At 65.3% G+C, this 110,285-nt stretch carries 106 protein-coding genes (2 of these 106 cut by a window edge); 54 read left to right on the forward strand and 52 right to left on the reverse strand.

Annotation, left to right across the window (positions count from 1 at the left end; translation table 11 throughout):
- From JQ617_RS30300 to JQ617_RS30320, 5 genes are all read left to right on the forward strand, one after another.
- Positions 1-543: the end of an ATP phosphoribosyltransferase regulatory subunit gene (locus JQ617_RS30300; protein ID WP_212029522.1), read on the forward strand. The gene continues 609 nt to the left of window position 1, outside the view; the window shows 543 of its 1,152 coding nt (coding positions 610-1,152); its start codon lies off the left edge, out of view; its stop codon occupies positions 541-543.
- 4 nt (positions 544-547) lie between these two features.
- Entirely contained in the window at positions 548-1,525 is a 978-nt protein-coding gene (gene hisG / locus JQ617_RS30305; RefSeq protein ID WP_063687181.1) for an ATP phosphoribosyltransferase, read from the forward strand.
- Positions 1,526-1,633: 108 nt separating this feature from the next.
- Positions 1,634-2,713 (forward strand): glycosyltransferase family 2 protein, encoded by a 1,080-nt coding sequence (locus JQ617_RS30310; RefSeq protein ID WP_212029523.1) that lies wholly within the window; start codon positions 1,634-1,636, stop codon positions 2,711-2,713.
- The gene (locus JQ617_RS30315; RefSeq protein WP_212029524.1) at positions 2,710-3,555 is read left to right on the forward strand and encodes a ChbG/HpnK family deacetylase; all 846 of its coding nucleotides are present in this window, start codon (positions 2,710-2,712) and stop codon (positions 3,553-3,555) included. The genes JQ617_RS30310 and JQ617_RS30315 overlap by 4 nt, the downstream gene beginning before the upstream one ends.
- A 126-nt stretch (positions 3,556-3,681) precedes the next feature.
- The gene (locus tag JQ617_RS30320; RefSeq protein ID WP_212029525.1) at positions 3,682-4,515 is read left to right on the forward strand and encodes a DUF2076 domain-containing protein; all 834 of its coding nucleotides are present in this window, start codon (positions 3,682-3,684) and stop codon (positions 4,513-4,515) included.
- Positions 4,516-4,630: 115 nt separating this feature from the next.
- Here JQ617_RS30320 and JQ617_RS30325 read toward each other — a convergent pair whose 3' ends face one another.
- A complete protein-coding gene (locus JQ617_RS30325) occupies positions 4,631-5,440 on the reverse strand; it encodes a L,D-transpeptidase family protein (protein ID WP_063687175.1) in 810 nt (269 codons plus the stop codon).
- 315 nt (positions 5,441-5,755) lie between these two features.
- Between JQ617_RS30325 and JQ617_RS30330 the strand changes: the two genes are divergently transcribed.
- Positions 5,756-6,541: a protein phosphatase CheZ gene (locus tag JQ617_RS30330; RefSeq protein WP_063687173.1), complete on the forward strand. Its 786-nt coding sequence runs from the start codon at positions 5,756-5,758 to the stop codon at positions 6,539-6,541.
- Between the two features lie 189 nt (positions 6,542-6,730).
- Here JQ617_RS30330 and JQ617_RS30335 read toward each other — a convergent pair whose 3' ends face one another.
- Positions 6,731-7,252, reverse strand: a complete 522-nt coding sequence (locus JQ617_RS30335; protein ID WP_063687171.1) for a hypothetical protein — start codon at positions 7,250-7,252, stop codon at positions 6,731-6,733.
- A gap of 311 nt (positions 7,253-7,563) precedes the next feature.
- Between JQ617_RS30335 and JQ617_RS30340 the strand changes: the two genes are divergently transcribed.
- The 3 genes from JQ617_RS30340 to JQ617_RS30350 all read left to right on the forward strand — a co-directional run bounded on the left by JQ617_RS30340 (position 7,564) and on the right by JQ617_RS30350 (position 11,102).
- A complete protein-coding gene (locus JQ617_RS30340) occupies positions 7,564-7,860 on the forward strand; it encodes a co-chaperone GroES (RefSeq protein WP_212029526.1) in 297 nt (98 codons plus the stop codon).
- 196 nt (positions 7,861-8,056) lie between these two features.
- Positions 8,057-9,688: a chaperonin GroEL gene (gene groL / locus JQ617_RS30345; RefSeq protein ID WP_063687167.1), complete on the forward strand. Its 1,632-nt coding sequence runs from the start codon at positions 8,057-8,059 to the stop codon at positions 9,686-9,688.
- 202 nt (positions 9,689-9,890) lie between these two features.
- Complete coding sequence (locus JQ617_RS30350) at positions 9,891-11,102, forward strand: hypothetical protein (protein WP_212029527.1); 1,212 nt, start codon at positions 9,891-9,893, stop codon at positions 11,100-11,102.
- Positions 11,103-11,270: 168 nt separating this feature from the next.
- Here the strand turns inward: JQ617_RS30350 and JQ617_RS30355 are convergent, their stop codons facing one another.
- Positions 11,271-11,669, reverse strand: coding sequence for an META domain-containing protein (locus JQ617_RS30355; RefSeq protein WP_212029528.1), 399 nt, complete (start codon positions 11,667-11,669; stop codon positions 11,271-11,273).
- A 138-nt stretch (positions 11,670-11,807) separates the two neighbouring features.
- Positions 11,808-13,472 (reverse strand): L-lactate permease, encoded by a 1,665-nt coding sequence (locus JQ617_RS30360; protein ID WP_212029529.1) that lies wholly within the window; start codon positions 13,470-13,472, stop codon positions 11,808-11,810.
- A gap of 313 nt (positions 13,473-13,785) precedes the next feature.
- Between JQ617_RS30360 and JQ617_RS30365 the strand changes: the two genes are divergently transcribed.
- Positions 13,786-15,549 carry an ABC transporter ATP-binding protein/permease gene (locus tag JQ617_RS30365; RefSeq protein ID WP_212029530.1) on the forward strand — a complete coding sequence of 588 codons (1,764 nt, stop codon included), beginning with the start codon at positions 13,786-13,788 and terminating at the stop codon, positions 15,547-15,549.
- Between the two features lie 259 nt (positions 15,550-15,808).
- Here the strand turns inward: JQ617_RS30365 and JQ617_RS30370 are convergent, their stop codons facing one another.
- Positions 15,809-16,819 carry a TorF family putative porin gene (locus JQ617_RS30370; protein ID WP_063687803.1) on the reverse strand — a complete coding sequence of 337 codons (1,011 nt, stop codon included), beginning with the start codon at positions 16,817-16,819 and terminating at the stop codon, positions 15,809-15,811.
- Here JQ617_RS30370 and JQ617_RS30375 point away from each other — a divergent pair.
- The gene (locus JQ617_RS30375; RefSeq protein ID WP_212029764.1) at positions 16,752-17,048 is read left to right on the forward strand and encodes a hypothetical protein; all 297 of its coding nucleotides are present in this window, start codon (positions 16,752-16,754) and stop codon (positions 17,046-17,048) included. The genes JQ617_RS30370 and JQ617_RS30375 overlap by 68 nt on opposite strands.
- Before the next feature lie 184 nt (positions 17,049-17,232).
- On the opposite strand, the gene JQ617_RS30380 is transcribed toward JQ617_RS30375, so the two are convergent.
- The 3 genes from JQ617_RS30380 to JQ617_RS30390 all read right to left on the reverse strand — a co-directional run bounded on the left by JQ617_RS30380 (position 17,233) and on the right by JQ617_RS30390 (position 20,259).
- Positions 17,233-17,601: a histone gene (locus JQ617_RS30380; protein ID WP_212029531.1), complete on the reverse strand. Its 369-nt coding sequence runs from the start codon at positions 17,599-17,601 to the stop codon at positions 17,233-17,235.
- Positions 17,602-17,701: 100 nt separating this feature from the next.
- Positions 17,702-19,024 (reverse strand): glycolate oxidase subunit GlcF, encoded by a 1,323-nt coding sequence (gene glcF, locus JQ617_RS30385; protein WP_212029532.1) that lies wholly within the window; start codon positions 19,022-19,024, stop codon positions 17,702-17,704.
- Complete coding sequence (locus tag JQ617_RS30390) at positions 19,021-20,259, reverse strand: FAD-binding protein (RefSeq protein ID WP_212029533.1); 1,239 nt, start codon at positions 20,257-20,259, stop codon at positions 19,021-19,023. Before JQ617_RS30390 ends, glcF begins: the two co-directional genes overlap by 4 nt.
- Positions 20,260-20,477: 218 nt before the next feature.
- On the opposite strand from JQ617_RS30390, the gene JQ617_RS30395 reads away from it, so the two are divergent.
- Positions 20,478-20,966 carry a putative quinol monooxygenase gene (locus JQ617_RS30395; RefSeq protein ID WP_249157692.1) on the forward strand — a complete coding sequence of 163 codons (489 nt, stop codon included), beginning with the start codon at positions 20,478-20,480 and terminating at the stop codon, positions 20,964-20,966.
- Between the two features lie 225 nt (positions 20,967-21,191).
- Here JQ617_RS30395 and JQ617_RS30400 read toward each other — a convergent pair whose 3' ends face one another.
- Positions 21,192-22,685 carry an FAD-linked oxidase C-terminal domain-containing protein gene (locus tag JQ617_RS30400; protein ID WP_212029534.1) on the reverse strand — a complete coding sequence of 498 codons (1,494 nt, stop codon included), beginning with the start codon at positions 22,683-22,685 and terminating at the stop codon, positions 21,192-21,194.
- 267 nt (positions 22,686-22,952) lie between these two features.
- On the opposite strand from JQ617_RS30400, the gene cycA reads away from it, so the two are divergent.
- Positions 22,953-23,348: a cytochrome c-550 CycA gene (gene cycA, locus JQ617_RS30405; protein WP_063687152.1), complete on the forward strand. Its 396-nt coding sequence runs from the start codon at positions 22,953-22,955 to the stop codon at positions 23,346-23,348.
- Positions 23,349-23,465: 117 nt separating this feature from the next.
- Here the strand turns inward: cycA and JQ617_RS30410 are convergent, their stop codons facing one another.
- Complete coding sequence (locus JQ617_RS30410; RefSeq protein WP_212029535.1) at positions 23,466-24,422, reverse strand: alpha/beta fold hydrolase; 957 nt, start codon at positions 24,420-24,422, stop codon at positions 23,466-23,468.
- A gap of 327 nt (positions 24,423-24,749) precedes the next feature.
- Between JQ617_RS30410 and JQ617_RS30415 the strand changes: the two genes are divergently transcribed.
- Positions 24,750-24,932: a hypothetical protein gene (locus tag JQ617_RS30415; RefSeq protein WP_063687148.1), complete on the forward strand. Its 183-nt coding sequence runs from the start codon at positions 24,750-24,752 to the stop codon at positions 24,930-24,932.
- Positions 24,933-24,947: 15 nt separating this feature from the next.
- On the opposite strand, the gene JQ617_RS30420 is transcribed toward JQ617_RS30415, so the two are convergent.
- From JQ617_RS30420 to ykgO, 3 genes are all read right to left on the reverse strand, one after another.
- Entirely contained in the window at positions 24,948-25,208 is a 261-nt protein-coding gene (locus JQ617_RS30420; RefSeq protein WP_212029536.1) for a hypothetical protein, read from the reverse strand.
- A gap of 124 nt (positions 25,209-25,332) precedes the next feature.
- Positions 25,333-25,974: a tetratricopeptide repeat protein gene (locus JQ617_RS30425; protein ID WP_063687144.1), complete on the reverse strand. Its 642-nt coding sequence runs from the start codon at positions 25,972-25,974 to the stop codon at positions 25,333-25,335.
- Between the two features lie 107 nt (positions 25,975-26,081).
- Positions 26,082-26,207: a type B 50S ribosomal protein L36 gene (gene ykgO, locus JQ617_RS30430; RefSeq protein ID WP_006611362.1), complete on the reverse strand. Its 126-nt coding sequence runs from the start codon at positions 26,205-26,207 to the stop codon at positions 26,082-26,084.
- A gap of 340 nt (positions 26,208-26,547) precedes the next feature.
- Between ykgO and JQ617_RS30435 the strand changes: the two genes are divergently transcribed.
- Complete coding sequence (locus JQ617_RS30435) at positions 26,548-27,432, forward strand: amidohydrolase family protein (RefSeq protein ID WP_212029537.1); 885 nt, start codon at positions 26,548-26,550, stop codon at positions 27,430-27,432.
- Between the two features lie 210 nt (positions 27,433-27,642).
- Here the strand turns inward: JQ617_RS30435 and JQ617_RS30440 are convergent, their stop codons facing one another.
- Complete coding sequence (locus tag JQ617_RS30440; RefSeq protein ID WP_212029538.1) at positions 27,643-28,377, reverse strand: SDR family NAD(P)-dependent oxidoreductase; 735 nt, start codon at positions 28,375-28,377, stop codon at positions 27,643-27,645.
- Between the two features lie 85 nt (positions 28,378-28,462).
- Here JQ617_RS30440 and JQ617_RS30445 point away from each other — a divergent pair, with 85 nt between their 5' ends.
- Together JQ617_RS30445 and JQ617_RS30450 are read left to right on the forward strand one after the other, a co-directional pair.
- On the forward strand, positions 28,463-28,897 hold the full coding sequence (locus tag JQ617_RS30445; protein ID WP_249157693.1) for a winged helix-turn-helix transcriptional regulator: 435 nt from the start codon (positions 28,463-28,465) through the stop codon (positions 28,895-28,897).
- Positions 28,898-29,074: 177 nt separating this feature from the next.
- Positions 29,075-29,293: a hypothetical protein gene (locus JQ617_RS30450; protein ID WP_212029539.1), complete on the forward strand. Its 219-nt coding sequence runs from the start codon at positions 29,075-29,077 to the stop codon at positions 29,291-29,293.
- A gap of 219 nt (positions 29,294-29,512) precedes the next feature.
- Here the strand turns inward: JQ617_RS30450 and JQ617_RS30455 are convergent, their stop codons facing one another.
- On the reverse strand, positions 29,513-30,022 hold the full coding sequence (locus tag JQ617_RS30455; protein ID WP_212029540.1) for a GAF domain-containing protein: 510 nt from the start codon (positions 30,020-30,022) through the stop codon (positions 29,513-29,515).
- Positions 30,023-30,057: 35 nt separating this feature from the next.
- The gene (locus JQ617_RS30460) at positions 30,058-30,681 is read right to left on the reverse strand and encodes a PAS domain-containing protein (RefSeq protein ID WP_212029541.1); all 624 of its coding nucleotides are present in this window, start codon (positions 30,679-30,681) and stop codon (positions 30,058-30,060) included.
- A 409-nt stretch (positions 30,682-31,090) separates the two neighbouring features.
- Between JQ617_RS30460 and JQ617_RS30465 the strand changes: the two genes are divergently transcribed.
- Positions 31,091-31,828: a haloacid dehalogenase type II gene (locus JQ617_RS30465; protein ID WP_212029542.1), complete on the forward strand. Its 738-nt coding sequence runs from the start codon at positions 31,091-31,093 to the stop codon at positions 31,826-31,828.
- Between the two features lie 55 nt (positions 31,829-31,883).
- Positions 31,884-32,351, forward strand: a complete 468-nt coding sequence (locus tag JQ617_RS30470; RefSeq protein ID WP_063687131.1) for a YbaK/EbsC family protein — start codon at positions 31,884-31,886, stop codon at positions 32,349-32,351.
- Between the two features lie 26 nt (positions 32,352-32,377).
- Here JQ617_RS30470 and JQ617_RS30475 read toward each other — a convergent pair whose 3' ends face one another.
- From JQ617_RS30475 to JQ617_RS30495, 5 genes are all read right to left on the reverse strand, one after another.
- On the reverse strand, positions 32,378-33,316 hold the full coding sequence (locus JQ617_RS30475; RefSeq protein WP_212029543.1) for a phosphatase PAP2 family protein: 939 nt from the start codon (positions 33,314-33,316) through the stop codon (positions 32,378-32,380).
- Positions 33,317-33,368: 52 nt separating this feature from the next.
- The gene (locus tag JQ617_RS30480; protein ID WP_212029544.1) at positions 33,369-33,626 is read right to left on the reverse strand and encodes a hypothetical protein; all 258 of its coding nucleotides are present in this window, start codon (positions 33,624-33,626) and stop codon (positions 33,369-33,371) included.
- An 85-nt stretch (positions 33,627-33,711) separates the two neighbouring features.
- Complete coding sequence (locus tag JQ617_RS30485; RefSeq protein WP_212029545.1) at positions 33,712-34,068, reverse strand: hypothetical protein; 357 nt, start codon at positions 34,066-34,068, stop codon at positions 33,712-33,714.
- Positions 34,069-34,357: 289 nt separating this feature from the next.
- Positions 34,358-35,347 (reverse strand): tripartite tricarboxylate transporter substrate binding protein, encoded by a 990-nt coding sequence (locus tag JQ617_RS30490; protein WP_212029546.1) that lies wholly within the window; start codon positions 35,345-35,347, stop codon positions 34,358-34,360.
- Between the two features lie 139 nt (positions 35,348-35,486).
- Entirely contained in the window at positions 35,487-36,257 is a 771-nt protein-coding gene (locus JQ617_RS30495) for a hypothetical protein (RefSeq protein WP_212029547.1), read from the reverse strand.
- A 322-nt stretch (positions 36,258-36,579) separates the two neighbouring features.
- On the opposite strand from JQ617_RS30495, the gene JQ617_RS30500 reads away from it, so the two are divergent.
- Positions 36,580-36,837 (forward strand): hypothetical protein, encoded by a 258-nt coding sequence (locus JQ617_RS30500; protein WP_212029548.1) that lies wholly within the window; start codon positions 36,580-36,582, stop codon positions 36,835-36,837.
- Between the two features lie 54 nt (positions 36,838-36,891).
- On the opposite strand, the gene JQ617_RS30505 is transcribed toward JQ617_RS30500, so the two are convergent.
- The gene (locus tag JQ617_RS30505; protein ID WP_212029549.1) at positions 36,892-37,413 is read right to left on the reverse strand and encodes an REP-associated tyrosine transposase; all 522 of its coding nucleotides are present in this window, start codon (positions 37,411-37,413) and stop codon (positions 36,892-36,894) included.
- Positions 37,414-37,543: 130 nt separating this feature from the next.
- Positions 37,544-38,479 (reverse strand): LysR family transcriptional regulator, encoded by a 936-nt coding sequence (locus JQ617_RS30510; protein ID WP_212029550.1) that lies wholly within the window; start codon positions 38,477-38,479, stop codon positions 37,544-37,546.
- A gap of 117 nt (positions 38,480-38,596) precedes the next feature.
- On the opposite strand from JQ617_RS30510, the gene JQ617_RS30515 reads away from it, so the two are divergent.
- From JQ617_RS30515 to JQ617_RS40300, 4 genes are all read left to right on the forward strand, one after another.
- Complete coding sequence (locus tag JQ617_RS30515; protein WP_212029551.1) at positions 38,597-39,349, forward strand: SDR family NAD(P)-dependent oxidoreductase; 753 nt, start codon at positions 38,597-38,599, stop codon at positions 39,347-39,349.
- 35 nt (positions 39,350-39,384) lie between these two features.
- Positions 39,385-40,083, forward strand: coding sequence for a pirin family protein (locus tag JQ617_RS30520; protein WP_212029552.1), 699 nt, complete (start codon positions 39,385-39,387; stop codon positions 40,081-40,083).
- A 147-nt stretch (positions 40,084-40,230) separates the two neighbouring features.
- The gene (gene wrbA / locus JQ617_RS30525; protein WP_212029553.1) at positions 40,231-40,830 is read left to right on the forward strand and encodes an NAD(P)H:quinone oxidoreductase; all 600 of its coding nucleotides are present in this window, start codon (positions 40,231-40,233) and stop codon (positions 40,828-40,830) included.
- A gap of 74 nt (positions 40,831-40,904) precedes the next feature.
- The gene (locus JQ617_RS40300) at positions 40,905-41,039 is read left to right on the forward strand and encodes a hypothetical protein (protein ID WP_283842099.1); all 135 of its coding nucleotides are present in this window, start codon (positions 40,905-40,907) and stop codon (positions 41,037-41,039) included.
- A 16-nt stretch (positions 41,040-41,055) separates the two neighbouring features.
- On the opposite strand, the gene JQ617_RS30530 is transcribed toward JQ617_RS40300, so the two are convergent.
- Together JQ617_RS30530 and JQ617_RS30535 are read right to left on the reverse strand one after the other, a co-directional pair.
- On the reverse strand, positions 41,056-41,940 hold the full coding sequence (locus tag JQ617_RS30530) for a protein-L-isoaspartate O-methyltransferase family protein (protein WP_212029554.1): 885 nt from the start codon (positions 41,938-41,940) through the stop codon (positions 41,056-41,058).
- A gap of 69 nt (positions 41,941-42,009) precedes the next feature.
- Entirely contained in the window at positions 42,010-42,522 is a 513-nt protein-coding gene (locus JQ617_RS30535) for an Lrp/AsnC family transcriptional regulator (protein WP_212029555.1), read from the reverse strand.
- Between the two features lie 122 nt (positions 42,523-42,644).
- Here JQ617_RS30535 and JQ617_RS30540 point away from each other — a divergent pair, with 122 nt between their 5' ends.
- The gene (locus JQ617_RS30540) at positions 42,645-43,184 is read left to right on the forward strand and encodes an RBBP9/YdeN family alpha/beta hydrolase (protein ID WP_212029556.1); all 540 of its coding nucleotides are present in this window, start codon (positions 42,645-42,647) and stop codon (positions 43,182-43,184) included.
- A 21-nt stretch (positions 43,185-43,205) separates the two neighbouring features.
- On the opposite strand, the gene JQ617_RS30545 is transcribed toward JQ617_RS30540, so the two are convergent.
- Positions 43,206-44,351, reverse strand: a complete 1,146-nt coding sequence (locus JQ617_RS30545; RefSeq protein ID WP_212029557.1) for a GNAT family N-acetyltransferase — start codon at positions 44,349-44,351, stop codon at positions 43,206-43,208.
- Positions 44,352-44,473: 122 nt separating this feature from the next.
- Positions 44,474-45,826 (reverse strand): O-antigen ligase family protein, encoded by a 1,353-nt coding sequence (locus JQ617_RS30550; RefSeq protein ID WP_212029558.1) that lies wholly within the window; start codon positions 45,824-45,826, stop codon positions 44,474-44,476.
- 296 nt (positions 45,827-46,122) lie between these two features.
- Between JQ617_RS30550 and JQ617_RS30555 the strand changes: the two genes are divergently transcribed.
- Complete coding sequence (locus JQ617_RS30555; RefSeq protein ID WP_212029559.1) at positions 46,123-47,109, forward strand: glycosyltransferase; 987 nt, start codon at positions 46,123-46,125, stop codon at positions 47,107-47,109.
- A 15-nt stretch (positions 47,110-47,124) separates the two neighbouring features.
- On the opposite strand, the gene JQ617_RS30560 is transcribed toward JQ617_RS30555, so the two are convergent.
- Positions 47,125-48,153: a glycosyltransferase family 2 protein gene (locus JQ617_RS30560; RefSeq protein WP_212029560.1), complete on the reverse strand. Its 1,029-nt coding sequence runs from the start codon at positions 48,151-48,153 to the stop codon at positions 47,125-47,127.
- A gap of 398 nt (positions 48,154-48,551) precedes the next feature.
- Between JQ617_RS30560 and JQ617_RS30565 the strand changes: the two genes are divergently transcribed.
- The 5 genes from JQ617_RS30565 (at position 48,552) to JQ617_RS30585 (ending at position 54,416) form a co-directional block, all read left to right on the forward strand.
- Complete coding sequence (locus tag JQ617_RS30565) at positions 48,552-49,352, forward strand: class I SAM-dependent methyltransferase (protein ID WP_212029561.1); 801 nt, start codon at positions 48,552-48,554, stop codon at positions 49,350-49,352.
- 285 nt (positions 49,353-49,637) lie between these two features.
- On the forward strand, positions 49,638-52,019 hold the full coding sequence (locus JQ617_RS30570; protein WP_212029562.1) for an exopolysaccharide transport family protein: 2,382 nt from the start codon (positions 49,638-49,640) through the stop codon (positions 52,017-52,019).
- Positions 52,012-52,818, forward strand: coding sequence for a WecB/TagA/CpsF family glycosyltransferase (locus JQ617_RS30575; RefSeq protein ID WP_212029563.1), 807 nt, complete (start codon positions 52,012-52,014; stop codon positions 52,816-52,818). The genes JQ617_RS30570 and JQ617_RS30575 overlap by 8 nt, the downstream gene beginning before the upstream one ends.
- Before the next feature lie 19 nt (positions 52,819-52,837).
- The gene (galE, locus tag JQ617_RS30580; RefSeq protein ID WP_212029564.1) at positions 52,838-53,830 is read left to right on the forward strand and encodes a UDP-glucose 4-epimerase GalE; all 993 of its coding nucleotides are present in this window, start codon (positions 52,838-52,840) and stop codon (positions 53,828-53,830) included.
- Positions 53,831-54,074: 244 nt separating this feature from the next.
- A complete protein-coding gene (locus JQ617_RS30585) occupies positions 54,075-54,416 on the forward strand; it encodes a hypothetical protein (RefSeq protein WP_212029565.1) in 342 nt (113 codons plus the stop codon).
- On the opposite strand, the gene JQ617_RS30590 is transcribed toward JQ617_RS30585, so the two are convergent.
- On the reverse strand, positions 54,390-58,505 hold the full coding sequence (locus JQ617_RS30590; protein WP_212029566.1) for a bifunctional diguanylate cyclase/phosphodiesterase: 4,116 nt from the start codon (positions 58,503-58,505) through the stop codon (positions 54,390-54,392). The two genes, JQ617_RS30585 and JQ617_RS30590, sit on opposite strands and share 27 nt — an antisense overlap.
- Positions 58,506-58,801: 296 nt before the next feature.
- Between JQ617_RS30590 and JQ617_RS30595 the strand changes: the two genes are divergently transcribed.
- From JQ617_RS30595 to JQ617_RS30605, 3 genes are read left to right on the forward strand one after another with little or no spacing between them, the layout of a single operon-like run.
- The gene (locus tag JQ617_RS30595) at positions 58,802-59,854 is read left to right on the forward strand and encodes an Ldh family oxidoreductase (RefSeq protein WP_212029567.1); all 1,053 of its coding nucleotides are present in this window, start codon (positions 58,802-58,804) and stop codon (positions 59,852-59,854) included.
- A 21-nt stretch (positions 59,855-59,875) separates the two neighbouring features.
- Positions 59,876-61,243: an LLM class flavin-dependent oxidoreductase gene (locus JQ617_RS30600; RefSeq protein ID WP_212029568.1), complete on the forward strand. Its 1,368-nt coding sequence runs from the start codon at positions 59,876-59,878 to the stop codon at positions 61,241-61,243.
- 15 nt (positions 61,244-61,258) lie between these two features.
- Complete coding sequence (locus JQ617_RS30605) at positions 61,259-62,044, forward strand: fumarylacetoacetate hydrolase family protein (protein WP_212029569.1); 786 nt, start codon at positions 61,259-61,261, stop codon at positions 62,042-62,044.
- Between the two features lie 111 nt (positions 62,045-62,155).
- Here JQ617_RS30605 and JQ617_RS30610 read toward each other — a convergent pair whose 3' ends face one another.
- Positions 62,156-62,611, reverse strand: coding sequence for an Lrp/AsnC family transcriptional regulator (locus JQ617_RS30610; protein WP_063687793.1), 456 nt, complete (start codon positions 62,609-62,611; stop codon positions 62,156-62,158).
- Between the two features lie 154 nt (positions 62,612-62,765).
- Here JQ617_RS30610 and JQ617_RS30615 point away from each other — a divergent pair, with 154 nt between their 5' ends.
- Entirely contained in the window at positions 62,766-66,215 is a 3,450-nt protein-coding gene (locus JQ617_RS30615) for an indolepyruvate ferredoxin oxidoreductase family protein (protein ID WP_212029570.1), read from the forward strand.
- A gap of 74 nt (positions 66,216-66,289) precedes the next feature.
- A complete protein-coding gene (gene iaaH, locus JQ617_RS30620; protein WP_212029571.1) occupies positions 66,290-67,708 on the forward strand; it encodes an indoleacetamide hydrolase in 1,419 nt (472 codons plus the stop codon).
- A 148-nt stretch (positions 67,709-67,856) separates the two neighbouring features.
- On the opposite strand, the gene JQ617_RS30625 is transcribed toward iaaH, so the two are convergent.
- Positions 67,857-68,765, reverse strand: a complete 909-nt coding sequence (locus JQ617_RS30625) for a LysR family transcriptional regulator (RefSeq protein ID WP_212029572.1) — start codon at positions 68,763-68,765, stop codon at positions 67,857-67,859.
- Between the two features lie 209 nt (positions 68,766-68,974).
- Between JQ617_RS30625 and JQ617_RS30630 the strand changes: the two genes are divergently transcribed.
- The 3 genes from JQ617_RS30630 to JQ617_RS30640 all read left to right on the forward strand — a co-directional run bounded on the left by JQ617_RS30630 (position 68,975) and on the right by JQ617_RS30640 (position 72,377).
- A complete protein-coding gene (locus JQ617_RS30630; protein WP_212029573.1) occupies positions 68,975-70,156 on the forward strand; it encodes an HlyD family secretion protein in 1,182 nt (393 codons plus the stop codon).
- Between the two features lie 118 nt (positions 70,157-70,274).
- On the forward strand, positions 70,275-71,885 hold the full coding sequence (locus tag JQ617_RS30635) for an MDR family MFS transporter (RefSeq protein ID WP_212029574.1): 1,611 nt from the start codon (positions 70,275-70,277) through the stop codon (positions 71,883-71,885).
- A gap of 30 nt (positions 71,886-71,915) precedes the next feature.
- Positions 71,916-72,377: a carboxymuconolactone decarboxylase family protein gene (locus tag JQ617_RS30640; RefSeq protein ID WP_212029575.1), complete on the forward strand. Its 462-nt coding sequence runs from the start codon at positions 71,916-71,918 to the stop codon at positions 72,375-72,377.
- 322 nt (positions 72,378-72,699) lie between these two features.
- Here the strand turns inward: JQ617_RS30640 and JQ617_RS30645 are convergent, their stop codons facing one another.
- The 6 genes from JQ617_RS30645 to JQ617_RS30670 form a co-directional block, all read right to left on the reverse strand.
- Positions 72,700-73,560: a D-amino-acid transaminase gene (locus JQ617_RS30645; RefSeq protein ID WP_063687075.1), complete on the reverse strand. Its 861-nt coding sequence runs from the start codon at positions 73,558-73,560 to the stop codon at positions 72,700-72,702.
- A gap of 202 nt (positions 73,561-73,762) precedes the next feature.
- On the reverse strand, positions 73,763-74,494 hold the full coding sequence (locus JQ617_RS30650) for an amino acid ABC transporter ATP-binding protein (RefSeq protein WP_212029576.1): 732 nt from the start codon (positions 74,492-74,494) through the stop codon (positions 73,763-73,765).
- Between the two features lie 12 nt (positions 74,495-74,506).
- The gene (locus JQ617_RS30655) at positions 74,507-75,199 is read right to left on the reverse strand and encodes an amino acid ABC transporter permease (RefSeq protein WP_063687071.1); all 693 of its coding nucleotides are present in this window, start codon (positions 75,197-75,199) and stop codon (positions 74,507-74,509) included.
- A 3-nt stretch (positions 75,200-75,202) separates the two neighbouring features.
- Entirely contained in the window at positions 75,203-75,934 is a 732-nt protein-coding gene (locus JQ617_RS30660) for an amino acid ABC transporter permease (RefSeq protein WP_063687068.1), read from the reverse strand.
- Between the two features lie 119 nt (positions 75,935-76,053).
- Positions 76,054-76,965, reverse strand: a complete 912-nt coding sequence (locus tag JQ617_RS30665) for an amino acid ABC transporter substrate-binding protein (RefSeq protein WP_212029577.1) — start codon at positions 76,963-76,965, stop codon at positions 76,054-76,056.
- A 99-nt stretch (positions 76,966-77,064) separates the two neighbouring features.
- The gene (locus tag JQ617_RS30670) at positions 77,065-78,450 is read right to left on the reverse strand and encodes a M20 family metallopeptidase (RefSeq protein WP_212029578.1); all 1,386 of its coding nucleotides are present in this window, start codon (positions 78,448-78,450) and stop codon (positions 77,065-77,067) included.
- A gap of 253 nt (positions 78,451-78,703) precedes the next feature.
- On the opposite strand from JQ617_RS30670, the gene JQ617_RS30675 reads away from it, so the two are divergent.
- Positions 78,704-80,083, forward strand: coding sequence for an LLM class flavin-dependent oxidoreductase (locus tag JQ617_RS30675; RefSeq protein WP_063687061.1), 1,380 nt, complete (start codon positions 78,704-78,706; stop codon positions 80,081-80,083).
- Between the two features lie 163 nt (positions 80,084-80,246).
- Here the strand turns inward: JQ617_RS30675 and JQ617_RS30680 are convergent, their stop codons facing one another.
- The 4 genes from JQ617_RS30680 to JQ617_RS30695 form a co-directional block, all read right to left on the reverse strand.
- A complete protein-coding gene (locus JQ617_RS30680) occupies positions 80,247-81,908 on the reverse strand; it encodes a thiamine pyrophosphate-binding protein (protein ID WP_212029579.1) in 1,662 nt (553 codons plus the stop codon).
- Positions 81,909-82,180: 272 nt separating this feature from the next.
- Positions 82,181-82,684: a GFA family protein gene (locus tag JQ617_RS30685; RefSeq protein WP_212029580.1), complete on the reverse strand. Its 504-nt coding sequence runs from the start codon at positions 82,682-82,684 to the stop codon at positions 82,181-82,183.
- Positions 82,685-82,953: 269 nt separating this feature from the next.
- Positions 82,954-84,069 (reverse strand): alkene reductase, encoded by a 1,116-nt coding sequence (locus JQ617_RS30690; protein ID WP_212029581.1) that lies wholly within the window; start codon positions 84,067-84,069, stop codon positions 82,954-82,956.
- A gap of 118 nt (positions 84,070-84,187) precedes the next feature.
- Positions 84,188-85,684, reverse strand: coding sequence for an aldehyde dehydrogenase family protein (locus JQ617_RS30695; RefSeq protein WP_212029582.1), 1,497 nt, complete (start codon positions 85,682-85,684; stop codon positions 84,188-84,190).
- Between the two features lie 182 nt (positions 85,685-85,866).
- Here JQ617_RS30695 and JQ617_RS30700 point away from each other — a divergent pair, with 182 nt between their 5' ends.
- Positions 85,867-86,712, forward strand: a complete 846-nt coding sequence (locus JQ617_RS30700; protein ID WP_212029583.1) for an SDR family NAD(P)-dependent oxidoreductase — start codon at positions 85,867-85,869, stop codon at positions 86,710-86,712.
- A 152-nt stretch (positions 86,713-86,864) separates the two neighbouring features.
- Here JQ617_RS30700 and JQ617_RS30705 read toward each other — a convergent pair whose 3' ends face one another.
- The 6 genes from JQ617_RS30705 to JQ617_RS30730 form a co-directional block, all read right to left on the reverse strand.
- Entirely contained in the window at positions 86,865-87,071 is a 207-nt protein-coding gene (locus JQ617_RS30705) for a hypothetical protein (RefSeq protein ID WP_145656381.1), read from the reverse strand.
- Between the two features lie 207 nt (positions 87,072-87,278).
- On the reverse strand, positions 87,279-87,692 hold the full coding sequence (locus JQ617_RS30710) for a Rieske (2Fe-2S) protein (protein ID WP_212029584.1): 414 nt from the start codon (positions 87,690-87,692) through the stop codon (positions 87,279-87,281).
- 7 nt (positions 87,693-87,699) lie between these two features.
- Entirely contained in the window at positions 87,700-88,812 is a 1,113-nt protein-coding gene (locus JQ617_RS30715; protein WP_212029585.1) for an amidohydrolase family protein, read from the reverse strand.
- 15 nt (positions 88,813-88,827) lie between these two features.
- Positions 88,828-89,889 carry an amidohydrolase family protein gene (locus tag JQ617_RS30720; protein WP_212029586.1) on the reverse strand — a complete coding sequence of 354 codons (1,062 nt, stop codon included), beginning with the start codon at positions 89,887-89,889 and terminating at the stop codon, positions 88,828-88,830.
- 225 nt (positions 89,890-90,114) lie between these two features.
- The gene (locus JQ617_RS30725; protein WP_212029587.1) at positions 90,115-90,390 is read right to left on the reverse strand and encodes a YiaA/YiaB family inner membrane protein; all 276 of its coding nucleotides are present in this window, start codon (positions 90,388-90,390) and stop codon (positions 90,115-90,117) included.
- Between the two features lie 39 nt (positions 90,391-90,429).
- Entirely contained in the window at positions 90,430-91,125 is a 696-nt protein-coding gene (locus tag JQ617_RS30730) for a PspA/IM30 family protein (protein WP_212029588.1), read from the reverse strand.
- Between the two features lie 104 nt (positions 91,126-91,229).
- On the opposite strand from JQ617_RS30730, the gene JQ617_RS30735 reads away from it, so the two are divergent.
- Together JQ617_RS30735 and hydA are read left to right on the forward strand one after the other, a co-directional pair.
- Positions 91,230-91,856 carry a TetR/AcrR family transcriptional regulator gene (locus JQ617_RS30735; protein WP_212029589.1) on the forward strand — a complete coding sequence of 209 codons (627 nt, stop codon included), beginning with the start codon at positions 91,230-91,232 and terminating at the stop codon, positions 91,854-91,856.
- A 75-nt stretch (positions 91,857-91,931) separates the two neighbouring features.
- A complete protein-coding gene (gene hydA, locus JQ617_RS30740; RefSeq protein WP_212029590.1) occupies positions 91,932-93,386 on the forward strand; it encodes a dihydropyrimidinase in 1,455 nt (484 codons plus the stop codon).
- A gap of 3 nt (positions 93,387-93,389) precedes the next feature.
- Here hydA and JQ617_RS30745 read toward each other — a convergent pair whose 3' ends face one another.
- A complete protein-coding gene (locus JQ617_RS30745) occupies positions 93,390-94,067 on the reverse strand; it encodes a peroxiredoxin-like family protein (RefSeq protein ID WP_212029591.1) in 678 nt (225 codons plus the stop codon).
- Between the two features lie 98 nt (positions 94,068-94,165).
- On the opposite strand from JQ617_RS30745, the gene JQ617_RS30750 reads away from it, so the two are divergent.
- Together JQ617_RS30750 and JQ617_RS30755 are read left to right on the forward strand one after the other, a co-directional pair.
- Positions 94,166-95,071, forward strand: coding sequence for a LysR family transcriptional regulator (locus JQ617_RS30750; RefSeq protein ID WP_212029592.1), 906 nt, complete (start codon positions 94,166-94,168; stop codon positions 95,069-95,071).
- A 63-nt stretch (positions 95,072-95,134) separates the two neighbouring features.
- Positions 95,135-96,754, forward strand: a complete 1,620-nt coding sequence (locus tag JQ617_RS30755) for an ABC transporter substrate-binding protein (protein WP_212029593.1) — start codon at positions 95,135-95,137, stop codon at positions 96,752-96,754.
- Here the strand turns inward: JQ617_RS30755 and JQ617_RS30760 are convergent.
- A complete protein-coding gene (locus JQ617_RS30760) occupies positions 96,751-98,094 on the reverse strand; it encodes a glycoside hydrolase family 3 N-terminal domain-containing protein (protein WP_212029594.1) in 1,344 nt (447 codons plus the stop codon). The two genes, JQ617_RS30755 and JQ617_RS30760, sit on opposite strands and share 4 nt — an antisense overlap.
- A 188-nt stretch (positions 98,095-98,282) precedes the next feature.
- Here JQ617_RS30760 and JQ617_RS30765 point away from each other — a divergent pair, with 188 nt between their 5' ends.
- The 3 genes from JQ617_RS30765 to JQ617_RS30775 are packed head-to-tail and all read left to right on the forward strand — an operon-like array spanning position 98,283 to position 102,085.
- Positions 98,283-99,785, forward strand: a complete 1,503-nt coding sequence (locus tag JQ617_RS30765; protein ID WP_212029595.1) for a DUF4153 domain-containing protein — start codon at positions 98,283-98,285, stop codon at positions 99,783-99,785.
- Between the two features lie 12 nt (positions 99,786-99,797).
- Positions 99,798-100,502, forward strand: coding sequence for a response regulator transcription factor (locus JQ617_RS30770; RefSeq protein ID WP_212029596.1), 705 nt, complete (start codon positions 99,798-99,800; stop codon positions 100,500-100,502).
- Entirely contained in the window at positions 100,499-102,085 is a 1,587-nt protein-coding gene (locus JQ617_RS30775; protein WP_212029597.1) for an ATP-binding protein, read from the forward strand. The genes JQ617_RS30770 and JQ617_RS30775 overlap by 4 nt, the downstream gene beginning before the upstream one ends.
- Here the strand turns inward: JQ617_RS30775 and JQ617_RS30780 are convergent.
- Positions 102,082-102,222 (reverse strand): hypothetical protein, encoded by a 141-nt coding sequence (locus JQ617_RS30780; RefSeq protein ID WP_007597071.1) that lies wholly within the window; start codon positions 102,220-102,222, stop codon positions 102,082-102,084. The genes JQ617_RS30775 and JQ617_RS30780 overlap by 4 nt on opposite strands.
- Positions 102,223-102,301: 79 nt before the next feature.
- On the opposite strand from JQ617_RS30780, the gene JQ617_RS30785 reads away from it, so the two are divergent.
- From JQ617_RS30785 to JQ617_RS30800, 4 genes are all read left to right on the forward strand, one after another.
- A complete protein-coding gene (locus tag JQ617_RS30785; protein WP_212029598.1) occupies positions 102,302-102,871 on the forward strand; it encodes an alpha-ketoglutarate-dependent dioxygenase AlkB in 570 nt (189 codons plus the stop codon).
- Between the two features lie 202 nt (positions 102,872-103,073).
- The gene (locus tag JQ617_RS30790; protein ID WP_212029599.1) at positions 103,074-103,496 is read left to right on the forward strand and encodes a DUF3606 domain-containing protein; all 423 of its coding nucleotides are present in this window, start codon (positions 103,074-103,076) and stop codon (positions 103,494-103,496) included.
- A 16-nt stretch (positions 103,497-103,512) separates the two neighbouring features.
- Positions 103,513-104,001, forward strand: coding sequence for a hypothetical protein (locus JQ617_RS30795; RefSeq protein WP_212029600.1), 489 nt, complete (start codon positions 103,513-103,515; stop codon positions 103,999-104,001).
- A 126-nt stretch (positions 104,002-104,127) separates the two neighbouring features.
- The gene (locus JQ617_RS30800; protein ID WP_212029601.1) at positions 104,128-105,057 is read left to right on the forward strand and encodes an alpha/beta hydrolase; all 930 of its coding nucleotides are present in this window, start codon (positions 104,128-104,130) and stop codon (positions 105,055-105,057) included.
- Between the two features lie 291 nt (positions 105,058-105,348).
- On the opposite strand, the gene JQ617_RS30805 is transcribed toward JQ617_RS30800, so the two are convergent.
- Positions 105,349-106,497, reverse strand: coding sequence for a DUF3047 domain-containing protein (locus JQ617_RS30805; protein ID WP_249157696.1), 1,149 nt, complete (start codon positions 106,495-106,497; stop codon positions 105,349-105,351).
- 192 nt (positions 106,498-106,689) lie between these two features.
- Here JQ617_RS30805 and JQ617_RS30810 point away from each other — a divergent pair, with 192 nt between their 5' ends.
- Both JQ617_RS30810 and JQ617_RS30815 read left to right on the forward strand, forming a co-directional pair.
- Positions 106,690-107,715, forward strand: a complete 1,026-nt coding sequence (locus tag JQ617_RS30810; protein ID WP_212029603.1) for an AraC family transcriptional regulator — start codon at positions 106,690-106,692, stop codon at positions 107,713-107,715.
- A 137-nt stretch (positions 107,716-107,852) separates the two neighbouring features.
- Entirely contained in the window at positions 107,853-109,079 is a 1,227-nt protein-coding gene (locus JQ617_RS30815; protein WP_212029756.1) for an ABC transporter substrate-binding protein, read from the forward strand.
- A 187-nt stretch (positions 109,080-109,266) separates the two neighbouring features.
- On the opposite strand, the gene JQ617_RS30820 is transcribed toward JQ617_RS30815, so the two are convergent.
- Positions 109,267-110,285, reverse strand: the 3' portion of a protein-coding gene (locus JQ617_RS30820) for an adenylate/guanylate cyclase domain-containing protein (protein WP_212029604.1). The gene runs 544 nt beyond the window's last position; 1,019 of the gene's 1,563 nt are visible here — the last part of the coding sequence; its start codon lies beyond the right edge, outside the window — the gene reads right to left on this strand; the stop codon is at positions 109,267-109,269.

Genomic DNA, 110,285 nt, shown 5'->3' on the forward strand with positions numbered 1-110,285 from the left:
GCGGCGCTGGCCGGCTCCGACCGCAAGGCGGCGCTCGCCTTCGTCACCGACCTGATGTCGATCGCCGGCACCACCAATGTCGGCGGACGCACCACGGCCGAGATCGCCGACCGCTTCCTCGAGCAGTCGACGCTCAAGGGCGGCGCGCTGCCGCGCGAGGCGATCGCCGTGCTCAAGCGCTTCCTCGGCATCTCCGGCAATCCCGACGATGCCGTCGCCGAGCTACGCGCCCTCACGCGCGATGCGAAGCTCGACCTTGCCGCCGCGATCGACCAGTTCGAGAGCCGGGTCGGCTTCATGGCCGCGCGCGGCATCGACGTGAAGCAGACGCGCTTCTCGACCGCGTTCGGGCGCGGCCTCGACTATTACACCGGCTTCGAATTCGAGGTTCATCACAGGGGCAACGGCGCCGAGCCGCTGGTCGCCGGCGGCCGCTATGACGGGCTGATGACCCAGCTTGGATCAGTCGAGCCGATCCCCGCGGTTGGTTTCTCGGTCTGGGTGGACGCGCTGAACCGCATCGGCCGCAAGGTGGGAGCGTAAGATCATGAGCGCGCCATTCGTTCTGGCCGTTCCCTCCAAGGGCCGCCTGCAGGAAAACGCCGAAGCCTTCTTCGCCCGCGCGGGCCTCAAGCTGTCGAAAGCCGGCGGCGCCCGCGACTACCGCGGCACCATCGCAGGGCTCGACAATGTCGAGGTCGCCTATCTCTCGGCGAGCGAGATCGCCGCGCAGCTGTCGCGCGGCTTCGCGCATCTCGGCGTCACCGGCGAAGACCTGGTGCGCGAGAACATTCCGGACCCCGACAAGCGCGTGTCGCTGATCGACGGGCTCGGCTTCGGCTATGCCGACGTCGTCGTCGCGGTGCCGCAGGCCTGGATCGACGTCCGCACCATGGCGGATCTCGACGACGTCACCACCGGCTTCCGCGAGCAGCATCACATGCGGATGCGGGTCGCGACCAAGTTCGTCAACCTCACCCGTGCGTTCTTCCAGACCCACGGCATCACCGATTACCGCATCGTCGAAAGCGCCGGCGCGACCGAAGGGGCGCCCGCGGCCGGCAGCGCCGAGCTGATCGTCGACATCACCACCACGGGAGCGACGCTCGCGGCCAACGGACTGCGGGTGCTCGACGACGGCGTGATCCTGCGCAGCCAGGCCAATCTGGTCGCCTCCCGGGACGCCGACTGGTCGCCGCACGCGCGCGAGACCGCGCGCGTGATCCTCGATCACATCGCGGCACGGGCGCGGGCCAACAAATACCGCGAGGTCCGCACCCGCTTCGGACAGTGCGATGCCGCCCTGCTCGGCGAAGCCCATAGCCGGTTCGGCGTCGTGGCCCCGTTCGGCGGGCCGACCTCGTCGGGCATGCTCACGCTGCACTGCCCACCGGGGCAGCTCTATGCGCTGGCGAGCTTCCTGCGCGAGCACGGCGCCGAGACCGTCTCGGTGGTCTCGCTCGACTACGTGTTCGACCGGGAGAACCCGCTGTTCGCCAAGCTCGAGGCGTTCCTGCGGCGGTGAGCCCAAAGTATATTGAGCGGCTCCGTTCAGCGTAGCGACAGCAAACGGCAGCTACCATATGCTGTTGAATGACCTTGCAAGACTTGAACGCCTCTGGAACCTTGATCGATGACGACGCTGGGCTCTGACGTCTCCGGCCTGACGACCACCGCAGCCACCGCCGCGGCGAAGGGACTGTCGATTGTCGTCCCCGTCTACAACGAGGCGGCGGGCCTCGCCGCCCTGCATCAACGCATCTGCGATCTCGCGAAGACCGTGCGGGAGCGCTATCGGCTCGCTTGCGAGGTCGTCTATGTCGACGACGGCAGCAAGGACGCGACGCTGTCGATCGCCCGTTCGCTGCCGGCCGATGCGATCGACGTCCAGGTGGTCTCGCTGTCGCGCAATTTCGGCAAGGAGGCGGCGCTGATGGCCGGCCTCGACCATGCCCGGCTCGGCGCCGTGATGTTCATGGACGGCGATGGCCAGCATCCGCCCGCGCTGATCGAGCAGCTGGTGCGACACTGGATCGATGACGGCTATGACGTCGTCTATACCGCCAAGGCGCATCGCGACAACGAGAGCTTCCTGCGCCGGATCTCCGTGCACGGCTTCTACGCGCTGATCAACTGGGGCGCCCGCCAGAAGATTCCGGAAGACGCCGGCGACTTCCGCCTGCTGTCGCCGCGCGCGGTCTCGGCGCTTCGGCAGCTGCCGGAGCGCAACCGCTTCTTCAAGGGCCTCGCCAGCTGGATCGGCTTCCGCCAGATCCGCGTCGACTACGAGCCCGCGGCGCGCGCCCATGGCGTCACCACCTTCAACGCTGCAAGTCTGCTCGGTCTCTCGATCGAGGGCCTGACCTCGTTCTCGGTGGCGCCCTTGCGCTTCGCCAGCCTGCTCGGCGTCATCCTCGCCGGGGGCGCCTTCCTGTTCGGCCTTTCCATCCTCTGGGAGGTGTTCACGACCGGCAAGCAGGTGCCCGGCTATCCCTCGCTCGTGATCGGCCTGATGACCATCGGCGGCGTGCAGCTCATCATGATCGGCATCGTCGGCGAGTATATCGGCAAGATCCTCTCCGAGCTGAAGGCGCGCCCGATCTACTTCGTCGCCGAGCACAGCGAGAAGCATTTCGAGGCCGGCAAGGCCCAGGATGCTTCAAGCAAGGACGCTTCAAGCCAGGAAGCCTCGAGCAGGACGGCGGCTGAATGAGCAGCGCCGCGAGCCCGCGGCGGATCTGGCTCTGCGCCGACGATTACGGCATCAGCCCGGGCGTCAACCGCGCCATCCGCGACCTCATCGAACACGGCCGCCTCAATGCCACGTCGGTGATGATGGTCGGCCCCGCGATCGAGCGCAGCGAGGCCGAGGCACTTTCTGCCTCGGCGAAAACGAGCCCGCGCTGCGCCATCGGATTGCATGTCACGCTGTCGGCGCCGTTCCGGCCCCTCACCATGCATTTCCGCCCCCTCGATGGCGACATGTTCATGCCGTTTCCGAAGCTGCTGCGCGCCGGAATTGCGCGGCGGCTGGACCGCGAATTCTTCCGCAACGAGGTGAAGGCGCAGCTCGCGGCGTTCGTGGACGCCTTCGGCCGCACGCCCGACTTCGTCGACGGCCACCAGCATGTGCAGCTCTATCCGCAGGTGCGCGACGGCTTTGTCGACGCGGTCGTCGAGGGCGCGCCGCAGGCCTGGGTGCGCCAGGGCGGCCGAAACTTGCCGCTGGCGCAGCGGCTGGCCTCGCCCAAGGCCATGGTGCTCGACATCCTCAGCGCGCAATTCCGCCGCCGCGCGGGCGGGGCCGGCCTCGGCTTCAATCCCGGCTTTGCCGGCGCCTATGATTTCACGCGCGCCGCCGATTTCGGCGCGCTGATGCGGCAATTCCTCGAGGGCCTGCCGGATGGCGGCCTCGTGATGTGCCATCCCGGCTTCGTCGACGACATCCTCACCGGCCTCGATCCGATGACCGACGTCCGCGAGCGCGAACATGCGTATTTGAAAAGCGATGCGTTCGCGCGCCTGCTGGCGGACAGCAACGTGACACTGGGATGAAACCCGGGACAAGCCGGCTTCGAGGCAGCTTGTCGCATACCGAAATTTAATCCGCCCGGCACTGTTGGGGCCACAATGGAACCCTACATCTCCAGCGCGCTTGGTTTTGCGCGAAGGAGATAGATCATGACGCCGCAGGAACGCCAGCTCGTCGACGACCTTTTCGACCGGCTTTCAAAGCTGGAAAACGCACCGCGCGATCCTGATGCGATCGCCGCGATTTCCGATGGTTTGCGCAAGGCTCCCGGCGCCGTCTACGCGCTGGTCCAGACCACCCTGTTGCAGGACGAAGCGCTGAAACGCGCCCATAACCGCATCCAGGAGCTGGAATCGGCCAATGCAGCCGAGCCGGCGCAGTCCGGCGGCTTCCTCGACACGATGCGCGACACCCTGTTCGGCGGCAGCCCATCGCGCGGCTCGGTTCCGAACGTGCCGCAGCGTGAGCAGCGGCCGGTCTGGAACACCGGCCAGGCCATGCCTCCGCCTCCTCCGCAGCCGGGCTACGGCCAGCCGCCCTACGGGCAGGCCTATGGCCAGCAGGGCCCGGGCCAGGGTTATGGCGCCCCGCCGGTCGGCGGCGGTGGCGGCGGCTCGTTCCTCGGTACGGCGGCCGCGGCTGCGGCCGGCGTGGTCGGCGGCTCGCTGCTGCTCTCGAGCATCCGCGGCATGATGGGCGGATCGCACCAGCAGGCGTTCGGCGACACCAATTCCTTTGGTGATCGCAGCGCTGGTGGAAGTCCTTGGGGCGGTAGCGACCAATCCGGCGGCTCGCTCGCCCGCGATGCCGGTCTCAACGACATCGGCTCGAACCGCGATTCCCGCCAGGGCTTCGTCGACCAGGCCTCGAACGATCACGACAACAACGACCAGAACTACGGCGACGATCGCGACAACGACAACATGGACATGGCCGACGACAGCGACTTCGGCAATGACGACGGCGGCAGCGACTACGCGTAAGGCTGCAAGCTGACGCTCGCAACAAGAACGGCCGCCCGGGAGGCGGCCGTTTTCGTTTGAGCTGCTTGGTCGGAGCCTCTGCCACCCTCCCCCGCAAGGGGAGAGGGTAGGAGCCTCACATCACCACGACCTTGGTGCCGACATTGACGCGGCCGTAGAGGTCGATGACGTCCTCGTTGCGCATGCGGATGCAGCCGGAGGAGACGTTGGTGCCGATGGTCCAGGGCTCGTTGGAGCCGTGGATGCGGTAGAGCGTCGAGCCTAGATACATCGCGCGGGCGCCGAGCGGATTCTCCGGGCCGCCCTCCATGTGCCGGGGCAGATCGGGCCGGCGGGCCAGCATTTCGGCGGGCGGCGTCCAGTCCGGCCATTCGCGCTTGGAGGTGATCGACTTCACGCCGGACCAGGTGAAGCCGGGGCGGCCGACGCCGATGCCGTAGCGCATCGCACGGCCGTTGCCCTCGACGAGATAGAGGAACTTGTTCGGCGTATCGACCACGATCGTGCCGGCACTTTCCTTGCCGCTATAGTCAACAACCTGTTTCTCGAACTTGGGATCGAACGGGCGCTGCCGCGGGTCGGTCGGCTCCTGCTGGAGGGCCGCGCCCTGATATCCACCCTGCATCTGCGGCTCGCCCATCGGCGGCAGGCGGCGCTGATCGTAATAGCCGGGCTGCTGCTGATACACCGGCTGCTCGGGCGCATAGGCCGGACCGCGGCCGGGTCCGTCGCCGAACAGGAACTCGATGAAGCCGCCGCCCATGTTCGCATTGGCGACACGCACCGGCGCCGGCGGCACGCGCGGCTGGTAGAGCACCGCGGGCGGATCGTTCGGCGGCGTATTGTCGAAGGCCGCGGCGCGATCCGCGCCGGCAATGAAGGTGCAAGCGCTGCCAAGCAGCGCGACAGACATTTTCTTGAACATCGACGTACTCTGTACTGTTTCGTCTAGATCACATGCGTCGTGGCGAGCCGGTGGCTGATCCGCGCTCCTCGACGTGGTCAATAAAAAGCAAAAGCCGTTTTGTTTGGTAAACGAAAGCGGCGTTTCGATTCACCACGTCGCGAGCGGCGCGGCAATTTGGCGATCAGCGTTTATTTTCGATGAACGCCGATCGGGCATGGTTAACCGCTTCTTTGCGCGCCGTCGCGCGCGGCCGCACGTCAGTTCCTGCTGTGAACTTCGTGTTAAATCGCTTCTGCCTACAAAGACGCGTGAGTGAGGTGGGGGGAGTTCCTGATGGCTATTCACCGCAAACGTTTTCGTGTCGAGGAGGCTATTGTCGGCGAGATGCCCAGCCCCGAAATGATCGAGGAGGCCGCGCCGATGCATAACGAGATCATGGCGGAGCTGCGCGCGATCCGCGCACAGATGGCGAAGGGCGTCACCGCTGCCCCGCTGTCCGGCAGCGCGGCCATGGCGGCGATCGACGCCTCCACGGCCCATGAGCTTTCCGAAGCGCGCACCATGCTCGAGACCTATCGGGCGCAGATCGAGCAGTGCGAGAAGCTGAAGGTCGAGCTCGACCTCATCCACGACGCCATCGATCGCACCAAGCGCGAAATCGCGACCCTGCACGGCAAGAGCTTCGACGGCGGCGAAATGGCCAAGGTCAACGGCGAGCTCGGCGCGGTGGTCGGCGGCACCGAGCAGGCGACCCAGCAGATCCTCGAAGCGGCCGAGTCGATCGACCAGTCGGCATCGGCGCTCTCCAAGGTCGATTCGGTCGACCAGCAGAAGCGGCTCGCCGACGACATCCAGGAACGCGTCATCTCGATCTTCGAAGCCTGCAACTTCCAGGACCTGACCGGCCAGCGCATCAGCAAGGTCATGACCACGATGAAGTTCATCGAGCAGCACATCAATGCGATGATGGACATCTGGGGCGGCGTCGACGCGATCAAGGCCCATGTGCCGGCGCCGGTCGACCAGCGCAGCGACGACGAAAAGCTCCTCAACGGCCCCAAGCTCGCCGGCGACGTCGGCCACGCCTCGCAGGACGACATCGACGCGCTGTTCGACTGAGCGCGCGAGATAGGGACAAGCTAAACGCCGGCCCCTGGGGCCGGCGTTTTTGTTTTTGGGGCCTTGGTCGTCATTCCGGGGCGGCTCGACAGAGCCGAACCCGGAATCCAGAGCTTTAAGGAAGGGAGCCCACCACATCGAGATTCCGGGTTCGGTCCTGCGGACCGCCCCGGAATGACGGAGAAAAAATCACGCCCTCGGCGCGCAGCGGACGTAGACCATGTTGCCGTAGCGGGTGGCGGCGTCCTTGTCGATGAAGCGGGTGATCAGGACGCGACCGTCGAAGGAGACGATCTCGCGGTCCTGCTCGCCGGGGGTGGGACCCGCCGGGCCGATATAGTTCTTGCCGCTGGGCGAGCCCTTCAGCCGCAGCTCCTGCGGGGTCGCCTGGTCGGCCAGATGCATGATCACGCCGCCGGAGGAGCCGGCGGTGATCACGTAGGGGTTCTTGCACTGCGCCCTTGCCGCGGCCTCGGTGCGGGCGCGGTCGGCCGGGTTCTGGAACGAGGCGAGGCCCCAGCGGCCGACGATCTCGTCGGCGCGGATGGTCGCCGGCATTTCCGGACCGGTGCCGGGCTCCGCCTCAGGCGGCGGGGACGAGGACGAGAACGACGGCAGGCTCATGCCGCCGCCGCAGGCGCCGAGCAGCAGCGCCAGGCAAGAGGCGGCCGCCAGATTGGCAACCGTGCGCGCGTGAGCTGAACTGATCATGGCATTCCCCCGAACAAGACCATGGCCGCATCCCTCCCGCAGCCAAGCGCAAAACTGCTGCCGGAGCAATGACGTCCTTTGATACGCCGGGCCCCGAACAAAGTTTCCAATGCCACCATCCTATATCCGCCTCACCAATCGCTTAACCACCTTTGCTTGACAGGATCGCGGCCAAGCCATATTTCCGGGCGCACTATTAGCACTCGGAAAGCCCGATTGCTAAGCGCGCCGTTCGATCCGAAGAGGGGGAACGGAAGCGCCGCCCCACCCACTTCCACTACTTCCGAAGCGAGCCTCCAAAGGGAAACGTCATGGCTAAATCCAAATTTCGTCCGCTGCATGACCGTGTCGTGGTCAAACGTATCGACGCCGAGGAAAAGACCAAGGGCGGCATCATCATCCCGGACAGCGCCAAGGAAAAGCCGTCCCAGGGCGAGATCGTCGCCGTCGGCCCGGGCGGCCGTGACGAGACCGGCAAGCTGATCCCGATCGACCTCAAGGTCGGCGACCGCGTGCTGTTCGGCAAGTGGTCGGGCACCGAGGTCAAGATCGACAACGAAGAGCTCCTGATCATGAAGGAGTCGGACATCATGGGCGTGCTGGCCTAAGGCCATCCGCCTGAACGGCCGCTGAATGCCATGCCGTCATGCCCGGGCAGAAGCGCGAAGCGCGTCTTCACGCTAGATGACCCGGGCATCCATCCTTCCGCAGGATGATGGATTGCCGGGGCAAGCCCGGCAATGACGCGGAGAGCGCCGTACAGCCCACAACAAGACACATCACGACACACGAGGGATTGCAGAAATGGCTGCCAAAGACGTCAAGTTTTCCGGAGACGCGCGCGAACGCATGCTGCGCGGCGTCGACGTTCTCGCCAACGCCGTCAAGGTGACGCTCGGCCCCAAGGGCCGCAACGTCGTCATCGAGAAGAGCTTCGGCGCGCCCCGCATCACCAAGGACGGCGTCACCGTCGCCAAGGAGATCGAGCTCGAGGACAAGTTCGAGAACATGGGCGCCCAGATGGTGCGTGAGGTCGCCTCCAAGACCAACGACCTCGCCGGCGACGGCACCACCACCGCGACCGTGCTGGCCCAGGCCATCGTGCGCGAAGGCGCCAAGGCGGTTGCCGCCGGCATGAACCCGATGGACCTCAAGCGCGGCATCGACACCGCGGTCCAGGCCGTCATCAAGGACATCGAGAAGCGCGCCAAGCCGGTCGCCGCCTCCTCCGAGGTCGCCCAGGTCGGCACCATCTCGGCCAACGGCGATGCCGCCATCGGCAAGATGATCGCCCAGGCGATGCAGAAGGTCGGCAACGAGGGCGTCATCACCGTCGAGGAGAACAAGTCGCTCGATACCGAGGTGGACATCGTCGAGGGCATGAAGTTCGACCGCGGCTATCTGTCGCCCTACTTCGTCACCAATGCCGAGAAGATGACCGCCGAGCTCGAGGACGCCTACATCCTCCTGCACGAGAAGAAGCTGTCGGGCCTGCAGGCCATGCTTCCCGTGCTCGAAGCCGTGGTGCAGTCGGGCAAGCCGCTCGTCATCATCGCCGAGGACGTCGAGGGCGAGGCGCTGGCCACCCTGGTCGTCAACCGCCTCCGCGGCGGCCTCAAGGTCGCGGCCGTCAAGGCGCCGGGCTTCGGTGATCGCCGCAAGGCCATGCTCGAGGACATCGCGATCCTCACCGGCGGCCAGCTGATCTCCGAAGAGCTCGGCATCAAGCTCGAGAGCGTCACCGTGAAGATGCTCGGCCGCGCCAAGAAGGTGGTGATCGACAAGGAGAACACCACGATCGTCAACGGCGCCGGCAAGAAGCCCGACATCGAGGCCCGCGTCGGCCAGATCAAGGCGCAGATCGAGGAGACCACCTCGGACTACGACCGCGAGAAGCTCCAGGAGCGCCTCGCCAAGCTCGCGGGCGGCGTCGCGGTGATCCGCGTCGGCGGCGCCACCGAGATCGAGGTCAAGGAGAAGAAGGACCGCGTCGAGGACGCGCTCAACGCCACCCGCGCCGCGGTGCAGGAAGGCATCGTCCCCGGCGGCGGCGTGACGCTGCTGCGCGCCAAGAAGGCGGTCGGCCGTCTCACCAACGCCAATGCCGACGTCCAGGCCGGCATCAACATCGTGCTGAAGGCGCTGGAAGCCCCGATCCGCCAGATCTCCGAGAACGCGGGCGTGGAAGGCTCGATCGTGGTCGGCAAGATCCTGGAGAACAAGTCCGAGACGTTCGGCTTCGACGCCCAGAACGAGGACTATGTCGACATGATCGAGAAGGGCATCATCGATCCCGCCAAGGTGGTGCGCACCGCGCTGCAGGACGCCTCCTCCGTGGCCGGCCTGCTGGTGACCACCGAAGCCATGGTCGCCGAAACGCCGAAGAAGGACGCTGCGCCCGCGATGCCCGCCGGCGGCGGCATGGGCGGCTTCTGAGCCGTCCCGCTCCGTGACAGTGACGCGAAGGCCGCCTCCGGGCGGCCTTCTTTTTTGCCGACCCTGCCCCGCCGCTTTCCGATTCAACCGGCGGCCAAAACCCACTACGGTGGCGCGCCGATTCTCATTGTTTGGGCATGATCCCACCGGAAAACCGCTTCACGTTTTTCCCGATCATGCCCATTGCTCAAGGATTTCCGCGATGCGCGCGCTTCTGGTTTGCCCGACGGTGGTTTTGGCGGCTCTGCTGGCGGTCGCGCCCGAAATCGCCTCCGCCCAGATGAAGCTGTCGCCGAAGGCGGCGGCGCCAGGCGGAACCGAGACGCGCTATTTCACCTCGATCGACGGGCTGATGGACGGCAATGCCGACGTGATCCTGAAGGAGACGCGACAGGGCAAGACGGTCACCGCGGCCGTGCTCGACGTCTGCTATCCCGTGGCGAAGAACTCCGACCGCAAGGACCGCTTCGTCGTCAATCTCCAGGTCGCCGGCCAGAACCTGACCGGCACGACGCAGAGCGTCGGCGAGAAGGCACCGGTCAGCGTCAAGCTGCTGCGCAAGCAGAGCGGCGACGCGTTCGAATTCCGCGGCCAGATCAGCATCGGCCAGGTGGTGACCGAGGTCACCTCGCCCGACAATTCCGATCTCAGCGAGAAGGAATTTCTGGACAACCAGACCTCCGACGACGGCATCACGCCGCAGCCGAAGGACTTCACCGACGTGTCGCCGGAGGCGATCGCGGTGAAGGTGAAGCTGGACGCGGCGACCGAGTTCCTGAAGAGCCTGAAGGGCCAGCCGGTCGAGGTCACGCTGGCGAGCCTGTCGGTCGGCTGCGACGCGCTGCGCGCCGGCGAGCAGACCATCAACATGTCGGTCGACCCGGAGCGCGCGGCCGCTCTGCTGGCAAAGTTCAAGGCGACGCCGGGCGTCACCGCCGCCGGCTGGACCGCGGGCATGACCGAGATGGACCGCACCATCCGCTTTGCCGCCGCCGACTGGCGCGACGGCGACAGGATCAACCGCGACAAGCTCGCGACCGCGGTCGCCGGCGTGCTCAGCAAGACGCTCGCTGCAAAGCCGGTCGCGCAAAGCTTCAACCCTTCGACCGGCAAGCTCAAGCTGGTGTTCAAGCGGCCGAACCAAGATCATCCGGCGCTCGAGCTCACCGACACGATCGAGGTCGCAGGCCTCGTCTCGCCGGACAAGCCGGGCAGCACCGACAAGCTGATGCTCTGGATCGGCAGCCCGTCGACCACCACCGCCGACGAGAGCAGCGGCGCGAAGCTCAATCTGTCCGACGATGCGAGCGCCGACGAAGAAGGCGATCTGCCCGACGACAACGGCTCGATCGAGGCGCTCGCTAGGGAGCTGAAGGGCCAGCGCTGGGACGCCGACAAGTCGGTGTGGAAGTAGGCTCTCGTGCCCCGGACGTCATAAGCGCGTTTACGCGCGTCTTCGACGCGCTACGGCGCGAAGCGCTGCGAGCCGGGGCCCAGAGGCCGCACGCGGGATCCTGGCGAATTCTGGGTGCCGGCTCTGCGGAGCAGCGTTGCACGCTGCACCGCGTCGGGGACGCGAGACCTAATTCCCCGTGGTGCGGAAGCGCAGCGGCTTGGGGCCGATCAGGGTCAGCACGTCGCCCTGGCGCTTCCAGGTCTCGACACTGCTCAGCGCTGCGACCAGTTCGTCGTCGGCCTGGGCTCTTGCCGGCGGGCAGGAACGGTCCAGGATCTGGCCGGGCACGAAAATCACGGTGTTACCGGCGACCGAGAACTGGCCCTTGCCGCCCTTGCACCAGAGCTCCAGCACGACCTCGCCATTGTCGCCGATCTCGATGTTCGGAATCCGCTTCGAGCCTGCTTGCGGCAGCGCCTCCAGCGTCATCTCCGAGCCGAAGGGGAAACCGTCCTCGGCACGCGCGAGCGTGGACATCGCGAGCATTGCAACCGCCGCACACAGCACCTGCTTGAGCGAAACCATGACACCTCTCGACCGACCTGAGTTGCGGCACCTTCTATAAGACGGCAGCGCCATTGAGAAGGTTCGCCTGCGTACGACGCAAAAATCCCCGCGAGGGCGAACCTCGCGGGGATTGGCGCTGAATTCAGGCGCTAGCCGCTACTTCAGGACCATTGCCGTGAACGGCCAGACATAGGCCTGCAACGTCACCAGCACACCGACGAGGCACGCCAGCACGATCGAGTGCCAGAACACGAAGCGAAGGATGGTGCCCTCGTGGCCGTACCAGTTGGTGGCGGTGGAGGCGACCACGATCGACTGCGCGTCGATCATCTTGCCCATCACGCCGCCGGACGAGTTCGCTGCGCCCATCAGGATCGGCGACAGGCCGAGCTGCTCGGAGGTGATCCTCTGCAGGTTTCCGAACAGCACGTTGGAGGCGGTGTCCGATCCCGTCAGCGCCACGCCCAACCAGCCGAGCAGCGTGCCGAAGAAGGGATAGAGCACACCGGTTGCGGCGAACGCCAGACCAAGCGTCGCGTCGACGCCGGACAGGCGCGTCAGGGTGCCGATCGCGAGCATCGCCGAGATCGTGATCAGCGAGATCGCGCACAGGCGGATGGTGCGGCCGTACTCGGTCACGAGCCGGCCGGGACCGACGCCCATCAGGAAGCCGGAGATGATCGCCGCGATCAGCATGCCCGTGCCGGTGAAGGACAGGTAGGTGAAGGCGAACACCGCGCCCTCCGGCGTCGGCTTGGCCGCCACCGGCGGCACCTTGTTGATCATCTGGTGCAGCTCGGGAACGGGATAGTTCCAGACGAAGATCGAGTTGGCCCAGGCCTTGAAGGCGCCGTTGCCCCAGATCAGCATCACGATGCAGACGATGATCCACGGCAGCAGCGCGCTGAACATCTCGCTCTGCGTCAGCGGCGTCTTGTCGAGCGGCTTGGCCGCCGCCATGGTCGCAGCCGATTCATCGCGGCCGCGCAGCGCCGGCGACAGCCAGAGCTGCTTGGGCTGCCAGACCTTGAGGAACAGGATCAGCGCGCCCATCGAGATCAGCGATGCGCCGATGTCGACGATCCACGGATTGATGAAGTTCGAGATCACGAATTGCGGGATCGCGAACGACACGCCGGTGACGAGGATCGCCGGCCAGACGTCCTTCATGCCCTTCCAGCCCGCGAACGCCCACACCACCCAGAACGGCACGATCAGCGAGAAGAACGGCAATTGCCGTCCGACCATCGCGCCGAGGATGTAGGGATCGAGGCCGGTGACCGAGGCGAGGCCCTGGATCGGCGTGCCCAGCGCACCATAGGCGACCGGCGCGGTGTTGGCGATCAGCGACAGGCCGGACGCCGCGAGCGGCGAGAAGCCGAGGCCGATCAGCACGGCGCCGGTGATCGCGACCGGCGTGCCGAAGCCCGAGGCGCCCTCGAAGAAGGCGCCGAACGAGAACGCGATCAGCAGCAATTGCAGCCGCCGGTCCTCGGTGACGCCGCCGACCGCGCGCTTGAGCAGCTCGAAGCGCCCGGTGGAGACCGTCACCTGATAGAGGAAGATGACGTTGAGAACGATCCAGCCGATCGGGAAGAAGCCGGTCACGATGCCGAGCACCGAGGCGCGGATCGACATGTTCGCCGGCATGGTGAAGACGAAGATCGTGATCAGGTTGGTCACGATGACGGCGATGATGGCCGCGATATGCGCCTGGACGCGACCGCTCGCGATCAGGACCAGCAGCGTGACGACGGGCACCGCCGCCGCGATCGTCGACAGCACAGGACTGTGCAGCGGATCATAGATTTGATTCCACATGGTCTTCCTCCCCACGCATGTTTGCGGCAGACGGCCCGCGTGGAGAGCCGATCCTGCTTTTCGCTTGAAGCGATAACCCCCGAGCCGGACGCGAATTCCTTGCGAACGCGGCGGTTCCCCTCCGCTCACAAGCTCGCGAAATCCCAGAGCACCCCGCCCCGCGCCGTTATGCCCATGCTAGGGTTGCGGGCTGCGACAAGACAACGCAAATTGCAGAACTTGCGACTTTAGTCTAAGCGCGCCCATTTTCGCCGTTGCCGCAAGCCTTTGGCTCAGGGCATTTGTGCACACCCCCTCGAGGAGACAGAGCTCTGTGAAGAACATTAGCGCCACGCTCGCGATCGTCTGGCGAATCGCCATCCCCTACTTCCGGTCCGAGGACAAATGGGCCGCCCGCGGCCTGCTCGGCGCCGTGATCGCGATGGAGCTGGCGCTGGTCGCGATCGACGTGCTGGTGAACCAGTGGCAGAACCGGTTCTACAGCGCACTGCAGGCCAGCGACTGGGACGCGTTCGTCAAGCAGATCTGGATCTTCATCGGCCTCGCCTTCACCTTTATCGCGCTGGCGGTCTACAAGCTGTACCTGAACCAGTGGCTCCAGATCCGCTGGCGGAACTGGCTGACCAAGCATTATCTCGGCGAATGGCTCAGAGGCTCGACGCACTACCGCATGCAGCTCAAGGGCGATGCGGCCGACAACCCGGACCAGCGCATCACCGAGGACGTCAAGAACTTCGTCGAGCAGACCCTGACCATCGGACTCGGGCTGCTCTCGTCGATCGTGACGCTGTTCTCCTTCGCGCTGATCCTCTGGGGCCTCTCCAACGCCGCCCCGCTGCACCTGTTCGGCACCGACTTCATGATCCCCGGCTATCTGTGCTGGGGCGCGCTGATCTACGCGATCTTCGGCACCGCGCTGACGCACTGGATCGGCCGTCCGCTGGTCAACCTCAATTTCGAGCAGCAGCGCTATGAAGCGGACTTCCGCTTCAACCTCGTCCGCGTCCGCGAAAACAGCGAGCAGATTGCCCTGCTCAAGGGCGAAGGCGCCGAACGCAGCCGCCTGCTGGATCGCTTCGGCTTCGTGATCGGCAACTGGTACGCCATCATGAGCCGGACCAAGCGCCTCACGATGTTCACGGCGAGCTATCAGCAGGCGGCCGTGATCTTTCCCTATGTGCTGGTCGCGCCGGCCTTCTTCGCCAAGAAGATCCAGCTCGGCGACATGATGCAGACGGCGTCGGCCTTCTCGAGCGTCCAGGGCGCCTTGTCGTTCTTCGTGACAGCATACCGGGCACTGGCGGAATGGCGCGCGATCGTTGCCCGTCTCGACGGCTTCGAGATGTCGGTCGATTCCGCCTCAAACCTGGCGGCACATGAGGCGACGATCGAGCTCAAGGCCGCGGGCGGCGGCCGCACGATCGGCCTCGATAAGCTCTGCGTGTATCTCCCCAACGGCACGCCGCTGGTCGCGGCCGACGGCTTCGCCGTCCAGGCGTCGGAGCGCGTGCTCGTGACCGGGCCGTCAGGCTCCGGCAAGTCGACGCTGTTCCGCGCAATCGCCGGCATCTGGCCGTTCGGCACCGGCACCATCGTTGTCCCCGCACAGGCCAAGCTGATGATGCTGCCGCAGCGCCCCTATTTCCCGGTCGGCGCGCTCGGTGACGCCGTGATCTATCCCGCAGCACCCGGCGCGTTCCAGACGCCCCGGATCCGGGACGCGGTGATCGCCGTCGGCCTGCCCGACCTCGCCGAACGACTGACCGAGGAAGGCCACTGGAACCGGATGCTGTCGCTCGGCGAGCAGCAGCGCTTGGGGCTCGCCCGCGCGCTGCTGCATATGCCGGACTATCTGTTCCTCGACGAGGCTACGGCATCGCTGGACGAGCCGTCCGAAGCCCGGCTGTACCGGCTGCTGGCGGAGAAGCTGCCGCAGGCCACCATCGTCTCGATCGGCCACCGCTCGACGCTCGATGCCTTCCACACCCGCAAGGTGACGATGGTGAAGGATGGCCCGATCCACGTCGTCGGCAAGGATGGCGAGCCGGCCGCGAAGGAGCCGACCGTAGCGGGCTGAGCCGACACGCGTCCCTCGCCGGCTATCCCCTCGAAAGAGGCATAGGCGGCATACTCGTCGCCCCAACTCGGGCCTCGTCATTGCGAGGAGCCCTTGCGACGAAGCAATCCAGACTGCCTCCGGGGAGGCATTTCTGGATTGCTTCGCTGCGCTCGCAATGACGGAGGATGGGGGCGTCGTCGCCGCTCTCGTCCCTCGCCCCTCAAAGCAAAAGGGCGGCAGGTTGTCCTGCCGCCTCGAAGTCGTCTCGGAAAGAAACTTACTTCAGGTTGCTCATCGCCGTCAGGTCGAACGACAGCTTGGCGATGCCGGTGGCGCCGCACCAGTTGGAGCCGACGCCCGACGGGTTGATCGGGGTCACGAAGGTACCGGTCGAAGCCGTGAGATTGCCGCGCGCCGAGAAGTCGCTGGTGAAGGCGTTGCAATCACCCTTGGAGAGGTTGGTGTCGGAGTAGCGCAGGTCCAGCGTGGCGACCTTGTAGGTGAAGCCGATGCCGATGTTCCAGGTGTTGTAGTCGGCATACTTGATGCCGTTCGGGAACGCCGGGACGCCGTAGAAGCTGTCCGAGGTGCCGAGCCACTGACGGCCGAACTCACCCGACACGTACATGCCGACGCCGCTGGCGCCGAAGGTCGTGGAGGGCGCGATGTACTTGCCGACGATCGACGCGTAGTTGCCCCAGGCGCCCGAGTTCAGGTAGCTCGGGGTGTAGTATTCGGTGAAGCCGAACGACCAGCTGTCGTTCACCGTGTAGGTGCCCTTGGCGTAGACTTCGAAGAAGCTCAGGTCCTTCTTGATCACGTTGGTGTTCAGCAGGCCCTTCTCGGCGCAGCCTGCGCCCTGGAAGACGCCGGCGTTGTCGATGCCGGTGCCGCCGAAATAGCAGGTTCCACCCGGATACAGATAACCCCAGACACCGACGTCGAGGGCGAACGCGCCGAAGGTCGGGCGGATACCGCCGTAGATGTCGATCTCGGCCGCTGCGCGGTTCGGGAAGGAGATGCTCTCACCGGACACGCCCACATAGAGCTGGAGGTCCTTGGTGACGTTGTAGCGCGGCTCGAAATAGGCCGTGACCGACGGCTTGTGGTTCGACTGGGTGATACCACGGAAGACGTAGTCGCTCATGATCGCGCCGCCGAAGGCGACATCCCACGGGTCAAAGGCGGGGGGCGGCGGGGCCTTCAGAGCCTTGACCGGCATGTCTGCCGCGAAAGCCGAACCCGTCACCATTGCCAGCGCCGTTGCCAACAAAGTCACTTTTTTCATTTCGATCCCCATCACCAGTTCTACCCGTCGTGTCCCGGAAGCCCCCCGGGCGAACGATCTGACGTCAAAAAATCACAACTGCGGCAATTTGGATCGGGGACTGAAAACCGTGAAGCAAAAAGGGCGAGCATCTGCCGACTTTTTAGGCGTTCTGACGCTTCCACGAAAGGTTGTCAGCCAGTGTGTCTTCTCGACCACATCATTTGCATTCCAAAGTGCATTGCGATGACCGGGTTAGTACGGTGCCCGGCGGCGGCGTGCCCCGGACGCCACGAATCAGGCTGACGCCGGGATTGATGAATCCCCAGCCCCCCCTTCGCGCGATGCAAAAAGGCCGCAGCGTCGCCGCTACGGCCTTCCTGTTGTCGATCCCAGCCGCGGGATTGGACCCGGGCTTCAGCCTTACCTTGGACCTAGCTCTGTCCCTCGGCCGGCGTGGCTTCCGCAGAAGACGAAGGCATCGCCCAGCTTGTCTCGGCGACAGGCTCGGGAGCCGGTGCTGGCGCCGGCGCTGACGGCTTCGGCGCGGGAGCTGCCTTCGCCTTCTTCGGTGCCGCCTTCTTTGCGGCCTTCTTCGGTGCAGCCTTCTTGGCCGCGGCCTTCTTCGCTGTCTTCTTGGCAGCCTTCTTCGGGGCGGCCTTCTTTGCGGTTTTCTTGGCAGACTTCTTGGCAGATTTCTTCGCGGACTTCTTGGCTGCCTTCTTCTTCGTCGCCTTCTTCGCCGCTACTGCCTTCTTGGCCTTTTTGGCCTTCTTGCTTTTCTTCTTCTTCGCTTTCGCCATCGTGGTCCTCCTGTTGCCGCCAAACAATGGTCGATCGGGCGCCGTTCAGCCGTCACCTCCGGACGAGAACCCAGACTTCGAAACCTCAGAATTCGAAGTCTCAGCCTTGCGCGTTGAGTGCCGGCCGCGCCCCGCCCGTAGCCCAATCGAGAAGCTCAATCGTGTGTACGACCGGAACTGACGTGCCACTGGCAATCTGCACCATGCAGCCGATATTGCCCGCGGCAATCATGTCCGGCTTGACGCTCGCGATGTTGGCGACCTTGCGATCGCGCAACCGGCCCGCAAGCTCGGGCTGGAGAATGTTGTAGGTCCCCGCCGAACCGCAACACAAATGGCTCTCGGGCACATCTTTCACCACGAATCCATTCTTGGAAAGCAATTCTTTCGGAAGGCCCGTGATTTTCTGTCCGTGCTGCAACGAGCATGCGGAGTGATAGGCGACGACGATGTCGTCCTGTCGCGTGCTCGGTGCGAGCTCGAGACCGGCGACGTATTCGGTGATGTCCTTGGCAAGCGCGGACACGTTCGCCGCATCGGCGGCAAACGCGGTGTCCTCGCGCAGGAGGTAGCCGTAATCCTTGATGACCGTGCCGCAACCGGAGGTCGTCACCAGGATGGCGTCGAGCCCCTCGCCGGCCGCTTCCTTCCGCCACGCCGCGACGTTGGCGCGAGCCCGCGCCAGCGCGTCCTGGTCGTTGCCGAGGTGATGGGTCAGCGCGCCGCAGCACTGCTCGTCCCGGACCAGCACGACCTCGATGCCGTGGCGGGTCAGCAGGCTGATGGCGGCCTGGTTGATGCGCGGCGCCAGCACCTGCTGGGCGCAGCCCTGCAGCAGCGCGACCCGGCCCCGCTTCTTGCCGAGCGCCGCAAACACGCTGCCCGGAAGCGCGCCCGGCGCCGGCAGCCGGTTCGGCGCCAGGGCCAGCATCGCCTTGAGGCGCTGGATCAGGCCCGGTGTCGCCGAAGGCCGCGGCGTCGGCAGCAGCACGGCGAGCGGGCGGGCCAGCCGTGCCAGCCACATGCTGGCGCGAAAACGCTTGGGGTCCGGCAGGACGAAAGCCAGCACCTGGCGCAGCAGCCGCTCGGATAGCGGGCGCTGATAGCGCTGCTCGATCCTGACACGGGCCTGGTCGACGAGGTGCATGTAGTTCACGCCCGAGGGGCAGGTCGTCATGCAGGCCAGGCACGACAGGCAGCGGTCGACATGCTTGACCACCTCGGCCGTCGGCGTCTGGTCCTTCTCCAGCATCTCCTTGATCAGATAGATGCGGCCGCGCGGGCTATCGAGCTCGTCGCCGAGCAGCACATAGGTCGGACAGGTTGCAGTGCAGAAGCCGCAATGGACGCAGGCGCGCAGGATCTTGTCGGCTTCCGCGATATCGGGATCGGCGAGCTGCGCGAGTGAGAATTCGGTCTTCATGCAGCAGCGCCCCGGCTGAGGCGCCCCCGGTTGAGAATGATCTTCGGATCGAAGCTGGCGCGCACGCGCTCGCTCAGGGCGGCAATGCCGGGCGCCTGCGGATGGAACACATCGACCTCGCGCCTGACGTCCTCGGCCGCCCGGATCAGCGTGGCATGTCCCCCGACCGCATTCGCGCGCGCACGAACGGCCGGAACATGCGCGTCGCCCTTCGGCGGCAATGCGGCCCAGATCAGCCCGCCGCCCCAATCATAGATCACGTCGCCCCCGGTCTCGCGCGCCAATTGCGTGCCGAGCGCCGCGCCTGAGGCCGGCGGGCAGACGATCCGCCAGACCGGCCAGCTCCCCAGCGCGCCGCCGGCCGCGAACGGCAGGACGTCACGGATGGTGGCCCACAGCGTGGACGAGGAGGCGTCCTCGATCAGCGTCGCGGTTCCGAACGGTGCCAGCAGCTCGCGCAGCGAACCGGCGCGATGCGCAGCCGACGCCGTGATGCCCTCGAGCCGCAGCACGGTCAGCGCCTCGCCCTGGCCTGCGATGTCGCCGAGCCCGTCGGTTTTGGCCCGGAATGCCGATTTCGGCAGGTGCGCGGCGCCCGAGACGTCGAAGGGCGAGCCCAGCGCCGCGGTCATCGCCTTGTTGGCGACCGCATCGTCCAGCCCGCGCAGCAGCAGCGTCCGCTCGGCCTCGGGCTTCGGCATCACCTTGAGCGTGACCTCGGTCATCACCGAGAGCGTGCCCCAGGACCCCGCGAGCAGCTTGCAAAGGTCGTAGCCGGTGACGTTCTTCACCACCTTGCCGCCGGTCTTGAAGCTGTCGCCGAAACCCGAGACGGCGTGCGCCCCGAGAAGGTGGTCGCGCGCCCCGCCCGCCCTGATGCGCCGCGGCCCGGCCAGCCCGGCCGCGATCATGCCGCCGATCGTCCCGAGCGCGGGCGTGCCGAGCAACGGCGCGGTATTCATCGGTTCGAAGGCGAATTGCTGGTTCTTGGCATCGATCAGCGAGAGCACGTCGGCCAGCGGCGCGCCGGCCTGCAGCGTGATGATCAGCTCGTTGGGCTCGTAGGAGGTGACGGCGTTGAGCGCCGAGACGTCGAGCATGGCGTTGGTCGCCATCGCGTGGCCAATGCTGCGCTTGCTGCCATGACCGATGATCTCGAGCGGCTGCTCGTTGGCAATCGCCGCGCGCACCACCTCTTCGACGTCTTTGGCGTCTCTGACCCTGAGCGTATCCACGGGAAAAGCCGGTAGCGAAATTCGCCGCCAAAATCAAATGCGGCGTGACGTCCGGCGGTCGCCTCCGCTCGCCCTTCAACCTGTTTCGCTACCACGACGCTTCGATCGCAATCGAAGCGTTCACGACATCGACACTTCGATCACCGGCGAACCAAAGCCGGCAGGCCACCGCTACAAGTCTGCGCCGATCGCAACGAAACCAACCGATGGAGACGGACATGAAGCGGTCGACCCCGGCGCGGCCGGCGCCGCGCCCCCACGAAGCGTTCAGCCGCAGATCATTCATCAGGGCCTTCGGCGCCGTGCTGGCGATCTATCTCTCGCCATGGACGGCGGCGTCATCTCAAGCCCAGCAGCAAGGAGGAAGCACGATGAATCACTATGCCACGCAGAAATCCCTCAGCGACGCCGTCGACGGCGGCGGCCTGCTCGTCGTCGCGCAATGGGAGGCAAAGCCTGATGAGGCCGACAAGGTCGCAGGGATCCTCGACCGCTTCCTCCCGGAGGCGCAGCGCGAGGACGGCGTCAAGCTGTTCCTGATCTCGCGGGCCAAGGACAATCCGGCGCAGTTCCTGTTCTACGAGCTGTTCCGCGACGAGGCCGCGTTCAAGGCGCACCAGGAGAGCGCGCATTTCAAGACCCTGATCGCCGGCCAGGCCCTGCCGCTGCTGGCGAAGCGCGAGCGGGCGCAATACGGACTGCTGTAAGGTTCGCTTCTTCCTTCTCCCCTTGCGGTAGAAGGTGGCGTAGGCGGCCTTCGGCCGCCGTTCCTGGGAACGCCGAAGCGAAGCTTCGGCTATGGCGCCGGATGAGGGGTTGTCTCCGCGCATTCAAATGAGAGTTGGACTCGCGGAGGGAGCCCCCTCACCCGTCTCGCCGCTACGCGGCGAGCCACCCTCTCCCGCAAGGAGAGGGTGCACCGTCACCGCGGCCTAGAACCGCGGCAGATCCGGGAATGCCAGCTTGCCGGCATGAACATGCATCCGGCCGAGCTCCGCGCAGCGGTGCAGGGTCGGGAACACTTTTCCGGGATTGAGCAGGCCCTGCGCGTCGAAGGCACATTTCAGGCGCTGCTGCTGGTTGAGGTCGATCTCGGTGAACATGTCGGGCATGAGATCGCGCTTCTCGATGCCGACACCGTGCTCGCCGGTGAGCACGCCGCCGAACTCGACGCAGGCGCGCAGGATGTCGGCGCCGAACGCTTCGGCGCGCTCGATCTCGCCGGGCTTGTTGGCATCGTAGAGGATCAGCGGATGCAGATTGCCGTCGCCGGCGTGGAACACGTTGGCGCAGCCGAGCTGATATTTTTCGCCGAGCTCGCGGATGCGGGCCAGCGCCTTCGGCAGCGCACCGCGCGGAATGGTGCCGTCCATGCAGAGATAATCTGGCGAGATGCGCCCCACCGCCGGGAACGCGGCCTTGCGTCCGGCCCAGAACAGGTTGCGCTCGGCCTCCGAGGTCGAGATCTGGCAGGTGGTCGAGCCGCAGGCATTGGCGATGGTCTCGACCCGCGTGATCAGTTCGTCCACCTCGATCTTGGGACCGTCGAGCTCGATGATCAGCAGCGCGTCGACGTCGAGCGGATAACCGGCATGGACGAAGGCCTCGGCGGCGTGGATCGCGGGCTTGTCCATCATCTCCATGCCGCCGGGAATGATGCCGGCGCCGATGATGCGCGCCACGCATTCGCCGGCCGCCTCGACTTGCGCAAATCCGACCATCAGCGCGCGCGCCGTCTCCGGCTTCTGCAGGATGCGCACCGTGATCTCGGTGATGACGCCGAGCAGCCCTTCCGAGCCGGTGATGACGCCCATCAGATCGTAGCCGGCGTTCTCGGCGGATTTGCCGCCGATGCGCAGGATCTCGCCGCTCATCAGCACGATCTCGCAGCCGAGCACGTTGTTGGTGGTCATGCCGTATTTCAGGCAGTGCACGCCGCCGGAATTCTCCGCGACATTGCCGCCGATCGAGCAGGCGATCTGCGAGGACGGATCGGGGGCGTAATAGAAGCCGGCATGCGCGACCGCCTGGCTGATCGCAAGGTTGGTGACGCCGGGCTCGGTGACGACGACGCGGTTGTCGAAATCGATCTCGCGGATGCGCTTGAACTTGCCGAGCCCCAGCAGCACGCCGTCCTCGAGCGGCAGCGCGCCGCCCGACAGCGATGTGCCGGAGCCGCGCGGCACCACCTTGATACCATGCTCGGCACAATATTTCAGGACCAGCGAGACCTGTTCGGTGGTGTCGGGCAGGACCACGACCATCGGCGGCTGCCGGTAGGCGGTGAGCCCGTCGGACTCATAGGCCCGCATCTCGGCAGCGCTGTCGATCACGCCTTCGCCGGGCACGATTGCACGCAATGCAGCCACGATCTCAGCGCGGCGCGCGAGCACGGCCTGGTCACTCGCAGGCATCATGATGGCCATGGCACTTTCCTTCCAATCGCGGCGAACGGTCGATTTATCACGGCAAATCAATCATGTCCGCGCCTGTTTGGGTAGGCCATCCGAAAGTCGGAGCAGCGATCTTCGGCGAGTTCGCTCTGGGACAAGTAGGAAATGATGAAACCTGTCATGGTTTCGTGGCTTGTCCAAGCCGGGCGGGCCTGCCAAAACCGGCGGGTTCGACGACTGCCGACCAGGCAAGGACACTGAACAGGCCAGACCCACCAGGGAAGAGACGAAGAGCACCCGATGACAAAACTGACTTTTGGCGCACTGATGATCCTCACCGTGACTGCCACCGCACCCGCCGCGATGGCGCAGGATGTCGCGGCCGGCAAATCGTCATTCAACAAATGCCTGGCCTGCCACGCGATCGGCGAAGGCGCCAAGAACAAGGTCGGCCCCGAGCTCAACGGCCTCAACGGCCGCAAGTCGGGCACCGCGCCGGACTACAATTATTCGGACGCGAACAAGAATTCCGGCATCACCTGGGACGAAGCCACGTTCAAGGAATACATCAAGGACCCCAAGGCCAAGATCCCCGGCACCAAGATGGCGTTCGCCGGCATCAAGAACGAGAACGAGGTCAACAATCTCTGGGCCTTCATCTCTCAGTTCGACAAGGACGGGAAGATCAAGCAGTAAGCGCGCAAACGGCGATCGCCGGAGCTTCGGTTCTGACTGGATCAGAGCCGAGGCTCCGGCTTCTTGTTTGACGCGTTTTCGTTCCGCGAGGCGGCATCTACTTCGCTCGAGAACGCCCTAGTCGGCGGCGGCCCGCGCCGGCGCGATCTTCCCGATCATCGTCTCGATCTCCGATGTCACGAGATCCGGCACGGCGTTCTGCACCATGTGACCGAGATCGGGCAGCACGACCAGCTTTGCATTCGGCACGGTTGCCGCGAACGGACGCGCGTGGATGCCGGTCTTCACCGTCTTGTCGGGCTCGCCGGCGATGATCGTGACCGGCGCGGTGATCTCGCCATAGCGCGCCACTTGCGCTGCAACGGCTTCCTTCAGCGTCACCAGATCATAGGCATTGGCGATGAACTCGCGCGGGCGCAGCAACAGCGGCGTCGCGGAGTCCTGCACGAAACCATCCGGCATGGTCTGCGGCAGGAACACATTGCGCGCGCCGGCTTCGGTGACGAAATAGCCGAGCGGCAGCGTGATGGTGTAGGCGAGCAGCGGGCCGATCACGGGCGTTGCGATCAGCTCGTTGTAGCGCCCGACGCCGCCGCGCCAGGGATGGGTGACGGGGGCGAGCATCACGAGGCCGGCGACGCGGGAGGGATGATCGAGTGCGAGGCGCGCGCCGAGCGCACCGCTCCAGGAATGCACGACGAACACCGCGCGCGCGATCCCGAGCTTGCCAAGTGCCTCATCGATCATCCGGGCCTGGACCTGCGGCGTCGAATCCTGCCGCCGCGCACGCGTGCTCCAGCCGTGGCCGGGACGATCGATCAGGATGACGCGGTGGTTCTTGGCGAGGAGATCGCCGAGCGGACGCCGCATCGCTTCGAGATTGGAGCTTGCGCCGTGCAGCATCACGATCGGCAGGCCGGCCTCGCGCGGGCCGATGTCGACGACATGAAGGCTCGCGCCATCGACCTCGACCATGCGGCCCTGCGGCGGAAAGGCACGCTGCACGGCCACGACGCCGGCCTGCGTGGCCAGCGCCAGCAGGACCAGCGCCGTCACGACTGAGATCACGATCATGGAGAGAATCCGGGCAATCCAGGGCACTTCACAACTACGAATGCGGCGCAGGGCAGTTTCGCCCGAGGCTCTCCCCCACTTCCACCGGAAATGAGGGGCTGTGGATATGTGCATAATTGCGGGCTGAAAAAGATCAATGGAATCAACGTTTTTCTTGTTCGCACGCAAGCTTCGGAACAGCTTCATGGAGCCGTCATCGCGGTTTCCTTATAATCGCCACGGTCGGTTCCGCCTCTTACATGCGGGTGGGCGCCGATCCTCCCCGCGACCTCGGGGAATGTGGGAAAGGCCGGCAGGATTTGTCCTGATTTGAACCGGAGAATTTCGATGAGCATCAGATCCAACGACACTGCGATCGACGAGATCGTGGCGAGCTGCAACGGTGACCTGCGCGGTGCCGTGCGCGCGCTGCTCCTCATCAACGAGCACCTCGAGACCGAGCTTGCGAAGGCTTATGCCGCAGTGGCCGATCGCGGCCTCGCCGAGCGCGGCGGGAGCGCCCTGCATTAACGTGCAGACGGCGACCTAGTCCGAGCTGTCCTCGTCCTTGTCCTCGTCGGGTGCGACCGGCGGACAGGCGCGGATCGTCGAACGGGCAAGCTTGGCATCGGCCATGGATTTGTAGGGGCCGTCGCCGAACCAGATGTCGCCGATGATGACCGGATTGCTGGTCACGATGTTGCATTTGCCGGTGGCGCGGTTGCCGACCACCCAGAACAATCCGTCGGCGAGGCTCATCGTCCCCGACGCGAGCAGCAAGCTACCCGCAAAGATCAAACGCTTCATGGCTTTGCTCCTGCGATGCAGGTAGGCCTGCGGCCGTGCGGGCAATAGCCCTCAAAACGCCGCGCTTGCCATCGTGGTTAATCGAGGGGCGCCGCATTCGCTCAAGAACGGATCGAGTTTTGGGCTAGATGTCGCGGCCTTCGACCTTCTCGGTCAGCGCCTTGACCTGGTCGGGGATCTTCTCGAGATGCGGATTGACGGCGAGCGCCTTGCGATAGGCCTCGAGCGCACGCTTCTCGTCGCCGACCTCCTGCATGATCATGCCGAGCCCTGCGAGCGCGCCGAAATGGCGGGGCTCGCGGATCAGCACCTCGCGGATGTCGGCGAGCGAGCGGCCGTAATCGTTCTGCATGTAATAGAGCGTGGCGCGCCGGTTCCAGGCCTCGATGTAATCGGGCCGGAGCTTGATCACCGAATCCAGCAGCTTGATCGCGATCTCGATCTTCTGCGCGTCGACCGCGGTCTTGGCCCGCTGCATCAACAGCGCCGCGGTGTCGCTCGGCGTCTGCAGCCAGATCGCCCAGATCCGCGCCTCGACATGCTTGGCGCTGGCCTCGTCGGGCGCCGCCTTCAGCGCGCCGAACAGGAAATCGAGATTCTTGCTGCGGTCGACCTTGGGCAGCTTGGACGGCGCTTCCGGGAGCTTCTTCTGCTTGCCTTGCGGGGACGGCGGCTCAATCTGCTGGGCCAGGGCCGGAGCAAGGCCGGCGGTCCCCAGCACGAGGGCCAGACACAAAGTGCGTGCGAAACGGAATCTCACTGCCATGGTCAAAGTCTAAACGCGCAAAGCCGCCCTTGCAAAGCAAAGGCGGCGTCAAACTCGTGTGAGACCGTGGTCTTTAGGGGCGCGCGAAGGCGACCGCGAGGGCAAGCTCAGCCCTGGCGAGCCTTGAAGCGGCGCTGCACCTTGTTGATCACATAGACCCGGCCCTTACGGCGGACCAGGCGGTTGGCGCGATGGCGACCGCGCAGCGACTTCAACGAGTTACGGACCTTCATGGCAGAATCCTGAACGTTCGAAAGGCCGTGTTCGGCACTACCGTTTCGGCACGCGCGAATGTGGCAAAATGAGATCTTTCCCGCTGGCGGACCGACCGCCCGGGACGGGGCGGTTCTTAAGGCATGGCAGCAGGTCATGTCAATGTTAACTGCCCGGTTCCACCCCAGCAAAATCTCGAAAACAACCCCATGCACAGTAGAAACGGCCGGATCGGCCCGATCTGCGCGTACGCGGCCGCTCACAGCAAAGACTTTGACGGGCAGCGGTTTTGCCGCCGGCGGCGCTTGCCAAATTCGTTATATCATATAATCAATTTGGCAACACGTCGGGAGGACACCCATGCCGAAGCTGAAGCTGCCTGATATCGACAAAGTCGTCGCCATCGACATCCACACCCACGCCGAGGAGCCCTGCGGCTGTCATCCCGACGACGGCTATGACGACTTCCAGGCGCAGATGGCCGAGTATTTCAAGTCGCCGAACAAGCATCCGCCGACGGTGCCGGAGACCGCGGCCTACTACCGCTCCAAGAATATCGCCGCCGTGATCTTCCCCGTCGATGCCGAGCGCGAGACCGGCTTCCGCCGCTACAACAATTACGAGATGATCGAGGCCGCCTCCGACCATCTCGACGTTCTCATCCCCTTCGTCTCGATCGACCCGCACAAGGGCAAGCTGGGCGCGCGCGAAGCACGCAAGCTGATCGAGGAATACGGCGTGCGCGGCTTCAAATTCCATCCGACCATGCAGGGCTTCTACGCCAATGACCGCATGGCCTATCCGCTCTACGAAGAGATCAACAATGGCGGCGCGATCGCGCTGTTCCACACCGGCCAGACCGGCGTCGGCTCGGGCATGCCGGGCGGCATGGGCATGCGGCTGAAATATTCCAACCCGATGTACATGGACGACGTCGCGGCCGACTTCCCCGACCTCAAGATCATCCTCGCCCATCCCTCCTTCCCCTGGCAGGAAGAGGCGCTCTCGGTCGCGACCCACAAGCCCAACGTCTACATCGACCTCTCCGGCTGGTCGCCGAAATACTTCCCGCCGATCCTGGTGCGCTACATCAACTCGATCCTGCAGGACAAGATGCTGTTCGGCTCGGACTGGCCGGTGATCACGCCCGACCGCTGGCTGTCGGACTTCGCCAAGATCGAGATCCGCGACGAGATCCGGCCGAAGGTGCTCAAGGCCAACGCGCGCAAGCTGCTGGGGATCTAGAGAGCGACGGGCTTGGGTTGAATCGAGCCGCCGCGGGCTCGGTGCACCTCTCCCGCTTGCGGGAGAGGTCGGCGCATCCCGGGCGATGCGAAGCATCGTCCCGCGCGCCGGGGGAGGGCTTTCTCCTCTTGGGGACTCTCGATTGCGGAGATACCCTCTCCCCGACCCTCCCCCGCAAGCGGGGGCGGGAGCACACCTCCGATCAAGCCCTCAGACCTGCGCGAGGCCGCCGTCGACGAAGACCTCGCCGCCGGTCATGAAGCTGCTGTCCGAGGATGCCAGGAACGCGGCCACGGCTCCCGTCTCCGAGGGATCGCCCACGCGTCCGATGGGCGTGGCGCTTCCGAGCGCGTCGAACGCTTCCTCGCCGACCACCTCGAGTGCCAGCTCCGTCTTGGTCGGTCCCGGCGACAGCACGTTGACGCGGATGCCGCTGCCGCGCAGATCGAGCGCCCAGCTCCGCGCCAGATTACGGATCGCAGCCTTGGTCGCGCTGTAGATGCTGAACTGCGGCGTCCCCATCACGCCCGTGCTCGAGCCGGTGAGGATGATCGACGAGCCCCTGGTCATCAGCGGCAGGGCCTTCTGCACCGTGAACACCAACCCCTTCACATTGACGTCGAAGATCTGGTCGTAGTGCTCGGGCGTGATCTCGCCGAGCGGCGCAAACGCTCCGGTCCCGGCATTGGCAAAGAGAACGTCGATCGTGCCTCGTTCGGCCTTGACCGCCGCATACAGCCGATCGAGGTCGGACATGTCAGTCACCGAGCCTTTGACGGCCCGCGCCGAGGATCCCAGCTGCGCGACGGCGGCGTCGAGCGGCTCCTGCCGGCGCCCGAAGAGATAGACGAACGCGCCTTCGTCGATGAACCGTTTCGCCGCGCCGAGTCCGATGCCGGTTCCGCCGCCCGTCACCACCGCCGTCCTGCCTTGTAGTCTGCTCATGATGTGCTCCTTCACTGAGGTTGCACTGAGCTGGCGGCCTACCCACCTATCGACAAGTATGCACCTTTTGGTAAGTGCCCTAAAAATGTCAAACCCGATCTCTTCACCGAAGCGGACCTCGTCCTCCGTCCAGAGCTGCACGCCGAATTTGCCCGGCTTCACCTGCGGCCTCGACGCGACCTTGCGGGTCGTGTCCGGCAAGTGGAAGCCGCTGATCCTGTACTTCCTCGCCCAGGGCGGGCCGACGCGCTACGGCGAGCTTCGACGATCCGTGCGCGATGTCAGCGACAAGGTGCTGATACAGCAGCTGAAGGAGCTCGAGGCCGATGGCCTCGTGAAGCGGACCGACTACAAGGAGGTGCCGCCGCGGGTGGACTATGGCCTCACCACGCTGGGCCACAGCCTGGCTGAAGCGCTGGTGCCGCTCTGCACCTGGGGCACCGAGCACATGGCCGAGGTCAGCGAGGTCTTCGCCGAGCGAGCGACCTGGACGCGTCGAGGACGTCAGCCGACAGTCTAAAGCGCGATGAGACCTGGGTGAATCGTCATCGCGCTTGCTTTGGCGCGAGCGCTGTTCACTCGTTGCGCGGGCGGCCGGCGGCCCCACGGCCATTCTCGCCGGCGACGCGATGGCTCAAAGGACGCTTCGGTTCGTTTCGCGAGAAGGAACCGCATTAACCCATGTTCGTTAGGTAGCATGGTCAACAGCCCTGATGCCGGTGAAAAGCTGCTTGCCCGGGCCACCGCCGCGATTGCGGAGGCTAAGCGGCTGAGCGGTCAAAACGCGGCGATGCGGATCGACCTGCAACGCGAGTTGACACGGATGAGAACCCGGGCGGTGTTTCATCCAAGCAGCCGGAAGCTCTATTCGCCACTGGACTTTCTCGAGCAGAAGCGGCAATGCCCCCCGCAATAAGGGCGATCTATTTCCGCGCGAACGATCAAGCGCGTCGCCCTTGTCAGGGCCGCGCTCATTTTGGCTTTCTGGCGGTTCAGGCGAGCCTCTTCTGTCACCATCAGGCATTCGCGGATGGCCCGGTCGGCTCGTCGGATTAACGGGTCGTCGTGCATCTTCATGGTGTCACACATCGTTCCAACGGAGCAGAGTGTGGTTCCCGGCACACTGGCCCCTCTGCTATCTGGGCAACCGCTGGCGCAAGGCAAAGCCATCCAGATCGGCAAAAGTGGTTCGCGCCGCCCGATCACGGACTATGCCGCCAGCTGTCCGCATGGCCAGGCTCCTGATCAGACCCAGCTGTTTCTCATCCGGAACACCTTTGCCGTGGGTTGAAAGGATACCCACGAGAGCGCCAGAGTGGGTGATGAGCGGGGTTGATTGCACGGCTTTAAACCCGGCGCGCTCGGCGATGTCCCGAAAAGGCAGAAATCGCGGGTCTGCCGTGACGTCATCGAGAACGACGGGCTGCCGATTGAAAAGTGCACGACCGCAGGCACACCCATCCCGGATCGTTACACGACGAAAGCAGTCGAGAAACTCTTTCGTAAAGCCCTGCTCAGCCACGATCTCCAGGTGGCCCGTCTTCCAGTCAATCAGCTGAATGTTGCCCAACTCCTGGCCGGTGATAACCAAAGCCTCGCTCAGAGCCGATTGGAGGAGCGGCAATTCCGAAACCGCGTGCATCATGACGACGCCTTTCGCGCCGAACTAGCCGGACGCTGTTACATTGAGCCGAAGTCTTGAGAGAGAGAGACATTCTCCTCGAGAGAGGCGCGAGACACCAAAATTGCCTCGCGAGTTTCCCTCACAATCTCGCGCGCCTCGAGAATCGCCCTGTCAGCAGAGCACAAGAGCGTCTCGGACGAAGAAGGAGGCGGACCGGCTCTCCCAGCCTTTCTGACCAGAATAGCGGTCGTCGCGTCGGTGACATGATGGACCACGGCAACGATCGAGCCATCGTCATCGATGACCGGCCAGTTCCTGGGGTGCCAATAGCGGACTTGCCAAGGGCGCCCTTCGGGCTGGATATCATATCTTTGAAGGGGCATCACCTGGCCGCGCTTTTCGTGAAGGACTTTGCCAAACGACTCGGCCAGATTGGCGACGCCGTCGGCACGCGCAAGGTGCGGATTGTCAGGGAAGGCGTCGAACATATTCAGACCGGCAAGCGTATCTCGCGAGCGAGAGACGCCGCCGAGATAGGCATCGTTGCCATCGACAATCTTCAGATCCGGCGTGAGCAGAAGGATTGGTATCGGGCAATGCTCGAATAGCCGATGCCACGCATCTTGTGCGCCGGCCATCAAGGCTTTCGGCGAGCGGAAGGTCGGTTGCACGATCGTCATTGTCGAACCGTTTTCTGAGATGCCCCCTTGGTTTCAATTCTAGCTGAAACCGGCTTTTTAAGCCATCGAAGGCTGCGCCGTAGATTTACGGCTCTCGCCTGCCAGGGAACCACTCGATCGACTGGCTGAACTCGCAGTTCACCGGCCAGAGAGTTCAATGACTGCCGCACAACTGGAGAATTAGCTTTGCGATGATGGCGCGCTCGAAGGGCTTTTCAAAAGGTATCGACTGCCAAAGCCTTCCAATCGTTGCGCCAACCACCGGTGGGACGGGATGCCCATTGCGAGTCACACAAGCCGCCGCTCACGCTTGCAGTGGCGGACTTTCGCCATGCTCTGGTAAGCTGGCGACGATGCACACTCCCTAAACGGAGTTTCTTGCGACCACAACGGCCCGGAAGGACAACCCATGAGCATCAAAGCCGTCGTCTTCGACGCCTACGGAACGCTCTACGACATCCAGTCGGTCGCCGAAATCACCGAGGATGCGTTTCCGGGCTATGGCGAGATCATCACGCAGGTCTGGCGCATCAAGCAGCTCGAATACACCTGGCTGCGCTCGCTGATGCGGCGCTACCAGGATTTCACGGCCGTCACGCGCGACTCGCTGGCCTATACGCTGCGCATGCTCGGGCTCGCTTATGACAACGCCGCATTCGAGCGCGTGATCGAGAAGTACCTGCATCTCGATCTCTATCCGGACGCAACGAGCGCGCTCGCGGCCCTGAAGCCGCGCAAGCTCGCGATCCTCTCCAACGGCAGTCCGGACATGCTGGGCGCGCTGGTGCGCAACACCGCCCTCGACCGCCTGCTCGACGCCACCATCAGCGTCGATGCGAAGAAGGTCTTCAAGCCGGCGCCGCAAGCCTATGAGCTGATCGGCGAAACATTCGGCACCGCGCCGAACGAGGTTCTGTTCGTCTCGTCCAATCCCTGGGATGCGGCAGGCGCCAAATCGTTCGGCCTGACCGTCGCCTGGATCGAGCGGGTGACGCCGGAAGCCATGGCGCTGGCTTGCGTCGAGAACGAACTCGTGGCACCGCTGACCATGTTCAGGGCGATCCGTACCCAGATGGACGAGCTTGGCTTTGCGCCGGACCACCGCGTCCGTTCGTTGTCCGAGCTGCCTGATATCGTCTCGGGATAACCCGGGGATCATCAAGGGATGACCCCGGGGATCGCCGCCCGCCCGTGAGACCTGAATGAGCCTGGAATCCGTACGCGCCTTCTTCGCCGAGAAAGCCCCCGACATCTCCGTCATGGAATCCCCGATCAGCTCGGCCACGGTGCCGCTGGCCGCCGAAGCCTATGGCGTCGAGCCCGGCCGGATCGCCAAGACGCTGTCCTTGCGGATCGGCGAGCGCGTGATCCTGATCGTCGCCGCCGGCACCTCGCGCATGGACAACAAGAAGGTGAAGGCGCAGTTCGGCGGCAAGCCGAAGATGCTGGGGCTGGAAGAGGTCGCCGAGATCACCGGCCACGAGGTCGGCGGCGTCTGTCCGTTCGGACTGAAATCGCCGCTGCCGGTCTATTGCGACATGTCGCTGAAGGCATTCGATGTCGTGGTGCCGGCCGCGGGCTCGACCCACAGCGCCGTGCGCATCACGCCCGACCGCATGGCCGAGCTGACCGCGGCCGAATGGGTCGACGTCTGCGAGCACAGGCCCTAAGGCGCGGCCGCGCCGGAGCGAAACGGCTATTGCGCGCCGACAATTGCCGGCCGCGCGGGCTGCAGCAATGTCGGCCGCGCCGGCTGCGCACTGCGCGCGAGATACATCCCGAGACGGCGGACCATATAGATCGCGACCAATGCGATGATGATTCCGGCGACGATGTCGGCGAAGAAGTGTCCGCCGCCGACCGGCGTTGCGGCCAGCATGACGCTATTCCACGCGAGCCCGAAGACTCTCAGCCAACGCACCGGCCACATGGCCCAGCTGTAGAGCACCGCACAGATGGCATGGAAGCTCGGGAAGGTCAGGATCGGGCCGAGGTTGAACGCATCGAGAACCCTGGTGGCGCCGTCGCGCACGAGCGGAAGCTCGTGCAGGGTCGCGTAATAGCAGATCGGCTCGATATTCGGATGGTCCGCCTGCACGAGCCCGACGGCTCCATAAGCGCCGATGGCCGGAACGAGAGTGGAAATGATCGTCGCAGCGATCAGCGTCATGGCAAAGGCCAGCACGAACTCCGCTGCCCGGCGATGAAAGCCGAGCAAGGGAAGAAGGATGATGAGACCGAGCAATTGCCTGTGAAGGGAATCGTAGGTGAACACGAACGCACGGAGCACCCACGACCGATCGTTCGCGAAGCTGACATAGGCCCTGAAGTCGAACCCGAGCATGCGGTCCGCTGCAAGCAGCCCGGCTTCCTGCATCGGGAGATTGGCGGCAGCCCCCATGTAGCCGATCGACGTCAGCAGCAGCAGCAGCAGCACGATCTGCGCAAGCATGAAGAGGATGGCAAAGATCCGCGGATTTCTCGACCCGGATCGCACGTTGCGAAATCCAAAATAGCCGTAGAGGCCGGCCATGCCCAGAAAGAAGAGATAGCCGCTGGGCCGGATGCGAAAATCCGTCAGCAGAAGCCCGAGCGCAAAGACGGCCAGGACGACCGCGACAATGATCCAGTTCAAACGGAACAACCGTAACGAAACGGCCGTGTCATCCACAGCGTTCGCAATTCCGTCAGCCAGTTCCGAACGATCCCACCCAAGACTGTTGTTGATTGGCATTCCGGCATTCCAGCATTTCCGGGTGCCTTCTTGCCAATACAACCATTAATAAACATACAACAGGTGCGTGTGTGGATGCATACAAACAATTAGAACGAATCTTCGTCAAAGCGATTTCACAGCTGTGACGATCAGTGCGAACCACCACCTCGTCGCGCGGCTTCGCCTGTTCGCAGCACGCAGGTTCGGCAGGATTGGTTTCAAGCGCCATCAGCGCGGTTCCACGCGACAAGCGCTGTCACAAGCGCCGCAAACATCGCACGCGCCGTCACTTCGGCACCATTGAGGAGTGCACGCTAGTCGTCCTGGTCATAAGGGCGCGGGGACGATGGCGCAGCGGCGGGCGGCGGCGCAGAATTGTAGCGCGGGGATGGCGCGGCGCGATTGCGTGGCGCCTGCTGCTGCGGCGGCGCCTGATTGTTGGACTGGAACACCGCCCGGCATCCGCTCGAGAGCTGCGGCGTGTTCTGTTGCAGACAGGCGACGATGCGGTTCACATCCGGGATCTGGTCGCTGCACAGGCGCCACACATCCGGTGTGCAGGCCATCTGCTGCTCCATGGTTCCGCGATAGTCGTCGGCGAACGCTGCGCCTTGGGCGACGACACCACCGATCGTGAGCGCCACACCCAGCGCTATCCGCTCTGCTCGCATGACAAATCCTTCCCGATTCCCTCGAATTCTCATCAATCAATGAGGCGGGGACGGGTTCTGGACCAACAACAAAAAGTGAGCGCGGCAGGAACCCCGGAGACCTCGTCGCTGGCGCCATCGTCCGTGGCACACCCGCAAGGGCCGGCGCAAACCGGCATCTTGCGGGCGGAGGTCCGGTGGGACCTCACGGCCGCGACGTCGTTCAAGGCGTCATGGGAGGGCGCGTTCGCGCCGGGATATGACCGGCACAATTTGCGGGGCCTGGTCCGCAGCGAATTCCAGAGCGCCCCTACTCCACCCTGCCGATCTTCTTCACCGCCGCGATCAGCCGCGCGCTGTCCGTCGCAACGAAGGCGGAGAAGGCCGGCGCGTCCTGATAGGCGACGAGGCTGCCCGATGTCTCGAACGCCTTGAGGACCTCGGGGCTCGACATCACCTGCGCCATCGCCTCGCGCAGGCGGGTCGCGATCGGCGCGGGCAGAGAGCTCTGCGCAAACAGCCCCGCCCAGATGTACATCTCGACGTCCTTGTAGCCGAGCTCCTGGAAGGTCGGCACGTCGGGGAAGCTGGCGATGCGCTGCGCGCCGCAATTGCCGAGCACGCGCAGCTTGCCGTCGTCGACCTGCGGCTTCAGCGTGCCCGGCGCGGCCGCGATCGCCTGCACGGTGCCGCTGAGCAGCGCGGTGAGCGCGGGACCCGCGCCACGAAACGGCACGTGCATGAGCTTGATGCCGGCGCTGTTGGTGAACATCTCCATCGCCACATGCAGCGTGCCATAGGGACCGGACGAGCCGTAGGTGATCTGGCCCGGCCGCTTCCTCGCGTCCTCGACGAATTCCTGCGCGGTCTTCCAGGGGGCGGACGCCGGCACCGCGAGCAGCGTGGGATCGGCCAGCACGCGCGCGATCGGCATGAATTGCGCGACCTCGTAGGCGACAGGCCGGTCGAACAGCCGGTCGGCCTCCGGGAGCACCGCGAGCGAGGACAACGTCATCAGCAGCGTATAGCCGTCGGGCTCGGCGCGCGCGGCGGCGGCATTGCCGACCGATCCGCCGCCGCCGCCGGCGCGGTTGTCGACGATCACGGGCTTGCCGAGGACCCGCTCCAGCGCCATCGCCACCGGGCGCGCGGCAAGATCGGCCTGGCCGCCGGCCGGGAACGGCACGATCATGGTGATGTTGCGCGAGGGGTAAAGAGCTTGAGCAAAGGTTGATTGAGAGCAAGCTGCCTGTGCCAGCGGCAGCACGGCAGCGGCCTTCAGGAGTTCGCGGCGGTTCATTGGTTGGTACCTCCCCGATTGTTTTCGTTGTTGGGAGGCAGCCTAACCGAAATGGATTGTGTTGCGATAGCCGTGCGCTTGCACCCTCCCCGGAGGGGGCCTGGAGAGGGGTGTCGACCGGTGGGCCGGATCTCCTCAACTACTGCGACTGCAACAAGGTAGGCAGGCTCTTGTCGAGGACGTTGCCGAGCAGTTGCCGCGTCGACACGCGCATCACTGGATTGTTGGCGGCTTCCGGCGGTTCTGGCCACTGCGCCCAATCGATACGCAGCGTCGGCGGCCCGGTCATAAAGTTGCTTCCGCTGATCGAGCCTTCGCCGCTCTTCAGAATATCGAAGCTTTGCCCGTCGTGAACGTAGATCCGTATTACCGCGTAGATGTCGGCCATGTTGTACAACGGGCTGCCCTTCATGACACCGATGCCGAAGAATCCACCCTGGCGTATTCCCTTGATCACGACGACATAGCGTTTGCATCCGGCCTGACCGGCAACTTGTCGGACGACGGCGCCGGCCCTGTCGCTGCGAACGAACATGCCAAGCCCGGGATCGTAGGAACTGAATGCGGATTTATCGGCGGCGATCCTGCGTACGACAAAACCGGAGCCGACCGCGGCTCTCACACGCTCGACAACGAGGTCATCGAGCCCGAAGCCGTCGACCGGAACCTCCTTGTTCTCGTTGCCGAACACGGTCGCGCCGATCTTCTTCACAATAAAGCGATCGCCCAGCAGCGATATCACGCCGACGCACGGTCCTGCAGCTTGCGGCGTGGACCGCGAAGCAGGTGCCGGCTTGGAAGGCGCGTTCTTTGCCGGCTTGGCAACCGTCGCCGGCTGGGTGGTTTGCGCCTGCGCGGGACCGGCCAGGCACAGTGCGAACAGGACGAGGAAAACAAGGCGAAGCATCATGCATGCGGTCGATCGGGTTGTTGAGAAACACAAAGCAGGAAACAAACGCGGCGCGAATTTAGGCAACAAAGTTTATGACCGCAACGCGACGGCGCCTAGCGTTTCTTGGCGCTGGCAACTGCTTGGTTAAGAACGGCAATGCCGCAGCGGCGCGCAAGAGATCGCGTCGGTCCATGATGGTGCCTCCCCTGATTTTCTTTGTTTGTCCGGCCAGCCTAGCGCGGCGGCCGGCGAGAACAAGACGTTTACCGGACATTAACCATGCCCGGCCCGCCCGGGAACGCATCGATGGACCCGCTGTTGCCCTTCCAGGGAGTGAGTGATGAACAACGTTCGGACCATCGACGTCGCCCTGGACGAGATGCTGGTCAATCTCGCCGCGATCGTGCTGCGGCTGTCGAAGCCGGACGTGACGCGAACACCCGAGGCGCGGCGCGCCCTGGCGCAATCGGTCCATCAATACGCCGTCTGCGCGGCACGCTCGACCGACCCGCGTGTCCACGAATTGAGTTCGCAGCTCGAGGGAACGCTGAAGCCGAACCTGCGCATCGTCGCCATCAACGGCGTGAAGGTGTCGTAGGTCAGGCCGAAAAGCGAGATGCCGTAGGGTGGGCAAAGCGAAGCGTGCCCACGATCACTCTCCGAAGTGCCCAGCAACATCCCGCATGTCCCCTCCCCAATCCGCGGGAAGCACGCCCTGGTCGACGTAGCGATGAAAACTACTGAGAGACCAATCGCGCACCCGGCTGACGAGGCCGTGCTTCACGGGGTTGAAATGAATGTAGTCAACGTGCCGCTCCAGATCCGCATCGTCGCGAATTGCGTGCTCCCAATAACGGCGCTGCCAGATCCCCTTCTCGCGCTTCTTCAATTTGCTTATTGAAGGCGGCCCAGCCTCCAAGCCGCGCGAAAATCCGCTTTTGATCAGATTCCACCGCGATGAAAAATCCACGTCGTGGTCCGGAAGCGACCAAATGGCATGGAGATGGTCGGGCAGGATACAGATCGCGACCGTCTCGAACGGGCGGCGTTGCTGGATGGTCCGGTAAATTCGCCTCAGGCGATCAACGTGATCGACGAGTAGAGTGCTTGAACGGTCGGCGAGTACGGCCGTGAAGAAGAACGTGCTGCCTTGCGCTCGGCGATATCGAGACACTTGCGATTCCATCAGGCGAAGACGTGGGCACGCTTCGCTTTGCCCACCCTACGGCAGCTTGCTCGGGCGATAGACTAGCGAGATCTCGTAGGGTGGGCAAAGGCGCAAAGCGCCGTGCCCACGAAGGTATCTAGCCGGTCTTGCCAACCTTTTTCGGCCGCCGCTTGCAGGTGCCGGGCAGCTTCGCCGCGAGGAAATCGCCGAGCGCTTCGACGCGCGCGGGGCGCGGGCCGCCGGGCGGGGTGACCAGATGCACGGCGCCTTCGGCCTGCTTCCAGTCCTTCAGGATCACTTCGACTTCTCCAGAGGAGATGGCTTCGCCGACGATGAATTCGGGCAGCTCGGCGATGCCGAGGCCTGCGATCAGCGAGGGCATCACGGCCTCGCCGTTGTTGACGCGAAGCAGTCCGCCCGGACGCACGCTGGCCTGCTCGCCGGCCGAATTGGTGTAGTGCCAGACGTTCGGCGTGGAGAGATAGGCGTAAGCGAAGCATTTGTGTTCGGCGAGATGCATCGGATGCGTCGGCCGGCCGTGCTTCTTCAGATAGGATGGTGCCGCCACGGTGAAGCGCGGCATTGTGAACAGCCGCCGCGCGATCAGCGAGGAGTCCGGCAGCCGCGCGATGCGCACCGCCATGTCGAAACCTTCGCCGATGAGATCGACCGTCGCATCGCTCAGATGCAGATCGACCGAGACTTCCGGATAGGCCTCGAAGAACTCCGGCAGCAGCGGCGCCACGGCCTTGATCCCGAACGTCATGGGCACGGCGAGCCGCACCAGGCCGCGCGGCGCCACCGACTGCGCCAGCGCCTCGTTCTCCGCCGCCTCGCCGTCAGCGAGCAGACGTGTCGCGCGGTCGGCGAGCTTGTGGCCGGCATCGGTCAGCGCGAGCCGGCGCGAGGTACGGTTGAACAGGCGCGCCCCGAGCCGCTCCTCCAGCCGGGTCACAGCCTTCGACACCGTCGCCTTGGACATCGTCAGCTCGCTCGCGGCCCCCGCAAACGACCGTAATTCCACGACTTTTGCGAAAATCGCGAGCGCCTCGAAATCCGGGAGTTTTGCCATGGGAGCCGTCCAATCGGGATAATTAGGGAAACAATGCGTTTCAACAGTTTCTATTTCTATACCACAGGCGGAGGCTTATCCAAGGGGTCATCAGGAATTCAGCAACGGAGAAATCCAATGACCAAGACGCTCTCAGGCAAGGTTGCCCTCGTCACCGGCGGTTCGCGCGGCATCGGCGCGGCCTCGGCCCGCGCACTGGCCGATGAAGGCGCCGACGTCGCCATCAGCTATGTGGCTTCGCCCGACAAGGCGGAAGCCGTTGTCACTGAACTGAAGGCCAGGGGCGTCAAGGCCCGCGCCTTCAAGGCCGACCAGGCCTCGGCGAAGGATGTGACGCAGCTCGTGAATGACGTGGCGAAGGAATTCGGCCGCCTCGACATCCTCGTCAACAATGCCGGCGTTGCCGCGGGCGGCGCGATCGACGATGCCAAGGCCGACACCGATGCGCTGGCCCGCCAGGATCAGGTCAACGTGCATGGCGTGATCGCGGCGATCCGCGCCGCCTCGCAGCTGATGGGCGAAGGCGGCCGCATCGTCACCGTGGGCTCGATGCTCGCCGACCGCGCCTCGTTCCCGGGCCTTGCCGACTACGTTGCCACCAAGGCGGCGGTCGTCGGCTACACCAAGGGCGCGGCACGCGACCTCGGACCGCGCGGCATCACCGTCAACGTGGTGCAGCCCGGCTCGATCAACACCGACATGAATCCGGACGACGACCGCGACTTCGCGGAAGCCCAGCGCAAGCAGCACGCGCTGCAGCGCTTCGGCCGTCCCGAGGAAGTTGCCGCCGGCGTGGTCTTCCTCGCAAGCCCGCAAGCCTCCTTCGTCACCGGCACGGTGCTCAACGTCGACGGCGGGTTCGGCGCCTGAACAAGGCGCCTCCCACTCACACAAGGATAACGCAAATGATCGAACTCAGACCTTTCGACAAGCTCGGCGGCGCCGATCACGGCTGGCTCAAGGCCAAGCATCACTTCTCCTTCGCTGGTCATTATGACCCCAACAACATGGGTCATGGGAGCTTGCGGGTGTGGAACGACGACGAGATCGCGCCGAACAGCGGCTTTCCCGCCCATCCCCACGCCAACATGGAGATCATCACCTATGTGCGCGAGGGCGCGATCACCCATCAGGACAGCCTCGGCAACGAGGGCCGCACTGAAGCGGGCGACGTGCAGGTGATGAGTGCCGGCAGCGGCATCCGCCACTCCGAATACAATCTCGAGCCGACGAAGACGCGCATCTTCCAGATCTGGATCGAGCCGACGCTGCGCGGCGGACAGCCGACCTGGGGCTCGAAGCCGTTCCCGAAGGCGGACCGCTCCGGCAAGCTCGTGACGATCGCGAGCGGCATCGAAGGTGATACCGACGCGCTTCCGATCCGCGCCGATGCGCGGGTGCTCGCCACCACACTGAAGGCCGGCGAGAGCGCGGAGTACGCGCCGCAGACGTCGCGGCATCTCTACCTGGTGCCTGCTGCCGGTTCCGTCGAGGTCAACGGCGTGCGCGTCAACGCCCGCGACGGCGCCGCAATCCGCGACGAGGCCCGGCTGACAATCACCGCGCTCGAGGACACCGAGCTCGTCCTCGTCGACGCGGCGTAACAACACAACAACTCGTCATGCCCGGCCTTGAGCCGGGCATCCATCCCCTCCGCAACAAGCTTTTCGAAGAGCGATGGGTTGCCGGGTCAAGCCCGGCAACGACAGCTGGCAACCGAACCAATCAAACCTATCCCAACGGAGACCACCATGACCAAAGTTCTCGTCCTCTATTATTCCGCCTATGGCCACATCGAGGCGATGGCCAACGCCGTCGCCGAGGGCGCGCGCGAGGCCGGCGTCACTGTCGACATCAAGCGCGTGCCCGAGCTGGTGCCGGCCGAGGTCGCAAAGGCCTCGTACTACAAGGTCGACCAGGCAGCTCCCATCGCCAAGATCGAAGACCTCGCCAATTACGACGCGATCATCGTCGGCACCGGCACCCGCTTCGGCCGCATGGCCTCGCAGATGGCGAACTTCCTGGATCAGGCCGGCGGGCTCTGGGCCAAGGGCGCACTGCACGGCAAGGTCGGTGGCGCCTTCACGGCGACCGCGACCCAGCATGGCGGCCAGGAGACGACGCTGTTCTCGATCATCACCAACCTCCTGCATTTCGGCATGGTCGTCGTCGGAATGAACTACGGCTTCGCCGGCCAGATGAAGCTCGACGAGGTCACGGGCGGCGCGCCCTACGGTGCCACCACGATCACCGGCGGTGACGGCAGCCGCCAGCCCAGCGCCAACGAGCTCGCCGGCGCACGCTACCAGGGCCGGCAGATCGCGGAGACCGCCAAAAAGCTGCATGGCTGATGCGACGCGGGCGGCATTCTCTCCGGGGAATGCCGCCCCATCTGCATGGTCAGGATATCGACCAGAAGACCCGGATGGCATTCGAACTCTTGTTGATCGCACAGATGATCCGCAAGCCCGCACAGGCGCTGGCGCGGCGATGGTATTGCCGCAGCCTGTTCCGCGCCTCGCGCGGCCGGTTTCGCTGCGCCGGTTGCGCGGGATCGTGAGATGCGACGACGCGCTTCAGACCTGCGTGATGTCGGCGTGAGGTGGAACTGACTCGGTCGGCCCGAGCACCGGCGCTGTCGAGAGCCACCAGCCCTCACCGGCAAACCAGCACGTCTCGTCCGGCGCGCCCTCCCTGCGCAGCGACTGCACGCTGTCCCATTTTCCGGCAAACGCCTCGGCCAGCCGCCGGGCTGCATCTGCATCCTGCAATCCCGCGCAACCGATGAACTGGGCGCGGCCCAGGAATTTGGCCGGCCAGAACGCGCCCTGATCCGGACGCGTGATCATCAACATGCCACCAAGCATGCCTTCCGGCGCCAGCGGAAACACCAGCCGCCCGCCGGGCCGCAGCGCCTCAAGCCATTCCGTTGCCGGCTGGGCGGTGCCCGCGCAGACATAGATCACGTCCGCAGCAGGCAGGTCGGACGCGATGCCGGAGCGTTCGCGCACATCGACATGAGCCAGATCCTTCAGATTGTCGCGCGCAAGTCCCGCCAGACGTTCGTCGATCTCGTAGGCGTGGACGTAGCCGCGAGGTCCGACGAGATGCGCGAGAATCGCGGTGTAGTAGCCACTGCCGGCGCCGATCTGGATCGCCGTCTCGCCCTCCCGCACGCCGCAGCCGCCGAGCCAGTAGGCGTGCGCGCCGGGCATTCCGATATTGAGGCCTCGCGACGGATCCAGCGCCAGAAGCGTGTTCTGATAGAGGAAGGCCGGATCATCGTCGGGCGTCACGGCATAGGGATGGCCGCCGAGGCCGATCGACCACGGCCCGGGTCCGGCGAAGGGCTCGCGCCTGACGGTCCGGAAGGCCTGCTCGATGCGGGGATCCGTCGTCCTGGCCGCAGCGCAGATCAACTGCGCATAGAACGCGCGATATTTTGCCGAACGATCTTCCATGTCGCCTCCGGGGGCGGAAGCGAGGCTAGCACAACGCTCGCGAGAACCGGAAGCAGGGTGCGGTCCGTGTCAATGCGATGACTTGCCGGCGGCACGGACCGCCGCCGAACGCCGCTCGGCCTTCCTCCCGACGAGATCGCGTCCGATCGGCCGCGCGGGTTCGCTCCGCAGCACCAGCGAGGTCGTCACGGTGCCGAAGCCCGCAATGCGATCCACGATCGTCTCGATATCTTCCGGCGCGGGCACCAGCACCTTGAGCACGAAGCAGTCATCGCCGGTGACGCGATGGACTTCGATGATGTGAGGAATCTCGCTGAACCGCTTCAGGCAGGTCTTGATGTGCTCGTGCGAGGTGCGCAGGCGCACCAGCGCCATCAGGCCGAGCCCGAGCGCGCGCGGGTTGATCCTCGCGCCATAGCCTTCGATGATGCCGGCCTCCTCGAGCCGCTTGACGCGTTCGGAGATCGCCGGCTGGGACAGTCCGACGGCGCGGCCGAGCTCGGACAGCGGCACGCGCGCATTGACCTGCAGCGCCTCGATGATCTTCAGATCCTTGGCGTCGATGCTCCCGAAACGATCCAAGACCATTCTCCCTTCCGCCTTGAGATCATCGGCCGATGATCGATTCTACCGATGACTTGCCATGTGATGCACGACCGTCATCGGCCACACTGTGACGTCATCTCAGATATCACGGGACGTTCATGCACGACATCATCACATTGCCCGGACTCGGCGGCTCCGGAGACGCTCATTGGCAGACGCTGTGGGAGCGCACTGAGCCGCGCTTCACGCGATTTCAGCCGGCGAGCTGGGACCGGCCCGACCTCGACGACTGGCAGCGCGCCCTCGAGCGCGCGGTCGCGCGCTGCGCCAGGCCGCCGATCCTGGTTGCCCACAGCCTAGCCTGCCTGCTGGTGGCGCACTGGGCTGCGCGCTCCACATCCGCGATTGCCGGTGCCTTCCTCGTCGCTGTGCCCGATCCGGATGGCGACAATTTTCCCGCGGAAGCCATGGCGTTCAAGCCGGTGCCGGACCGCGCATTGCGCTTTGCATCGCTGATCATCGCCAGCACGAATGATCCCTATGGCACGCTCGACGTCACGCAGCGACAGGCGCGCGACTGGCGGTCCGGCCTGATCGTGGCGGGTGCATTCGGCCATATCAATGCCGCGAGCGGGCTCGGTGACTGGCCGCAGGGACGCGCATTGCTGGACGCTTTTCGCGCGGGCCTTGCGAGGTGACGACGAAACAAGGGGCGTTGGTCAGCGCGCGCCCTTGCCCAGCGCCCGCGCCGCGACGGCGGCGAGCCGGGGATGGCGGCGCAGGCCCTGCGCGGCGTGGTCGCGCCATGCGAAAGGAGCGCCGCGCCACGACAGCGCGACGCTGACGTCGGTCAACGGCACCTGCTCGGCGCCGAGTCGGCGCTTGTAGTCCTGGTTGCCGATGCTGAGATCGAAGCGGCGCACGCCCTCGGCATGCAGCGCCGCCATGGTGCGCTCGGTGACGAGCAGCCCGGGCGAGCAGCTCGACCACGCATCGCCGGCGTGGCTGATGCGCAGGAGGAAATAGGTCGCCCCGAACCTGACCCCCAGCGTGGTGGCGACGACGGCCTCGTCGCACACCAGCGCCGACACGACGGCATAACCGTTCGCGACGCCCTGGCGGGCGACCTCGCGATAGAAGCGCGCGTGGGTCTCGTCGTTGAGGATGAAACGCGAGCCGAGCTTTTGCATGCGCGCCTGCTGCTGGACGTCCATCACGTCGAGCAGCTCGCCCGCGCGTGCGACATCCGTCGCGATCTCGAACCGTGCGCCTTCATTCCGGCTGAACACCCGCCAGCAGCGCGGCATCTGCATGCGCTTGATCGAGGTTTGATAGGCTTCATAGTCGTCGCCCATCAGCACGAGATTGCCGTTGACCGAGCAGGAGCCTGTACGGCCAAGCGAGACCAGCGGGTTCGGCTTGCCCTCGACCTGAGCCGGCATCTTCTTCAGCCGCAGCAGGTCGAAGCCGTCAGGCAAAGCGCGCAGGGCATCGACCAGCGCAGCGCCGATCGCGCGCGCATCGGCAACATCCAGCGTGGCATCGCACGCCAGGATCGGCGCGTTGTTGTCGGAGACGCCGAGATCGGCGAACTCGACGATGCGGATGCCGCGCCTGACATGGCTGATCATCGGCACGAGCGCGATGTCCCTGCCGGTCGCAGCATCCGAGATCACCGCGATCAGCGGCGTAAATTCGCTGAACGCCCCGTACCAGGCGCCGAGCCAGTAACCATGCTGGAAAGCGGTGCGATGGCCCGTGTTCAGGCGCGCGGCAGCCTGCCGCCAGTCACGCAGGAAATCGACCGCGATTCCCGTCGTGCTGGACACAAGACCATCTGGCTGCTCGACGCTGAGAAACGTCATCCCCGGGACATACGATTACTGAGTGTTTCCAGATAGATTATGTTTTGTCGCAGACCACAAGCGACGTCGCGGCTTATCGTTAAGCCAGTGCCACCATCGCGCGCCGTGGCTGCGACAAGCTGTCAACGCGGGGGTTCCGCCTGCTCTGTGCATTGGAACCTGGCGAGGAAATGCAGGCCCGCCACCGCGAGGGCGAACATGAACCAGATCGGATTCTGCCGATCGAGCAGGAATGTCTCGGTCGCGCCATAGTACAGGCCGAACAGCCAGACAGTCAGGAACAGCTTTGTCAGCGCATTGCTGCGATTGTGGGCCTGGGCGGACTGGAAATTGCCGAGCGGCGCCAGCACGAAGACCAGGACCACCAGCGCCAGCCCCGGCAGGCCGATGGTGACAGCGAGATCGAGATAGCTGTTGTGGCTGTGCGCGGCCGACGTCGCCCATTCGGAGCCCTGCGCGGTCTGCCGCGCCGAGACATCGTCCCAGAACGCCGCGTAGCCGTGACCGATGACGGGCTTCTCGGCGACGGCCGCGAGCGCAAACTCCCAGATCGCGGAACGGCCGGTGAAGGTGGGATCGAGCGGAAGCAGCCGCGTCATGGCGCCCAGCGAGGGGCTGAGCACGCTGCCGACCGTCAGCAGGTTCATCGCGATCAACGGCACGAAGCAGATGAGCCGCTTCAGCCACAGGCTGCGCGTGACATAGACCAGCGATGCCAGCGCGTAGATCGCAAGGCACAGCACCGACGAGGTCTTGCCGCCGGTGAAGACCAGGAAGATGCCGGCGAGAACTGCGATCACGGGTCCCATCACGATGGACCCGACGGCCGACAGGTAAATGCCGACATAGACCAGGATGGTCATGACGGGCGAGGCGACGTTCTTGTGGCCGAAGCTGCCGCGCCAGTCGCCGGCGAGCTGCGGCTCGGTGACGTCGAGCGCGGTGTGGATCGAATATTGCGGGGCGAGGACGACGCCGAGATAGCACAGCGCGAGCAGCACGAGCGCGGCGGCGCCGAGACACAGATTGAAGCTGCGCTGCGTCGGCGGCAGCAGCGGCAGCAGGACGGCGAGAGACGTCACGCTGGCCGCGAGCACGAAACGCTGGATCGAAACGCCGCGGCTCTCGGAGAAGACGATGTTGATCAACAGCCAGCCGACGAGGCACAGATGCAGCGGCGTCACCAGGCTCTTCAGCGCGGGTGCATCCGTGGTGGCGACGAGCAGCACCGCGACCGCGGCCAAAAGACCCCATGAGACATAGGTCAACGCCATTCGTCCGGCGACCACGGTCGTCGCGGCCTCGCTGCGCAGGTCGGGGAAGGGATCGAGCGTCACCAGGACGAGAATGAGGGCTGCGGTCGCGACGAGACAGCGCGCCGCCCGCACGGCATTCAGCCCGGCAAGACCGCCGTGCAAGATGTGGCCGAGCGACGGGGTCTCGACGTCGGTGGTGTCAGCGGCGCTGCGATCCATGGCTCGATCGAGATAGTGAAGCCGGCGGAAGCCTCACGTCCTACCTCATCGCCGTTAACCGTTCGTCAACCAGCGCGCAGGCTCTGCACGTGCACGCTCTGTCGCGCCTTCCATATTTCCTGCAGGCTCGATGTCGGCCGCTTAAGGTTATTTGGCGAAAGCAGCAACCGCGCGGCCCTTGCCCGCATCGATCTGCGGGCAATGCGAGTATCATCCGCCGCGAATTTTCGATCGTCTGGTTCAGCCAGCTCGCCAGATGCGCCGCAGTTAACAGATCATTAAAGACGGGCCGCAGCTTGATTACCGCCGAAGACATTCTCGAATTGCCGGCCTCCGCTCGCGTCGCGACGCCAGTGCGTCCACCGCTGCAGGTCGGCTCGACTCATTCGGTGTCCGTCGTCATTCCCGCCAAGAACGTTGCCGCCTATATCGGTGAAACCCTCGCCAGCGCGCTGGCACAGAGCGAGGTGAGCGAGATCATTGTCGTGGACGACGGCTCGACCGACGAGACCGTCGCGATCGTCGGCGCCATCCGTGACCCCAGGCTTTACCTGATGTCCAACGATTCCGCCGGCGTGTCGGCGGCGCGTAACCTCGGCGCACGGCATGCGGGCGGCGAGTGGCTGCTGTTCCTCGATGCCGATGACCGCCTGCGCCCCGGCGCGGTGGCCGCGCTGCTCGCAACGGCGCGCGAGGCTCCGCGCGCGGTGCTGGTCTATGGCGACTACAACACGATCGACAGCGAAGGACGGCAGATCGGACGGCGCGACCTGTTGAAGGGACGACGCAAGCCATCCGGCGACGTGCTGGCACGGCTCGCCAGCGGCAACTTCATCGTCAATGGCGGCATCGCGCTGGCACGCGCCGAAGCTTTCCGCGCCATCGGCGGCTTCGACACCTCGCTCAGATATTGCGAGGACTGGCACTGCTGGTGCCGCCTCGCCGCAATCGGCGAATTCGAGTTCGCACCGAAGCTTCTGCTCGACTATCGCCTGCACACCGCGAACACCATGAACGCGGCAGTGCGGACGCCGAAGGATTTCTTCCCGGCCATCGCCCGGGTGTTCGACGACGGCCTGATCATGGCGCGATTGCCCGCGGGCACGGCAGCCGGACTGCGCCAGGCCGCCGAGATCCATCTCGTCACCTATTCGGCAATGCAGGCCGTGCGCTTCGGCCGGTATCGCCAGGCCATCGGCTATCTATGGATGGTCGCCCAGCGCTCGCTCAAGGCGTTGCCGCGCGCGACCGCGAGGACGGCGCTCGCCCGCTTCGGCATCTAGCGCGCGATCACAGCGTCAGGACTTGATCTTCGAGGCTTCATAGGGCTTCGGCGCGAAACCGAACGCCGCGAGCATGGAGCCGAGCGCGACAAGCGCGGGATGCATCGCAACCACCGCTTTCGACGTCACGAGCAGCCGGGCGGACCGGATCAGGGAGAGCGGCAGCCGTCCGAGCATCTGGGCAAACACCCCTGCCCGCGCGCCGGCGCTCTTCGCCGCCTTGTACTGCACGCGATAATTGATCGCGCCGATGCGCAGGCCGCGCTTTGCGATCCAGCCGAGGCTGGTGCGGTTTTGCGGCACGGTCTCGGTGATGACCGCCTCCGCCGTCCAGTGGAACGTCATGCCGGCATCGCGGCAGCGCACGAAGAAATCGCAGTCGCCGCCGCCGAGGAAATTGAAGCGCAGGTCGAAGGCGGGACGCTCGAACCGTTCGAACACCGCGCGCGTGATCAGGCAGTTGCCGCAGCCATAGATCAGCGGCACCGCGCCGCTGTAGTCGTAGGCGGGGCAGAAGGCGGGATGGCGCGCCAGCCAGGGCTTGCTGTCGTCGTCGAAGACCGGCAGCACCGGGCCGCCGACCACGTCGGCGCCGGTCGCGTCCGCGGTCCGCACCATCAGCTCCAGCCAGTCCGGCGAGGCGATCTCGTCGTCGTCGATCATCAGGAAGCGCGTTGCGGCGGGAAACAGCGCCTGCGCGGTCTCGAACGCGGCGTTGATCGCCTGGCAGTTGCCTTGCCGCCGCTCGATCAGGCAGATGCCCTGCAACCTGCCGTCGGCGAGATATTCCGCGGCGACCGGCGCGCTCTCGCGGCGGACGGCATCGTTCTCGACCATGACGACGGCAAAGGAGCGCGGGGTGCGCTGGCTCGCCAGCGAGTCCAGCGTCAGTCGCAGATGCTCCGGGCGGCGGAAACAGGGAATGCAGACGACGATGCCGACCGACAGGTCGATGACGCGCGAGCTCGCCGCGATCTCCCGGTTGGGATCGCGCACGGCATCGGAGATGCGCGTGGCAGACAGGTCTGTCGGGATCAATGTCATGACGTATTAGATGTCCGAGATAGATTGAAAAAGCCCTGCTTCGATCGCGCAGAAGCCCCGTGCCGTCCCGCGGCGGCACAGCGCCGCGAGACAGATGCGTCCCAGAATGAACGGCGGCCTGAGAGGCATCTTCCGACCGAAACCGCCGATCTCCCGATATCCGCGCGCTTAGCCGAGTTTGCGTGCTTCCGCCGCGAAATCATGCGCGCATGTTACTGCAATTCGTGGTCCGCAGCGCCGAGAGCGGCCCAACATGAACGATGCCGTAGTTAACGCCCATGCGCATTAACCCGGCCGTAAGCACCGCGACCGGTGAAGCGGCGCGGCATCAGATTTGCTCTTCGGGCATGCGAGATTTTTCCTGTAAATTTGAGTCGAACAAGCGCGGTCAGAGAAAAATGAACAAGCCAGCCACGATCGATTTCGCGACAGCCACGGCGATCGACATTCCCGCCGCCGCAGCACCCGTTCAGGCGCTGCACGATCTCGTCCCCGGCGAAGCCCGCGACAGCCTGCTTGCCGTTCATGAGTTGCTGCGCCGCGAACTGCCGCAGGGCCCGCTCTCCGTCTATGAAGCCGGCGGCGGCTCGTACAGCGTGCTTCCGCCGGAATTGCTGAGCCGCAGCAGGGTCACCGTCGTCGACATCGACGAGGACCAGGTTCGCAACAACACCTATGCGGACGAGGCGATCCTCGGCGACGTGCAGACCTACAATTTCGGCAAGGAAAGCTTCGATCTCGTGATCTGCTACAACGTGATCGAGCATCTGCCCCATGTCGATGCCGCGCTGCTGAACTTCCGCGACGCGCTCAAGCGCGGCGGCATGATCCTGATCGGCGCGCCCAATCCGCGCTCGCTGTCCGGCGTCGTCACCAAATACTCGCCGCACTGGTTTCACGTCTGGTTCTACCGGCACATCCGCGGCATCAAGGACGCCGGCCTGCCCGGCGAGCCGCCGTTCCCGACCTTCTTCCATCCGCTGGTCACGCTGCCCCGGCTCGAAGCGTTCGCGGCCGCAAACGGCCTCGAGATGACTTACCGCCGTGAGGTCGAGAGCCCGCGCTATCCGGAGATGCGCCGGCGCAAGCCGCTGTTCGCCGCTCTGGTCGATGCCGGCGCCGCCGTGCTGAACGCCGTGCTTCCGCGCGGCACCGATGTCCGCCGCGGCGACTATCACGTCATCCTCAGGAAAAGCTGATTGCCATGGCGTGCGCGCGGCACATCGCAGGACGCGCGAAGCCTCGCGGCCATGCTGCGCGCGGTAACGAACCGTTAATCAAGGGCACCCGGCATAGGCGCCGCGACGACGCGCCGGACAACGGCATGCGTTTAAACCCTTTGTTTGCCATTTCGGTGAATAGTCCCTCAATGAGTATGGTTAATTTTCCCTGTTGCGTTGATTGGGCACCTATATCCCGGGTGCGTGGCATAAAGCGAAGAGTAACCCCTCAGCCCGCGGCCGTTGGAATGAAAGCTGGGGACCATGCTGGACTATAACCAGCCGATCGATCGGGCGAGACCAGAGGCCCCGCAACAGCGGCCTCAGGCCGGCTTCAGCGTGCTCGAGCTCGTCAACCTGCTCTGGCGGCGCAAGATCGCGATCGCCGCTGCCGCGCTGGTCGGTGCCACGCTCGCCGTCACCGTCGGCAAGAGCCTGACGCCCCGCTACACCGCCACCGCCCAGCTCCTGGTCGATCCGCGCGAGCTCCAGCTCGTCGACCGCGAGCTCACGCCGCGCGCGCAGGACGTCTCCGGCATGTCGATGGTGGTGGAGAGCCAGGCGCGCCTGATCACCTCCAACAGCGTGCTGCTCCAGGTCATCCAGCAGGCGGGCCTCGACAAGGATCCCGAATTCGGCGGCGGCGGCGACGCCAGGACGCTGATGTCGTCGCTGCTCGGCCTCGTCGGCCTGCAGCCCCGCGCGCCCTCCGCTGCCGAAGCGAAGGAGGTGCAGCTCGCGGCGCTCGATGCCCTGAACAAGCACATCACCATCCGCAAGACCGAAAAGAGCTTCATCGTCGATATCGAGGTCTGGTCGACCGATCCAGCCAAGGCGGCGATGCTCGCCAACACGCTGACCAACGTCTACCTCACCGAATCCCGCAACTCGCAGGCTTCCGCTGCGCGGCGCGCCACCACCGACCTCTCCGGCCGCCTGAAGGAGCTGCGCGAGCGGCTGCGCAACGCCGAGACCGCGCTCGCCACCTACAAGGCACAGAACAATTTCGTCGGCACCCAGGACTCGCTGATCAGCGACCAGCAGCTCTCCGCCAGCAATCAGCGCCTGTCCGCGGCCCGCGCCGCGACGATGGACGCGCAGGCGCGGCTCGACCAGATCGAGGCGAGCCGGCGCACGGCGGCCGATGCGGGCGCAAATCCCGAAGCGCTGCAATCGCCGACCATCGCCAACCTGCGCGCGCAATATGCCGATGCCCGCAAGAAGTATGCGGAGCAGGCCGGCGAACTCGGCCCGCGCCATCCGGCGTTGCGGCAAACCGAGAAGCAGGTCGAGGATCTCAAGCGCACCATCAACGAAGAGATCGACCGTTTCGCCCAGTCCGCCAAGAACGATCTGACACGCGCCCGCGATTTCGAGGCCTCGCTCAACCGGGCGCTGGAAGCGCAGAAGCGGCAGAGCGTGCAGCTCAGCCAGGCCGCCGTCCGTCTGCGCGAGCTCGAGCGCGAGGCCGATGCCAGCCGCGACGTCTATCAATCCTTCCTCAAGCGCTCGCGCGAGACCGAGGAGCAGGAGACGCTGAACACCTCGGCCGCCCGCGTCATCGGCGAAGCGACGGTGCCGCAGCGGCGCTCGTTCCCACCCGCGATGAGCCTGTTCGCCATGATCGGCTTCATCTTCGGCGCACTCGCTGCATCGGGCTGGTTCGTCGTCGCCGAGCTGCTGTCCGCCGGCACGGCCGCGCCGGCGCCTGCACCGGCGCGCCGCGAGCGCACACCCGCACCGCAGGCGCCGCGCGCTCCCGAGCCGGCGCGGGCCAGCGAGGTTCCGCCGCCACAGCCGCAGCCGGTTGCGCGTGCCCCTGACGTCGCACAGCCTCTGCCGGAAATTGCCGCACCGCCACTGCAGCCCGCCGCGGCCGAACGCCCCCTGATCGAAAAGCCGCTGATCGCGCGCCTGCAGGAGGCCGACGTCATCCACACGCTCGGCGCCATTCTCGCCACCGGCGGCGGTGTCGACCTGACCCGATTGGGCTGGCCGACGCTGCGCCCGGGCTTTCCCCTGACCAGCCTGCTCAATGCCTGGCGCGACATGCGCGCGGCCGTAGCCCGGCGCGGCGGCGGCAAGGCGATGCCGGTCGTCGCGCTCGTCGGCGGCGGCGAGACCACGGGTCGCAGCGTGACCGCGCTGAATTTCGCGCTCGCGGCTGCGCGCGACGGCGTCCGCGTGCTGATGATCGATGCCGACCACCTGGCGCATTCGCTCTCGAATAAGGTCAACCGCAACGGCAAGCGCGAGCCGAGCAGGCTCGGCTGGCTCTCGAACGGCAGCAAGGCCGCGCGCGAGATCAGGACCGCCAACGGCATCTCGGTCCTTCCGGCCGCCGACGGCGATGCCGGCAAGGCGACTGAAGCCATCCGCAAGGCGATTGCGCAGGCGCGCTCCGCCGGCGGTTACGACCTCGTGATCCTCGACGGCCCGGTGACGCCGCTCGCCGCCGGCAGCCGCAAGCTGCTCGACGACGTCGACGCGCTGGTGGCGGTGCTGCCGACCAGCCTCGACATCAACGACGGCCTGGAAGAGATTTTGAGCACGCTCGGCCGCGCCGAGCGCAAGCTCGTCGGCGTGGTGCTCGACGAGCTCACTCCTGCAACCCAAGCGCGCCAGCGAGGCAGACAATATGCTTGAGCGCCGCATCAACCTGGACGGCCGGGCCGCAACCGCGGAGGTGCCGCGCACCACCGTCGGCGGCCTTCGCATGGCCGCACTCGACCTAGAAGCAACCGCCGATTTCATGATCGAGGCGACCGATCCGCAACATCGCATCGGCCGTCCGCTGTACCTGACGTCCGCCAATGGCGAGGTGCTGGCGCGCTGCTCGACCGAGCCGCAGACCGAGCGCCTGTTCCGCGCCGCCGACCTGATCAACGCCGACGGCCAGCCGCTGGTGGCGGCCTCGAAGCTGCAATCCTGGTTTCCGCTGCCCGAGCGCGTCGCGACGACCGACCTGTTCCACGTCGTCGCCCGCAAGGCTGAAGCGGTCGGCCGCACCTTCTACATGTTCGGCGCCAGCGAAGCCGAGAACGCCACGGCGGTCGAGAACGTCCGCAAGCTGTATCCGAACCTGAAGATCGTCGGTCATAGCCACGGCTATCTGCGCGGCGATGCGCTGCGCGCGAAGGTCGAGGAGATCAATGCGCTCGCGCCCGATTATCTCTGGGTCGCGCTCGGCGTGCCCAGCGAGCAGGCGTTCGTCGAGGAATATACGCCGCATCTGACCAATGTCGGCGTCATCAAGACATCCGGCGGCCTGTTCAACTTCCTGTCGGGCAGCCGCTCGCGTGCCCCGGAATGGATGCAGAAGGTCGGACTCGAATGGGCCTGGCGCACCTGGCTGGAGCCGCGCCGCCTGTTCTGGCGCTATTTGACCACCAACCCCCGCGCGCTCTATCTTCTGTTCCGCCGCAAGCGGCCCTTCAATCGCTGAGAGAGGCCGGGTTAAGGACATGACCGACCGACCGATCGTCCTCGTCACGGGAGGTGCGGGTTACATCGGTTCGCACGCGTGCCGCGCGCTGACCGCTGCCGGTTACCAGCCGATCGTTTTCGACAATCTCTCGACGGGCCATCGCAGCTTCGTTGCCGGGGAGCTGGTGACGGCCGATCTGCTCGACGGCGCGGCGCTCGCGCGCGTCTTCGCCGAGCGCAAGATCACGGCGGTGATGCATTTCGCCGCCGCCAGCCTGGTCGGCGAGTCGATGACCGACCCGCAGAAATATTACATCAACAACGTGCAGGGCACGCTGTCGCTGCTCCAGGCGATGCGCGCCGCCGGCTGCCAGCGCATCGTGTTCTCCTCGACCGGCGCCGTCTATGGCAACGCCGATTCGAAGGAGCTGCCAGAAGACTTCCCGTGCGCGCCGATCAATCCGTACGGCGCCTCGAAATGGATGATCGAGCGCATCCTCGCCGACTATCGCGCCGCCTACGGCTTCGGCGCGTTCTGCCTGCGCTACTTCAATGCGAGCGGCGCCGATCCCGCCGGCGGCATCGGCGAATTGCGCGACAACGAGACTCATCTCATTCCGCGCGCCATGATGGCGCTGCAGGGCCATGTCGACTTCGCGGTGTTCGGCGACGATTACGACACGCCCGACGGCACCGCGATCCGCGACTACGTCCACGTCACCGACCTTGCCGCCGCGCATGTCGCGGCGCTCAAGCTGCTGGAAACCGGACATCCGGGCGGCAGCTTCAATCTCGGCACCGGCGCCGGCTTCTCGGTGCGCGAGATCCTCGACGCTATCAGGCAGGAGACCGGGCGCGAGGTGCCGCACACGGTCAAGCCGCGCCGTGCGGGCGATCCCACGTACCTGGTCGCCAATCCGTCTGCTGCGCGAAAAGTGCTGAACTTCGTGCCGCGTCATTCCGATCTCGCGACTGTGATCCGCACCGCCTGGGCCTGGCACCAGAAGGCCCATCCGCGCAAAGCGCGTTAAGCACGGTCCATTAAGCAACCGTAACATCCGCACCTTGCCCGCCCTGCCTGCGAACGGCTAGAATGGGCATTCGCTGCCGCCGCTGGCGTATCGCCGATGGCCGCATCCTTGGGCATGGCTGACGACGAGGTCGGCATGCGCGGCTCGGCCGATGTGGCACGAGCCTGTTTTTCCGGACGTGAAGACCACAATCGAATCCACACGCCGCTGTGATCAGGCGCGGATTCTCGGGAGTATCGACCGCATGCATCAGGCTGCACGCCTGGAGTTCGAGCGCGTGATGGAAGAGTTCGTCCGCTGGCATGTCGTGCCGGAGGACGAGCGCTCGCCCGCGCCTGCCTGGTGGTGGGGACCGGCCATGGCGGTCGTCGACGATCAGGAGACGATGAACGAGGCCTCTTGCGCCGAGCTCGGCTTGAACAAGGGTGCGAGCTTCGCCGACGGTGCGCGCACGATCCTGGCGCTGTTCGTCGAACAGACGTCGCTGACCGGCCCGCAGGATTTTCCGAGTATAGCGGAGGGCGCCGATCACGACGTCCGCGAGCTTCACCCGCAGCCGCTAGATGACAGCGCGTTTCAGCCTTAGTGCGGCAGCTTCGGTGGCGACCGGATCCGGCTCGGGCTGGAGCGGCGGCGCAACCGGCAGCACCATCGGCCGCAGCAGCTCGGCCATCTGCTTGGCCGGCAGCGGCTTTGCGATCAGGAAGCCCTGCATCTCGTCGCAGCCATGGGTGCGCAGGAACGCCTCCTGCTCGGCATTCTCGACGCCTTCGGCAACCACGGTCATGCCGAGCGCCTTGCCCATGCTGATGATCGCCTGCGCGATCGCCTGATCCTCTGAATCCTGCGGCAGGTCGCGCACGAAGGAGCGGTCGATCTTGATGGTGTCGATCGGGAAGTGCTTCATCAGCGACATCGACGAATAGCCGGTACCGAAATCGTCGATGGCGAGGCGGATGCCGCGGCTCTGGATGGCGTCGAGCACCTTGAGCGCGCGTCCGACGTTGCGCATCATCATGCTCTCGGTGACCTCGAGCTGGAGCAGCACCGGCGACATGCCGGAGGCGGCAAGCGCCTCGTCGACGTCCTGCAACAGATGTTCGTCGGCAAACTGCCGCGGTGACAGGTTGACCGCCATCGACAGCGGCAGCAGGCCGCGGCGCTGCCAGGCCATCGCCTGCGCGCAAGCCTCGTTCAGCACCCAGCGGCCGATCGGCACGATCAGCCCGGTTTCCTCCGCGAGCGGAATGAACTGGGCCGGCGAGACGCTGCCGAGCTCGGGATGGGTCCAGCGCAGCAGCGCCTCCACGCCGGTGATCTGGCCGGTCTCCATGTCCACCTTGGGCTGGTAGTTGAGCGAGAACTGCTCGCGCTCCAGCGCCCGGCGCAGCGCGCTTTCCAGCGACAGCCGCTCGATCGACTGGGTCTTCACCTCACTGGAGAAGAAGCGGTAGCCGTTCTTGCCGTCCTCCTTGGCGAGATACATCGCCATGTCGGCGTTCTTGGTCAGCGTCTGCACGTCGGAGCCGTTGGCCGGATACATCGCGATGCCGATCGAGGCCGTGGTATGGCATTCGTGGCCGGCGAGCTCCATGGGCTCGGCGAGCGCCGCGAGCAGCCCGGTCGCGATGCGCTGGACGTCGTCGATCTCGCCGCACTGGTCGAGGATGACGACGAACTCGTCGCCGCCGAGCCGCGCCACCACGTCGCTGGTCCGCAGCGCGCCGCGCAGGCGGTTCGCCACTTCGAGCAGGAGCAGGTCGCCGGCCTCGTGGCCGAGCGAATCGTTGATGACCTTGAAGCGGTCGAGATCGATGAACAGCAGCGCGAAACGGTGATCGTGGCGCTGCGCGGTGTCGATCGCCGCGCGCAACAGCCCGTTGAAGGTCTCGCGGTTCGGCAAATCGGTCAGGCTGTCGTGCGAGGCGAGATACTCGATCCGCTCGTCCGCCTGGTTCTTGGCATCGGCGCGGTCGAAGTTTTCCATGGCAAAGGAGACATTGTCGGCGAGGCGCTGCAACAGCTCGACGAACTCCGCGGTGAAGGTGGCCGGCTCGGTCGACATGTAGATCATGACGCCGACGGCCTGGTCGTGCGCGATCAGCGGGAAGGCCGCGCCCGACCGCGCGCCGTCGCCGCGTACGACGGCGTGGAAGGCACGGACGCGATCGTCGTTGAGATAGTCGTTGCTGATGCAGGGCTGCCGGGTGCGGAACGCCGTGCCGCTCATGCCGCGCCCTTCGGGGCGCTCCGGGTCGATGGAGAGGCGGACGTTGCGCGTGGTTTCGGCGGACGGGCCGGCCGCAGCCACGATCTCGAGCTGGTCGCTGCCCGCCCTCGCCAGCGCGATCGTCGTCGAGGTGAACTTGGCGCCGTTCGAGGCGGCGAGGCAGACGAGGTCGAACAGCTCGGCGCGCGACTTCGCCCTCATGATCGCCTCGTTGGTGGCGCTCAGCGCCGCGAACATGCGCGTCAGGCGCTCCTTCTGCGCCTCGGTGCGGGCCTTTTCCTCGGCTCGGTCGAAATTGTCGAGCGCGAACGAGACGTTTTCGGCAAGCCGCCCCAGCAATTGAATGAGGTCCTGCGTGAACACGCCTTCGTCCGGCGAGAGGAACAGCAATACGCCGACGGCCCCGCCGCCGTTGCTGAGCAAGGGGAAGCAGGCCCCCGATCTTGTGCCTTGCGTGCGCGCGATCTGGTGCCAGTGCGCGGTACGGATGTCGGTGAGAAGGTCGTTGGCGACACACGGCGTGCGCGAGCGGAAGGAGGTGCCGGTCAGCCCGCGTCCCTCCGGATCGTCGGCCGAGGTCGAGAAGCGCCAATCCTTGATCTGATAGCAGCTCTCGCCCTTGGTCATGGCGATGTCGAGATAGTGTCCCGTCGCATCGACCAGGGCGATGGTCGCGGAGGAGAAGGTGCCGCCGAGCACCGCGGCTTCGCACACCACCTCGAACAGCTCGTCGCGGGTCTTCACCCGCATGATCGCCTCGTTGGTCGCGCTCAGGGCCTCGAGCATGCCCCTGAGGCGATTGCGCTGCATCTCGGCCCTGGCCTTCGCCTCGGCGCGGTCGAAATTCCCGAGCGCAAAGGCGACGTTGGCCTGGAGCTTGCGCAGCAGCTCGACGAGCTCGTCGGTGAAGGTGCCGCACTCCGGAGAGTTAAACAGGAATACGCCCTCGACCCGGTCGCCGTTGAACAGCGGCAGCGCGGCGGAGGACGCGATGCCGTTGCGGCGGGCGCTGGCCTGCCAGGGCGCGATGCGGTCGTCGGCGAGCACGTCGTTGCTGACGGCGGGCTGGCGCGTGCGGAACGCGGTGCCGGTCAGCCCGCGCCCCTCGGGCACCTGGTCGGAGGTGGAGAACTTGAAGTTACGGACCTGGTCGGCATTCGGTCCGTAGCTGGCGACCACGCGCAGCAGCTCGGCGCTTTGGTCCACCAGCGCGATGCTGGCCGAGGTGAACTTGGCGCCCTTCGCCACCGCCTCGCAGACGAGCTCGAACAGCTCGGAGCGCGATCGCGCGCGCAGGATCGCCTCGTTGGTGGCGCTGAGCGCCGCGTACATCCGCGCCAGCCGTTCTTCCTCGGCCGCGATCCTGGCCTTGTCGGCCTCGCGGTCGAAATTCTCGATGGCGAACGAGACGTTCTCCGCCATGCGCACCAGCAGCGCGACGATCTCCTCGTCCTTGGCCCAGGAGCGGCTGATGAAGAACAACAGCACGCCGACGCTCTCGCCGTGCTTGATCAGCGGCGCGACCACGCAGGCGGCGACGCCAGTGTTGACGTTGGCCTGCTCCCAGGGCGAGCCCTTGGTGCGGCTGGCGAGATCGTCCTCGACGACGGCCTTCTGGGTCCGGAAGACCTGCCCGGAGATGCCCTTGCCGAAAGGATTGTCCGGATCGACCGAATAGCGCGCCTGGGTTACGAGGTCGAGGTTCTGCCCGGTGGCGGCGACAGGCTTCATCCAGTGCGAATCCGGCTCGCGGAGCAGCACGATGGTCGCCAGCGACTTGCCGCTGTGGACGGAGGCGTCACAGACGAGCTGGTACAGCTCCTGCTCGGTCTTAGCCCGCAGGATCGCTTCGTTGGTGGCGCTGATGGCGCCGAACATGCGGTTCAGCCGCCGTGTCGCCCGGTCGCTGCTCTGCCGCGCGGTCTCGCGCGAAAAATTGTCCAGTGCATAGGAAATGTTCGCCGACATGCGCTCGAACAGCGACACCATCTGCTCGTTCAGCGAGTTGGCCTCGCTTCGCGTCACGTACAGCACGCCGACGCTCTTGCCGTTGCAGAGCAGCGGCAGTGCCGCAGCGGCACCGATATGAGCCTTCGCGGCGCCCTCGCGCCACGCCAGCGAGCGCGGATCGTTCAGATAGTCGTTGCTGACGCACAGCTTCTGCTCGCGAAATGCCTCGCCGCCGACGCCCAATCCTTCCGGCTTGCCGGCGTCCGTCGTGATCTCGATTGCGCGCAGCCGCGGAATGTCGTCGCCGCAACCCGCCGCGAAGCGCAGCCGCCCGCCGTCCGGTCCCACCAGGAACACGGCCACGGCCAAAAAGTCCCCGCTCGAGAAACCGGCGTCGCAGACCTTCTGGTACAGCTCGTCCGGCGATCTCGCGTAAAGAATCGCTTCATTGATGGCGCTCAACGCCGCAAAGGTGCGCGCGAGTGTCGTCGGCACGATCTTAACTCCCGGGCATTTCTGCCTATTTCTCCCGGTGCCGTTATGAACGGCCATCGCCTAAGTGGTCGTTATTGCCTGCTGCAAACCGTCGATCAAAGTGAACGAGCTGCGAACGAGCGGCGCTAAACCCGCGAAAATACCGCCGCACGGCACGAACCTTCGACCAAAGGCGTGTTCCGTTTACGAATTTGCAGCCCTGTATTGGTTTACGAGAGATTGATATCGCTCCCGCGCTTTGAGACGATGGCGCCCAACAAGCTGCCTGTAAAAAGGCACCAAGCCGGGGAAATGCTATGCCGCTCGTCAGGGCCGACCGCCTCACGCGCATCAGCGCCGCGCTGCTCCAGGCAGCCGGAGCTTCGGAGGAGGAGGCCGACGCCGTCGCGAGCGGCTGCGTCAACGCCAACCTCGCCGGCCACGATTCCCACGGCGTGATCGCCGTTCCCACCTATATCGACCGCATCAAGGCCGGCCACATCGTGCCCGGCGCCAAATGGAGCATCGTCCAGGAATCGCCGACCACGACCGTGATCGACGGCCATTGGGGCTTTGGCTTCCACGTCAACGCCAAGGCGATGGCGCTGACGATCGAGAAGGCGAAGACCGCCAACGTCGCCGCCTGCACCGTGTTCCGGCAGAGCCATGTCGGCCGCCTCGCCGCCTATCCCTTGATGGCGATGCGCGAAGGCATGATCGGGATCGCGACGGCGGATTCCGGCCGCTCGCCGAAGCACGTGGCTCCGTTCGGCGGCAAGGAAGCGCGGCTCGGCACCAATCCGATCTCGATCGCCGTGCCGTCTGATCTCGATACCCCGTTCTATCTGGACATGGCGACCTCGGCGGTCGCGGCCGGCAAGATCCAGCTCGCGGTCGCCCGTGGCGAGGAGATCCCAACGGGATGGATCATCGATGCCGACGGACGGCACACCACCGACCCGACCCAGTATCGCAAAGGCGGCGCGTTGCTGCCGCTCGGCGGCACCGAGGGCTACAAGGGCAGCGGCCTCGCCGCCATGGTCGAGGTGCTCTGCGGCCTGCTCACCGGGCTCGGCTTCGGCGTCGAGCCGACGGGGCGGCACAATGACGGCTGCTTCATGGCCGTGTTCAATGTCGCAGCGTTCCGCCCGCTCAAGGAGTTCAAGCGCGAGGTCGCCGAGTTCGCGCACTATCTGAAATCGACGCCGCCCTCCGAGGGCAGCAAGGGCGTCTACTATCCCGGCGAGATCGAGGGCCTGCGCGAGCAGCAGCGCCTGCGCGACGGCATCGAGGTCGAGGACGCCACCTGGGACAAGCTGCGCACGCTGACGCGCGAGTACCGGCTCGACACCGTCCTTGGCCTCGCCTGACGCTATCAGGAGAACAGCAGCATGAATCGGCAGATGGTACTGGTCGGCTTCCTACAGGCGCAGAATTGCACCAACTTGCCGAGCTCCTGGCGACATCCGGACTCGCGCGACGATTCGATGTCGGCGGACTATTATCAGGAGATCGCCAAAATCCTCGAAGCCGGCAAATTCCACATGGCCTTCTTCGACGACCGCCTGGCGATGCCGGACCGCTACGGCAACGACCACGCGCACACCGTCGAATACGGCATTCGCTGCGTGAAGATGGACCCGCTGATCGTGCTGACCACGATGGGCATGGTGACCGACAAGCTCGGCCTCGGCGCGACCTGCTCAACCACCTATTACGAGCCGTTCGACGTCGCCCGCCGCTACGCGACGCTCGATCTGATGTCCGGCGGACGCGCAGGCTGGAACGTCGTCACCTCGCTCAATGACGGCGAAGCCCTCAACATGGGACGCGACTCCCATCCCGAGCATGATTCCCGCTACGACAAGGCCGACGAGTTCATGGAGGTCGTGCTCGGCCATTGGGACACCTGGGAGGACGGCGCGCTCATCATGGACAAGACAAGCGGCCGCTTTGCCGATCCCAGCAAGGTGAAGCGGCTCGATCACAAGGGAGCGAACTTCAAGTCGCGCGGACCGTTCACCGTGCCGCGGTCGAGCCAAGGCCATCCCGTCATCATCCAGGCCGGCGCATCCGGCCGCGGCCAGCGCTTTGCCGGCCGCTGGGGCGAGGTGATCTTCACCGCCGCGCGCAATCTCGCAGCCGCCAAGGAAGGTTATGCGTCCGTGCGCAACGAAGCTGCGAAAGCCGGCCGCGATCCCGACCAGATGTTCCTCTGCAACCTGACGACGCCGGTCTGCGCCGCGACCAAGGCGGAGGCCGAGGACAAGATGGCGCTGATCAACAAGCTGCCGCTCGAAATCGACGCGCTGTCGCTGCTCGCCGAAGCGCTCAACTACGACTTCGCGTCCAAGGACCTCGACGAGCCACTGACCACGGAAGAACTGAAGAGCATGCAAGGTATTCTTGGCATCCGCGACGGGGTGCTGAAGAACTCGGGCAAGAGCAATCCCAGCGCGCGCGACTTCGTCACCTTCTCCGGCCGCGGCCAGGTGCATGACGCCATGGTCGGCTGTCCCAAGGAGATCGCCGACAAGCTCGAGGAGATGTTCGTCGAACGCGGCTGCGACGGCTTTGTCATTGCCGCGACCTACGTGCCCGGCTCCTACGCGGACTTCGTGCAGCACGTCGTGCCGGAATTGCAGCGGCGCGGCCTGTTCCAGAAGGACTATCGCGGCAAGACGCTACGGGAAAATCTCGGGCTCAAGCGGCCGGCCGCCGGGGCCTGGAAGGTGCAGCCGCGCGATGCCGCGGAATAAGGGCGAGGACACAATATGCGCTGGCTGAAATTCACCGCCTCGGGAAAGACCTCCTGGGGGATCATCGAAGGCGACCGGGTCGTCGCGGTCGACGGCGACCCGCTCGGCGAATGGCAGCGCGGCTCGCGCACGTATCCGCTGTCCGAGGTCAAGATCGAGCTGCCGCTGATTCCGCGCACCTTCTATTGCGTCGGGCTGAATTACCTCAAGCACCTGAAGGAGGCCGCCGACAAGGCCGGCACGGTGCCGGCCGTGCCCGACCGCCCCGAGATCGGCTATCGCGCGCAGAATGCGCTGATCGCCCATGGCGAGGATGTCGTGATCCCGTCCTTTGCGACGGAGAAGATCCACTATGAGGGCGAGCTCGTCGTCGTCATCGGCAAGAAGGTGAAGCATCTCACCGAGGCCAACGCGATGGATTGCGTGTTCGGCTACACCATCGGCAACGACGTCAGCGAGCGGAGCTGGCAGAAGGCTGACCGCAGCCTGTGGCGCTCGAAGAACGCCGACACGTTCAAGCCGATGGGGCCGTGGATCGAGACCGAGGCGGACCTAGCGAAGATGGAAACGATCGTCCGGGTCAACGGCAAGGAAACCAACCGCTTCTACACAAACGACATGATCTTTGGCGTGGTGCCGTTTTTGGTCGAGCTGACGAAGTATTTCACGCTATGGCCCGGCGACGTGATCTGGATGGGCACGGATGGCGCGTCGCCCGACATCAAGCACGGCGATGTCGTGGAGATCGACATCACGGGTGTGGGCACGTTGCGGAACAGGTTCGTGCGGGAGGGGCGGTGATCCTCGTAGGATGGGTAGAGCGGAGCGAAACCCATCACCTTTAGTCCCCGAGGAAAGACTTCAGATGGGTTTCGCTTCGCTCTACCCATCCTACGCAGCTACGCAGCTCCCTCAAAACGGCAGCGCCACGCCGGTCTTGATTTCCTTCAGCACCACGTTGCTGCGGACGTATCGGATGCCGGGAATGCGGAACATGAATTCGTCGAGAAAGCGGTTGTAGGCCGCCATGTCCTGCACGACGACGCGCAGATGGTAGTCGGCATCGCCGGTGGTCGCGAAGCACTCCAGCACCTCGCGGCGCTTGGTGACGCTGGCCACGAATTCGTCGACGAACTTGGCGTCGTGCCGCTCCAGCGAGACGTGGAGAATCGCCGACATCGCAAAGCCTGCCTGCTCGCGCGCGACCAGCGCAGCATAGCCCTGGATGACGCCGCTCTCCTCCAGCGCCCTCACCCGGCGCCAGCAGGCCGAGGTGGACATGCCGACCTCGTCGGCCAGCTGCTGGTTGGTGGCGCGGCCGTCCTTCTGGAGGTGGGCCAGTATCCTGACATCGTGGTCTTCGATCATGAGCGCGCCCCAATTCGATAAATTATACCGCAGACCGTTCATTTCTGCAAAAATCTACCGATTTCATGCCTTCGGAAGGATGAATAGGTAAGACTTACCAGCCGACCGGGCCTAACCTTCGCCAATCCGGCACCGTTGCCGCGCGAGGTCCGCCATGGACGCCATTCCGTCACTCGACACTTACGAGCTTTCCGACCGCTACGATCGCGAGGAGGGCCGCGTCTTCCTCACGGGCACACAGGCCATCGTCCGCATCGCGCTCGACCAGGCGAAGCGCGACCGCGCCAACGGCCTCAACACGGCGGGTTTCATCTCCGGCTATCGCGGCTCGCCGCTCGGCGGCGTCGATCTCGAACTGTGGCGCATCCAGGAACGCCTGAAGCAAGACCGCATCGAATTCCTCCCCGCCGTGAACGAGGATCTCGCCGCCACGGCAGTGCTCGGTTCGCAGCAGGTCGAGACGCAAGGCGAGCGCGAGGTCGATGGCGTGTTCGGTCTCTGGTACGGCAAGGGTCCGGGCGTCGATCGCTCCGGCGACGCGCTCAAGCACGGCAATGCCTATGGCTCCTCGCCGCATGGCGGCGTGCTGGTGGTCGCCGGCGACGACCATGGCTGCGTCTCTTCCTCGATGCCGCACCAGTCCGACGTCGCCTTCATGAGCTGGTTCATGCCGACGCTGCACCCGGCCGATGTCGGCGAATATCTGGCGTTCGGCGAATATGGCTACGCGCTGAGCCGCTTCTCCGGCATGTGGGTCGGCTTCAAGGCGATCTCGGAGATCGTGGAATCAGGCGCGTCCGTCGCGCTGCAGCCGCCGCGCGCCTTCCGCACGCCCGACTTCACGCCGCCGCCCGGCGGGCTGCACTATCGCTGGCCGGATTTGCCGGGCCCGCAGATCGAGGAGCGGCTGGAGGCGAAGAAGCACGCGGTCTACGCCTTTGCGAAAGCCAATCCGATCGACCGCCACATCTACGACATCCCCGGCGCCACCTACGGCATCGTCACGACCGGCAAGGCCCATCTCGATCTGATGGAGGCGCTGCGGCTGATGGGCCTCGACGAAGCCGCCTGCCGTACCATCGGCATCGATGTCTACAAGGTCGGCATGGTCTGGCCGTTGGCGCTGCACGATGCCATGGACTTCGTGAAGGGCAAGCGTGAGATCCTCGTGGTCGAGGAGAAGCGCGGCATCATCGAGAGCCAGTTCAAGGAATATTTCTACGACTATCCCGGCAGCAAGCCGGAGCGCATGGTCGGCAAGCACGACGAGCGAGGTGCAAGGCTGATCTCATGGATCGGCGAATTGTCGCCGCGTGCGCTCGCATCCGTGCTGGCGCGCCGGCTCGATCCGATGTTTCCCGGACTCAATCTCGCCGCGCGCGCAGCAGCCTTGATGCCGGAGGCCGCGCGCACGATCAACGTCCCGGGCGCAACGCGCACGCCCTATTTCTGCTCGGGATGCCCGCACAACACCTCGACGAAGGTGCCCGAGGGATCGAAGGCGCTGGCCGGCATCGGCTGTCATTTCATGGCGAGCTGGATGGACCGGGAGACCTCGTCGCTGATCCAGATGGGCGGCGAGGGCGTGAACTGGGCGGCCTCGTCGCGCTTCACCGGCCACAGGCACGTGTTCCAGAATCTCGGCGAAGGCACCTATTATCACTCCGGCTCGATGGCGATCCGGCAGGCGGTCGCGGCGAAAGCCAACATCACCTACAAGATCCTGTTCAACGATGCCGTCGCCATGACCGGCGGCCAGCCGGTCGACGGCCCGGTCAGCGTGCATGCCATCGCGCACAGCGTCCGCGCCGAAGGCGTGACACGCATCGCACTCGTCTCGGACGATCCCGCGCATTTCAGCCCGGCGGACCTGCCCAGCGGCGTCACCATCCATCCCCGCGAGGAGATGGATGCCGTGCAGCGCGAGCTGCGCGACATCCCCGGCGTCTCCGTCCTGATCTACCAGCAGACCTGCGCCACCGAGAAGCGGCGGCGGCGCAAGCGCGGACAGATGGCCGATCCGAAACGCTTTGCCTACATCAACGATCTCGTCTGCGAGGGCTGCGGCGACTGCTCGGTGGAATCCAACTGCCTCAGCGTCGAGCCGAAGGAGACGCCGTTCGGCCGCAAGCGGCAGATCAATCTGTCGACCTGCAACAAGGATTTCTCCTGCCTCAACGGCTTCTGCCCGAGTTTTGTCACGGTCGAAGGCGCGAGCCGCCGGAAGAAGAGCGCGAGCCAGATCGACGCAATCGGCCGCGCGGCGACGCTGCCCCTGCCCTCACCCACGACGCTCGAGCGGCCCTACGATCTGCTCGTGACCGGCGTCGGCGGCACCGGCGTGATCACCGTCGGCGCGCTGATCGGCATGGCCGCGCATCTGGAACGCTTCGGCGTCTCGGTGCTGGACTTCACCGGCTTTGCGCAGAAGTTCGGTCCGGTGCTCAGCTTCATCCGCCTGGCCGCGAACCCCGAATCGCTGCATCAGGTCCGTATCGACCAGGGCGCGGCCGATGCGCTGATCGGCTGCGACCTCGTCGTCAGCTCCTCGCCGAAGGCATCGGGGACCTATCGCCGCGGCACGCGCGCCGCGGTCAATACCGCGGAGATGCCGACCGGCGATGTCGTCCGCTTCCGCGACGCCGATCTCGCGTCGCCTGCCCGCCTGCGGGCGATCCGGCAGGTGATCGGCAACGACAATCTCGACACGATCAACGCCAATGCGCTGGCCGAACGCCTGCTGGGCGATGCCGTCTACGCCAACATCATCATGCTGGGCTTTGCCTGGCAGCGCGGCCTGGTCCCGGTCTCGCTGCAGGCGCTGCCGCGCGCGATCGAGCTGAACGGCGTCGCGGTCGAACGCAACAAGCAGGCCTTTGCCTGGGGCCGGATCGCCGCGGCCGATCCGGACTTTTTGCCGAGGGCGGAGGATGTGCCCGAAACCGAGACGCTCGACCAGCTCATCACCCGTCGCGCCGAATTCCTCACGGCCTATCAGAACGAGGCCTATGCGGCGCGCTACCGGGCAATCGTCGCAAGGGTCCGCAGTGCCGAAGCCGGCCTGAACAGCGAGGCGTTGACCGAGGCCGTCGCCCGCGCGCAGTTCAAGCTGATGGCCTACAAGGACGAGTACGAGGTTGCGCGCCTGCACATGCAGAGCGGATTCCTCGACACGTTGAAGCGCGAATTCGACGACGGCTTCCGTGTCCAGTATCACCTCGCTCCACCGTTCCTGCCCTCAAAATCTGACGCCCGCGGCCGTCCCCGCAAGCGCGCGTTCGGCCAGTGGATCCAGTTGCCGCTTGCCATACTCTCGCGTTTGAAGGGCTTGCGCGGAACGCCGTTCGATCCCTTCGGCTACACTGCGGAACGGCGCACCGAGCGTGCGCTGGTCGCCTGGTATGAGGGCCTGGTCGAACGCATGACCCGCAAGCTCGACGCAGCGCATCTGCCCAATCTCGTGGCGATCGCCAAGGGCCCGATGGAGATCCGCGGCTACGGACCGGTGAAGGACGCCGCAATCGTAAAGGTGAAGGCCGACATCGACCGGCTGCTCGCCGAGCTCGACACGCCATCGCCGGCGAGGATGCGCGCCCACGGTTGACGCGACGGCGGCGAGGCTTCAGCCTCCGAGACCGAGGGACGCCCTGATGGCTCCCTGCAATCGGGTGACGCATCATGGATTTCGACCAGTTGACGCTGAGCGAGGCCGCTTCCGGCCTCCGCACCGGGACGTTCACAAGCACCACCCTCACCCGGGAAGCGATCGCCCGCGCCAAGGCCAACGCCGAGCTCAATGCCTTCGTCACCCTGGACGAGGCCGGCGCCTTGAAGGCCGCCGCGGCATTCGACGCGACGGGCGACAAGACCAAGCCGCTCGGCGGCGTGCCCATCGTGATCAAGGACAATATCGAGGTAGCCGGGCTGCCCTGCAGCGCCGGCACTCCGGCGCTGAAGGACTACATTCCGAAAGCCGATGCGCCCGTTGCGGCAAAGCTGCGCGCCGCCGGAGCTGTTATCATCGGCAAGACCAGCATGCACGAGTTCGCCTTCGGCATCTCCGGCTACAACACCGCGTTCAAGACCGGCACCGAATACGGCGTGCGCAATGCCTATGATCGGGCCCTGATCGCAGGTGGCTCCTCCTCGGGCACGGGCGCGGCGATCGGCGCGCGGATCGTCGCGGGCGGGCTCGGCACCGACACCGGCGGATCGGTGCGGGTCCCCGCCGCGCTGAACGGATGCGCCTCGCTGCGCCCGACCGTCGGCCGCTACCCGCAGGGCGGCATCGCGCCGATCTCGCACACCCGCGATACCACGGGCCCGATGGCCGCGACCATGGCGGATGTCGCGCTGCTCGACCGCGTCATCGCAGGCGGCGATGCGATGGCGCCGGCCGACCTGAGCCAGGTCCGCATCGGCATCGAAAGATCGATGCTGATCAATCTCGATGCCGACACGGAGGCGGCGTTTCGGGAGGCCGTCGCGAAGGTGAAGGCGCAAGGCGTCACGGTGGTCGAGATCGAGATGCCTCAGCTGGCCGAGCTCGACGGCCAGGTCAGTTTTCCGGTCGCGCTGTATGAGGCGTATGACGATCTGGTCGCCTATCTCAAGCACACGGGCACCGGCCTCACCATCGAGGCGGTGGCGGCGCAGATCGCCAGCGCCGACGTGAAGGGTACCTATGATGGCCTGGTGATCCCGCGCAAACTCCCCGCCCCCGATGGCAGCCTTGTCGATGCCAAGCCGATCTATGACGCCGCCATCAAGACCGCACGGCCGGCGTTGCAGGCGCTCTACAGCAAGACTTTTGCCGACAACCGGCTCGATGCCATCGCCTTCCCGACCACGCCGCGCGTTGCCATTGCCTCCAACCCGGACTCCAGCAGCCTCGAGAATTTCGGCCTGTTCATCCAGAACACCGATCCCGGCAGCAATGCCGGCATTCCCGGGATCCAGATCCCGATCGCGCTCGGTGCCAGCAGCAAACTGCCGATCGGGCTGGAGCTGGATGGGCCGGAAGGAAGCGATCGCCGGTTGCTTGCGATTGGTATGGCGCTCGATGCCGTGTTCGGGCGGCTGCCCGCGCCACACTGACGCTCTCGTAGGGTGGGCAAAGCGACTTGTCCGCCGTAGCTCGCAGAGCGAAGGCGGAAGCGTGCCCACCATCTGTCGCTAACGTTGCCAGATCGTGGGCACGGCGCTTCGCACCTTTGCCCACCCTAGGGCACCGCCGCCGCATTTCTCACGAATACGGGTTGATCAGCTTCTGCTGCTCGGCACTGTGATGCACCAGCATGTCGATGAAGGTCCTGACCTTCGCCGACAGATGATGGCGGTGCGGATAGACCGCATTCATCGACATCTCGACCGGACGGTATTCCGGCAGCAGGCGCACCAGACGGCCGGAATCGAGATCGTCCCCCACGAGGAATCCGGCGGCGAGGCTGATGCCCGCGCCCTGCAGTGCCGCCGTGCGCAGCGCTTCGCCGCTGTTGGTGATCAAATTGCCGGAAACGCGCACCGAGGCCGGCGCGCCCTTGCGATCGAAGAAGCGCCACTCGTCGAAGGGGTAGTTCAGGTGCCGCACGCAATTGTGCTCGGCGAGCTCTTCGAGCTTCGCGACGCGCCCATGCGCCTCGATATAGGCGTGCGAGCAGCACAGCACGTGCCGCCAGGTCGCAAGGCTCCGCACGATCAGGCTCGAATCCGGCGGCGCGATCATGCGTAGCGCAAGATCAAACCCCTCCTCGATCAGATCGACATTGGTCTCGCCCATGCGGAGATCAACCTTGACCTCCGGATAGGTCGCGAGGAATTCGGCCATCACCGGGGCCACGAACGGCACCATGTGGGTTGCGATGTGGATGCGCAGCGTGCCGCGCGGCGTCGATTGCAGCGCGCCGGCGATGTCGTCGGCCTGCTCGATGTCGGCGAGGATCTGGATACAGCGGTCGTAATAGGCCTTGCCGATCTCGGTCAGGTTGACCTTGCGCGTGGTGCGATGAAGCAGCCTCACCCCGAGCCGGTCCTCCAGCGCCTGAACGTGATTGCTCACCATGGTGGTCGACATGTTGAGCTTGCGGCCTGCTGCCGAGAAGCCGCCGCTCTCGACCACCCGGCTGAACACTTCGAGGCTGGTCAATCGGTCCATGGGGGCCTGGTCATCCACTCTTGATGCAGCAATCGCGCGATAGCGACGGCAATCGCTCTGGCGCAGCTGGTGCCCTGATCCGGTAGACATCCTGAAGCAAGGCGACCGCTCCGATTATCCACCTGCAATGGATAATCCTTCCAGAATTTTGCCAATTATCACTCGGGCCGGCAAGGCCGATAGTCTCAGCGAGCCGACAGGAGACCGCAATGTCCGAAATGCCCCGCACCGAGACCTTCGAGCAAGCGACTGAAATCACTCGCGATTATTCCAAAGCGCCGGCCGCTGTCCCGACCCGGGGCAAGATCCGACGCGCAGCGCTGATACTCGCGCTCCTCGCAGGCTCGGCGACCATGGTCTACTACGGACACGATTACTGGACCTACGGCCGCTATCTCGAGACCACCGACGATGCCTACGTAAAGGCCGACTCCACGATCATCGCACCAAAGGTCTCCGGCTACATCGCCAAGGTGCTGGTCGGCGACAACGAGAAGGTCAGGGCGGGCCAGCCCCTCGCCAAGATCGACGATCGCGACTTCAAGGCGGCGCTCGACCAGGCGACAGCCGACGTCGCCGCCGGTGAAGCTTCGGTACGCAACATCGACGCCCAGCTCGAGCTGCAGCAGCCGATCATCGCGCAGAGCACGGCCGACGTCGCGGCTGCCGACGCCAATCTGAAATTCGCCCAGGAAGAGCGCGCCCGCTACGACGACCTCATGAAATCAGGCTCCGGCACGATCCAGCGCGCGCAGCAGACCGACGCGGCGCTGCGCGCCAGCAACGCGCAATTGCAGCACGCGAAATCGGGCCTGATGGCCGCGCAGCGCAAGGTCGACGTGCTCACCACGCAGCGCGCCCAGGCCACCGCCCAGCTCGAGCGCGCCCGCGCGGTCGGGCAGCAGGCGGCGCTGAACCTGTCCTATACCGAGATTACCGCGCCGGTGGACGGCACGGTCGGCGCGCGCAGCCTGCGCGTCGGCCAGTATGTGCAGGCCGGCACGCAGTTGATGGCGGTGGTGCCGCTCGATGCGGTCTATGTCGTCGCCAACTTCAAGGAGACGCAGCTGACGCATGTCCGTCCGGGCCAGCCGGTCGAGCTGCACGTCGACAGTTTTCGCAGTCACACGCTGCGCGGCCACGTCGACAGCCTGTCGCCGGCCAGCGGCCTCGAATTCGCACTGCTGCCGCCCGACAACGCCACCGGCAACTTCACCAAGATCGTGCAGCGCGTGCCGGTGAAGATCGTGCTCGACGATCACAGCCTCACCGGATTGCTGCGGCCCGGCATGTCGGCGGTGCCGACCGTCAATACCAAGCAGACGGTGCTGGCAGAGCGCGAGACCGCAAGGCGCGTCGCCGACAACACGACGCGACCAAACGGCGGCTGAACGCGGGGAAACGCCGACGGGACTATCAAGTCCTGCCGGATGATCCTTCCCGCACTTCACCAATTATCGAAACCATCCGCCTGACGCATCCTGTCTCGATAGCAGAGACGAGGCTTCCATGAGCACGCTTCAACCGACCGTCAATTCCGCCGCCGACATTCCAGCTCCCGCCGCTGCAGCAACGCCGGCGATCTCGGCCAAAACCTGGATCGCGGTGATCGGCGCAACGCTCGGCGCCTTCATGGCGGTGCTGAACATCCAGATCGTCAACGCCTCGCTCGCCGACATCCAGGGCGCGATCGGCGCCGGCATCGACGACGGCGGCTGGATCTCGACCTCCTATCTGATCGCGGAAATCGTTGTGATCCCGCTCTCGGGCTGGCTCGCGCAGGTGTTCTCGATCCGCATCTATCTGCTCACCAACGCGATTCTGTTCCTGGCGCTCTCCGCCGCCTGCGCGCTGGCGCAGGACCTGCCGCAGATGATCGTGCTGCGCGCCGTGCAGGGCTTTACCGGCGGCGTGCTGATCCCGATGGCGTTCACCTTGATCATCACGCTGCTGCCGCGCGCAAAGCAGCCGGTGGGCCTTGCATTGTTCGCACTGTCGGCGACGTTCGCGCCGGCGATCGGCCCCACCATCGGCGGCTATCTCACCGAGAATTTCGGCTGGCAGTACATCTTCTACGTCAACCTCGTGCCCGGCGCGATCATGGTCGGCATGCTCTGGTACGCGCTCGAGGCGAAGCCGATGAAGCTGTCGCTGCTGCGCGAGGGCGACTGGGCTGGCATCATCACGATGGCGATCGGGCTCTCGGCGCTGCAGACCGTGCTGGAGGAAGGCAACAAGGACGACTGGTTCGGCTCGCCCTTCATCGTCAGGCTCTCGGTGATCGCAGCCGTCGCGCTGACGGCGTTCCTCGTCATCGAGCTCACGGTGAAGAAGCCGCTACTGAACCTGCGCCTGCTGGTGCGCCGCAATTTCGGCTTCGGCATGCTGGCGAATTTCCTGCTCGGCATCGCGCTGTACGGCTCCGTGTTCATCCTGCCGCAATATCTCGCGCGCATCCAGGGCTACAATGCCGAGCAGATCGGCATGGTGCTGGCATGGACCGGGCTGCCGCAACTGGTGCTGATCCCGCTGGTGCCGCGGCTGATGCAGAAGTTCGATGCGCGGTTCATCATCGGCGTCGGCTTCGTGCTGTTCGCGGCCTCGAACTTCATGAACATCTATATGACCAACGACTATGCCGCCGACCAGCTGTTGTGGCCCAACGTCGTTCGCGCCATCGGCCAGGCGCTGGTGATGGCACCGCTGTCGGCGGTGGCGACATCAGGCATCGAAGCCGAGAACGCAGGCTCGGCCTCGGGCCTGTTCAACATGATGCGCAATCTCGGCGGCGCCGTCGGCATCGCGCTGCTGCAGACGGTGCTGACCAAGCGCGAGCAGTATCACTCCAACGTGCTGATGCAATCGGTCTCGGTGTTCGAGCAGGCCACCCGCACGCGGCTGGAACAACTGACCCAGTATTTCGTCAATCACGGCATCGTCGATCGTGCGGACGCAGCGCATCGCGCCTATGTCGCCATCGGCCATACCGTGCAGAAGCAGGCCTACATCTTCGCCTTCAGCGACACCTTCTATCTGCTCGGCATGGCGCTGATCGTCGCCCTGATCGCCGTTTTCTTTCTGAAGAAGCCCGGCCAGACCGCGGCCGGTGGTGCCCACTGATCCCAACCGTAGCAAGCAAGGAGAACGACCATGAAGCCCCGCATGAATTTCTACCAGGCCGCCCCCGACACGATGAAGGCGCTGATGGCGCTGGAAGAGCAGATCCAGTCGACGGGTCTGGAAAAATCGATGATCGAGCTGGTGAAGATCCGGGCGTCGCAGATCAACGGCTGCGCCTTCTGCATCAACATGCACACCGAGGACGCCCGCAAGCGCGGCGAGACCGAGCAGCGCATCTACCTGCTCAATGCCTGGCGCGAGTCCCCGCTCTATTCCGACCGCGAGCGCGCCGCGCTGGCATGGACGGAAGCCGTGACGCTGATCGCCGAGACCCACGCGCCCGACGACGTCTACGAAGATGTCCGCGCGCAATTCTCCGACGCGGAGACGGTGAACCTGACCACGCTGATCGGCGCCATCAACGCCTGGAACAGGCTGGCGATCGCGTTCCGCGCGGTGCATCCGGTGAAGGTGAAGGCGTCGGTGGCGTGAGGCTCGCGCCTCGCAAAAGGTCCCATAGGGTGGGCAAAGCGAAGCGTGCCACCTTCCATAGCTAAGGGAGAGAAGACGTGGGCACGGCGCAAGCGCGCCTTTGCCCACCCTACGATAGCTGCGGCGTGGTGGACGCGACGCTGCCTCCACACTCACAACTGTCATGCCCCGGCTAGACCGCGGCATCCAGTACGCCGCGGCCTCTCGGTTCAGCAACAAACGTCTCTGGAATACTGGATCGCCCGGTCAAGCCGGGCGATGACAGTGACAGAAGACGTGGGCACGCTGCGCTTTGCCCACCCTACGATAGCGGAATATGCGGCTAGACCGCCGTCGCCTTCGCGAACTCCACATAGATCTCGCGCAGGCGCGTCGCCATCGGGCCGGGCTTGCCGTCGCCGACCTTCTTGCCGTCGACCGCGATCACCGGCTGCACGAAGGAGGATGCGCTGGTGATGAAGGCTTCCTTGGCGGCGAGCGCTTCGTCGACCGTGAAGGATCGTTCCTCGACGCGGAGCTGGCGCTCCTCGGCCAGCGCGATCACGGCCTTGCGGGTGCAGCCCGGCAGGATGGCGTTGGAGTTCTGGCGGGTGACGATGACGTCGTCCTTGGTCAGGATGAACGCCGTGGACGAGCCGCCCTCGGTGACGTAGCCGTCCTGCAGCATCCAGGCTTCGCCCGCGCCGGCTTCGGCCGCGGCCTGCTTCGCCAGCACCTGCGCCAGCAATGCCACGCTCTTGATGTCGCGGCGTTCCCAGCGGATGTCGGGCACCGTGATCACGTTGATGCCGGTCTTCGCGACGGGAGCGTTGATGATGTCCTTCTCCGAGGTGAACATCACCAGGCTCGATTTGACGTCGGCCTTGGGGAACGGGAAGTCGCGGCCCTTGTCGGCGCCGCGCGTGACCTGGAGATAGACGAGGCCGTTCGCGACCTTGTTGCGCGCGATCAGCTCCTTCTGCAGCTCGGTGATGCGCTCAACCGTCTCCGGCAGTTTCAGCTTGATCTCGCCGACCGAACGCTCCAGCCGCGCCAGATGCGAGGCATTGTCGACCAGCTTGCCGTCCAGCACCGCCGAGACCTCGTAGATGCCGTCGGCGAACAGGAAGCCGCGATCGAGGACCGAGATCTTGGCTTCCGAGAGCGGGACGAATGAGCCGTTGACGTAGGCGAGCGGGTCCAAGGCAGGTCTCCTGGGAGGGAATGGGGATACCCACCGGTATAGGAGATTTGGCGAGCCCGATAAACCCTCGATCCGTCATTCTCTATTGCGCACTTGCGCAATTTTGGCATTCGCAAAGCGAATGAGCCCGGAATCCATAACCCCGGCTGGTGGCTATGGATTCCGGGCTCGCGCTACGCGCGCCCCGGAATGACGGAAGCGGTTAATGCGACAAGATCTTCGACAAGAACTTCTGCGCGCGGTCGCTGCGCGGCTTGCCGAAGAAATCGTCCTTCGGGGCGTCCTCGACGATCTCGCCGCGGTCCATGAAGATGACACGGTTGGCGACCTTGCGGGCAAAGCCCATTTCATGGGTCACGACCATCATGGTCATGCCTTCGCGGGCGAGATCGACCATGACGTCGAGCACTTCGCTGACCATTTCAGGATCGAGCGCCGAGGTCGGCTCGTCGAACAGCATCACGATCGGATCCATCGCGAGCGCGCGGGCAATGGCGACGCGCTGCTGCTGGCCGCCGGAGAGCTGTGCCGGAAACTTTTGTGCGTGCTCCTTCAGGCCGACGCGCTCCAGGAGCTGCATGCCCTTCGTTTGCGCCTTGTCGTGCGAGCGTCCCAGCACCTTCTGCTGCGCAAGGCAGAGATTGTCGATGATCTTCAAATGCGGGAACAGCTCGAAATGCTGGAACACCATGCCGACGCGCGAGCGCAGCTTCGGCAGATTGGTCTTGGGGTCGTTGACCTTGGTGCCGTCGACCGAGATGTCACCGCTCTGGAACGGCTCCAGCGCGTTGACGCATTTGATCAGCGTCGACTTGCCCGAGCCCGAGGGGCCGCAGACCACGACGACCTCGCCCTTGGTGACGTTGGTGGTGCAGTCGGTCAGCACCTGGAAGGTGGGGCTGTACCATTTGTTGACATGGCTGATTTCGATCATGACCGACACACTCTAGCGAATGATGGCGATGCGCGCCTGGAGGCGGCGAACGCCGAAGGACGCGATGCAGGAAATGGTGAAGTAGACGACGGCGGCGAACAGATACATCTCGACCAGACGCCCGTCGCGCTGCGCGACCTTGCTCGCCGCGCCGAGGAAGTCCGTGATCGACAGAACGTAGACCAGCGAGGTGTCCTGGAACAGCACGATGGTCTGCGTGATCAGGACCGGCAGCATGTTGCGAAACGCCTGCGGCAGCACGACGTAACGCATGCTCTGGGCGTAGGTCAGCCCCAGCGCGCTGGCCGCGGCCGGCTGGCCGCGCGAGATCGACTGGATGCCGGCGCGCATGATCTCGGAGAAATACGCCGCCTCGAACATGATGAAGGTGATGAGCGAGGACGCGAACGCACCGACGCTGATCGGGCGCGAGGCGCCGGTCACCCACTGCCCGATATAGGGCACCAGGAAGTAGAACCAGAAGATCACCAGCACCAGCGGCAGCGAGCGCATGAAGTCGACATAGAGCCCGGCGATGCGGCCGAGCAGCTTGTAGCCGGACAAGCGCATCAGGGCGAGCGCCGTGCCGAAGATCAGGCCGCCGAGGGCGGCGAGCGCCGTCAGCGTCAACGTGAACGTCATGCCCTCGTAGAACAGATAGGGCAGTGCGCGGCGGATGACGTCGAAATCGAAATTGCTGAGCATCGCTTATTTCCCCGTAATGTAGCCGGGGATCGCGACCCAGCGCTCGAGGAAGCGCATGGCGGTCACGACGACGGCGTTGACGAGGAGATAGAGGATGGTCGCTGCGGTGAAGGCCTCGAACACCTGGAACGAGAATTCCTGCATCGAGCGCGCCTGTCCGGTCAGCTCGAGCAGGCCGATGGTGATGGCGACCGCGGTGTTCTTGATGGTGTTGAGGAATTCGGAGGTCAGCGGCGGCAGGATGATGCGGAATGCCATCGGCAGCAGCACGTAGCGATAGCCCTGCACGGTGGTGAGGCCGAGCGCAGTCGCCGCCATCTTCTGCCCGCGCGGCAGCGAGGAGATGCCGGCCTGCAGCTGCACGGCGACGCGGGCCGACATGAAGAAGCCGACGCCGATGGCAGCCGTCCAGAACGGCGCGTTCGGCAATTGCTTCAGCCACAGGCCCGCGGCCTTGGGCAGGATTTCCGGCAGCACGAAGAACCACAGGAAGAGCTGCACCAGCAGCGGCATGTTGCGGAAGAATTCGACGTAAGCGAAGCCGAACCAGTTGGCCGCCTTCGAGGGCAGCGTGCGCATGACGCCGACGACCGAGCCGGTGATCAGCGCGATGATCCAGGCCAACGCCGCGGTCTTGAGGGTCAGCGCCAGGCCCGACAGCAGCATGTCGAGATAAGTGCCGGTTCCCATCGGGTTCGGCTGGAAGAAGATTCCCCAGTTCCAGTTATAGTTCACGTGTCCCCCGCGCGAACGCGCCACTCTCAGAGTTTGTCCCGGCGCCTATGCAAATGTCCGGCCACCCTTGTGTCAAGAGTGGCCGGACATGATCCCGATCGAAAGATCGAGGTTTCAGCTTACTTGTAGTCGTCCGGATTCGGCGAATCCGACGGCTTGGCGAACTCGTTCTTCAGCTCCGAGGAGATCGGCGTGTTGAGGTTCAGACCCTTCGGCGGGATCTTGGCCGTGAACCACTTGTCGTAGATCTTCTGGCCTTCGCCGGAGGTGTAGACCGCGGCCGTCGCCGCATCGACCACCTTCTTGAAGGGGGCGTCGTCCTTGCGCAGCATGATTCCGTAGGGCTCGGGCTTGGAGAACGCGTCCTTGGAGATGGCATAGTCATCCGGCGCCTTCGAGCCGGCGACGAGGCTCGCGAGCAGGATGTCGTCCATGACGAAGGCCACCGCGCGGTCGGTCTCGACCATCAGGAAGGCTTCGGCGTGATCCTTGGCCGGAATGATGTTGGCGCCGAGGCCCTTGGCGACGTTGGCCTCGGTGAGCTGCTTGATGTTGGTGGTGCCGGCGGTCGAGACCACCGTCTTGCCCTTGAGGTCGTCGATCGACTTCAGGCCGCTCGACTTCTTGAAGACGTAGCGGCTGGCGGTCAGGAAGTGGGTGTTGGTGAAGGCGACCTGCTTCTGGCGCTCGGCATTGTTGGTGGTCGAGCCGCATTCGAGGTCGATGGTGCCGTTGGCCATCAGCGGGATGCGCGTCGCCGAGGTCACCGGGTTGAGCTTGACCTCGAGCTTGTCGAGCTTGAGCTCCTTCTTCACGGCGTCGACGATCTTGTAGCAGATGTCCATCGCGAACCCGACCGGCTTCTGGTTGTCATCCAGATAGGAGAACGGGATCGAGGAGTCGCGGAAGCCCAGCGTGATGGCGCCGGTGTCCTTGATGTTCTTGAGCGTGCCGGTCAGCTCCTGGGCCCCGGCCTGGCTGACGGCGAAGGTCGCGACGAACGCGAGCCCGATGTGACGGAAATGCTTCACTTTTTTGTTCCCCTTTCAGGATGATGCGGCCGGATGCAAGCACAAATCAGGCCGGATTAGAATGTGACTTTCGGCTGGATGACGGCTCAGGTTAACGGCTCAGGCCAGTGGCTTTGGCAATTCCCCGAGATCCCAGAACAGCCCGGCCATCACCGTCAAGGCCTCTTCGGTCAATGGCAGCAGGATGTGCTCATTGGGCGCATGCTGGGAGCAGCCGGGATAGGAGTGCGGGACCCAGATCGTCGGCAGGCCCAAAATCTCGGAAAAGACGTCGTTGGGCAGCGAGCCGCCGAAATTCGGCAGCACCGCCGGTGCCTTGCCGGTGGTCTCTTGCACCGAATGCGCGGCCCATTTGATCCAGGGGCTGTCGAAATCGGTCCGCGAGGCGGCAAAGCTCTGTGCCGCCCGCACCTCGACCATCGGAAAGCCCTTCTCCGCCAAATGCGCGCGGACGGCGTCGATCAGGCCGTCGATCTTGGTGCCGACCACGAAGCGCAGTTGCAGCACCGCATTGGCATGGCCGGGAATGGCGTTCGCCGGCTTCTCGATATTGCCCGAGGACATCGCCAGCACTTCGAGCGTATTCCAGGCATAGAGCCGCTCGGCCGCCGACAACCCCTCCTCGCCCCAGTTCTCCGCCAGCGCCGGCTCGTCCGCGGTCGGCACCACCTGCACGTCGGCGAGATAGCTGCGGATCTGGTTGGTAAGCCGCGGCGGCTTCAGCGCCTCGATCTGGAGACGGCCGTGGCCGTCCACCAGGGTCGAGATGGCGTTGACCAGGATGGTCGCGGGGTTGGCGAGCACGCCGCCCCAATTGCCGGAATGGTGCCCGCCGTCGCGCAAGTTCACGTCGAGATGGATGCGGATGCCGCCGCGGCAGCCGAGAAAGAGGGTCGGCCGGTCGGCAGACAGCCGCGGCCCGTCGGAGGCCATGAACAGATCGGCCTTGAGCGCGTCGCGATTGAGATCGCAGACCTTGCCGAGATCGGGCGAGCCGATCTCCTCGCCCATCTCGACGATGAACTTGGCGTTGAAGCCGAGCTTGCCGCCGCGGGCATCGCGCACCGCGCGAAGCGCCGCCATGTTGATGCTGTGCTGGCCCTTGTTGTCGGCGGTGCCGCGGCCGTAGAGGCGCGTGCCCGAAACCGTCGTGCGCCAGGGATCGCGCCCCTCGCGCCATTCGCCCTCCATGCCGTCGACGACGTCGCCATGGCCATAAACCAGCACGGTCGGCGCAGATGCACTCTCGTGATGCTCGGCGAACAGGAACGGCGCCTTGCCGCTCGGGGATTCGACGATACGGCTGGTGAAGTCGAGCGCAGCGAAGGCCGGCTGCATCTCCTGTTCCAGATAGGCCCGCAGCTCGGGGCCGCGCGACGAATTCTGGCTCTCGGTCTTGTAGGCGACGCGACGGTCGAGTTCAGCGAGGAACGCGCCGGATTTGAAATCGTCGCGGGCGCGGGCGATGGCGTCGGCTCTGGTCATTGCTTTCGTTTTCAAGGTCTCGAGGCGGGCGAACCTAGCGGGCTACACTGGCCATCGAAAGTGGCGGGGACTTGGATAGTTCTTCGTTAGCTCTTGCGATTTCGTTCTTGCTCTCTTGAGATTGGCTTGCCAAGAGCGGGAACGCCGCTGATTTTGGCCTTGCCAAGCGGAAGCGATATGCAAGAACTTCGCCAGATTGGGGCGCACATCTATCATTCGAAGAGCGCTCAGTACAGAGCGCCAGGGGACCAGCATGGCCAAGCAGATCAGGCTCAACGCCTTCGCGATGAATTGCGTCGCGCATCAATCACCGGGCCTGTGGACCCACCCGCGCGACCGCACCGCCGAATATAATCGCCTGCCCTACTGGATCGACCTCGCCAAAACACTGGAACGCGGCCGTTTCGACGGGCTGTTCCTGGCCGACGTGCTCGGGGTGTATGACGTCTATGGCAACAGCCCTGACGCAGCCTTGCGCAACGCAGCACAAACGCCGTCCAACGAACCGCTGCTGCTGCTCTCGGCGATGGCCGCTGTGACCAAGAATCTGGGCTTCGGCGTCACCAGCAATCTCTCCTTCGAGCCGCCCTACCCGTTCGCGCGGCGGATGTCGACGCTGGATCATCTCACCGAGGGCCGGATCGGCTGGAACGTCGTCACCGGCTATCTCGACAGCGCCGCGCGCGGCGCCGGCAAGGACAAGCAGACCGGGCACGACGACCGCTACGACATCGCCGACGAATATATGGACGTCGTCTACAAGCTCTGGGAAGGCAGCTGGGAAGACGACGCCGTGCTGCGCGACCGCAAGCGCGGCATCTTCACCGATCCCAGCAAGGTTCATCGCATCAATCACGAGAGCGCGAACTACCGCATCAACAACACCATTCATCTCAGCGAGCCGTCGCCTCAGCGCACGCCCGTGCTGTACCAGGCCGGCACATCACCGCGCGGGCGGCAGTTCGCGGCCAAGCACGCCGAATGCGTGTTCATGTCGGGACCGTCGGCCAAGATCATTGCGCCGCGCGTCTCGGCCATTCGCGAAGAAGCCGCCAAGTTCGGCCGCAACCCGGCCGAGATCCTGATGTTCAACATGATGACGATCATCCTCGGCAACACCGAAGCCGAAGCGGCCGCGAAATATGCCGACTACCGCTCGCACATCAATCCGGAAGGCGCGCTGGCGCTGATGTCGGGATGGACCGGCATCGACTTCTCCGGCTACGAGCTCGACCAGCAGGTCCGCCACGTCCAGAACGATGCCGGCCGCAGCGCGCTCGACAACGTCACCCGCGGCGACCCCGATCGCGTCTGGACCGTGCGCGACGTCATCGAGCATGTCGGCATCGGCGGCGCCGGCCCGGTCGTGGTCGGCACGCCCGAGAGCGTCGCCGACAAGATCGAGGACTGGTTCGAGAAGACCGACGTCGACGGCCTCAACGTCGCCTTCGCGATCTCGCCTGGCGATTTCGAGGACATTTCCGACATGCTCGTGCCCGAGCTGACCAAGCGCGGGCGCTACAAGCCGGAGTACGCGAAAGGCACGCTGCGCGAAAAACTGTTCGGCGACGGCCGCGCAAGACTGGATGCGCCGCATCCGGCGGCGGGGTATCGGGTGGGGAAGAAGGGGTAGGCCTCCGGTGTCGTCCTGGCGAAAGCCAGGACGACGCTGGAGAGGCAACGTGCCTCCTCATCGTCATTGCGAGCGTAGCGAAGCAATCCAGAATCCCGCGGCGGAAATAGTCTGGATTGCTTCGTCGCTTCGCTCCTCGCAATGACGGCGGAGGCAGCGCGACTTACACCTTCCCGTCCACCATCACCTCGATCAGCTTCGTCCCCGGCCGATTGAACGCTGACGCCAGCGTCGCCTTCAGTTCGCGGGGGTCGCTGATCTTGATCGCCTCGCAGCCGAGCGCCTTGGCAACACCGGCGAAATCCACGGGCGGATCGGCAAAGTCCATGCCGACGTAATTGTCATCGCCGTGGAAGGCGAGCAGGCGCTGCTTGATGATGCGGTAGCCGCCATTGTTGGCGATGACGACGTTGAGCGGCAGCTTGTGATGCGCGGCGGTCCACAGCGACTGGATCGAATACATCGCGCTGCCATCGCCGGAGAAACACACCACGGGGCGATCCGGATTGGCGATGCTGGCGCCGACCGAGGCCGGCAGGCCCCAGCCGATGCCGCCGGAGGCGAGGCCGTGATAGCCGTAGCGGTCGCGATGCGGACGCAAGCTCGTGACCTGGCGGCTGGAGGTGAGGCCTTCGTCGACGAGGATGGCGTTATCAGGCATCGCCTCGACCATCTGCAGCACCAGGAAATCCGGATCGATGGGGCTGCGGCCGGCGCTCTTGCCGATCTGCTCGACCAGCGCAGCCCGTCGCGCGGTCCAGTTCTTCGGCGCAAGCTCCGCGAGACGCTGTTTGGCGCGGCTCGCAAGTGCCGAGCCGCCCATCTCCTTCAAGACCGGGATCAGCGCGCGCAGGGTTTCCTTCAGATCCGCCTTCAGCGCAATCTCGGCGCCGTAGTTCTTGGCGATCTCCCAATCGACGAGGCCGATCTGAATGATGCCGAGGCCGTCGGGCAGTGCATCGACCTCGCTGTAGACTGACATCCGCAGGGGATCGCCGCCGAGCGCGATCAGGAGATCGTGGGGCGCCAGCGTATCGCGAGCAACCTTCTGCACGCGCGCGAGCGTGCCGAGGAAGCTCGGGCTCTCCGAGAGGAAGTGCGAGCCGTAGGGCGTCGAAGACTGATAGGCGGCGGCGCCGAGCAGCTCGGCCAGTTCCGCGGCCTCCTTCAGTGCGTCGCTCTTGACCACCTCGTCCATGGTGACGATGACGGGACGCTCGGCCTTGAGCAGGCGGGCGGCAAACGCCCGGAGCGCTTCATCCGACGGTTTGACGCGCGCATCGATGCGGGTGGAGCGGCCGAGATCGATGCCGGCCTCGCTGTTGAGGATGTCGCCGGGCAGCGAGATGAACACCGGCCCCGTGGGCGGCGTCATCGCGACCTTGGCGGCGCGGCGCACGATGCGCGGCAGGTCCTCCAGCCGCGTCACCTCGACCGCCCATTTCACCAGCGGCTCGGCCATGCGCACCAGGGGACCATAGAGCACCGGCTCCATCAGGCCGTGGCCCTGCTCCTGCTGGCCCGCGGTCAGGATCATCGGCGTGCCCGTGAACTGGGCGTTGTAGAGCGAGCCCATGGCGTTGCCGAGACCAGGCGCGACATGGACGTTGCAGGCGACCAGCTTGCCGGAGGCGCGGCTGTAGCCGTCGGCGATCGCGACCACCAGGCTCTCCTGCATCGCCATCACATAGGTCAGGTCAGGGTGGTCCTTCAGCGCATGCATGATCGGCAGCTCGGTGGTGCCGGGGTTGCCGAACAGATGCGTGATGCCCTCGTCCTTGAGCAGCGCGAGAAAGGCGGAGCGGCCGGTGATCTTGTTCTTCATGTTTCCTCCAGGGAGCGGACGTTGCCGCAAGGACGGATGCATGATGGACGAAGTTTTGGGATGCGCGCAAGGAAGCGCGGTCATGGCTGCGTTGCGTGGACGCCGCGAACCGTGCTCTCGTGTCCCGGACGCGGCGCAACGTGCAACGTTGCGACGCAGAGCCGGGACCCATATTTGCAGCCAGCCACGCCGCAGCATAGGCCCCGGCTCAGCGGTGCGGCACTTCGCGCTGCGCTGCGTCCGGGGCACGAGAGTGGAGTGCGCGGATCGCGCTACATCTCCTCGCGCCCCAGCTCGAACGGATCCTCCCCGCCCGCGCGCTTCTTCTTTTTCGAGCGCTGCCAGACCACGCCGGGAAAGCCCTTCAGCGGCACCAGGGGCTCGCCGGTATAGGCCCATTCCTGCAGCTCCTCGATGGCGATGTGATAGAGCGGCTGGCGGCCGGTGCGCTCTCTAAACAAGGCACGCGGAATGTTGACCATGTGCGGCCCGCGCGGGCGCTCGTAGGCGATCGGCGTGCCGCATTGCGAGCAGAAGCTGCGTGTGGTCTTGGTCGCCTTGTCCTCAAAGCGGGTGAGCGCGGCTTTGCCGGAAGTGATGCGAAAGCGCTTCTTCCAGCTTCCGATATAGGTGGCGTAAGCCGCGCCGTGAGCGCGCCGGCTGGCGGCGGAATGATCGTGCCAGGCCCAGCGTGCGGGAACGTCGATCTCGAAGGTGACCTTGCCGCAGAGGCACTGGCCGGTGGCGATACCTGCGGCGGCTGCGGCTTTGGCCATTGTCTCTCTCCGTCGTCATTGCGAGGAGCGTCAGCGACGAAGCAATCCAGGCTGTCTCCGCGGAGGATCCCGGATTGCTTCCGCCTTCGCCAAGGCTTCGGCGGACAAGTCGCTGCGTTCGCAATGACGGAGTTGGTGGTGCGGTCGGAGCCACACGATAACTCCGTAGCCCGGATGGAGCGAAGCGGAATCCGGGAGTCTCGACGCTGGGCACGAAACCCGGATTTCGCTGCGCACCATCCGGGCTACGAAGCCGAGTTACGCCGACGTCAGCTCACATGCTCCGGGTAATCCGTGTACCCCTTCTCCTCGCCGCCGTAGAAGGTCGCGCGGTTGTACGGGGTGATCGGGTAATCCTGCTCCAGGCGACGGGGCAGGTCGGGGTTGGAGATGAAGATGCGGCCGAACGCGATGATGTCGGCATGCCCGTCCGCGATCGCTGCATTCGCGGTCTCGCCCGTAAAACCGCCGGCGGTCATCAGCACGCCGCTGTAGTGCGGGCGGAACAGCACCATCGCCGAGGGCACGTTCTCCCAGTGAACATCGGCACGGCCGGCGCCGCTGGAGCGCGGCTCGATGAAGTGCAGATAGGCAAGGCCGAGCTTGTCGAGCGCCTTCACCACGTGGGTGTAGAGCGGCATCGGATCGGGCTCGCCGGAATCATTGGCGATGCCGTGGGGCGACAGCCGCACGGCGACGCGGTTTGCGCCCCAGACGTCGATCGCCGCCTGCGTGACCTCGAGCAGCAACCGCGCGCGGTTCTCGATTCCTCCGCCATACTGATCGGTGCGCTGGTTGCTGCGCGATTGCAGGAACTGCTCGAGCAGATAGCCGTTGGCGCCGTGGATCTCGACGCCGTCGAAGCCGGCGGCGAGCGCGTTCTTGGCACCCTGCCGGAAGGCCTCGACGATGCCCTTGACCTCCTCGGTCTCGAGCGCACGCGGCGTCTCATAGTCCGAGATCTTGCCGTCGGCGGTCATCGCCTTCATGCCTTCGGCCTTGATCGGAATGGCCGACGCCGACACCGGCAGCGCACCGCCATGGAAGGAGGAATGCGAGACGCGACCGACATGCCAGAGCTGAAGGAAGATGATGCCGCCCTTGGCGTGCACGGCATCGACCACCTTGCGCCAGCCGGCGATCTGCGCCTCCGAATAGATGCCGGGCGTCGCCGGGTTGCCGCGGCCGTGCGAGAGCACCGGCGAGGCTTCGGCGATCAGCAGGCCGCCCTTCGTCGCGCGCTGGCCGTAATATTCGGCGTTGAGCGGCCGGGGCGAAAAGCTCTCGCGCTCGGCGCGCATGCGCGTCAGCGGCGCCATCGCGACGCGATGCGCGAGCTTGTACGGACCGACCTGCAACGGTTTGAACAACGCCTCGAATTTCATGGAGTCCCCGGATGTCTACGAAAGGATGCGGATCATATAGCGAGGGGCGGCCGCCGGGAAAGGCGCCGCCCCCATAAAAGCAGATATTCCCTGCCGCGGAACGCGGGAGAGAGCAGGCCTACGCCGTCTTGATCCAGACGGCCTTCACGTTGAGATATTCCTCGACATGCTGCTTGCCGGATTCGCGGCCGTAGCCGCTCATCTTGTAGCCGCCGAACGGCACGGCCGGGTCCATCGCCTGATAGCAGTTCACCCAGACCGAACCGGCACGCAGGCGCTTGGCCACCGCATGCGCCTTGGTGACGTCGCGTGTCCACAGGCCCGAACCGAGGCCGAAGGTGGTGTTGTTGGCGCGCTTGACCAGCTCGTCCATGTCCTTGAACGCGATCGCGGAGATGACGGGACCGAAGATCTCCTCCTGCGCGATGCGCATATTGTCCTGCACGCCCGCGAACACGGTGGGCGACACGAAGAAGCCCTTCGACAATGCGCCTTCGGTGACGCGGCCGCCGCCGGCAAGCGCCCGCGCCCCCTCCTTCTGGCCGATGTCGAGATAGCCGGTGACGCGCTCGAGCTGCTGCTCGGAGACCAGCGGGCCGATCTGCACGTTGGGATCGAGGCCGTTGCCGACCTGCAGCTTCTTGCCGAACTCGGCGACGCGGCCGACGAACTCCTCGTAGATCGCCTGCTCCACGAACAGACGCGTGCCGGCGCTGCAGATCTGGCCGGAGTTGGCGAACACCGCCATCGCGGCGCCCGGCACGGCCGCATCGAGATCGGCATCCGCGAACACGATGTCCGGCGACTTGCCGCCAAGCTCGAGCGAGACGCGCTTGAGGTTGCCGGCCGAGGCCCGGATGATCGACTGGCCCGTCACATGCGAGCCGGTGAAGGCGACCTTGTCGACATCATGATGCGAGGCGAGCGCGGCACCCGCGGTCTCGCCATAGCCGGGCACGACGTTGACGACGCCGGGCGGAATGCCGGCCTCCATCGCCAGCTCGGCGATGCGGAGCGAGGTCAGCGGCGCCTCCTCTGCGGGCTTGAGCACCACGGTGCAGCCGGTCGCGATCGCAGGGCCTATCTTCCAGATCGTCGCGGTCAGCGGCCCGTTCCAGGGGATGATGGCGCCGACGACGCCGATCGGCTCCTTCAGCGTGTAGGAGAAGATCTCGCCGGGCAGCGAGTTCTCGATGGTCTCGCCATGGATCGCAGTGGTCTGGCCGGCGTAATAGCGCAGCATGCCGACGGCGCGCAGGCGATAGGCGCGGGTGCGGCTGAGCGGCGCACCCATGTCGAGGGTGTCGAGCTGCGACAAATCGTCGAAATTCTTCTCGACGAGGTCGGCGAGCCTGAGCAGCAGGTTCTGCCGCTCGAACGGCTTGACCTTGCTCCAGGGACCTTCGAAGGCGCGGCGGGCGGCGGCGACCGCACGGTCGATGTCTTCCTTGTCGCCCTCGGCGACGGTTGCCAGCAGCTCGCCGGTTGCGGGATTGCGGCTCTCGAAGCGCTTGCCGGAGGCGGCGTCCACCCACTTCCCGTCGATCAGCATCTGCTTGTAGGACCCGTTGGCGAACGGGTGGCGCGTGATTGGAATAGCCTGCGACACAGCCATGGCTGCACTCCCTGTCAGGTCGTTGTTTGGGTTCGATCTCGGTGGGACCGTTAGGCCTGGAAGAATACAGCGGTGCCGGAGGGGCGTAAAGGCGGCGCGGAACGAAGACCTCCCATGCCGACTTGTGCAGGGTCGCGCGAGTGCCATGTTATATGGGATTGAGCCTCTCCCGGAGATCACCCATGCCGCATCCCGCCATCGTGAAAGACAATGTTGCCGTGATCACAGGCGGCGCGTCCGGCATCGGATTTGCGGCCGCCATGGCCTTCGCGCGTGCGGGCATGAAGGTGTGCATCGCCGATGTCGACGAAGCACGACTGACGGAAGCCGCAACAAAACTGTCATCCGTCGCGCCTGCCACACATGTGATGACGTTCGCCGCCGATGTCAGCCGCGCCGAGAGCGTGAGGGAACTCGAACGCGCCGTGGGCGCGCATTTCGGCGGCACCGACGTCCTCATGAACAATGCCGGCATCCAGCCCGGCAGCACGCTGTTCGGCGAGCCCGATCATTGGCAGCGCATTATCGGCGTCAACATGTGGGGCATCATCAACGGCACCCGCATCTTCGCGCCGAGCATGATCGCGCGCGGCAAGGCCGGCCTCATCATCAACACCGGCTCCAAGCAGGGCATCACCACCCCACCCGGCGATCCCGCCTACAATGTCTCCAAGGCCGGCGTGAAGGCGTTCACCGAGGCGCTCCAGCACGAGCTGCGCAACACGACGGGTTGTCACGTCACCGCGCACCTCCTGATCCCCGGCTTCGTCTTCACCGGCCTCACCGCGAAGGGCCGCACCGAAAAACCGGCCGGCGCCTGGACGCCGGAACAGACCGTGGATTTCATGCTGGCGCGGCTGGAGGCCGGCGATTTCTACATCCTGTGCCCGGACAATGACGTGCCGCGCGCCCTCGACGAGAAGCGCATGCTGTGGGCAGCGGGGGACATCGTCGAGAACCGCCCGCCATTGTCGCGCTGGCATCCGGACTATGCGGAGGCATTCAAGAGGTTTGTCGAGAGGGAGTGACTGTCTTCCTTCTCCCCTTGCGGGAGAAGGTGGCGCGAAGCGCCGGACGAGGGGTTCTCTCAACTCGCGCAATTGTCCGTGAGGAGAGAACCCCTCACCCGGCTTCGCTCTCGCGAAGCCACCCTCTCCCGCAAGGGGAGAGGGTAAGAAAGCTACAGCGTCTCTTGCTTGTGCCCGCAATTCTTGCAGACGAACTTGACGCGGGTCTGGCCTTTTTCCGCCTGCACCCGGTTCGGCGCGCCGCACTTGCCACAGACCGCCTCGATGCGGGTGGTGCCCTGCTTCACGACGACGGTCTTCTTTTCCATGGATTCGCGGATCAGGCGCTCGGCCTCTTCACGCAGGGATTGTTTCGACAAAGCTCGTCTCCGCCTCTGAAAGCGCGAGAGCCATATCGCACCTCGGTTGGAATCTCAATGTGAGATAAGGGGCGGAGCTTAATGAGATGTCATTCCGGGATGGTCCGAAGGACCAGACCCGGAATCTCGAGATTCTCAGGTGCGCAATTGCGCACCATAGTTCATTCGCTCACGCGAATGCCCCGGAATGACACCGTGTGTGTGACTTTACACCTCGACGATCACATAGCTGTCTTCGACATGCACCGGAAACGTCTCCGCAACATACGGCCCCTTCTGCAATTCCTCGCCCCGCTCCACCGCGACCGGATAGGACCGGATCTTGACGCGGTTCGGATCGAACCAGGACTGGCCGTTGCGCATGTCGAATTCCCAGCCGTGCCAGGGACAGCGCAGCATCTCGCCGACGCGCGAGCGCTGGTAGACGCCCGGCTCGGGCGAGGTCAGCCGCGCCACGCAGGCGGCTTTCTCCAGCGGCGCACCTTCATGCGGGCAGCGGTTCAAGAGCGCGAAGAACTCGCCGTTGACGTGGAACACGACGATGTCGCGGCCGGCGACTGCGACAACCTTGTTGCCGCCGGACGGGATCTCGGTCGTGCGCGCGACGATGTGACGGGCCATGCGGGACTCAGAACTTGTAGACCGCGCGGGCATTGGCGCTGAAGATCTTCTTCCGCTCGGCCTCGGTCAGCGGCGTCTTGAAGGCGAAGCGCGGATCGTCGAAATCCCAGTGCGGATAGTCCGACGAGAACAACAGACGGTCGATCCCGACCCATTCGATCAGCGCGCGCAGATGCCGCGCCTCGTCGGGCTCGTCGATTGGCTGCGTCGTGAACCAGAAGCTTTCACGCACATATTCCGATGGCTTGCGTTTCAGATGCGGCACTTCGCTGCGGAAACGTTCAAAGTGCTGGTCCATGCGCCACACCGCCGACGGGATCCAGCCGAAGCCGCCCTCGATGAAGACGATCTTAAGCTTCGGGAAACGCTCCGGCACGCCTTCGATGACGAGGCTCGCAAGCTGCGCCGCGATCGTGTGCGCGTTGGACTGATGCTCCTCGACATAATAAGATGGCCAGCCGCCGCCGGTCGGCGCGTGGCCGCCATAGCCGCCGACATGAATGCCGAGCGGCAGGTCGAGCGCCTGCGCGCGCTCGTAGATGGGCCAGTAGCGGCGCCGGCCGAGCGGCTCGTTGGCGCGCGGCGAGACGTTGATCTGGATGTATTCGCCGATTTTCGCGCAGCGCTCGATCTCGGCAATCGCCAGGTCCACGCCGTCCTGCCCGACCAGGATCGAGGCCTTCAGGCGCGGATCCCTATGCGACCAGAACGCCAATTGCCAGTCGTTGATGGCGCGCTGGATCGCCGCACCGAATTCCAAATTTTGCTGCGAGAAAATGAAGAGGTCGAGCACCTGCAAAATCCCGAACTCGACGTCGAGCGGATCGAGATGCTGCTTCTGCATGAAGGCGAGATCGGAGCCGGGCACGCCGCCGGTGGGTGGCCACGCGTCACGCCGCGCGATCAGCGGCGAGGAGCGCGGATAAGGCGTGGTGAACAGATAGGGCGTGCGCAGATGGCTGCCATATTCCTTCAAATGCTGCTGCCAGCGTTTCGGCAGGAACTCGTTGAGATCGTCGGTCGATCTCAGGCTCGGATGCACGTCGCAATCGACGATGCGCAGCCTTGATGCGGCGGGTTTCTCGTCGCCACTCAACGGACGGTCGATGACCTCGCTCATGCGAACCTCCAATGATCAGTTCAGCGACAACCGCGGAAACGTCTCCAGCGGATTGTCGACGCACATCTTGTCGATGATGCTCTTCGGCAGGTTCGGCGGGATCGGATCGTTGCCGTCGAATTGCCAATGCGGATAGTCGGACGCGAACAGGAACATCTTTTCCGAGCCGATCTGGTCGATGATCTCCTCGACGATCTTGGCATCGCTGGGGGCATCGAACGGCTGCATGGTGACGCGGAAATTGTCGCGGATGATCGCGGCCGGCTCGCGCTCGACCCAGGGCACCTCGACGCGCACGCCGCGCCAGGTCTTGTTGGCGCGCCACATGAAGGCCGGCAGCCAGCTCACGCCGCTCTCCATCAGCACGACCTTGAGGTTCGGGAACTTGCCGAACACGCCCTCATAGATCAGGCTCAGGATCTGCGCCTGAAACGCCTGCGCCTCGACGAAGTAATATTCGTAGCGGTGCGACGGCCAGCCGGCCGAGCTCGGCGCCTGCCGGTATTGCGTGCCGGCATGGATCGCGAGCGGCAGCTTGTACTTTTCCGCGAGCTGGTAGACCGGCCAGAAATGCCGCCGTCCCAGCAGCGTCTCGCCCTGCGCCAGAACCAGGATGGAGACGAAGCGGTGATCGCCGGCGCGGCGTTCGATCTCCTCGATCGCGAGATCCGGCGCCTGCATCGGCACGACGATGGAGGCGCGCAGGCGCGGATCGCGCGACAGCCACTCGGCGGCGATCCAATCGTTGATGGCCTTGCAAAAATCCGCCGCCATATAGGCGTCGAACACGGCTTGCGCGCCGTAGAGCACGTTGAGGATGGCGTGGCTCGCCCCCAGCTGGTCGAACGCGCCCTTCTGCACCATGGCGAGATCGGAGCCGGGCCTGGCGCCATTGGCCGGCCGCCAGTCGGCGCGGCCGGTGAGCGGCATGCTCGGCGGATAGGAGGTGAGATCGAGCCCGTCGATGGCGCGGCTCACCACCTGCTCCTTCCAATGATCGCTGAGATAGGGAAGCAGCGTCGTGCGCGTGCCACCAACCGCCGGATGGATGTCGCAGTCGATCCGCGTCGCCGCCATGGAGCTTCCTCGCCGAGATCTTGTAAGCGCGTCTTTATTGGCGACGTTCTTCGCGCCGCCTGCGCAGAGTGCTCCGGCCGCCGCCGCTAGGCAAGGCCGCACGGCCGCCCGATCCGTCATGGCTCGGTTGCATTTCGCAGGCGCGATATGCGCGCGAACGCGGTGGATGCTCCCGCACCCACCGCGTCAATGTTGCAAGCCGTCACTCAGGCGAGCGTTCTCGCCTCACGCCGCCTTGGAAACCTCCATCAGCAGCCGCTCGGCCTTGGCGTCCTCGATGCGGTTCACCAGCCGGCTGCTCTCGTGATTGTCGCGCACGGTCTTGGTGAGGGTGATGCAGGTCTGGATCATCATGACGATGCCCATGGTGAGATAGCCCTTCATCCACATATCGATCGGCAGGAAGAACACGCCGATGGCGACGAGGAAGGCGGAGGCTGCGAAGGACACATAGGTGAAGGTGACCCAGGCGCTGCTATGGGGCTGGCCGTTCTGGTTCATAATCGTCTCCTGTTGGTTCGAATGAGGATGGAACTGAGATCAGGCCGTCTGCGTGCGCCTGGACTGCAGCCGCGCCAGCACGTCGTCCGCGGTGGTCTTGAGCCGGGGGCCGAAGCCCTGCTCGGCCAGCCTCTCGGCGGTGGCCAGCGGTCCGGTCGCCGCATCGAGCTCGACCAACGCGTCGTCGGCAGCCTGGGCTTCCATCTGGCGCTCGCGCAGACGCTTCAAGGTGTTCTCGGCTTCCGGCAGCGTGGATTCGTAGGGGCGCGCCGCCTCGATGCCGCTGCGGCGGAGCGAGCGCACGGCTTCCGAGGCGCGCGCGAGACGCCGGCCGCGATCGAGCTCGGTGATGCGGGCTTGCGCCGTCGCGACATGGCGCTTCAGCCTGGCGATCTCGGTCGAGAACAGCGCGCGCGCCGTCATCGCCGCATCGCGATCGGCTTCGAGGCCCGCGATGGCGTCGGCGGCTTCCTTGGCGAGATCCTCGCGGCCGCCATCGAGCGCGGCCACCGCGCGCGTCTCGAGGTCGGCGATGCGGGCACACGTGGTCTCGAGCTTGCGGCCCTCCTGCTGGTCCTGCGCGATCGCCAGCGCCAGCGTCCGTTTGCTGCGCTCCACCGCCGCGGCGGCATCGCGCATCTGCTGATCGAGGATCAGCAGGGCCGTACGGTCCTCCAGTTCCTCGCCTGCGGCGGCCACGCTGCCGCGGAAAAGTGTCACGACGGTCTTGAACATCTGCAGCTCCCTGTTTTATGAGCGTTGCTCACAAATGCTTTGTAGCAGGAAACTTGAACATCGTTCAATATATTTTTGAACGCCGCTCAAATATTTGGATCTGAATGACTAAGGCCTTGGAACGCCGAAAGAAACTTCGGACGGACCTGATCCAGGCGGCCGAGCGAATGATCGCGGCGCGGGGCTTGGCGGGCCTGAAAACCCGCGATCTGGCCAGCGAGATCGGCTGCGCCAATGGCGCGGTCTACAACCTCGTCGCCGACGTAGACGAACTCGTGTTGCGGGTCGGTTCGCGCACGCTGCATCGCCTCGACGCGGCACTCAGCGCTGCGGAAAGCGCGGGCGCCTCGTCGCCGCAGGAGACGCTGGTCCGCATCGCCATTGCCTATTGCGATTTCGCCGCCGAGAACCTCGAGCTCTGGCGCGCGCTGTTCGAGCACCGCATGGCGGCCGACAAGGTCCTTCCCGATTGGTCGGTCAACGACCAGCTGCAGCTGTTCCGCCACATCCATCATCCGCTGGCGCAGCTGTTGCCCGGGCGCAGCCAGGAGCAGCTCGGTATCACCGCACGCAGCCTGTTCGCCGCCGTGCACGGCATGGTGGCGCTGGGGCTGGAGCAGAGGCTGGTCGCCGTGCCGCTGCCGGCACTGCGCAAGGAGATCGCAGGCCTCGTCCGCGCGATGATCGACGGGCTGGCCGCGCGCGGCGTGAAAACGATCGGCGGCAGCTGACTAAAATTTCGCCTGTCGCATCGCAAGGCGTGCGCTTAGCCTTCGGCCGTCCCTCACCTCTCCCCGGAGCCTCTCATGCCCCTCCTCATCCGCGGCGGCACCGTCGTCAATCACGATCATTCGCGCCGCGCGGACGTGCTGATCGACGGTGAGACCATCGTGGCGGTGGGCCCGTCGATCGACGCGCCCACGGGCACCGAGATCGTCGATGCCGGCGGCGCCTATGTCATCCCCGGCGGGATCGATCCGCATACCCATCTCGAAATGCCGTTCATGGGTACGGTCACCGCCGACGATTTCGAATCGGGAACCAAGGCGGCACTCACCGGCGGCACCACCATGGTGGTGGATTTCTGCCTGCCCGATCCCGGCCAGTCCATGCTCGCGGCCTATCAGGAATGGCGGCACAAATCCGAGAAGGCGGCGAGCGACTACGGCTTCCACATGGCGGTGACGTCGTGGTCGAAGCAGATCCATGACGAGATGGAGACCGTGGTCAAAACCTACGGCATCAACACCTTCAAGCATTTCATGGCCTACAAGGGCGCGCTGATGGTGAACGACGACGAGCTCTACAACTCGTTCGCGCGCTGCGCCCATCTCGGCGCGATGCCTGTTGTCCATGCCGAGAACGGCGACGTCGTCGCACTGATGCAGGAGGCGCTGATCGCGCGCGGCGTCACCGGCCCGGAGGGCCACGCCTATTCACGGCCGCCGGAGGTCGAGGGTGAGGCCACCAACCGCGCCATCATGATCGCGGACATGACCGGCACGCCGGTCTATATCGTGCACGCCAGCTGCCGCGAGGCGCATGAGGCGATCGCGCGGGCGCGCGCCGCGGGAAAGCGCGTCTATGGCGAGCCGCTGATCCAGCATCTGCTGCTCGACGAAAGCGAATACCAGAACAAGGACTGGGATCATTCTGCGCAGCGCGTGATGTCGCCGCCGTTCCGTGACAAGTCGCACCAGGACAGTCTCTGGGCCGGCCTGCAATCCGGCTCGCTGCAGGTCGTCGCGACCGACCATTGCGCCTTCACGACCGAGCAGAAGCGGTTTGGGCTTGGCGATTTCAGGAAAATACCGAACGGCACCGGCGGGCTCGAAGATCGCCTGGCGCTGCTCTGGACCGCGGGCGTCGCCACCGGACGGCTGACCAAGGAAGAGTTCGTCGCGGTGACCTCGGCGAACATTGCCCGCATTCTCAACATCTATCCGCGCAAGGGCGCGGTGGCCGTCGGCTCGGATGCCGACGTCGTGGTGTGGGACCCCAAGGCGACCAAGACCATCAGCGCCAAGCGGCAGATGAGCCGGATCGACTATAATGTGTTCGAGGGCTTTTCCTGCACGGGCGGACCGGCAGCGACGTTGTCGCACGGCCGCCTCGTCTGGAAGGACGGCGATTTGCGCGCCGAGGCGGGCGACGGCCACTACGTCGAACGTCCCGCCTTTTCGCCCGTGCATGTGGCGAATTCGACCTGGAAGGAGCTGACCGCCCCGCGCGCGGTCGCACGCGGAGCGGTGACGCCGTAGCGATCAGGCCGCCTTGCCCGCCCGCAACCGGTCCAGCACCGGCAGCAGCTCGGACGGATCGGGGCGATGCGTGTAGTCGGGGTTCACTTCAGCGTAGGCGATGACGCCGTCGCGGCCGATGACGTAGCGTGCCGGCATCGGCAGCACCCAGGACGGATCGTCGTTGAAAACAGGCAGATCGTTCTTGAAGGACTTGTAGAGCGCCACGAGGTCGGCAGGCAGCGCGAAGCGGATGCCGAAGGCGTCGGCGACCTCGCTCCTGACATCGCTGAGGATCGGGAACGACAGCTTGTTGTCGCGCTCGGACTTGCGGCTGTTCGGCGCGGTCTGCGGTGAGATCGCAATGAGGCTGGCGCCGCGTGCGGTGATCTCCGGTAGCGCGTCCTGAAGCGCCTGGAGCTCGAGGTTGCAGTACGGACACCAGACGCCGCGATAGAACGACACGACCAGCGGTCCCTTCGCGAGCAGGTCACGCGACGACACCTGCTTGCCATCGGGGTCCTTGAGCGAAAATTCCGGCGCCGCGTCGCCGGCCTTCTTCGCGCGCTGCGCCTGTCCGCTCACGATCAGCTCGGCGGTAGCGCGGTGCATGGTGTCGAGCGCCTCCCTGGTCGGCTTGAGCGGGAAACGTCCGCCTTCGAAATCGGCTTTGAAGGCATCGAGCTTGTCTTGCAGGGCCATTGCGAAACTCCATCGGTTGCTGTTGGCCCGCTTGATCTGGATCATTTGAGAATGAAGGGGTATACGCTCAATCCGGAGAACATTTATTTGGATTTCAAATGAGTGATCGTCTGCAGGAATTGGCCGTCTTTGTCCGGGCGGCGGAGAGCGGCAGTTTCTCGAAGGCCGCACGCGAGCTCGGCCTGTCGCAGCCTTCGGTGTCGCGCATCATCGGCGAGTTGGAGGCGCGCCTCGGGGTCAAGCTGTTGCTGCGGACCACGCGCCGCATCACCGTGACCGACGCCGGCGCGCTGTTCCTGACCCGCGCGCGCGAAGTGCTCGCCGATATCGAGGATGCCGAGGACGCCGCGCGCGGCATCGATTCCCTGCGGGGCACCATCCGCATCGCGATGCCCGTCATGTACGGGGCCCGAAACATCATCCCGCGCCTGCCGAAATTCCTCGCCGCGCATCCCTTGCTGCGCGTCGAACTGTCCGTGGCCGACGAACGGCAGGATCTCGTTGCCGAGGGTACCGATGTCGCCATTCGGCTCGGTGCGCTGACTGATTCCGGATTTGGTGCGAGAAGTCTGGGGTCGGTGCCGCGCCTGGTGGTGGCATCACCATCCTATCTCGCGGCACGCGGCGCGCCGAAGACACCGGCGGACCTCGCCTCACATGATTGCATCTTCGGCCCGGGCCAGTCCGGCCTCGCCAGCTGGTCCTTTACCCGCAACGGGGCCGAAACCTCCGTCGACATCCGCGGTCGCATCTCGACCGATTCCGGCCCCGGTGTATTCGCTTGCGTGCTGGCGGGATTGGGCATTGCGATCACATCGCCGATCATGGCCGGCCCCGAGATCAAGGCCGGGACGCTCGTTCCGCTGCTCAAGGGCTACAAGCTTCCACCGCTCGAGGTGCACGCCGTGTATCCGAGCGGACGACGCCCCTCGCCCAAGGTGCGCGCCCTGGTCGACTATCTCGCCGCGGAGTTCGCCAGATCTCCACACGATGCGACGCCGTGAAGCGCGGCTGATGGCATGGGCCTTGCCTCTTTATGGTGCAACTCTCTCAGCAGCGAGGCACCCATGAGCGCATCGTCTTTCGAATTGAGCCGCCGCCAAATGGTCCTCGGCGGCATAGGCCTCGCCGGAACGGCCATGGCCCCGCATATCGCCTGGGCGCAGGGACGCAGCGAGACGCTGCTCGTGGTGCAGGAGCTCGGGCCGAACTCGCTGGACATGCAGGGCGTCGGCTCCAACCAGACCGTGAACGGCCTGTCCTGGAATTGCTATGACCGGCTACTGACCTACGCCTCGAGGACGCTGCCGGATGGGACGGTCTCGTACGACCGCGAGAAGCTCGCGCCGGAGCTCGCCGAGAGCTGGGAGGTCGCCGCCGACGGCATGTCCTGCACCTTCAGGCTTCGCAAGGACGCGAAATTCCACGACGGCACGCCGGTCACGGCGAAAGACGTCAAATGGTCGTTCGACCGCGCCGTGAAGGTCGGCGGCTTTCCGACCTTCCAGATGTCGGCGGGATCCCTTGAAAAGCCCGAGCAGTTCGTGGTGGTCGACGACCACACCTTCCGCATCGACTATGTCCGCAAGGACAAGATGCTGCTGTTCAACGTCGCCGTGGTCGTGCCCTTCATCATCAATTCCGAGCTCGCGAAGAAGAACGCGACGGCGGAAGATCCCTGGGCGCTGGCCTGGCTCAGGACCAACGAGGCGGGCGGCGGCGCTTACCGGATCGAGAGCTGGAAGCCCGGCAGCGAGACCGTGCTGGCGCGCTTCGATGACTGGAAGAGCGGACCGCTGCCGAAGATCAAGCGCGTGATCGCGCGCGACGTCCCCTCCGCCGGCACCCGCCGTGCCATGCTGGAGCGGGGCGATGCCGATATCTCCAGCGGCTTTGCGCCGCGTGATTTCGAGCAGATCATTAGAGAGGGCAAGGTCAAGGTCTCGGGCGTGCCGATCCCGAACGCGCTCTGGTACGTGGCGCTGAATACGGCGAAGCCGCCGTTCGACAATGTGAAGCTGCGCCAGGCCATCGCCTGGGCGATGCCCTACGAGCAGATCCAGAGCAGCGCCTTCTTCGGCCGCGCCGTTCCGATGTACGGCGGCGCGGCAGACGTCTCAAAACCGGTCTGGCCGCAGCCGTTTCCCTACGTCACCGATCTCGACAAGGCCAAGGCTCTGATGAAGGAGGCCGGATTCGAATCCGGTCTGGAAACGACACTGTCGCTGGACACAGGCACGGCCACCGTCGGCGAGCCGACCGCCATCCTGATCCAGGAGAGCCTCGCCAAGATCGGCATCAAGGCGGGAATCGAAAAGATTCCCGGCGCGAACTGGCGCACGACGCTGAACAAGAAGGAGCTGCCGCTCGCGCTCAACCGCTTCAGCGGCTGGCTCGACTATCCCGAATATTACTTCTACTGGAATTTCCACGGCAACAACTCGATCTTCAACATCTCCTCCTACCAGAACAAGGCGATGGACGCGCTGATCGACAAGGCGCGTTTCACCGCCGATAGCGCGGAGTACGACAAGGCGGTCAAGGATTTCATCGCGCTCTGCATGCGCGACGTCCCCGTCATTCCACTCAACCAGCCGATCCACGACGTCGCGATGCAGAAGAGCGTAAGCGGCTACGAATTCTGGTTCCACCGCGAGCCGGACTACCGCCAGTTCGCAAAGGGCTAGTTGCGACGGGCAACGCTGATTGCGCCCGACGAGGCGCGTGCCTGCGCGCTCGGCAAACCTCGCTCCAGCCGCGCCGTGCTCGCATGCAGCATCGCCGCATCGAGCCTGCCCTGCCGCGATCCCTCCAGCGCGCAAGCGAAGACCCGGTAGAACTGCGCGCCGTCATAGGCGACCAGCAGCAGATCGACGCCGGCATTGATCGCCTCGACCACGGCCTTGCAGACGTCGTTCTGGTAGATCGCGCCCATCACGAGGTCGTCGGTCATCACCATGCCCTGGTATCCCCATTTGTCCCGAATGATTCCCTGCACGACCTGCTTCGAATGCGACGCGGCGCGATCGGGATCGACGGCGGTGAGCGTGACATGGCCGACCATGAGGGCGCTGCGCGAATGCGACAGCACCTCTCGGAACGGAAGCCAGTCGGTTGTCTCCAGCTCCTTCACCGGCGTGTTGAGACTGGCGCTGAAATGATGCGTGTCGGTGCGCACGCGGCCGATGCCGGGAAAATGCTTGAGCGTGGCGCCGACGCCCGTCTCCTCGAGCCCTCGGACATAGGCACTGGCGATCGTGCTGACGACGACGGGATCGGTCGCGATCGCGCGCTGGCTGATCAGCGTATGGAAATCGAGGCGGTTGCGCCGCCGCGGCGGCTTGAGGTCGAGCACCGGCGCGAGGTTGAGATTGACACCGAGGCCCGCAAGCTCACGGCCGTGGATGCGGCCGAACTCTTCGGCCCTCGCCTGCTGCTCGTCGGGCGCAAGCCCGGTGAGCGTCGCGAGCGCCGGCACCTTGGTCAGCGGCGGCGCAAGATGCCCGACGATGCCGCCTTCCTGGTCCGCGGCGACGACCAGCGGCAGCAGGCCGGCGGCGCGCCGCTTGTCCTGGAGCGCCGCGATCTCGGCGCGCAGCGCCTCGATGGTCCGGCCGCGGACGTTGTGGCGGGTGACATAGACGCCGCCGATCAGGCCCTGCTCGGCGAGGCGCGCGACCTCGGCAAAGGAGGAATAACCGACCATGAAGTGCGGCCCGAGCTGCCGCGCTTCGGCGGCACTGGCGGCAAGGACGTCACGCTTGCGCAGCTCGAACTTCAGATGCGCGGCGGACATCAGCAGCGGCGGCAGGCACCACAGCATGACGAGCAGCTTGCCCGCCAAGCTGCGCCAGCGTCCTCTCCACAGCAGGACGATGACGATCAGGAGGCTTGCGACGACAAGGGCGATGTTTCCCCCGCCGCGCAGTGGGACCAGATAGGGATCATTCTTGTTTGCGGCCGCGAATGCAAAGAGGGTCGCGGCGAGCCAGAGCAGGACGAGACCGACACGGCGAAGGAATGGCATGATGCACCACAGGCGATGGCGATGAATGCTTCGCACCTATCAAGGCGATCTCCGCTACGCGAGAGGCAAAAGCGCGCCTGCACGAAATCTGCAAAAGACTCCTGAAACCGTGCAGACGATGATCCCGCCTTCTGCACAAGCGCCGTTCAGAGTTCGTGATGTCGCCCATCACGAAAGGTGTTCTGGACATGACGAGCCTGGCTTCGACGATCGCAGCGGACATCCAGCGGGACGGGCATTCCTCGATCCCGGCCAAGCTCGGCTGCGCGCTGGCCCTGGCCGCGCTCGCGGACTGGCTGTTCTATGGCCAGCGGATCGGGCTGTCGCTGACGCTCTTTGCGCTTTCGGTTGCGTGCCTATCGGTTCTGTTCAACCAAGCCTCGCTCAATCCGCGGCGCGCGGGAATCGGCGCGGCTGTTCTCGTTGCCGGCCTCGTGCCGGCCGTCGAGGAGCTCAACACCCTGTCGTTCCTGATCCTCCTGGCGTCGCTGACCATTGCGCTGCTGCTCGCGACCAATCCGGAAACGACCGAGCTCGCCGACCGCGCCCGCGCGTTGCGCAATCTTGTCCTGATCGGCCCCTTCAGGTTCTTCCCGGAGGCGCTCCAGGTCTTCAACATGTCGGCCTTCACCCGCGGCATCGCGCTCTGGCTATTTCCGGTGACGCTCGGCACCGTGTTCGTCGCACTGTTTGCCGCCGCCAATCCCGTGATCGAGCAGTGGGTCTCGCTGCTCAATCCGAAAGTCATCCTCGACTATGTCAGCATCCCGCGCGTGCTGTTCTGGATCCTGATGCTGGCGCTGGTCTGGCCGTTCATCCATGTGCGCTGGCGGCGCCGCAAGGTCGTCATTCCGGCTGCGGCCGACGGCCCCATGCCGCCGCCGCTCCCGCCCCTGGTCTCGGCCGAGTTTCTGGGAGCCCCCACCATCCTGCGCTCGCTGATCCTGTTCAACCTGCTGTTCGCGGCGCAGTCCGTGCTCGACGGCATCTATCTCTGGGGCCACGTGGCGCTGCCCGACAATGTGACCTATGCGTGGTACGCCCATCGCGGCGCCTATCCGCTGATCGCGACGGCCCTGCTCGCTGCCGCCTTCGTGCTGGTCGCGATGCGCCCCGGCGGCCCGGCCGGGAAATCCAGGGTGATCCGGCCGCTGGTCTATCTCTGGGTCGGGCAGAACGTGCTGCTCGTTGCCTCGTCCATCCTCCGGCTCGACCTCTATGTCGGCGTCTACATGCTGACCTATTGGCGCATCGCGGCCTTCATCTGGATGGGACTGGTGGCGCTGGGACTGATCCTGATCGTCGCGCGCATCGCGCTCGACCGGTCCAACCGGTGGCTCGTCTGTGCCAACCTGATCGCGTTAACGATCGTGCTCTATGGTTCCGCGCTGGTGAACTTCGATGCATTCATTGCCGACTACAATCTGAGCCACAGCAGCGAGACAGGGGGCACGGGCGTGAAGATCGATGCCAACTACCTCCTCACCTTGGGCCCGCAGGCACTGCCTGCGATCGACAAGATCATCGCGCTTCGCGGCGGCGATTACTGTCTTGCGGGACGCCGAGACCGGCTTGTAGAAAGTCAGAGGCAGGACCTGGCGTGGCGTGCCTGGGGCTTTCGGAGCTGGCGGCTGCAGCGCCGGCTGGACGCACAGGCCAAGGGCCAGCCCGGCAATCAGCCGGCGGGGTGAGCGGAGACTCTTTTGGCGCATCGCATTCTCATCGTCGACGACGAAGGCCACATCCGCGAGGTCATCCGCGTCGCCCTGAAGAAGGCCGGCATGGACGTGATCGAGGCCCGCGACGGTAAGGAGGCGCTGCTCCGCTTTGCCGCCGACAAGCCCGACCTGATCGTGCTCGACATCGGCATGCCCGAGTTCGACGGCCTCGACGTCTGCCGCGAGATCCGCAAGGGTTCGGACGTGCCGATCCTGTTCCTGTCGGCGCGCGACGAGGAGATCGACCGTATCCTGGGCCTCGAGATCGGCGGCGACGATTACGTCACAAAGCCGTTCAGCCCGCGCGAGCTGGTGGCGCGGGTCAATGTCATCCTGCGCCGCCTCAGCCCGCGCAACGGCGAGGCCAAGGCCGGGCCCGCCGCGCTGGTGCAAGGCGGTCTCTTGATCGATCCCGAACAGCATGTCGCGACCTTCGCCGGCACGCCGCTGAAGCTGACCGCGATCGAGTTCGGCATCCTGCGCGCGTTCCTGACCCGGCCGACCTCGGTGTTCAACCGCGAGCAGCTGATGCGGGCGGCCTATCAGCTCAACATCCAGGTCTCCGACCGCACCATCGACAGTCACATCCGCAACATCCGCGCCAAGCTGGCCGCGCTGAATTGCGAGAACGTGATCGAGACCATCCACGGCGTCGGCTTCAAGCTCGGCCGCTGCGAGAAGGAAGCATGAGCGCGGCGCCCGACAAATGGCGGCCGTCGCTGACCCTCGTGATCTTCACGGTGCTGGCGACCGTCGGCGTGCTGCCGCTGGTCGGCCTGTTCTTCTTCCGCCTGTACGACAACCAGCTGATCCGCCAGACCCAGGCCGAGCTGATCGCGCAGAGCCGCGTGCTGGCGACGATCTATGCGCAGGAGGTCACGGCAAGGCTCGACGGCGGCCTCACGCTCGGCGCCGAGGTGCCGCCGAACGTGCTGCCCGATCCGGGCGACCAGGTCACCCCGATCCGCCCCGCGCTCGACCTCACCGCCAACGACCTGCTGCGACGGCGGCCCGATGCGCTGCCGGCGCCGCAAGCCGCGCAGGCCGCCTATGTCGAGATCGGCGCAAGGCTGACGCCGATCATCCGCGAGACCCAGAAGGTGACGCTGGCGGGCTTTCGCATCCTCGATCCGCAGGGCGTGGTGATCGCCGGGCGGCAGGAGGTCGGGCAGTCGCTCGCCCATATCGAGGAAGTATCGGACGCGCTGCACGGGCAGTACCGCGCGACCCTGCGCAACCGCGTTCCGGACAAGCCGCCGCCGCCGATCTATTCCTTCAGCCGCGGCCTCGGCGTGCACGTGTTCTCGGCGATGCCCGTCATCGTCAATAACCGCGTTGCGGGGGTGATCTACACGACGCGGACGCCGAGCAATATCTTCGACCATCTCTATCAGGAGCGCGGCAAGTTCGTGCTGGCCGGGCTCGCCGTCATCCTCGGCACCATCGCGATCGGCCTCGTGTTCTCGCGCACCATCACGCGGCCGATGCGCGAGCTGATCGACCGCGCCGCGCGGATCGGTCGCGGCGACCGCGAGGCTTTCCGGCCGCTCCGGCACTACGGCACGCGGGAGTTCGCGCAGCTCTCGCACAGCTTCCTCGGCATGGCCGAGCAGCTGGCGCGGCGCTCCGACTATATCGCGACGTTCTCGGCCCACCTCACCCACGAGCTGAAATCGCCGCTGACCTCGATCAAGGGCGCGGCCGAGCTGTTGCAGGATTCAGTGCAGGGCAAGGCCGGCAGCCTGACCCCGGCCGAGCAGACTACGTTCATCGGCAACATCCTGTCCGATACCCAGCGGCTGGAGGCGATGGCGCAGCGGCTGCGCGAGCTCGCCCGCGCCGAGAGCCTGCCGCAGAACGAGCGCACCGAGCTTGCGCCGGTCATCGCCGATCTCAGGAGCCGGTTTCCGGCAAGCGCGATCGAAGCCAGCGGCAGCCTCGACCGGACCATCGGCATGTCCTCGGAGAAGGCGCTGATCGTGCTGTCGCACCTCGCTGATAACGCTATGCGGCACAAGGCCGGGACGATCAGGCTGGAGGCGGTCGACGAGCGGACGACGCTGCTCGTGACGGTCAGCAATGACGGCGAGCCGATCTCGGCGCCGAACCGCGACAGGATTTTCGATGCCTTCTTCACGACCCGCCGCGACCAGGGTGGTACCGGGATGGGCTTGGCGATTGCGCGCGCGGTGATGGCGAGCCATGGCGGCTCGATCAGGCTCAAGCCGACCGATGCCGGCGCGGCCTTCGAGCTGCAGTTTCCGGTAGCCTAGATCGCAAACACCCAGGCGGCGACGATGGTGCCGATGGTGACGAGACCGGCGATGGTCCAGCCGGCGGCGTATTCCAGCTCAGGATGACCGGTCGCCCGCATGATCTCTGCCGGATCGGCGGTATGCTTCTCTGCCATGACAGCCTCGCACATTTCTTCCCGCGTCATAGATAAGTCGCTTGAGACGCCATTAGGTTCCATCACGGAAATGCGAGGAATGACGCAGCTTGGTTTGTTCGCCGAGCCGGACGCAGGCCCGGCCGGACTTCGCCATACCGACAATTTTATCGACGCCGCCACCGAGCACGATCTGATCGGCCGCATCGCAGCATTGCCGCTCCAGCGCTTTGAGTTCGGCGCCTTCGAGGGCAACCGCCGGGTGGCCTCCTTCGGCTACCGCTATGACTACACGCTGCAGCGGCTCACCGAGGCCGAGCCGATCCCCGTGTGGGTGCAGCCGGTCGCACGGCAGGTCGAGGCATGGGCAGGGCTCGCCGAGGGCAGCGTGCGGCAGGTGCTGTGCACCGAATACGACGCTGGCGTCGGCATCGGCTGGCACCGCGACAAGCCGCATTTCGACAAGGTGCTCGGCCTGTCGCTCGGCTCTCCCTGCAAATTCCGTTTCCGCCGGCGCAGCGGCACCAAGTGGGAACGCCACACGCTCGAGGCCCTGCCGCGCTCGCTCTACATGATGGACGGCGAGGCGCGATCGGAGTGGGAGCACAGCATCCCGCCGGTCGAGGCACGGCGCTGCTCCATCACCTTCCGGACGATGAAGCTGACGTGACAGCCCCTCCCAAACAAAAACTGCGAAAACAACCCCATGCACAGTAGAGGCCGCAGTCCGGCATAGGGCGAGGCGGCGTGACGCAACGGCTTGACTCACCGGTGCAAAACGGCCGCTCCGCGCAACCGGAGCAAAGTGCGCGTCTTGCCTTCCAAATCCGGTTGCATGCTAGACTGCAAGCAGTCCACGGCAGGAGGGAAGCATGGCCGACAACAAGGCGAAGCGGGGCGGAGCTGACCGCGCGCTGATCGCGCTCACCGAGAAATACGAAGTCGCCTACTGGTCCAAGAAGTTCAAGGTGACGCCGGCCAAGCTGAAATACGCCGTCAAGAAGGTCGGCCACTCCGCCAGGAAGGTCGAGGAATACATCAAGCTCCAGAAGCACCGTGCCGCCGACAAGAGCCGGATCGCGCTCGGCGAGGCCTATGAGGTCCGCTACTGGTCGAAGAAGTTCAAGATCACCCCGGCCAAGCTGAAGGCCGCGGTCGCAGCGGCCGGCCACTCCTCCAAGAAGGTCGAGGCCTATCTCGCGGCCCAGAAGGCGGCGAAGAAGGCCAAGAAGGCGGCCAAGAAAACCGTCAAGAAGACCGCGAAGAAGATGGCCAAGCGCAAGAAAGCCGCGTGAAGCTGGGGGGAGCGGCATGAAGCCCGGTCAAGCGATCCTCGCCTGCGCCCTCGTTCTCGCGGGCACATGCCCCCTCGCCGCCGCCGGCACGCCCGCAAAGGTCTCGGGCGCGACCGCGCTGGCGCTCGCGGGCGTGATCGCGCCGCTGTCGCCTGATCTCACCGGGCCCGAGAAGAAGGCGGTGGCGATGCTGTTCGCCGCAAATGCCGACGTTCCCTACAAGAAGGCCATCGTGGTGACCGCGGACCGGATCGTCTGCCGCACCGGCAATGTCGACATCACCATTCGCAATTGCGAGGTGACGTTCGGCAAGAAGGTGAAGACGGTGAACGGGTCCACCGCCAACGAGATCTTCGCCACCGAAGCGCTGGCGGGCGTGCCGCCCGACGGCGCCGCGGGCTCGAATTTCGAGAGCCTTTCCAAGCTGAGCTGCACGATCGATCCCAATGCGATCAGGCGCAAGGACGGCAGCGGGGCCGATTGCACGTTCCAGCCGGGGAATTGACGCGGGAACGACGCACCGGCCGCGAGTGCCGTGAAATCGCCCCAACACCAGCAACTAATATGGCGAATTGAGAAGACAGGCCAAACCCGTGCGCCAATATCGGGCACGCATTGCCCGGCACTTATCATGAAGAATTACCTCGCATTTTTCCTTGTTCTGACCGTCACCGCAGCCTCCGCGCATGGTCCGGTGCCGGCGCGGCTGACCGCGCCGTCCGATCTGGTTCGGATCGGCCTCACCGATTCCGACACCACGGCCGGCGGCACCGCGCGGCTGTGCGAGCAGGTCAGCTTCTCGCGCGGCCTGCGTTACGGCGAGAGCGAAGCCAATGTGCTCGATGTCGCCACCAGCGCGACCAAGGCGGACACGCCGCGGCCGGTGCTGCTGTTCGTGACCGGCGACACCTTCACCGGCGACCGCGCCGCGCCGGAGCTGTCGCGCCAGATCCAGGACCAGGCGATGTGCTTTGCCGCGCGCAACGACATGATCGGGGTCCGCGTCAATTATCGGCTGGCACCGTCGGCGACCTGGCCGATGGGGGCGACCGACGTGGCGGCGGCGCTATCCTGGATCCACGGCAATATCGACCTGTTCAATGGCGATGCCCGCGAGATCGTCGCGGTCGGCTACGGCGCCGGCGCCTTCCACCTCGCCACGCTGCTGGCGCATCCCGAGCTGCAGACCGACCGCGCCGACGTCGCCGGCGTCGTTCTGGTGTCGGGCTTCTATCGCGTGGGCAAGGACGCAAGCGACAGCGAGAAGGCTTATCTCGGCACGGACGCAACCCAGTACGACAACCGGTCGGTCTTCCCCGGCATTCTCAATGTCGACGTGCCGATCGTGCTGGCCTGGGCGGCGGACGATACCGCCGGTGTCGTGGCCCAGGGCGAGACGCTGAAGAAGACGCTCTGCGGCGCCGGCCACTGCCCGCGCAGTGCGATGCTGCGCAACCGCGACGGCATCGCCGCTGCGTTTGGCCTGGATGGCTCCGGCGACAGCCTCGCCGAGCCGACGCTGCTGCTGGTGCACCAGCTCGAGGCGCGCGGGCTGCCGTAGCGGTGCGGCACGACGACGAGCTCACACCATTTGCTGGGCTACCCCTCTCCCCCGCCCTCCCCACAAAGACAGGGCTATCACATGTGGATTTCACGAGGACCGCTCGCGAGCTTGCCCCGCCTCTCCCGCTTGCGGGCGAGGCCGACGCGCGGCGGGTGAGGGCTCTCACCGCGCTGGGATAATTTCTGCAGTTGCTAGCAATCCCGAGGCGGAAGCACCCCACCCCAACCCTCCCACGCAAGCGGGAGAGGGAGCCCACTACCGATACCGAAGCATTGCTCTCCTCGCGCACTACACCTTGTGCACGGCATTGTCGCCGGTGGTGATCTTGATATCGGCGTAGCGACACGCGCCGTGGCGGCGCTGGAACGGGGCCACGGCCAGCAGCCAGATTTTCGAGATGGCCTTCGCCGATCCGCCGATATGGGCGGCGTAGTCCGCGGCGACGTCGCGTTCGTGCGCCTGCCAGCTGCCGAGCCCGGCATTTCCGGAACGGACGATCATATGCGTCTCGATCGCATTCCAGGCCGGCAGCGGGCACCGGAAGACCTTGCCTTCAGGCAAATATTCGCTCCAGACATAGGTCAGGTCCTGCCCGTCCTCGAACTTCACGCCGATCGAGAGATAGTCGTGGGTCGCTGCCTGATCCTCCGCGACGACGGAGGGCAATTGATCGATCTTCCAGCGCCATGCGAGGCGCGGACGAGAGGCCAAAGGCAGCGGCAGCGGCCGCTCGATGATGCTGACATGGCCCGTGATGTCGCAAACGATCTCGCCGCCGGCGTCCTGGCTGAAGACTTCCTGCCCGCCGCCAAAGCCGAGCAGGTTCGACCAGCCCGGCGGCAGCTTGCCGCCACGCCCGATGCGCGCCAACTCGGATTTGAGCAGACCGCCGACATCGCCATGCGCCAGCAGACTCTTGACGCCCGCCGCGGCGTCCCCGCGCCACAGCAGCGCGATCCCCGTGATCTTCACATCCGCCTTCTTGTAGATGTCTTGCGGCGTAGCGAGGGCACCATCCTCGTTGGCCCATTCCGCAGCCGAACGCGCGACCTCGATGCGGCCATCGTGGGAGGCCGTCATCGTTCCCGTATCCAGCATCGGATTGTAAATCGGCCGTTGCCCGCGCGAGCGCGCGTGGAAGATCAGGCCGGGGCCGAACCAGAGATCGTGCTCGCGCGACAGCCACATGCGACCGCCGAGCAGGAACGTCACCTGCTGGCCCCGTGTCGCGTCGAGATCGAGATCGGTCCAGGGCAGATCGGTGCCGTTGATCTCGAACGTCTTGTAGGCAACCAGCTCCGGTGAATTCGCCTTCGCGATGATGTCCTTGATGCCGCTCACCGGATCCGCCGGCGCGCTCTGCTCTGCCGCGCGCGCCGTCTGCAATGCCGGACCGGCAAAGGGCAGCGCCAAACCGAGCGCCGACGCACGCAACATGACATCGCGCCGGGAAATTTTCCCGGCCGGCGACGAGAAGCCAAGACAAGCAAAGCACATGCATTCCTCCCTGCCCCGGTTCGACACGGGCGTTTGGCCGTAGTCCCCGGGAATCCGGATGCTATGCTTTCGCACCGAATTCAGCCTGCCATGACGTGCCGATCTGGCCGCCGGTTTGGCGCGTGAGGGCAGATGCACCAGACCGGTTACACACGCGCGAGCACGCTCGGCCCGATCGCCGGGGTCGTGACCGCGGCCGGAGGATCGATCGAGCGGGTGTTTCGCCGCGCCGATCTTCCCCTCGCCTTGCTGGAATCACCCGACGCGCTGCTGCCGCTGCGCGATCATTTCCGGCTGTTGATGGTGACGTCGCGGGAATTGCACGACGAAGTCTTTGCGGCCCGGCTCGGTCGCCAGACCTCGATGTCGGGCCTCGGAGTCTTCGGCAGGTGGGTGGCCCAGGCTCCGACCTTGCTCGAGGCGATCCAGCGCGCCGGAACCAGCCTGCCGCACATGCTGCAGAACGCCACGCAGCTGGTCGTCCGTCGTTACGACAACGACATTCACTGGTCGTATGAACTGGCGGACCCCGCGCGCGACGGGCGCCAGCAGAACGAGATGCTCGCGATCTGGTACATGATCGCCGTCGTCAGGCATTTCGCCGGCGCCTGCTGGCTGCCGGACCGGATCGTCCTTGCGGATCTCCCAAGCCGGCTGCGATGTCCGGTCGGCGAATTGATGGGGACCGATACGGCTATCGGCAACGCCGCCAGCGCGATCGTTTTCGACCGGCGGCTGCTGACATCGGTCAATCCGGATCTCGAACAGGAGGATGGGCTGAGCGCAAGCGAGCTCGGGCGCATTTTTGACCTGCCGGATCCGGAAGACCTGCCGGGCCGTCTGTCCGTCCTGATCGAATTGGAGCTGCTCGACCGGCGTCCCACCCTTTCACGCATCGGAAGCCGGTCGGGACTTGCAAGACGAACGTTGCAACGCAGGCTCGGCGAATTGGGCCTGAGCTACAGCGACCTGCTGCGAAACGCGCTGCAGCGCCGGGCGGTGCGGCTGTTGTGCCAGACTGACCGATCGATCGGCGACATTGCGTCCATGCTCGGCTATGACGACCCCGCCCATTTCAGCCGGGCCTTCGAGCGCTGGAGCGGCGTTGCCCCCACCCGCTGGCGCGGGCTGCGCGAACCGCGCGCGCGGCGGCCGTAGCAGCCTGTCAGCACGCCTGCCGTTTCATCCCCGGCTGTCGCAGCCGGCCACAGCTTTGCCAAACGCTTGACCTAAATCAACTCGCCTGGGTGCGGAATGAGCCGACCTCGTTGGGGGCCAACGACAAGGTGTCGAGCATGCGCGTCACCGGCAGACTATTGTTCGTCTCGATTGCCGCCGCCGCCTCGCTCGGCGCGATGTCGCAGCAGCAGCACTCCGAGCAACCGGCAAGCGACAAAGAGATCCGCATCGGCAATGTCATGCCGTATTCGGGCCCGCTGTCGGAATTCGGCGCGATCGGCCAGGCGGAGGCCGCCTATTTCGACATGGTCAACGCGCGCGGCGGCATCAACGGCCGCAAGATCCGCTTCATCACCCGCGACGACAATTCCGATCCGGCAAGCGCGCTGGAGCTGACACGCGGCCTCGTCGAGAAGGACGACGTGCATTTGATGTTCGGCTCGTTCGGCACGCCCGGCAATATTGCCACGCGCTGGTATCTGAACGAGAGGAAAATCCCGCAGCTGTTCGTCGCCTCCGGCGACGAGGACCTGAGCCAGGCCAAGGCGTTTCCCTGGACCATGGGCTGGCAGCCGTCGTTCCGGTCGGAGGGGCGCATCTACGCCAACTACATCCAGGCCTACTACCCGAAGAAGAAGATCGTCGTGCTGTGGCAGAACGACCAGTTCGGCCGCCTGCTCTATAAGGGTATCCAGGAAGGTCTCGGCGATCTCAACCGTCAAGTCCTCGTCGACATCGCCTTCGACATGACGGACGAGCATCTCGACGGGCATGTCTCGATCCTCAAGCGCACCGGCGCCGACGTCTTCATCTTCCTCGGCGTGCCGTCGACGGCCGCCAAGGTGATCAAGCTGGCGGCGTCGCTCAAATGGCGTCCGGTCTTCATCGTGAACGATGCCTCCGCCTCGATCGCCAATGCAATGGCGCCCGCGGGACTGGAAAATTCGGCCGGCGTGGTCTCGGCGGCCTTCCTGAAGGACCCGAGCGATCCCGCATGGAAGGACGACCCCGCCATGAAGGAATGGTTCGCCTTCATGGACAAGTACCACCACGTCGAAAGCACCAACAACAGCGCCGCGCTCTACGGCTATGCCGCGGCCGAGGCGCTGACGCAGGTGCTGAAGCAGTGCGGCGACGATTTCTCGCGCGACAACATCATGCACCAGGCCGCTTCGCTGAAGAGTTATCAGCCGTCCGTCGCGTTGCCCAATATCAGGATGAGCACCTCGCCGGAGCGCTATCTGCCGATCCGGCAGATGCGACTGGTCCAGTTCGACGGCCGTTCCTGGCAGCCCTTCGGCGAGGTGATCGAGACGGCGTTCACGGAAGGTGCGGCAAGGTGAGTTAGGCTTCACACCTGTACCGCGAAGAAGGTGCGCTCCCTCCCCCGCTTGCGGGGGAGGGTCGGGGAGAGGGTGCATCCGCAATCGAGATCCCCCAAGAGGAAGGAGCCCTCACCCCTACCCTCTCCCGCAAGCGGGAGAGGGAGCGCACCGGTCCGTTGGCGACATCCGGGCTCAATCACCCCCCTCACGCCGGCTTGAGCGAGGCCAGGGCGTTCTCCAGCAGCGTGCGGACGCGGGCGGCGTCGCCGGATTTCACCACGGCCGGGTCGAGATAGAGCTCGAGCCCCGGTGCGCGCTCGGTGATGATGCCACTCTTTTCCGCGGCGGCGTCGTTCAGCGCGTCCACCGAATAGGGAATGACCTCGCGGCTGATGCCCTTCATCGTGATCGCCGGCAGCGCGTGGGCGCGGACGATGTCGCTGACGAGGGCAAAGGTCTCGTAGCTCAGCACGATGCCGCCGGGCTCGGCGATCGATTGCAGGCGCGCGGCAAGGTTCGCCTCGGCACCGATGATGGTGTAGTCCATGCGGTCGCTGCTGCCGAAATTGCCGACATTGCAATAGCCGGAATTGATGCCCATGCGCGAGCGGAACGGCTGCTCGATGCCGGACGCCCGCCACTTCGCATTGAGTTCGGCAAGGCGCTGCTGCATGCGCCAGGCCATCTGCAGGCAGGCCTGCGCGTCCGCGCGGTCGCCCCTGGTCTCGGGATCGCCGAAGAAGATCAGCATGGCATCGCCGATGAACTTGTCGACGGTCCCGCCATATTCGAGAGCGATCGCCGACATCTCGGTGAAGTACTCGTTGAGGAGCTGGGTCAGCTGCTCCGGCTGCAGCCGCTCGGCGGTCGCGGTGAAATTCTGGATGTCGGAGAAGAAGATGGTGAGCTTCTTGCGTTCGGTGTGGATGGTGACGTCCTTCTGGCCGGAGAAGATGCTCTTGTAGACCTGCGGCGGGATGTAGCGCGAGATCTTCATCGACAGCGAGGCCAGGAAGTCGTTGGCGGATTCGAGCTCCTTGTTCATGCCCTTGATGCGGCGCGCCTGGCGGCGCTGCAGCGAGAGGAACGACAGGCCGCTGCCGGCGGCGATCAGGAAATAGGCCAGCAGGAACTTGAACGAGAAGATGTTGGCGGCGATCGGCTGGGCGATGATCACCTCCTGGATGCCTCTGACATCGCCGACCTTCCAGTCCTTCTTCGGGC

The organism is Bradyrhizobium sp. KB893862 SZCCT0404 (genome assembly GCF_018130885.1).
GTDB lineage: Bacteria > Pseudomonadota > Alphaproteobacteria > Rhizobiales > Xanthobacteraceae > Bradyrhizobium > Bradyrhizobium stylosanthis.

What these genes read in the sequence shown, in the direction of transcription:
- hisG (WP_063687181.1), top strand. Translation starts at nt 548, where the DNA reads ATGAGCGCGCCATTCGTTCTGGCCGTTCCCTCCAAGGGCCGCCTGCAG.
- JQ617_RS30310 (WP_212029523.1), top strand. Translation starts at nt 1,634, where the DNA reads ATGACGACGCTGGGCTCTGACGTCTCCGGCCTGACGACCACCGCAGCC.
- JQ617_RS30315 (WP_212029524.1), top strand. Translation starts at nt 2,710, where the DNA reads ATGAGCAGCGCCGCGAGCCCGCGGCGGATCTGGCTCTGCGCCGACGAT.
- JQ617_RS30320 (WP_212029525.1), top strand. Translation starts at nt 3,682, where the DNA reads ATGACGCCGCAGGAACGCCAGCTCGTCGACGACCTTTTCGACCGGCTT.
- JQ617_RS30325 (WP_063687175.1), bottom strand. Translation starts at nt 5,440, where the DNA reads ATGTTCAAGAAAATGTCTGTCGCGCTGCTTGGCAGCGCTTGCACCTTC.
- JQ617_RS30330 (WP_063687173.1), top strand. Translation starts at nt 5,756, where the DNA reads ATGGCTATTCACCGCAAACGTTTTCGTGTCGAGGAGGCTATTGTCGGC.
- JQ617_RS30335 (WP_063687171.1), bottom strand. Translation starts at nt 7,252, where the DNA reads ATGATCAGTTCAGCTCACGCGCGCACGGTTGCCAATCTGGCGGCCGCC.
- JQ617_RS30340 (WP_212029526.1), top strand. Translation starts at nt 7,564, where the DNA reads ATGGCTAAATCCAAATTTCGTCCGCTGCATGACCGTGTCGTGGTCAAA.
- groL (WP_063687167.1), top strand. Translation starts at nt 8,057, where the DNA reads ATGGCTGCCAAAGACGTCAAGTTTTCCGGAGACGCGCGCGAACGCATG.
- JQ617_RS30350 (WP_212029527.1), top strand. Translation starts at nt 9,891, where the DNA reads ATGCGCGCGCTTCTGGTTTGCCCGACGGTGGTTTTGGCGGCTCTGCTG.
- JQ617_RS30355 (WP_212029528.1), bottom strand. Translation starts at nt 11,669, where the DNA reads ATGGTTTCGCTCAAGCAGGTGCTGTGTGCGGCGGTTGCAATGCTCGCG.
- JQ617_RS30360 (WP_212029529.1), bottom strand. Translation starts at nt 13,472, where the DNA reads ATGTGGAATCAAATCTATGATCCGCTGCACAGTCCTGTGCTGTCGACG.
- JQ617_RS30375 (WP_212029764.1), top strand. Translation starts at nt 16,752, where the DNA reads ATGTCTGCCGCGAAAGCCGAACCCGTCACCATTGCCAGCGCCGTTGCC.
- JQ617_RS30370 (WP_063687803.1), bottom strand. Translation starts at nt 16,819, where the DNA reads ATGAAAAAAGTGACTTTGTTGGCAACGGCGCTGGCAATGGTGACGGGT.
- JQ617_RS30380 (WP_212029531.1), bottom strand. Translation starts at nt 17,601, where the DNA reads ATGGCGAAAGCGAAGAAGAAGAAAAGCAAGAAGGCCAAAAAGGCCAAG.
- glcF (WP_212029532.1), bottom strand. Translation starts at nt 19,024, where the DNA reads ATGAAGACCGAATTCTCACTCGCGCAGCTCGCCGATCCCGATATCGCG.
- JQ617_RS30395 (WP_249157692.1), top strand. Translation starts at nt 20,478, where the DNA reads ATGAAGCGGTCGACCCCGGCGCGGCCGGCGCCGCGCCCCCACGAAGCG.
- JQ617_RS30400 (WP_212029534.1), bottom strand. Translation starts at nt 22,685, where the DNA reads ATGGCCATCATGATGCCTGCGAGTGACCAGGCCGTGCTCGCGCGCCGC.
- cycA (WP_063687152.1), top strand. Translation starts at nt 22,953, where the DNA reads ATGACAAAACTGACTTTTGGCGCACTGATGATCCTCACCGTGACTGCC.
- JQ617_RS30410 (WP_212029535.1), bottom strand. Translation starts at nt 24,422, where the DNA reads ATGATCGTGATCTCAGTCGTGACGGCGCTGGTCCTGCTGGCGCTGGCC.
- JQ617_RS30415 (WP_063687148.1), top strand. Translation starts at nt 24,750, where the DNA reads ATGAGCATCAGATCCAACGACACTGCGATCGACGAGATCGTGGCGAGC.
- JQ617_RS30420 (WP_212029536.1), bottom strand. Translation starts at nt 25,208, where the DNA reads ATGAAGCGTTTGATCTTTGCGGGTAGCTTGCTGCTCGCGTCGGGGACG.
- JQ617_RS30425 (WP_063687144.1), bottom strand. Translation starts at nt 25,974, where the DNA reads ATGGCAGTGAGATTCCGTTTCGCACGCACTTTGTGTCTGGCCCTCGTG.
- ykgO (WP_006611362.1), bottom strand. Translation starts at nt 26,207, where the DNA reads ATGAAGGTCCGTAACTCGTTGAAGTCGCTGCGCGGTCGCCATCGCGCC.
- JQ617_RS30435 (WP_212029537.1), top strand. Translation starts at nt 26,548, where the DNA reads ATGCCGAAGCTGAAGCTGCCTGATATCGACAAAGTCGTCGCCATCGAC.
- JQ617_RS30440 (WP_212029538.1), bottom strand. Translation starts at nt 28,377, where the DNA reads ATGAGCAGACTACAAGGCAGGACGGCGGTGGTGACGGGCGGCGGAACC.
- JQ617_RS30445 (WP_249157693.1), top strand. Translation starts at nt 28,463, where the DNA reads ATGTCAAACCCGATCTCTTCACCGAAGCGGACCTCGTCCTCCGTCCAG.
- JQ617_RS30450 (WP_212029539.1), top strand. Translation starts at nt 29,075, where the DNA reads ATGGTCAACAGCCCTGATGCCGGTGAAAAGCTGCTTGCCCGGGCCACC.
- JQ617_RS30455 (WP_212029540.1), bottom strand. Translation starts at nt 30,022, where the DNA reads ATGATGCACGCGGTTTCGGAATTGCCGCTCCTCCAATCGGCTCTGAGC.
- JQ617_RS30460 (WP_212029541.1), bottom strand. Translation starts at nt 30,681, where the DNA reads ATGACGATCGTGCAACCGACCTTCCGCTCGCCGAAAGCCTTGATGGCC.
- JQ617_RS30465 (WP_212029542.1), top strand. Translation starts at nt 31,091, where the DNA reads ATGAGCATCAAAGCCGTCGTCTTCGACGCCTACGGAACGCTCTACGAC.
- JQ617_RS30470 (WP_063687131.1), top strand. Translation starts at nt 31,884, where the DNA reads ATGAGCCTGGAATCCGTACGCGCCTTCTTCGCCGAGAAAGCCCCCGAC.
- JQ617_RS30480 (WP_212029544.1), bottom strand. Translation starts at nt 33,626, where the DNA reads ATGGCGCTTGAAACCAATCCTGCCGAACCTGCGTGCTGCGAACAGGCG.
- JQ617_RS30485 (WP_212029545.1), bottom strand. Translation starts at nt 34,068, where the DNA reads ATGCGAGCAGAGCGGATAGCGCTGGGTGTGGCGCTCACGATCGGTGGT.
- JQ617_RS30490 (WP_212029546.1), bottom strand. Translation starts at nt 35,347, where the DNA reads ATGAACCGCCGCGAACTCCTGAAGGCCGCTGCCGTGCTGCCGCTGGCA.
- JQ617_RS30495 (WP_212029547.1), bottom strand. Translation starts at nt 36,257, where the DNA reads ATGATGCTTCGCCTTGTTTTCCTCGTCCTGTTCGCACTGTGCCTGGCC.
- JQ617_RS30500 (WP_212029548.1), top strand. Translation starts at nt 36,580, where the DNA reads ATGAACAACGTTCGGACCATCGACGTCGCCCTGGACGAGATGCTGGTC.
- JQ617_RS30510 (WP_212029550.1), bottom strand. Translation starts at nt 38,479, where the DNA reads ATGGCAAAACTCCCGGATTTCGAGGCGCTCGCGATTTTCGCAAAAGTC.
- JQ617_RS30515 (WP_212029551.1), top strand. Translation starts at nt 38,597, where the DNA reads ATGACCAAGACGCTCTCAGGCAAGGTTGCCCTCGTCACCGGCGGTTCG.
- JQ617_RS30520 (WP_212029552.1), top strand. Translation starts at nt 39,385, where the DNA reads ATGATCGAACTCAGACCTTTCGACAAGCTCGGCGGCGCCGATCACGGC.
- wrbA (WP_212029553.1), top strand. Translation starts at nt 40,231, where the DNA reads ATGACCAAAGTTCTCGTCCTCTATTATTCCGCCTATGGCCACATCGAG.
- JQ617_RS40300 (WP_283842099.1), top strand. Translation starts at nt 40,905, where the DNA reads ATGGCATTCGAACTCTTGTTGATCGCACAGATGATCCGCAAGCCCGCA.
- JQ617_RS30530 (WP_212029554.1), bottom strand. Translation starts at nt 41,940, where the DNA reads ATGGAAGATCGTTCGGCAAAATATCGCGCGTTCTATGCGCAGTTGATC.
- JQ617_RS30540 (WP_212029556.1), top strand. Translation starts at nt 42,645, where the DNA reads ATGCACGACATCATCACATTGCCCGGACTCGGCGGCTCCGGAGACGCT.
- JQ617_RS30545 (WP_212029557.1), bottom strand. Translation starts at nt 44,351, where the DNA reads ATGACGTTTCTCAGCGTCGAGCAGCCAGATGGTCTTGTGTCCAGCACG.
- JQ617_RS30550 (WP_212029558.1), bottom strand. Translation starts at nt 45,826, where the DNA reads ATGGATCGCAGCGCCGCTGACACCACCGACGTCGAGACCCCGTCGCTC.
- JQ617_RS30560 (WP_212029560.1), bottom strand. Translation starts at nt 48,153, where the DNA reads ATGACATTGATCCCGACAGACCTGTCTGCCACGCGCATCTCCGATGCC.
- JQ617_RS30565 (WP_212029561.1), top strand. Translation starts at nt 48,552, where the DNA reads ATGAACAAGCCAGCCACGATCGATTTCGCGACAGCCACGGCGATCGAC.
- JQ617_RS30570 (WP_212029562.1), top strand. Translation starts at nt 49,638, where the DNA reads ATGCTGGACTATAACCAGCCGATCGATCGGGCGAGACCAGAGGCCCCG.
- JQ617_RS30575 (WP_212029563.1), top strand. Translation starts at nt 52,012, where the DNA reads ATGCTTGAGCGCCGCATCAACCTGGACGGCCGGGCCGCAACCGCGGAG.
- galE (WP_212029564.1), top strand. Translation starts at nt 52,838, where the DNA reads ATGACCGACCGACCGATCGTCCTCGTCACGGGAGGTGCGGGTTACATC.
- JQ617_RS30585 (WP_212029565.1), top strand. Translation starts at nt 54,075, where the DNA reads ATGCATCAGGCTGCACGCCTGGAGTTCGAGCGCGTGATGGAAGAGTTC.
- JQ617_RS30595 (WP_212029567.1), top strand. Translation starts at nt 58,802, where the DNA reads ATGCCGCTCGTCAGGGCCGACCGCCTCACGCGCATCAGCGCCGCGCTG.
- JQ617_RS30600 (WP_212029568.1), top strand. Translation starts at nt 59,876, where the DNA reads ATGAATCGGCAGATGGTACTGGTCGGCTTCCTACAGGCGCAGAATTGC.
- JQ617_RS30605 (WP_212029569.1), top strand. Translation starts at nt 61,259, where the DNA reads ATGCGCTGGCTGAAATTCACCGCCTCGGGAAAGACCTCCTGGGGGATC.
- JQ617_RS30610 (WP_063687793.1), bottom strand. Translation starts at nt 62,611, where the DNA reads ATGATCGAAGACCACGATGTCAGGATACTGGCCCACCTCCAGAAGGAC.
- JQ617_RS30615 (WP_212029570.1), top strand. Translation starts at nt 62,766, where the DNA reads ATGGACGCCATTCCGTCACTCGACACTTACGAGCTTTCCGACCGCTAC.
- iaaH (WP_212029571.1), top strand. Translation starts at nt 66,290, where the DNA reads ATGGATTTCGACCAGTTGACGCTGAGCGAGGCCGCTTCCGGCCTCCGC.
- JQ617_RS30625 (WP_212029572.1), bottom strand. Translation starts at nt 68,765, where the DNA reads ATGGACCGATTGACCAGCCTCGAAGTGTTCAGCCGGGTGGTCGAGAGC.
- JQ617_RS30630 (WP_212029573.1), top strand. Translation starts at nt 68,975, where the DNA reads ATGTCCGAAATGCCCCGCACCGAGACCTTCGAGCAAGCGACTGAAATC.
- JQ617_RS30635 (WP_212029574.1), top strand. Translation starts at nt 70,275, where the DNA reads ATGAGCACGCTTCAACCGACCGTCAATTCCGCCGCCGACATTCCAGCT.
- JQ617_RS30640 (WP_212029575.1), top strand. Translation starts at nt 71,916, where the DNA reads ATGAAGCCCCGCATGAATTTCTACCAGGCCGCCCCCGACACGATGAAG.
- JQ617_RS30650 (WP_212029576.1), bottom strand. Translation starts at nt 74,494, where the DNA reads ATGATCGAAATCAGCCATGTCAACAAATGGTACAGCCCCACCTTCCAG.
- JQ617_RS30655 (WP_063687071.1), bottom strand. Translation starts at nt 75,199, where the DNA reads ATGCTCAGCAATTTCGATTTCGACGTCATCCGCCGCGCACTGCCCTAT.
- JQ617_RS30670 (WP_212029578.1), bottom strand. Translation starts at nt 78,450, where the DNA reads ATGACCAGAGCCGACGCCATCGCCCGCGCCCGCGACGATTTCAAATCC.
- JQ617_RS30675 (WP_063687061.1), top strand. Translation starts at nt 78,704, where the DNA reads ATGGCCAAGCAGATCAGGCTCAACGCCTTCGCGATGAATTGCGTCGCG.
- JQ617_RS30680 (WP_212029579.1), bottom strand. Translation starts at nt 81,908, where the DNA reads ATGAAGAACAAGATCACCGGCCGCTCCGCCTTTCTCGCGCTGCTCAAG.
- JQ617_RS30685 (WP_212029580.1), bottom strand. Translation starts at nt 82,684, where the DNA reads ATGGCCAAAGCCGCAGCCGCCGCAGGTATCGCCACCGGCCAGTGCCTC.
- JQ617_RS30690 (WP_212029581.1), bottom strand. Translation starts at nt 84,069, where the DNA reads ATGAAATTCGAGGCGTTGTTCAAACCGTTGCAGGTCGGTCCGTACAAG.
- JQ617_RS30695 (WP_212029582.1), bottom strand. Translation starts at nt 85,684, where the DNA reads ATGGCTGTGTCGCAGGCTATTCCAATCACGCGCCACCCGTTCGCCAAC.
- JQ617_RS30700 (WP_212029583.1), top strand. Translation starts at nt 85,867, where the DNA reads ATGCCGCATCCCGCCATCGTGAAAGACAATGTTGCCGTGATCACAGGC.
- JQ617_RS30710 (WP_212029584.1), bottom strand. Translation starts at nt 87,692, where the DNA reads ATGGCCCGTCACATCGTCGCGCGCACGACCGAGATCCCGTCCGGCGGC.
- JQ617_RS30715 (WP_212029585.1), bottom strand. Translation starts at nt 88,812, where the DNA reads ATGAGCGAGGTCATCGACCGTCCGTTGAGTGGCGACGAGAAACCCGCC.
- JQ617_RS30720 (WP_212029586.1), bottom strand. Translation starts at nt 89,889, where the DNA reads ATGGCGGCGACGCGGATCGACTGCGACATCCATCCGGCGGTTGGTGGC.
- JQ617_RS30725 (WP_212029587.1), bottom strand. Translation starts at nt 90,390, where the DNA reads ATGAACCAGAACGGCCAGCCCCATAGCAGCGCCTGGGTCACCTTCACC.
- JQ617_RS30730 (WP_212029588.1), bottom strand. Translation starts at nt 91,125, where the DNA reads ATGTTCAAGACCGTCGTGACACTTTTCCGCGGCAGCGTGGCCGCCGCA.
- JQ617_RS30735 (WP_212029589.1), top strand. Translation starts at nt 91,230, where the DNA reads ATGACTAAGGCCTTGGAACGCCGAAAGAAACTTCGGACGGACCTGATC.
- hydA (WP_212029590.1), top strand. Translation starts at nt 91,932, where the DNA reads ATGCCCCTCCTCATCCGCGGCGGCACCGTCGTCAATCACGATCATTCG.
- JQ617_RS30745 (WP_212029591.1), bottom strand. Translation starts at nt 94,067, where the DNA reads ATGGCCCTGCAAGACAAGCTCGATGCCTTCAAAGCCGATTTCGAAGGC.
- JQ617_RS30750 (WP_212029592.1), top strand. Translation starts at nt 94,166, where the DNA reads ATGAGTGATCGTCTGCAGGAATTGGCCGTCTTTGTCCGGGCGGCGGAG.
- JQ617_RS30755 (WP_212029593.1), top strand. Translation starts at nt 95,135, where the DNA reads ATGAGCGCATCGTCTTTCGAATTGAGCCGCCGCCAAATGGTCCTCGGC.
- JQ617_RS30760 (WP_212029594.1), bottom strand. Translation starts at nt 98,094, where the DNA reads ATGCCATTCCTTCGCCGTGTCGGTCTCGTCCTGCTCTGGCTCGCCGCG.
- JQ617_RS30765 (WP_212029595.1), top strand. Translation starts at nt 98,283, where the DNA reads ATGACGAGCCTGGCTTCGACGATCGCAGCGGACATCCAGCGGGACGGG.
- JQ617_RS30775 (WP_212029597.1), top strand. Translation starts at nt 100,499, where the DNA reads ATGAGCGCGGCGCCCGACAAATGGCGGCCGTCGCTGACCCTCGTGATC.
- JQ617_RS30780 (WP_007597071.1), bottom strand. Translation starts at nt 102,222, where the DNA reads ATGGCAGAGAAGCATACCGCCGATCCGGCAGAGATCATGCGGGCGACC.
- JQ617_RS30785 (WP_212029598.1), top strand. Translation starts at nt 102,302, where the DNA reads ATGACGCAGCTTGGTTTGTTCGCCGAGCCGGACGCAGGCCCGGCCGGA.
- JQ617_RS30790 (WP_212029599.1), top strand. Translation starts at nt 103,074, where the DNA reads ATGGCCGACAACAAGGCGAAGCGGGGCGGAGCTGACCGCGCGCTGATC.
- JQ617_RS30795 (WP_212029600.1), top strand. Translation starts at nt 103,513, where the DNA reads ATGAAGCCCGGTCAAGCGATCCTCGCCTGCGCCCTCGTTCTCGCGGGC.
- JQ617_RS30800 (WP_212029601.1), top strand. Translation starts at nt 104,128, where the DNA reads ATGAAGAATTACCTCGCATTTTTCCTTGTTCTGACCGTCACCGCAGCC.
- JQ617_RS30805 (WP_249157696.1), bottom strand. Translation starts at nt 106,497, where the DNA reads ATGTTGCGTGCGTCGGCGCTCGGTTTGGCGCTGCCCTTTGCCGGTCCG.
- JQ617_RS30810 (WP_212029603.1), top strand. Translation starts at nt 106,690, where the DNA reads ATGCACCAGACCGGTTACACACGCGCGAGCACGCTCGGCCCGATCGCC.
- JQ617_RS30815 (WP_212029756.1), top strand. Translation starts at nt 107,853, where the DNA reads ATGCGCGTCACCGGCAGACTATTGTTCGTCTCGATTGCCGCCGCCGCC.